Raw genomic sequence first — 94225 nt, 5'->3', positions numbered from 1 at the left:
GTCATGGACAAGCGGATAGCCGGGCAAGCCAACAAGCAGGTTGGGGGTCTGGAAATGCAGTCCATCCCATCGTTCCGACAACCAACGCTCGGCGATCCTCCCCCGTTCCAGGATGCAGTGTTCCCGCCCGCGCTTCGACAGCGCGTGGCTCATCGCGAGCCCAGCCTGGCCCCCGCCGATGATCAGCGTATCGATACGATCCACGACGGCGAGACTGCATCGTTTCCAAGCGCGGCGGCAAACACCTTCTCCGTATCCACCGGTCCACGGGGCGGTCGCTACCCTGGTGGGAGAGCCCGGGAAGGCAAAGCCCCCCTCGGAACGCAAAACCCCCGGGGCATCGCTGCCCCGGGGGTCCGCATCGTCACGCCGTAAGGCGCGCGGGTCTTATTCCTCGCCGGCCATCTCGCGCCGGCGGCGGATCGCCGCGCCCAGGATGTCGCCGAGAGACGCGCCGGAGTCGGCCGAGCCGAATTCCTTCATCGCCTCCTTCTCCTCCTCGATCTCCTTGCCCTTGATGGTCAGGGCCAAGCGGCGCGCGGCGCGGTCCACCGCGGTGACGCGCGCATCGACCTTCTCACCGATGGCGAACTTGTCGGGGCGCTGGTCGGTGCGGTCGCGGGCCAGTTCGGCGCGGCGGATGAAGCCCGTCAGCACCTCGTCGACCTTCACTTCGATGCCGTTCGTCTCGACCTTGGTGACCACGCAGGTGACGATGTCGCCCTTGCGCACGCGGTCGAGCACCTCGGCGGCCGGGTCGGCCTCGAGCTGCTTGATGCCGAGGGAGATGCGTTCCTTCTCGACATCGACGTCGAGCACCTTGGCCTTGACCACCTGGCCCTTGGTGTAGTGCTGCATCGCGGCCTCGCCGGCCTCGTCCCAGGACAGGTCGGACATGTGGACCATGCCGTCGATGTCCGGGCCGACGCCCACGAACAGGCCGAACTCGGTGATGTTGCGGATCTCGCCCTCGATGATCGAGCCCGGCGCGTGGGCCTCGAGGAACAGCTCCCAGGGGTTGCCCTGCGCCTGCTTCAGGCCGAGCGAAATGCGGCGCTTCGGTTCGTCCACGTCCAGGATCATCACGTCCACCTGCTCGGAGGTCGCGACGATCTTGCCCGGATGGACGTTCTTCTTGGTCCAGGACATCTCGCTGACGTGCACGAGGCCCTCGACGCCCGGCTCCAGCTCCACGAAGGCGCCGTAGTCGGTGATGTTCGTGACGCGGCCGGCGAACTTCGCGTTGACCGGGTACTTCAGCGCCACGCCGTCCCACGGGTCGGACATCAGCTGCTTCATGCCGAGGCTGATGCGCTGCGTCTCGCTGTTGAAGCGGATGACCTGCACCTTTACGGGCTGGCCGATGGTCAGCGCCTCGCTCGGGTGGTTGATGCGCCGCCACGCGATGTCGGTCACGTGCAGCAGGCCATCGACGCCGCCGAGGTCCACGAAGGCGCCGTAGTCGGTGATGTTCTTCACCACGCCGTCCAGGATCATGCCTTCCTTGAGGCCCTGGATCAGCTCGCTGCGCTGCTCGGCGCGCGTCTCCTCGAGTACCGCGCGGCGGGAGACGACGATGTTCCCGCGCGAGCGGTCCATCTTCAGGATCTGGAAGGGCTGCGGGCTGCCCATCAGGGGCCCGACGTCGCGCACCGGGCGGATGTCCACCTGCGAGCCCGGCAGGAACGCGACCGCGCCGCCGAGGTCGACGGTGAAACCGCCCTTCACGCGGCCGAAGATCACGCCGTTCACACGCTGCTGCGCGGTGAAGGACTTTTCCAGGTTCGTCCAGGCTTCCTCACGGCGCGCCTTCTCGCGGCTCAGCACAATGGAGCCGTCGCGGTCCTCGTAGCGCTCGACGAAGAGCTCGATGAGGTCGCCGGGCTTCACCTCGGCCTTCTGGCCGGGGGCGGCGAATTCCTTGAGGGGGACGCGCCCCTCGCTTTTCAGGCCGACATCGACGACCGCGACATCGTCATCCACCCGGATGACCTTGCCGGTGACGACCGAGCCGGCAAAGCCGGTGTCGGCGCCCAGGGTTTCGTCGAGAAGGGCTGCGAAATCCTCGCTGCCCGCGCGGTCGGCGGTGATGCTTGCCATGTAGTGCTGTGCTTCCCGGTATCGGCCCGCCGCGATGCGGCGGGAGATGCGGTCTGCGCGCCTGCCCAGCGGCAGGAACGACTTGGCCGGACGCGCCGTCAGCGGCAGCAGTCCCGGACCCGATGGGTGAGCGCGTTTCGGTCCGCCCGTCTCCGGCCCCCGGAAGGGGCACGCCTTTCCGAATCAGAAAGACACGGCGCCTTAGGCGCGCACAGGAAAAGAGTCAAGAAGAACGAGGTGACAAGGCGTCCCGGGCGTGGCTTCGGCGCCGCGCGCGCGCCTGCAGCCAGGCCACCACCAGCAGCAGCAGCACCGACAGCCCGACCAGCATCGCCGCCGCCGCCGCCGTCGTCAGGCTGATCTGGTCGTTGAGCCCGGCGAACATCTGCCGCGGCAGGGTGCGCTGCGCGGGGCCGGCGATGAACAGCGCCACCACCACCTCGTCCAGCGAGGTCGCGAAGGCGAAGACCGCCCCGGCCGCGACGCCGGGCGCGATCTGCGGCAGGCAGACACGGAGGAACGCCCGCACCGGCCCCGCCCCACAGGCCGCCGCCGCGCGCAGCTGCACCGGGTCGAAGCCTTCCAGCGACGCCAGCACCGTCACCACAACGAAGGGCGCGCCGAGCGCGGCATGCGCGACGATCAGCCCGGCATGCGTCGCGACCAGCCCGACCGGCCCGAAGGCCAGCAGCAGGGCGACCGCCACCACGATGACCGGCACCACCATCGGCGCCAGCACCACACCGAGCGCCACGGCCCGCGCCGCGCCGCGCATCCGCCACAACCCGAAGGCGGCCGGCGTGCCGAGCGCCGTCGCGAGCGCCGACGCCGCGCCGCCGACCAGCAGCGAGTTCCACAGCGCCGGCAGCCAGAAGTCGGACGCGAAGAAGTCCCGATACCAGCGCAGCGATACCCCCGGCAGCGGATAGAGCAGGAAGGAACCCGCCGAGAAGGACAACGGCAGGATCGCCACGATCGGCGCCAGGAGGAACAGCGCCGCCAGCACCCCCGCGCCCCACAGCAGCCCGCGCCCCATCACGCCGCCCCCGACCGGCGGAACCCGGCCAGCCGCCCGTACAGTGCGACGCAAAGCCCGACCGCGGCCAGCAGCAGGATCGAGAGCGCCGCCGCCAGGCCCCAGTTCACGCTCCGCGTCGCGTAGAAGCCGACGAACCAGGCGAGCATCTGGTCGTTCGGCCCGCCAAGCAGCGCCGGCGTGACGTAGAAGCCGAGCGCCTGGATGAACACCAGCAGGCACCCCGCCCCGATCCCTGGCAGGCAGAGCGGCAGCGTCACCCGCAGGAACGCCCACCAGGGCGCGGCGCCCAGCGACGCGGCCGCGCGCGGCAGGAATGGGTCGAGCGCGCGGAAGGCCGCCACCAGCGGCAGCACCATGAAGGGCAGCAGGATATGGACCATCGCCAGCACCACGGCGAAGCGGTTCAGCATCAGCGGCAGCGGCGCCTCGATCAGCCCCATCGCGGCCAGCGCGGCATTGACCAGGCCCTCGCGCTGCAGAAGCACCATCCAGGCCGCGGTGCGCACGACCAGCGAGATCCAGAAGGGCAGCATCACCGCGGCCAGCAGCAGCGTCGCCGGCCAGCCGCGCGCGGTCGCGATCAGCCAGGCGAGCGGCCAGCCGAGCAGCAGGCAGCAGCCCGTCACCAACAACGAGATCCAGAGGCTGCGCGCCAGCACCGCGCGGAAGATGCGCTGGTCCTCGGGCACGGGCGCGACGCTGCCCGTGGCGTCCCGCCGGAGGTCGAGCGCCGCCAGGAGATGGAACGCCGAGAGCGGCCCGGCGGCGTGGCGGATGGCGCCCCAGGCCTCGGGGTCGGCCCACTCCCCGCTGGCGGCGAGAACGGCGTCGCGGGCCGGCCCCTCGAACGGGGCGGCGACGCGGCGGGCCGTCGTGGGCAGCAGGCCGCGGAAGCCCGGGCGGTCGGCGTTGAGCCGCGCCGCCGCCCGGGCGAGGCCCGTCGGGTTGCCCGCCCGTGCCGCCCGCAGGTCCGCGACCAGCGCGGCGAAGGCCTCCTCCCCCGGCGTGGCGGTGCCGTCCCAGGCGGCGAGCGCGGCCACGGTGCGCGGCAGCACGGGCGCGACCTCTGTGTCCGTGACGCCGCGCCAGAGGAAGGCGCCGATCGGCGCGACGAAGGTCGCCAGCAGGAACAGCAGCAGCGGCGCGGTCAGGAGCGCCGCGCCGGGGCGGCTCATGCGCGGCGGAAAGGGGCTTCGCCGCCCTCCGCGTCCCCCGCCATCACGTGTCCATATCGTGGGCGCGGCGCGCCGCCGGCCGGCCCGCACGGCGTCCGGGGGAGCCGTGCGGACCCGGCCGGGCGCGCCGCGTGCCGGCGCCCCTGGGGCTCGCGACCTCCGGCGCGGCGGGCCGGACGGGCGGCGCCGCTCAGCGCGACACCCATGCGTTGAACCGCTGCGTCAGCCGGTCGAGGTTGTCCAGCCAGAACCGGTCGCTGACGTGCAGCGCCCCGGCCAGGTTCTGCGGCGCCGTCGGCAGTTGCGCCAGCAGCGCCGCCGGCAGGCGTTCGTTCGCGCTGCGGGCCGTGACGCCGTAGGGGATGCGCGGCGGCAGCGCGGCCTGCACCTCCGGCTTGCCCGCGAAGGCGAGGAATTCCAGCGCCCGCGCCCGGTTCGGGCTGCCCTTCATGATCACCCAGGAATCGAGCGTGTAGAGGTTGTTGGTCCAGACGATCGCGAAGTCACGCCCCTCGGCCTCGTTCGCCGCCGCGATCCGGCCGTTGTAGGCGCTGGTCATAGCGACCTCCCCGGTCGCCAGCCATTGCGGCGGCTGGGCGCCGCGCTCCCACCAGGCGAGGTCGGGCTTGACGGCGTCGAGCCGCCGGAACGCGCGGTCGACGCCCGCCGGCGTGCCGAGCACGGCATAGACCTGGTCGGGCGGCACACCGTCCGCCATCAGCGCGATCTCGAGCGTCGTCTTCGGGCCGCGGCGCAGGCCGCGCTTGCCGGGGAAGCGCGCGGTGTCGAGGAACTCGGCCCAGTTCACCGGGCCGTTCGGGGTGCGCGCGCGGTCATGGGCTAGCACGAAGGAATAGAGGATGGCGCCGACGCCGTGATCGTGAACCGCCTGCGGGATATAGGCGTCCCGGCCGCCGATCGCGGACCAGTCGAGCGGCTCGAACAGGCCTTCCTCGGCGCCGATCAGCAGTTCCTCGGATTCCACCTGCACCACGTCCCAGGTATTGGCGCCGGAGGCGATGCGGGAGCGCAGCACGCCGACGCCGCCGTCCCAGGTTTCCTCCAGCATCCGGGTGCGGGTCTGCTGCTGGAAGGGCCGGAAGAAGACCTCGCGCTGCGCGTCCTGGTAGGCGCCGCCCCAGGAGACCACCGTCAGGTCCCGCCCCTGCGCGCGCGCGGCTTGCGGCAGCGCGGCGGCGGCAAGCGCGCCCTGGAGGATGGTGCGGCGGTCCATGATGCGTCTCCTGTGCCCGGGCAGGACAGACTAGACCCGCGGCGCCGCCTCGCGAAAGGCGAAGGCGGCACCCTCCGGCCAGGCGATGGCGGCGGGGCCGCCGGGATCGGGCAGGGCGCCGGCGCCCGCCGGGCGCTTGGCCAGCACCTCCCCGCCGTCGCCGAAAGCAAGCCGCAGCCGGACATGGTCGCCGAGGAAGATCGCCTCCTGCAGCGTTGCCGGCCAGGCGCCGCCGCCGAGGTCCGACGCCGCGACCCCCGCCACGGCAACCCGTTCCGGCCGGACGGCGACGACGCAGCCTTCACCGGGGCCGCCGCAATCCGCAGCCTGCGCCGGCACCAGCGGGCCGCAATCCAGGCGCACCAGGCATTCGTCGCCGTCGCGCTCCTGGATCGTGCCGCGCAGCAGGTTGTTCTCGCCCACGAAGCCGGCGACGAAGGCGTCGGCCGGGCGCTCGTACAGCATGCGGGGGGCGGCCAGTTGGCGGACGCGCCCGCCTTCGAAGACGGCGATGCGGTCGGACAGCGTCAGCGCCTCGGCCTGGTCGTGCGTGACATACATCATCGTCACGCCGAGGCGCCGGTGCAGATGGCGGATCTCGAGCTGCATCTCCTCCCGCAGCGCCTTGTCGAGCGCGCCGAGGGGTTCGTCGAGGAGCACGATCGGCGGCTCGAACACCAGGGCGCGGGCCAGCGCGACGCGCTGCTGCTGCCCGCCCGAGAGTTCCGAGGGGCGGCGCTCCGCCAGCCCTTCGAGCCGGACCATGGCGAGCGCGCGCGCCACCCGCGCGTCCCGATCCGCCCGGCCGACCCCGCGCACCGAAAGCGGGAAGCCGACATTCCCCGCGACATCCATGTGCGGGAACAGCGCGTAGGACTGGAACACGACGCCGATGCCGCGCCGGTGCGGCGCCAGCCGCGCGATGTCCCGGCCTTCCAGCAGGATGCGCCCGGCCGACGGCGCCTCGAACCCCGCCAGCATCATCAGCGTGGTGGTCTTGCCCGAGCCCGAGGGGCCGAGCAGCGTCAGCAATTCCCCGCGCGCGATGTCGAGGTCGAGCGCCTCCACCGCGGCGGGCCCGCCGGCGCGCCAGGTCTTGCGCACGCCTTGGAAGCGCACCAGGGGATCGGCCATGGCGATACCTCCGGCGCGGCGCGGTCGCTTGTCAACGCCCGGCCGCGCCGGTAACGCCGCCCGGGACCGACAGGAGACGCCGCCATGACAGAGACCGCCGACCCCAGCCTGATCGCGCGGCGCGAGGGCATCGCGGGGACGCTGCTGATGAACCGGCCGAAGGCGCTGAACGCCCTGACGCTTGAGATGATCCGCGACTTCGCCGCCGCCATCGCCGCCTGGAAGGACGACCCGGAGGTGCGGCTGGTCGTGCTGGAAGGCGCGGGCGGGCGCGCCTTCTGCGCCGGCGGCGACGTGCGGGCCGTGCGGGCTTCCGCCATCGCCGGCGACCGCGCGGCGGTCGAGGCCTTCTTCGCGGAGGAATACGCGGTCAACACGGGCATCGCCGCCTTCCCCAAGCCCTGGGTCAGCCTGATCGACGGCGTCTGCATGGGCGGCGGCATCGGCGTCGCGGTGCACAACGGCCCGCGCGTCGTGACCGAGCACGCGCTGGTCGCGATGCCCGAGACGGCGATCGCGCTGTTCCCCGATGTCGGCACCTCCTACGTGCTGCCGCGGCTGCCGGGCGCCATCGGCACCTGGCTGGCGCTCACCGGCGCGCGGCTGACCGGCGCGGATGCCGTCCATGCGGGGCTGGCCACGCATTTCGTGCCGCGCGCGCGGCTGGCCGACCTGCGCGCCGCGCTGGTGACCGAGGGCGCCGAGGCCGTCGCGCGCTTCGCCGAGGCGGCTCCGGAGGCCTCCTTCGCCGCGCAGCGCGATGCGATCGACCGCTGCTTCGGGCAGGCGAGCGTGGCCGCGATCCTGGCGGCGCTCGACGCCGAGGGCACGGAATGGGCGGCGGCACAGGCCAGGATCCTGCGGCGGATGTCGCCGACCTCGCTCTGCGTGTCGCTGGAACTGCTGCGGCGCGGCGCGGAGCAGGACCTGACGGCGTGCCTTGCCACCGAACTGGCGCTGACCCGCGTCGTGGTGAACGACCACCCGGATTTCGCCGAGGGCGTGCGGTCCGTGCTGGTGGACAAGGACGGCGCGCCTAGCTGGCAGCCGGCGCGGATCGAGGATGTCGATCCGGCCGCCATCGCGGGGATGTTCGGGGGTAGGTGAACCTCCCCTGGGGTTCTTCTTTCGCCGAAACGTCGAGCATGGCGGCGAGGCGTGAGGCAAGGGTGTCTTCCCCGGGGGCCAGATCGGCCCCGCCGGCCTTGAGCATCGCCATCAGGGTGCCGGTCAGTTCGATGCCGGGCGGCGCGCCAGCTCCCGTCGGGCGGCGAGACGACGATGCTGTCGATCAGCGCGCGGGCGGCCTCGAGCGTTTCGGCGCCGCCCTCGGCGGCGCTGGGCGCGTCGCTCGACGCGACAGCGCCGGGGACGAAGCGCATCGAGACCAGGCGTGCCGAGGCGCCTCGCGCCGTGCTGCTCGGTCTTGCTCGCGGTCGCTTCCGTTCGGCGGCGGACGAGGTTGCGACGACCGATCACCGTGCGCTCTATCGCAGCTGGACGATCGCGCGGTCGACGCCGCTTTCCAGCGCGGCCTTCGATCGCCTGGCCGCGCGCCTCTCCCGCGGGGCGATCCGCGCCAAGGGCTTCGTGCAGATGGCCGAGGCGCCCGACATCCGGCGGCTGTACCAGCAGGTCGGTACGCGCTGGGCGCTGTCCAGGGAAGGCGCCTGGCCGGAGCGCAGTGGGCGCACGCGCATCGTCGCCATCGGGCTTGCGGCGGAACACGCGGCGGCAGGAACCGGGCGCGCCGCGCCGGCTGCGGAGACATTCGGGACCGTCGCGGGGGAGACCGCGTGATCGTCGCTCGAGGCGATGGGTGGAGGCAGCGACGGCCTTCCTGGCCCATTGCGCGGGCACGATCTCGATCGAGGGTCCTCAGGGCGTGCGCGGCGATCGGCGATCGGCGCGGTGGGCGCCCCACTGCTTCCCGCATTCGGCGCGACCCGCAACCGCCCCGGACGCGGCTGCGGCACCCCAATGCGGCGAGGCGTCCCGGCGCGCTGGTCCTGGCGCGGGCCGCAGCGGGTAACGCCTCTGGCCTGCTGGCCCTGTGGTGGCACTCACGCCGGGTGCTGCGTGATGTGCTGGATCATCGAGGACGACACCCGCTCCGGCATCTGGTCCGGCGCGTAATGCCCGACACCGGGAAGAACCTCGAACCGGTATGGCGCGTTCACGAATGCAGCGGTGCCTTCGGCGGCCATGCGCCCGACGGTATCGTCGGCATCGCCCCAGATGAACAGGGTCGGCACCTCCACGGCACCGATCTGGCGATACACCTTCCCGCGCGCCCGATACCACGCGAGCGCCGCCTCCATGGCTGGCCGCGTGCCCAGGACCGCAAGATGCTTCTCGGTCGCCAATGGCGGAACGCCATTCGCCGCATGTCGGACCCGGATCCACGCGGCGTCGTTCGCGAGCAGCATGTCGGCGGCGCCCAGGTCCTGGAACGCCTTGTGATGCCGCGATCGCTGCGGCTGCTCGGGATCCTCCGCGAGGGCCTGCGCAAACGCCGCCGGATGCGGCCGCGACAGCATCGTCAGCGATGCCAGGCGTTCGGGAAAGCGGAACGCGATGTCCCAGGCCAGGCTGCCGCCCCAATCATGCCCGACGAGATGAATGCGGCGATTGCCGTGACCCATGGCCGAGACCAGGGCCAGGGCGTCGCCGATCAGCAACTCGATGTCGTAGTTCGCGAAGTGCGCAGGATCCGGACGTGCGCCGGCGGAGTATCCTCGCTGATTGGGCGCCGCGGCCAGGAACCCCGCAGCGGCAAGCGCAGGCAGCTGTGCGTCATAGAGATGGCGCGAGACGGCAAAGCCGTGCAGCAGCAGGACCAGAGGCGCCTCGGGCGCGCCCGCGACGGACACGTCGAAGACGAGCCCGGGCTGCAGCTCGATCCGGCGATCTTCGATCACAGCGTTTCCTCCCTTGCGGCAGCCCTGGGCCTGCACGGGCCACATTGCAGCAGATCGCGCCCTGACACGCGACCCGCCCGCTGTTCACCACCGACCGATCCTTCCGGATGGAAGCGGTTCGGATCCGGACGCGCGTTCTCCGGAGGTTGCTCCGGCGCCCCAGGCGCGAAGCCCGTGCAGGCACCGCTGCCCGCGCGTTCGTGACGCGAACGGGTGGTGATGCCAGCCTCCGTGGCCTGGCGCCTCACGCGCTGTGGCCGCCTGGACTTGCCTGGCGTGTCACCCCGCCTCGAGCACATCGGCCGGCCAGACCCGTTCGAAGCGGGCGCCGGCCTCGTGCTGCACGGACCGCACGCTCGCCGCGTCGGCCGCCTCGTATTCGCAGACCATGCGCCGGCGGTCCTCCGACCAGAAGCTCCGCAGCCAGCGGACGCCGTAGAGCTCCAGGCAGGGCGCCATCCGGCGCTCGACCTCGCTGAGCTCGTCGCGGGTCAGCGGCGGCTCGAAGCTGCGCTCGACGATGAAGCGGGTCATGGCTCATCTCCTCCGGGTTCGTGGACGCGCGGCAGCCTGCCCGGCGGGCGTGGGAGCCACCGTGGGAATGGCGGAGCCAGCCGCCGCGGCCCGCGCCAGCGTGGCGCGCGCGGCCGCCGCCTCCCCCCCGCGCCCGACGGCCGCGGCGGCGGACAGCGCTTCCGCGGCCGCTGCCTGCGCCGCCTCGACCCGCCCGGCGCTGAGATGGTGCCCCGCCGCCGCGTTCAGCGCGTAGGCAAGGTAGCCCTTGTCGTCCACGGCGCGCAGCCGCGCGATGGCCGCGTCGAGCCGACCCTCGGCGCCGGGCGCATCGGCGCGCAGCGCCGCCAGCGCCCCGAGCGCCTCGGCGAACGGCGCATCCTCCCCCATGCGCGCGGCGACCTCGGAAATTTCAGTGCACAGGCTTTCCACTTCCGCCAGCCGCCCCTCTTCGAGGCTCACCACGGCGAGCCAGGTCAGGCATTTGTATTCGCGCCATCGATCGGCCGAGCGCCGGGCGAGCGCCAGCGCGCGCCGCATGAACGGTGCCGCGTCCACCAGCCTCCCGTTCCGGCGCGCGAGCAGGCCGAGGCCCCAGTCGAGCTCGCACATCTCCAGTCCCAGCGAGCTGGCCAGCACCTGCGCCTCGTCGAGCAGCGCGCCGGCCTGCTCGACCTCGGTCTCCAGTTCCAGCAGGCAGCGCGCCGTGTTCGCGAGCTGTCGCGCATGGACCCGGAGGTCAGCGGCGCCTCGCCCCGCCGCGGCCGCGCGCACCGTGCTCTCCCGCGCGCCATCGGCGTCGCCGGCCTGCTGATGCAGCACGGACAGCAGGTAATGGCCGGTCGCCGCGGCAGTCGCGGCGCCGTCGGCCTCGGCCGCCGCGGTCGCCCGCGCCACGGCATCGGCGAGGTCCGGCACCCGCCGCAGGCCGGGACCCGTGCCCGCGAGCACCCTGATCCTCAGCAGGCCGATGCGCGCCTCGGCTGCATCCGGCCCGGGCGACGACAGGCGGTCGAGATGCCAGAGGCCGCGATCGGCGAAGCCGCCGGCCTCCGCCTGGGCGAACAGCCGCAGGCAGCGTTCGCCGGCAAGGATGCAGGCCCGCAGGGCCATCGCGTCGTCACCGCAGAGCGCCGCGTGCCGCGCCAGCTCGCCGGCCGCGCTGTCGTCCGAGCCGGAAGCGGCCTCAAGCAGGCGCGCGATCCGGCGGTGGAGCAGTCGCCGGCGGGGCTGCGAGATGGTGCGGTAGACGGCCTGGCGCAGCAGGTCGTGGACGAAGTCGCAGTCCTCGGTGCCCGCCCGGAGGATCCCGCGACGCTCGAGCTCCTCGATCAATGTGGCGAGCTCCGGCGCCGCGATGCCTGAGGCCTGCCCCAGCAGCTCCGGATCGCAGGCTCGGCCGAGCGCGGCCGCCCAGGCCAGCAGGTCGCGCGCGCCGGGCGTCAGCCGCGCAAGCTGACCGGCGATGACCGCATCGAGCGCCCGCGTCGTCTGCCCAGGCTGCGCCGTGCCATCGCGCCCCGCACGCGCGAGTTCCAGCGCGAGAAACGGATTGCCCGCGCTGTCCGCGAAGACCGGAGCGGCATCGAGCACCGGGGCCACGGCGCGCACCAGCTCCTGGGTTTCCGCCATGTCGAGCGGCCCGAGCGGCATCTCGGTCAGACGCTCCGCGCGCTGCTGCGCGAGGACCACGCGAGAGGCGGCGGCGTTGTCCTCCAGCTCCCCCGGACGCGCGGCGCAGGCGATGAGGAGCCGTGACGCCATGGCCCCTTCGCGCAGCACGAAATGCAGCAGCGACGCCGATGCCTCGTCCAGCCATTGGACGTCGTCGAGCAGGAGCACGGCAGGGCGCCGCGCGACGAGGTGCCGAAGCAGCGCCACGACCGCGTCGAACAGGCGCGACCGGTCCGGGGTCCGCTCGCCGGCCGGGGCCCCGGGGCAAGCCCCGGGGCGCAGCGGCGCGAGGTCGAGGCGCAGCGCCTCGGGAACCTCTGCCGCCGGAACGGCGCGCAGGGCATCGATCCAGATGCCGAAGGGGCGACCCACCTCGGCCTCGAAGGCGCGGCCGCCCAGGACGCGGCCGCCGACCAGCGCCATGCGTTCGGCCAGGTGCGCGAGCAGGCGGCTCTTGCCAATGCCCGGCTCGCCGGTGAGGAGCAGGACGCGACGGGCATGCCCGTCGACGGCGGCCGCGACCTCCGCATCCAGCAGGGATCGCTCGGCCGCGCGCCCGACCAGGGGCGGCATCGTGACCTCCACGGAGGGTTCGTCCCCGGCACCGTGAGGCATGTCCTGCACGACCGGCGGTGCGGCGACCGGTCGCGACGCCAGCGCGCGCCGCGCGCGCTCAAGCTCGCCGGAGGCAGCGCCGAACTCCGCCAGTAGCACGCCACGGGCGTGGTCGTGGTGCGCGAGCGCGTCGCGCCGGCGCCCGAGCCGCCCCAGCAGCCGGACCACCGCCGCGTGCCCGGCCTCGGAGAGCGGGTCCGCCGCCACCAGGGCGCGGGCATGGCCCAGCGCTTCCTCCGGATCGTCGTCGAGGCGCTCCACCAGTGCACCGAGCAGGGCGAGCCGCGTCGCGCTGGCCGCCTCCCGCTCGGCAAGGCACCAGGCGTGGAAGCGGTAGCAGCCAGGCAGGTCGAGACCGTCGAGGAACTCGCCGCGGAACAGCCCGACGGCCGCGCGCAACGCGTCGGTCGGCGTGGCGGCGATGCCGCCCTTCAGCAGCCCCTGCACCGCACGGAGGTCGATGGCGGCGCCGCCGGCTTCGAAGGCGATGCGCTCCCGGTCCGCACGCAGGCGGATCGCGCCGGCATCGTCGAGCAGCGGTCGGATGCGGCTCAGGCTCCAGCGGAGTTCGGCACGCGGGTCGTCGGGGCCGTCCCACAGGAGGTCGCAGAGCCGCTCGCGCCGGTGCGTATCGGCGGTGGCGATGAGATAGCCGAGCAGCGCGCGTGTCTTCCTGGACGCCGGGAGTTTCGCCGCCTTTCCGTCGCGCAGGAGCTCCAGCTCGCCCAGCAGGCGAATGCGGAGGCCATCACTTGCCATGGTTGCCGGCCTTGTTCGGCCCCACGGATTCCAACGCCCATTCCCACGGGCGCGTCCACGGCGCGACCGCAGCCTAGTACACGAGGTCGCGCACCGCGAATCCGGATGGTCCGGCGCAGGGCGACGACCCCGGGAGGCAGATCATGAGCACCTTCGATCCGGTGAAGTACAAGCAGACCACGCGCGAACAGTGGCAGACCGCCGCGCCGGCCTGGGACGCATGGGGGCCGTTCCTCCGCGAATGGCTCGGTCCGGCAACCGAGCTGATGCTCGACCTGGCAGAGATCGGATCCGGCCAGCGCGTGCTGGACGTGGCCGCCGGCGCCGGCGACCAGACGCTGCAGATCGCCGCGCGCGTCGGCCCCGAAGGGCACGTGCTCGCCACTGATATCGCGCCGGCCATCCTCGAATTCGCCGCGGAGAACGCACGGCGCGCCGGCTTCGCCAATGTCGGGACCCGCGCGATGGACGGCGAGGCCCTCGACGTGCCGGAGGGGACCTTCGATGCCGTGGTTTCGCGCGTCGGCCTGATCTACTTCCCCGACCGCGCGGCCGCACTCGCCAGCATGAAGCGGGCCCTGCGGCCGGGCGGGCGCGTCGCCGTGATCGTCTACGGGCCGGCCGGGCGCAACGGCTTCTTCTCGGTGCCGGTCTCGATCATCCGTCGCCGCGCCGGGCTTCCGCCGCCGCTGCCCGGGCAGCCCGGCCCGTTCAGCCTGGGCGGCGAGGGCGTGCTCGAAGGCGAACTCCGCGCCGCGGGCTTCGAGGACGTGGTCTGCCGGCGCATGGAGGCGCCGCTGCGGATGGCTTCGGCCGCCGACTGCGTGCGCTTCGAGCGGGAGTCGTTCGGCGCCCTGCACCAGATGCTCGGCGGCCTCGACGAGGCAGGCCGGACCGCGGCCTGGGTGGAGATCGAGGAGGCGCTGCGCGGGTTCGAAGGGGCCGGCGGCTTCGTGGGCCCGTGCGAACTGGTCGTGGGCGTCGGGCGGGCCTGACGGGGCAAGAACCGATGCCCGGTCGATACGGCTGGCCCACCCACAATGGGCCAGCCTCGGAGAGTTATCGCCCACGGCTCTTTTCCCGGATTGGTGGGACGAACCGGGCGTGCGGTGCGGGCGCCGGCGATCCGAGGCGCGTTCGGCATCGGCCGTTACGCGCCGCCTGCGCCTCACGCGTGAACTCGTCCACCACGCACAGCATCCGGAACGTCCGCCCGTCCCAGGTCCGGTCTTCGACGACGTCGTACGCCCAGACATGGTTCACCCGCTCCGGCCGCAGCCGGATGCAGGACCCGCCCACCAGCCACAGCCTGCCGCGTTTCGGCTGCCGCTGCGGCACTATCAGCCCCTCCCGACGCCAGATCCGCCCCATCCCTTTTTCGGTTCACTGCCCAGCCCGCGTTTCTGAGCAAGGCCCTGATCCAGCGATAGCCGTACCGGCCGTATTGAAGTTGAAGTTGCCCTGCTTCCTTGGACGGTTTGCGGGGAGTGGTCAGTCCTTCATGAGCGTCTTCCTCGCTTCGGATTCGATGGACGAGAGGTAGCCGATGACCCTGCCATCTGGGCCCGCGCTTGCCGCCAAGGCGGTGCGCGACTGGCCCAGCCAAGAGGGCGTGAGGACGCTGTTCATCGAGCCCGGTAGCCCTTGGGAGAACAGTTAGATCGGCATGACGCCAGGGGCACGAAGGTTCCGCCTTCGTGCGCCTTGGATGAAGGGCTGCCCACCGGGCCGCGGGTCGGGGCTTCGCGCGCAGGGCGTCAGATCCTGAGCCACCAGCGTCGCGTCGCCGCCAGCGCGACCAGGCCCGCCACGCCCATCGCCGCCGTCGCCGCCGGCGCGCCCACCGCCTCCGCCAGCGCGCCCAGCGCCAGGAAGCCGACCGGCCCGAGGCCGATGCAGACCGACAGCAGGCCGAGCACCCGGCTGCGCATCTCGGCCGGCGTCGCCAGCAGGACCAGCGTCGGCTGCATGATGGCGAAGCCTGCACCGCCGACGCCGGTCAGCACCAGCGCCAGGCCCGCCAGCACGGGGTCGGTCGCCAGGGCGAAGGCGGTCAGCATCGCAAAGTACAGCGCGATGCCGCCGATATAGATCGCGCGGTACTGCGCCGGCTTCGCCAGCACCGCGATGGCCGTCGCGCCGAGCAGCGCGCCCACGCCGTCCATGCCGGCCAGCACGCCGATGCCCGTCGCCTCCAGCCCGAGCCGGTCCTGGCCGATCACGGGGATCATGCTGGTGAAGGGCCAGCCGAACAGGTTGAACAGCAGCGTCACCAGCAGCGTGGCGAACAGGCGCGGTTCGCGGCGGAGGAACAGGAAGCCCTCGGCGATGCTGGCGAGCACCGAGGGCGACACGGCCCGGGCCGGCGGCGCGGCCGGCAGGCGCAGCACAGCGACCAGACCGGGCAGGTAGACCACGACGCTCAGCAGGAAGGCGCCCTCCAGCCCGGCGGTCGCCAGCAGCGCGCCGCCCAGCGCCGGGCCCGCCATGCGGCTGGCATTGTTGGTGCCGACATCGATCGACATCGCGGCACCCATGCGCGCCGGCCCCGCCACCTGGCCGAGCATGGCGCGCCGCACCGGGTTGTCGGAGGCCCAGGCGACGCCGTTCATGAAGGACGCCACCGCGAGGTGCCAGACCTGCACCGCGCCGGCCAGCGCCAGGGCACCGATCGCGGCCGATGTCGCGACCTGCGAGAGCATGATGAGCAGCAGCGCGCTGCGCCGGTCCATCCGGTCCGCCGCCACGCCGAGGAAGGCGCCGAACAGCCCCATCGGCAGCAGGCGGAGCATGGTGAGCATGGCCACGACGAACGCCGAGCCCGTCGCGGCATAGGCGAAGACGCCGACGACCAGCATCTCGAGCCAACGGACGACGAAGATGCTGAGGCCCGCGGTCCAGAGACGCAGGAAGTCGCGGTCGCGGAAGAGGGAACGCCAGGGGGCGTCAGGCATGGAAGGTCGGCGGAGGGAAACGTCCCCCGAACCCCCTCCCTTCCTTGGCTTCGGGCGCAGACCCTGGAGGGTGGGGTCCCGGATGCCGAAGGCGGTCGAATGGGGTTCGCAGGGCGGAGACCTCTCTCGCCTCGGCCCTAGTCGACATTCCCCGGATAGCCGGCCGATATGGTCATCGAGTGGTGAGCGTATCGGCGATCCGGCGGTTCTTGCAACGGTGACGGCGCCCGGATGGCGCACGCGTCGGGTCTGACTGGTCGATGGTCGCTGTTTGTTCTGCACAGGTGGATCCATCCGCGCGCCCCCACCCCTCTCGGGCTTCCTGACGCCGGCGCCGGCTGTCAGTCTCCAGGTTGCAAGGAAGGTCGAGGGCGCGCGGGCGCCCGCGGACGTCGCGCGGCGACGACGACGGGACCCGTGGAGGCGAGAAGTCTCCCTCTTCCTCCGCTTCCTGACGCAAGGGGGGACGCGATGCTGAAGGTCTGGGGCCGGGTGAACTCGGTCAATGTGAAGAAGGTGCTCTGGATCCTCGACGAGCTCGGCACGCCGCATGAACGCGCCGATGCCGGCATGGAGCACGGCGTGGTGGACACGCCGGAATACCGCGCCATGAATCCGAACGGCCGCGTGCCGACCATCGAGGATGACGGCTTCGTGCTGTGGGAATCGAACTCGATCCTGCGCTACCTCGCGATGAAGCACGGCAGCGCGCTCTATCCCGCCGACCCGGCGGCGCGGGCGAGTGCCGACCGCTGGATGGACTGGCAGCTCTCGACCCTCTCCGGCGCCGAGCGCAACCTGTTCTGGGGCATGGTGCGCACGCCGGCCGACAAGCGCGACATGGCTGCGGTGATGGCGGCGATGAAGGCGGGCGGCGCCTGCTGGTCCATGGTCGACGCCTGGATCGCGCGGCATGGCGGGCCGTATCTCGACGGGCCGACGATGACGATCGCCGACATCGTGCTCGGCTGCTACGCGCGGCGCTGGTTCGGGCCGGAGGTGCGCGTCGAGGGCATGCCGCGGTTCCCGACGCTCGAGGCCTGGTTCGCGACGATCGCGGAGCGGCCGGGCTTCCGGCGCTGGGTGGCGCCGCCGCTGAGCTGACGCCGCCGGGGCGCCCGCCCCTTTGCTGTGGATCAAGGTCCCGTGAAGTCCATTCGGACATCCTTTCCTAATTTCGGGGAAGGAGTCGTCTCATGGCGCGGGCAGGCTGCGTGCAGCGGCGGGTGTCGCGGGGGCGCCGTGCCGCCTTCGCCGCGACGGCGGTGCTGGCGGGGTGTTCCACGGTCGCGCGCGACGCGGCGGTGGTGCGCGGCTTCCAGTTGTCGGAGGTCGCCGGGCAGACCGGCATCGTGCTGCTGCGCGTCGTCGGCGCCGACGGCACGGGGGCCGGCGCGATCTCCCCGCGCGCGGAACTCTGGAACATGGACACGGGGCAGCGCCTGGCAGGGCCGGGGCGCTACCGGCCGCCAGGAGCGCCCGCCGAGGCAGGCTGGCGGCACGAGGGTCCGCTCCCCGCGGGGCGCTACTTCCTGCGGCTCGCGACGCCGGACCCGCGCGACGCGACGCCGGCGGACCTGACCTTCACGGTTCCGGCGCCTTCGCCGCCGGTCCTCTACGTGGGCACCTTCCGCTTTGCCTGCGAGGCCAATGCCGCCTGCCGCTTCGACCGCGCGCCGCTCGACCAGTCGGACGAGGCGCGGGCGCTGGTGGCGGCGGACGTGGCCGCCGCCGGGCCGCCCACGACCCGCCTGGCGCGGCCCTACCCCGCCGCGCTGGCGGCCAGCGGCCTGCCGCGCCCGGTGACGCCGGAGATCCGCGTGGACAGCCGCCTCTGGCTCGCGGCGATCGACTGGAATGCCGTCACGTCGCAAGGCGCCCTGCCCGCGCCGCCGGACCAGGTCCCCGCCGAGCCCCGCAGCGACCTGGAGCCCTGGTCCGGGGAGGAGTCGCTCGTCTCGACGTCGAATATGGGCGGACAGATCGGCGGCGCCATCGGCGGCGGGCTCGGCGCCGCGGCGGGCGCGGGCAGCATCTTCGCCCTCGGCGCCATGGTCGCCATCCTCGTCGTGGTTGTGCCAACGGTGCTGATCGCGCGCGCCATCGCCGAGGACCAGCGCAATCGCCGCACCGCCGAGGAGGCCCGCCGCACCGCCGAGGCGCTCCGCGCCGCCGCCCTCGCGCAGGAGCAATGGGGCCCCTGCGCCGCCGGCATCGCCGCGACGCTGGCACCCGACAACGTGGAGCGCCATCTGCGCGTGACCCTGTCGCCACAGCGCCAGGCCGGTCGCGGCGCGGCGCTGCCGGGGCCATGGGAGGCGACGGTGTCGCGCGTCATCTTCCGCCAGTGCGGCGCCGCGCCCGACCGCCACGGGGTCGAGGTCGCGACGCGCTGGACGGCGCGCCGCGCGGGAGAGGCCGACCCCGCCTTCGATATCGCCTTCGCGCGCAGCGTCGCGGAGGCGGACCCGGATCCGCGCCTCGTCCATTCCCGCCCGCCGCCCTGGGAACTGCCGGTGGCGAGCGCGGCGGCGTGCCGGCCGCTGGCCGCGTATTGCGGTGCGGGCGGATCGGCGCTGCTGCTGGAGGAGGTGCTGCGCGGCGTGACGGAGGCGCGCGATGCGATCGCGACGACACGGTAGCTTCTTCCACGCCGGTCTCGTCGCGACGGCAGCGCTCGCCGCCTGTGCGCCGCCGCGAGTACCGGTCGAACTGACGCCGCACGACCTGCAGCGCGCCTCCTCTCGCGGCGAGGTCCTCGTCCTCGCGCGGTTCCATCGCGCCGACACGGGGGAGGGGATCTTCGTCGGCGGGCAGACCGCCTCCGTACCCGCCATGGTCACGCGCATGGAGGACGGGCGCACGCAGCGCTTCGGTACCACCACGGCCTGGTCCCCCGCCGGCGCCCGCGGCTGGGTGCTGCAAGCCCTGCCGCCCGGAAGCTGGTACATGACGCTCGGCGGGGGCAACCAGCAGAACGACGGGCGCGCCTTCACCTTCATGGTGCCGGCGGGTGGCGGCCCCGCCTATGTCGGCTCCTTCCCCTTCGACTGCCCCTACACGGTCGCCCAGCCATGCCAGGCGATCGGCACGCCGCGCGCCGAGCCCGCGGCCGAGCGCCCCGCCCTGCCCGAAGGCACCAGCCCCGCGACCACGCGCCTCGCCGTGCGCTTTGACCGGCGCAGCGCCGCCGCGGGCTGGCCGGCACCCTCATCCATTACCGCGGGCATCAATTCCGTCGCGGTGCAGTCCGCGATCAACTGGGAGGATCTGGTGAGCCGCGCTGGCAGCCGGGGGATGATGTACATCGCAGGCGGTTTCGCGAGAATCGGCGCCTCGGCCGTGGAAGGGGGACGGGAAGTCGGCATCATCGTCGGAGCACCCTTTTTCGCGGCCGCGCTCGGGTCGGTTGCGATCGGCGCCCTGGCCGCGGGGGCGGAAGGGCTCCACACCGCAGTGGTCGTGCGTGAGTGGCAGCCCTGCCTGGAAGGTCTGAACGCACAGACGGCACCCGCGGCGATCGGAGCGCGCTTCGCCGAGGCGCTCGCCCTGCCCGCAGCTTCGCGCAGGGCTACGGCAGGCGGGGCGGCACCATGGACCGCCGAGGTCACGCGCGTCGTGCTGCGGCGCTGCAACGAGGCCGGGCAATACGGCGTCGAGGTCGCCACGCGCTGGACCGCCCCGGGCCGCGAGGCGCGCTTCCTGCGCGACATCCCGAACGCGCCGGATCTGCGCGGGCTGGTCTTTCCCGACCGCATGCCCTGGGAGGCGGAAGCCGGCGGTCCGGCGACCTGCCGGCCGCTCGCGGAGTATTGCCAGGCGCAAGCTGGCGCTCTCGTGACGGATGCCGTGGTCGAGGCGGTGACCGCGGCGCGGGACGCTCTGCTGGCAGGACGGTAAGACGGGGCGCCGTCCGCCCTCGACTCCCCACCGGCAAACTCAGTTTCCGGAATCCTCCGTCCAGCCCTTTACCGCCGTCACGCCGACAGGCGTGCCAGGCAAATGAACGATGTATGCCAAGGGCTTTCAGCCCTTCACGTCCATCGCCTGGCGCAGCCCATCCGACAGCAGGTTGAAGCAGATGCTGGTCACGAAGATGCAGACGCCCGGCAGAACGGCCACCCACGGCTGCACGTAGATCGCGGTGCGCAGCGTGTTCAGCATCAGCCCCCATTCGGGCTCAGGCGGCTTGGTGCCGAGGCCGAGGAAGGACAGCCCGCTCGCCAGGATCATGCAGACGGAAATGAGCGACGTCGCATAGACGAAGATCGGCCCCAGCACGTTGCCCAGCACATGCACCCGGACGATGGTGAAGGCGGAGGCGCCCGACGCCCGCGCCGCGTCCACGAAGTCGAGGTTGCGTACGCCCGTCGTCACGCTTTCCGCGACGCGGATGATCGGCGGGATGAAGACCAGCGTCAGCGCCAGGATGGCATTGGTGATGCCCGCGCCGAGCGCGCCCGAGATCGCGACCGCCAGCAGCACGGACGGGAAGGCGTAGAACACGTCCGTCACGCGCATGATCGCCATGTTCGTCTTGCCGCCGTTGAAGCCCGCCAGCACGCCGAGCGCGGTGCCGATCACGAAGGCGAGGAAGACCGGCACGATCCCCATGAACCAGGACAGCCGCCCCCCATGGATCAGGCGGGTCAGCATGTCGCGGCCGAGCTCGTCGGTGCCGAGCGGGTAGTTCGGCGTGCCGATCGGGCGCAGTCGGCGCAGCATCGAGCCCTGGTAGGGGTCGTGCGGCGCGACCAGCGGCGCGAACAGGATCACGAGGAACATCACCAGCAGCACCAGGGCGCAGGCGATGGTCAGCGGGTCACGGCGCAGGCGCTTCCAGACGCCGGCCCAGTAGCCCTGGGACTTCGCGACGGCCTGCTTCGCCTGGATGGCGAGCTCGGCCTCGGCGGCGCTGCGGGGGGTGGCGGTGCTCATCGGCTCATTCCCCTCTCACGCGCGCTTGATGCGGGGATCGAGCGCGGTCTGCACCAGGTCCACCAGCAGGTTGAGGCCCACGAAGAACATCGCCAGCACCAGGATGGTGCCCTGCAGCACCGGCAGGTCGCGCTGGAAGATCGCGTTGTTCAGCAGCAGCCCGGTGCCGGGCCAGGAGAACACCGTCTCGACCAGGATCGAGCCGCCCATCAGATAGCCGAGCTGCAGCCCGATCACGGCCAGCGCATTCGGCGCAGCGTTCTTGACCACGTGGATGAAGATGCCGGCGCGGGTCAGGCCCTTGCCGCGCAGCGCGGTGACGAATTCCTGGTTCATGATCTCGGCGATGATGCCGCGCACCGTGCGCGTCACGATGCCCATGGGAATGACGGCGAGCGTGACCGCGGGCAGCACCAGGTGCTGCATGTGTTCCCAGTTCCAGACCCAGTCGGCGGAGCCCCCGGGGCCAGCCCCCATCGCCGGCAGCCAGTTCAGCTGCACCGAGAACAGCACGACCATGACCATGCCGAGCCAGTAGTGCGGCACCGATACGCCCGCGACCGCGATGCCCACCGCGACGCGGTCGATCAGCGACCCGCGGAAGGTCCCCGCGAGCCCGCCCAGCACGCAGCCCAGCACGAAGCCGAGGATCGAGGCGACGCTCGCCAGCAGCAGCGTGTTCGAGATGGCGCCCGACAGGTCCGACCAGACCGTGCGCCCCGTGGCGAGCGAGCGGCCGAGGTCGCCCTGCACCACCTTGGCCAGCCAGATGCCGAACTGCACGGGCAGCGGCTTGTCGAGGCCATAGTCGCGCCGGACCTGTTCCACCACGTCGCCCGGCGCATCGGCCGGCACGATGGCGTTGATCGGGTCGCCCGGCGCGATCTGCACCAGCATGAAGCAGAACAGCCCGACCGCGAGCGCGATCGGGATGGCGTAGAGGATGCGCCTGATCAGGTAGAAGAACATCCGCTCATCCTCTCATTCTCTCGGCACGCCGCCGGAACCCGGCCGCGACGGCACGGGACCGGGGCCCATCGGGATCCCCGCGACGGCTTCGCGAAGCGCAGCACGGCGAAAGCGTCGCGGGGAACGGGTCACTGGATGTACGGCAGCCGCAGGTCGACGAACCACGATTGCGGCTGCACGTAGCCGCGCACGCGCGGCGACATCGCCCGCGGCGCCACGTCATGCGCGATCCAGATGAACAGCGCCTCGTCCACGCCCGCCGCGTGCAGCCGCGCCAGGGCCGCGTCGCGCGCCGCCGGCTCGAAGGCGTTGCGGGCCTCGGCGATCATGGCGTCGAAGCGCGGGTCGCTGAAATGGCCCCAGTTGTTCGAAACGGGCGGCGCCATCCGGCTGTCCCAGAAGCGCACCATCGCGAAGAAGGGGTCCATGGCGGCGAAGGAGACGTTGATCGCGTGCACCCCGCGCGCCGAGGCGTGCTGGCACCCGTTGCGCCAGTTGGTGAACAGCGCGTTCCACTCGATCACGTCGAACTCGACGTTCACGCCGACCTCGCGCAGCTGCTGCTGCACGTATTCATTCATCGGCAGCGGCTGCATCTGCCCCGAGCCCGAGGCCGAAATCTGCACCTTGAGCGTCAGCGGCCGCTGCGCGGTGTAGCCGGCCTCGGCCAGCAGGCGCCGCGCCTCGGCCTTGTCGGTGCGGATGGCGAAGGACGGGTTGCCCCACCACGGGTGCCCCTGCGGCACCGTGCCGACGGGCACCGCCATCATGCCGCCGAGCAGGGTGCGCAGCCCCTCGCGGTCGATCGCGAGGTTGATGGCGCGGCGCACCCGCACGTCGCGCAGCGGCGAGCCTTCCGCGAAGCAGGGCTGCCACGGCCAGACATGCGGCTGCGCGTTGGACGTGATGGTCATCCCGCGCGAGCGAAGCTGCGGGATGGCGTCGGGCGCCGGCGCCTCGATCCAGTCGACCTGGTTCGACAGCAGCGCAGCCGTGCGGGCATTCGCCTCGGGGATCGGCAGCAGCACGATGCGCTCGGCGCGCGCCTTCTCCCCCCAATAGGCGTCGTTGCGCACGAGCTCGGCGCGTTCGCGCGGCACCAGCCGCGCCAGGCGGAAGGGGCCGGTGCCGGAAGGCTCGCGCGCGAAGGCGTTCCACGCGCCCTGCGCGTCGGGTGCCGCGGCGCGCAGCCGGTCCCACTGCGCGGGGGACGCCATGAACAGGTTGGTCAGGTTGATCGGCAGCAGGCTGTCGGGCTGCGCGGTGATGAGCGCGACGGTGTAGTCGTCGATCTTCTCGGCGCGGCGCAGCGTCGGCATGCGCGTCGCCGTCACGCCGACCTGGCGCGGGTCGAAATGCGGCGCCTCGCGGTCCAGGACCTTGCGGACGTTCCAGACCACGGCGTCGGCGTTGAACTCCGACCCGTCGTGGAAGCGCACGCCGCGGCGCAGGGTGAAGATCCAGCGCGTGCGGTCGTTGGCGTCGACCCGCCACTCGGTCGCAAGCCCGGGCAGGATCGTCGAGGGCCGCTCGGCGGAGGAGAGATCCCACATCGTCAGGCTGTCGAAGATCGGGATGCCGGTGAAGCGGTTCCCCTCGAAGCCCTGGTCCGGCTGGCCGTTGGTCAGCGGGATGTCGGCCGCGGTCATGCCGATGCGGATGGTGCCCTGCGCGGCGGCAGGCTGGGCCGCCATCAGCGGCAGGGCCGCCAGGCAGGCCGTGAGCAGGTAACGTCGCAGGCCCATGGCCCAGATCCTCCGGTGGCGGTGTCCCCGGGGCCGGCGGGATGTCTCCTCGCCCATGGCTGTCCCGCCGCGATGCGGCCGACCCCGCTCCATGGCAGCAAGGGTCATGCCATCCCCGACCCCGCCTTCATCCTGCACGGAATGCCCGCGCGCTGCCTAGGATGTCGGCATATGCCCATGCATGGGGCGGTATTGCCGCCGGCGCGGCGCCGTGCTGATCGGGGCGCATGCGCATTCTCCTGCTGAACGGCAATACCGATTCCGCCATCACGGACCTGCTCGCCGCCCGGGCGGCAGAGGCGATCCCGCGCCTCGGCCTGCCGCGGGCCGAGGTGGTGCCGGCCACCGCGCCCTTCGGCGCCCGCTACATCGCGACGCGTGCCGCCGTCGCGGTCGCGGGCCATGCCGTGCTGGCGGCGCTGGCCGAGCAGGTCGGGCCGGACAACCCGCGGGGCTTCGACGCCGCGCTGATCGCCTGCTTCGGCGAACCGGGCATCGAGGCGGCGCGCGAGGTGCTGCCCATCCCGGTGGTCGGCATGGCGGAGGCCTCGATCGCGGCGGCGCTGGCGCTGGCGCCCCGCATCGCGCTGCTGACCGGCGGCGCCGCCTGGGTGCCGATGCTGCAGGACTTCGCCCTGGTTCGCGGCCACGGGCCGGACCGCGTGCTCGTGCGCGGCGTGGCGCCCACCGGGGACATGATCGCGCGCGACCCTGACGGCGCGCTCGCGCTGCTGGCCGAGGCGGCCAACGAGGCCACGGCGGCGGGCGCCGGCGTGGTGGTGCTGGGCGGCGCGGGGCTGGCCGGGATCGCGCCGCGCCTGGCGCCGCGCGTGGCGGTGCCGGTGCTGGACAGTCTCGACTGCGCGCTGGCCGCGGCACTCGCGCCGCAGGGAGCGGCCGGGCCGCACATCGTGCAGGCGCCGCAGGCCGGGCTTTCCCCCGCGCTCGCACGGCTGCTGGCGGCCGGTGGCGGCTGAGTCCCGCTCGGGTCTTGGGTAAACCGTTCTAGAATCAACACTTTGCCAAAGGGTGCCCGGCCGCCTGTGCTTCCCACCGGGCACGGATTGCTCTAGGTGAAACCCACCGCGCGGCCCCCCGGCCGCCCCACGCGACATGAGACGCGATCCCGAGAGATGAGCGAGAAGCAGGACACCCCACCCGAGGGCGCCGCCCCCGAGACGCCCGCCGACACCGAGGCCGCCGCCGCGCCGGCGCCCGAGCCGACGCCCGAGGAACGCATCGCTGCCCTCGAGGCCGAGGCCGCGTCCTTCAAGGACAAGTGGCTGCGCGCCGAGGCGGAGATGCAGAACCTGCGCACCCGCACGACGCGGGAGGTGCAGGAGGCACGCGCCTACGCCACCCAGAAATTCGCGCAGGACGTGGTCGAGGCGGCCGAGAACCTCCGCCGCGGCATCGAGGCCCTGCCGTCGAAGCAGGAGGGCGAGCCCGACGTGCTGCAGAAGATCCGCGACGGGATCGAAGGCGTCGAACGCTCCTTCCTCGGCATCCTGGAGCGCAACGGCGTGCGCGCGGACACCCCGACGGGCAAGCCCTTCGACCCCGACCTGCACCAGGCCATGGCCGAGCAACCGGCACCCGAGGGCGTCGCGCCGGGCACGGTCGTCGCCTGCTGGACGCGCGCCTGGACGCTGAACGGGCGGCTGCTGAAGCCGGCGATGGTCGTGGTAGCGGGGCGGCCCGCCGCGGGCTGATCAGGTCGGGGGAGGAGAACCTCCCCCGAGCCCCCCTCCCTTCTCTGGGACTTGGCGCCGGTCCTGAAAGGTGCGGCGCCAAGTCCCAGAGAAGGTTGAGGGGGGGGGTTGGGGGGAGAAAGTCCCTTCTCCCCCCGCCCGTCACGCAACGCTACGCGCCGACCTTCCCCTCGATCGCATCCCAGATCGCGCGTTCGAGGTAGACGCCGTCGAAGCGCGCGATCTCCTGCAGGCCAGTCGGGCTGGTGACGTTGATCTCCGTCAGGTAGCCGCCGATCACGTCGATGCCGACGAAGATCATGCCGCGTGCCTTCAGTTCCGGCCCGATGGCCGCGCAGATCTCGCGCTCGCGCTCGGTCATGGTCGTCTGCACCGCCTTGCCGCCGACATGCATGTTGGACCGCGCCTCGCCGGCCGCCGGCACGCGGTTGATGGCGCCCATCGCGACGCCGTCCACCAGGATGATGCGCTTGTCGCCTTCCCGCACGGCGGGGACGTATTTCTGGATGACCAGCGGCTCGCGCGACCGTTCGGTGAACATCTCGACGAGCGCGTTCATGTTCGGATCGTCCGGGCGCAGGTGGAAGACGCCGGCGCCGCCGTTGCCGAACAGCGGTTTGATGATGATGTCGCCGTGCTCGCGCCTGAAATCGGCGATGCGCCTGCGGTCGGCGGTGACCATCGTGACCGGCATGAGGTCGGGGAAATGCGTGACGAACAGCTTCTCCGGCGCGTTGCGCACGCTGGCCGGGTCGTTCACCACCAGCGTCTTCGGGTGGATGTGCTCGAGGATGTGGGTCGCCGTGATGTAGCCCATGTCGAAGGGCGGGTCCTGGCGCATCAGCACGACATCGGCGCCTGAGCCGAGGTCGAGTTCCTCCTCAGCCCCGAAGGTGAAGTGGTTGCCGTGCGCGCGGCGCACCTCGACCGGCCGCGCCCAGGCGGTGACGCGCCCGCCGCGCAGCGCCAGGTCCCGCACGTGGTAGTGCCAGAGCGCATGGCCGCGCGCCTGCGCTTCCAGCATCAGCGCGAAGGTGCTGTCGGCATCGATGTTGATCGTCTCGATCGGGTCCATCTGGACCGCGACGCGGAGGCTGCGGGGCATGGGCTGGAATCCCTGAACCTGGTCCGGGGCGGACCGCTTGGCTCTCTCGTGCCATCTGGCGCCTGGTTCTGCCAGGGGGGGAGCCTTTACCACCCAGGGTTGTTTTGAATTAATGCGTTGCGATTTCTGGTTAAGTGCTGACCCGGATGTGGCATAGGTTTCGACATCCTTAAGGCCCCCCGGGGCCGAGGCGGCAGGATGCCGCGCCCTCCCGATCCGTCGAGACGCGCCATGCTCCTGTCCCTGCCCGCCCTGTTCCTGCTGGACGACGTTGTGCTGCCCGAGGAGGTGCTGTTCGACGGCGCGCCGACGGCCGAGTCGCCGGCCCCGCCCGCCGACGCCGCGCCGCCCGTCGCCCTGGTGCCGAAGGACGCCTTCCCCACCGCCGTCGCGCTCGACGCCATCTTCGCTGCCTTGGCCGGCCCGCCGCCCGGCCCCGACGCGGCGCTGCGCCAGGAAGTGGCGGCACAGCTCGGCCTCGATGCCGCCACAGCCGCCGATGCCGCGCTGTTCGAGGCGGCGCTCGCCGCCCTGCCGCCGCCGGGGCCGGAGCCCGACCCGGCGGCGCCCGCCGGCCTGCCCGCACCCGAGCCCGCCGGCCTGCCGGAGGAGATCGCGATCGCGTCGCCCATCTCCTTCGACTGGGACGCGCTGAGCCGGGACTGGTTGGAGTTCGGCCGCGGCTGGATGCTGGGCTGACGGCCCTCCCGCCAGCCGGATCGGGCAGCGGCCGGCAGTGGCGCGCAGGGGCGCGGGCGAGGCGGGACCCGCGCCCCGACCTTCGGGTCAGATCCGCAGCGTGCCGGTCCGCGCCGCCTCGTAGCGCGCGGCGATCTTCTCCCAGTTCAGGACGTTCCACCACGCCGCCAGGTAGTCGGCGCGGCGGTTCTGGTAGCGCAGGTAGTAGGCGTGTTCCCAGACGTCGTTGCCCATCAGCACGCGCCCGCCATCCATCAGCGGCGTGTCCTGGCCGGGCTTGGTGGTGATGGCGAGGTTGCCGGCCGGCGTGACGCTTACGAAGACCCAGCCCGAGCCGAAGACCCGCGCCCCGGCCGTGTTGAAGTCGGTGCGGAACTTCTCCATGCCGCCGAGGTCGCGGTCGATCGCGGCCTTGAGGTCACCGGTCGGCTCGCCGCCCGGCCCGCCCATGATCTCCCAGAACATGGAATGGTTCGCGTGGCCGCCGCCATTGTTGCGGATGGCGGTGCGCACGGCGTCGGGCACCTGCGAGAGGCGCAGCAGCAGGTCGTCGAGCTGCATCTGCGCGAGCGCCGTATGCTCGCGCACGGCGGCGTTGAGCCCCGCCACCTGGCCGCCATGGTGGCGGGCGTGGTGGATCTCCATGGTCATGGCGTCGATGGCGCGTTCGTTCGCGCCTGGCGCATACGGCAGCGGCGGCAGGCTGAACGGCCCGGCCGGCGCCTGGGCGTAGGCAGGCCGGCGCGGCAGGGCGGCGGCGGCGGCAAGGCCGGCGGCGCCGAGCAGCAGGAAGCGGCGGTGGGTCGTCATGACGTTACTCCCCTTTCAAGTGCGGGAGAGCATGGGCACGCGGCGACCGGCCCGCAACGGCGTTGCTGCCCGGGGGGGGCGGCCAAGGGGGGAAGCCAGGCGCGCGGCCGGGGCCGCGCGGCGCCTCAGTTCTCCTCGTCGCGGTCGGTCGAGACCTCGATGTCCTCGCCGATCGCCTCGGCGTCGTCCTCGAGCTCGTCGGCGTCCTCGATCGCCTCGTCGCCCTCGACGTCCTCGACCTCCAGCTCCTCGGCTTCCAGCTCCGGAGCGGCGGCGCGCTTCTTGACCTTCTCCTCCGGCACGGGCGTGGGCACGGCGCGGCGCAGGCGCGGCTGCTCGGCCGGCTGCTCGGTGCCGCATTTGGGGCAGATCGCGGGGGCGCGCGTCAGGTCGTAGAAGCGCGTGCCGCAGGCGACGCAGCTGCGCTTCAGGCCGAGTTCGGGCTTTGCCATCGGGTCACTTCCGTCTCGCGCACCGGCCCGCCCGCCGGGAAGGCCGCGCGCCGTCTGCAAAAGGTCGGGCGCATTGCCACGCGATGGCGGGACATGTCAAACGCGGCCCTGCCATGACCCATGCCGCACCGCGCCCGCTCCGCGCCGAAGCCCCCCGATCCCCGCTCTCCGGCCGGCTCGGCGTGCCGGGGGACAAGTCGATCAGCCACCGCGCCCTGATGTTTGGCGCGGTCGCAGTCGGCACGACCGAGATCACGGGCCTGCTGGAAGGCGAGGACGTGCTCCGCACCGCCGCCGCCATGCGCGCGCTGGGCGCGGAGGTGACGCAGACCGGACCGGGCGCCTGGCGCGTCGCCGGGCGCGGCGTGGGCGGGCTGGTCGAGCCGGCCGACGTGCTGGACATGGGCAATTCCGGCACCGCGGCGCGGCTGCTGCTGGGGCTCATCTCCGGCCACCCGATCTTCGCGGTGATGACCGGCGATGCCTCGCTGCGCCGTCGCCCGATGAAGCGGGTGACGGACCCCCTCTCGGCCAGCGGGGCGCAGTTCTGGACGCGGGAGGGCGGGCGCCTGCCGCTCGCCGTGCGCGGCGCGGCCGATCCGCTGCCGATCGACTACGTGCTGCCCGTGGCCTCGGCGCAGGTGAAGTCCGCCTGCCTGCTGGCCGGCCTCTGCGCGCCCGGTACGACCCAGGTGATCGAGCGCGAGGCGACGCGCGACCACACCGAGAACATGCTCCGCCATTTCGGCGCGACCGTGACGGTGCAGGACACGCCGCAGGGCCGCGTGATCACGCTGGAGGGCCAGCCGGAACTGACGGCGGCGCCGGTGCTGGTGCCGGGCGATCCGTCCTCGGCGGCCTTCCCGGTGGTGGCAGCGCTGCTGGTGCCGGGGTCGCGCGTGGTGGTCGAGAATGTCGGGCTCAATCCGCTGCGCACCGGCCTGCTCGCGACGCTGCGCGAGATGGGCGCGGTGCTCCGCGTCGAGAACGAGCGCCTGGCGGGCGGCGAGCCGGTCGGCGACATCGTGGCCGAATATGCCGGGCTGCAGGGCGTCGAGGTGCCGCCCGGCCGGGCGCCGTCGATGATCGACGAATACCCGGTGCTGGCCGTGGCCGCGGCCGCCGCGCGCGGCACGACGCGCATGCGCGGGCTGGCGGAACTGCGGGTGAAGGAAAGCGACCGCCTGGCCGCCACCGCCGCGCTGCTGGCCGCGAACGGCGTGCGCGCGGAGATCGAGGGCGACGACCTCGTCGTGTACGGCACCGGCGGCGCCATTCCCGGCGGCGGCACGGTCGAGACGCACATGGACCATCGCATCGCGATGGCCGCGCTGGTCATGGGCCTTGCGGCGCAGCGCCCCGTGGCGGTGGACGACGCCGCCTTCATCGAGACCTCCTTCCCCGGCTTCGCCGCGCTGATGAACGGCGTGGCCGGCGGCGCGGCGATCGGGCCGGCCTGAGCCATGGCGCCGAACGGCGTCGTCATCGCCGTGGACGGGCCCGCGGCCGCGGGCAAGGGCACGCTGGCGCGGCGGCTCGCGCAGGCGCTGGGGCTGCCCTATCTCGACACCGGGCTGCTGTATCGCGCCGTCGGACGGCGCGTGCTCGATGCCGGGGCCGACCCGCGCGACGCCACGGCGGCCGAGGCGGCGGCGCGCGCGCTGGCGCCCGCCGACCTCGACCGGGCGGATTTGCGCGGGCCGATGGCCGACATGGCGGCGAGCGCGGTCGCCGCGATCCCGGCCGTGCGCGCCGCGCTGCTGGACTTCCAGCGGCGCTTCGGAGCCGAGCACGGCGCGGTGCTGGACGGGCGCGACATCGGCACGGTGGTCTTTCCCGCAGCGCGGGTGAAACTGTTCGTGACCGCGAGCGTCGAGGAACGTGCCCGCCGCCGCTTCCTGGAGCTGCGCGGCCGCGGCGTCGCCGCCGACCCGGCGCAGGTGGCGGCCGAGATCCGCGACCGCGACGCGCAGGACGCGAACCGGCCGATCGCGCCGCTCAGGCCGGCGGCGGACGCCGTGACGCTCGACACCACCGCGCTCGACGCCGAGGCCGCCTTCGCGGCGGCGATGGCGGTGGTGCGGGACAGGCTGGCGGCGAAGGGCTGAAGGCGGCGCCTATTCCGCCCAGGAGGACCGGCCCTGGATGCCCCAGCGCCCGTCCTTGAAGGTCACGATGTAGAATGATCGGTACGATCCGATCACGCTGCCATCGGCGCGGAAGCGGCTGAACTGCACGCGGAAATGCACCTTGCCGGGGCCGGCGTCGACCAGTTCAACGTAGTCCCACGCGCTGCGCGCCCAGTCCCGCGACTGCCCGAGCCGCTCGAAGACGCGGCTGCGGAAATCCTCGGGCTTCTCGAAGATCGTGACCTGGCCGCTGTGGAAGCGGACATGCGGGAAGTGGTACCAGCGGGTGCGGATCGCTTCCGCATCCTCGGCGCTGAAGGCTCCCATGAAGCCGTCCATGACCGCGCGGGCGGCGGCGACGTCCTCGGTTTCGGTCATGTCGACGACGCTCCGTGCACTGTGACCCAGGTGTCGAGCAGCATGTCGCGCCGGCGGGCGAACAGCGCGCCCCATGTCGCCCGCTGCGCCTGCTGGTCCGAGCCCGGCGCCGCCTGCCAGAAGCGGCTGCCCTCCCAGGACGCGAGCGAGGGGTACCAGGTCATCAGCAGCACATGCGCCGGACCGGCCTCGGCGCGGTCCTGCCAGAGGCCGAGCGGCTCGGAACCGGTGTCGCCCTCGAAGCCGGTCCAGGCCTCGGTCGTGATGGCGACCATCTCGGCCACGCGATCGGCGGGCAGAACGAACCAGCGGTGCGTCACGATCCCGCCGCGCGCGGGGTCGGGCGGCGTTTCACCACGTGTCAGGATGGTCAGCACGCGCGTGCTCAGCGCGGCGACGTCCGGGTCCGCGGCCTCCGGCGCTGGCGGCGGTTCGCCCGGCCAGAGCGAGGCACGCGTGACGAGGTTCATCGACGGACCGATCTGCGCCCGCCACAGGCCGAACATCCGCCCGCCCGGGACCTCACCGAGCCGTCCCTGCAGGGCGGCGGCGCGGCGGGGGTGGGCGGTGAATTCCTCGAAGCGCAGCAGCGTCATGGCGCTCAACCCTCCAGCCTCAGCCCGGTGCGGGCGATGATGTCGCGCCAGCGCACGCGCTCCGCCGCCAGGAAGGCGCGGAATTCTACCGGGCCCAGGAAGGCCGGGTCGAAGCCGAGGGCGCGCAGGCGCGCCGTCGTGTCGGCTTCGGCCATGATTCGGCCGAGCAGCGCGCCGGTCTGGTCCACGAAGCCTGGCGCGACGCGCGCGGAGGCCGCCAGCGAATAGAAGGCGTTGTGGTCGAGCTGCGGGAAGCCTGCCTCGGCCACGGTCGCGACCGCGGGCAGCTCCGGCCGCCGCGCGGCGCCGGTCACGGCGATGACGCGCACGGCGGGTTCCCGCAGCAGCCCCAGCAGTCCGCCGGCAGAGACCGCGTAGAACTGCAGCCGCCCCGCCACCAGGTCCTGCAGCGCCGGGTTCGCACCGCGATAGGGGATGTGCTGGATGTCGAGCCCGAGCCCCTGGGCCATCATGGCGCCGATGACATGCGCCAGCGTGCCCGGGCCGGCCGATCCGTAGTTCACCTGGCCGGGATGGGCGCGCGCCCAGGCGACGAACTCCGCGAGGCTCTGCGCCGGCACGCTGGAATGCACGGCGAAGGCGTACCAGGAGATCACGAGGCGGGCGATCGGCGCGAAGTCGCGCTCGGGGTCGTAGGGGATGGCGGGGCGCAGCATCGGGTTGCGCACCAGCGAAGAATCGCTGCCGAGGATCAGCGTATGGCCATCGGGCTCGGCGGCGACGCCGGCCTGCATGGCGATGTCGCCACCGGCGCCGGGCTTGGGTTCCACCACCACCGCCTGGCCGGTCAGCGCGGTGACGCGCGCGCCGACCAGCCGCGCCAGCGCATCCGTGGCGCCGCCCGCGGCGAAGGGGGTGATGATGCGGAGCGGACGCTGCTGGGCGCGAAGCGCGGGCGCGGGGAGCAGCGCCGCGGCCAGGACGGCGCGGCGGAGCATGGCGGTTTCCTCCGCGGCGATGCTGCACCCGGCGAAGGGGGGGGGGAAGGGCACTTCCCCCCGCGCCCCCCAACCTTCCTTGGCACCTGGCGCCGGAGGCGGGAGGGGCTCCCCCCCCGGCTTCAGTTCACCGTGATGCGCGCATCCCGCACCACCCGTGCCCATTTCGCGGATTCGGCGCGCAGGAAGGCGCCGAGCTCCTCGGCGCTCGAGGACGCGCCCTCGGCCCCCGCCGCGGCCAGCCGCGCCTTCACCGCCTGCTGGTCCAGCGCGTCGCGGATCGCCGCATTGAAGCGCGCGACCGCCGGCGCCGGCAGGCCGGCCGGCGCCATCACGGCGCCCCAGGAGGTCGCCTGCGCGTCGGGCAGGCCGATCTCGGCCATGGTCGGCACGTCGGGCAGCAGGGCGGAACGCCGCGGGCCCGTCACTGCCAGCGCGCGCACGCGCCCACCGCGGATCTGCCCGATCGCGGAGGGCAGCTGGTCGAGCATCGCCTGCACGGTGCCCGCGACCAGGTCGTTCATCGCCGGCGCGCTGCCGCGATAGGGGACGTGGGTGATGTCCACCTGTGCAGCCAGCTTGAACAGCTCCGCGACCGTGTGCGTGGAGGACCCCGCGCCGGCCGAGCCGTAGGACAGCCGCCCCGGCTGCGCGCGGGCCAGCGCCAGGAAGTCCTGCGCCGTATTGGCGGCGACGGCGGGGTTCACCACCAGCACGTGGTCGGTCGTGAAGGCCATCGAGACGGGCGAGAGGTCACGCAGCGGATCGAAGCCAAGCGTCGCATAGAGGTGCGGGTTCACCGTGAGCGTGCCGGTGGTGCCCATCAGGATGGTGGAGCCGTCGGCCGGGCTGCGCACCACGGCCTCGACGCCGATGTTGCCGCCGGCGCCGGCGCGGTTCTCGACCACCACAGGCTGGCCGAGGGCTTCCTGCATGCGTTCGCCCAGCACGCGGGCCACGACGTCGGTCGCGCCGCCGGCCGGGAAGGGCACGACGAAGCGCACCGGGCGCGTCGGCGCCCAGGGCTGCGCGCGCGCGAGGCCGGGGGCAAGGAGGGTGGCGGCAAGCACGGCGCGGCGTGTCGGTATCATGGCGGTTCTCCCGGTTCGTTCTTCAGCAGAAGGCGTGGCGTGCCTTGACCTCGCGGATGACCGCCTCGGGGTCCTGCGACCACCAGTGGTGGGACAGGATCTCCACCTCGACGCCGCCGGCCCAGCCGGCCGCCTCGGCCATGGCGCGGATGGCGGGAATGTCGATGACGCCCTCGCCCGGCAGCCCGCGGTCAAAGACCAGGTCGGTGGTCGGCACCTTCCAGTCGCACACGTGGAAGCCGGCGATGCGCCCCTTCGCGCGCGCCATCTGTCGCGCGAGGTCGGGGTCCCACCAGACATGGTAGACATCGACGGCCACGCCGGTGCCGGCGCCGAGCTCGTCGCACAGGTCGAGCGCCTGGCCGAGCGTGGACAGCACCGATCGGTCCGCGCAGGTCATCGGGTGCAGGGGTTCGAGCGCGATGGTCACGCCGGCGGCGCGGGCTTCGGGCAGGATGGCCTGCAGGCCGTCCCGCACGATCCCGCGCGCCGCGGGCAGGTCCTTCGACCCCTGCGGCAGGCCGCCGCAGACCATCACCAGGCAATCGGCCCCGATCGCGTGGGCTTCCGCGATGGCGCGGCGGTTGTCGTCCAGCGCATCGGCGCGGTTGCCGACCGTGAACATGCCGCCGCGGCACAGGCCCGTGACCTTGAGGCCGGCGTCGCGGATGTGCTTCGCGGCGGCCTCCACGCCCATGGCCTGCAGAACGTCGCGCCAAGGGGAGATGCCGGGGATGCCGTGGCGGGCGCAGGCCTCGATGGCCTGGGCGAGCGTCAGCGGCTTCACCGTGACGGTGTTCAGCGACAGCGGGCCGGCGGGCTTCATGCGACCCCGTGCAGCGCGAGCAGCGCGCGCATCCGCGCCACGGCCATCTCCGGGTCCCGCAGCAGCCCCGCCTTGTCGGCGAGGCGGAAGAGGTCGCTGAAGTGCCGGATGGAGCGCGTCGATTGCTGCCCGCCGACCATGACGAAGTGATCCTGGTGCCCGTTCAGCCAGGCCATGAAAACGACGCCCGTCTTGTAGAAGCGCGTGGGCGCCCTGAAGATGTGACGGCTCAGCGGCACCGTCGGCGCCAGGATGTCGTGGAAGGTCGAGAGGTCGTTGCGCGACAGCGCCGCCAGCGCGCCGCCCACCGCCGGGGCGATGGGATCGAAGATGCCGAGCAGCGCGTCGGAATATCCCTGGTCGTCGCCGGCGATGAGTTCCGCGTAGTTGAAGTCGTCGCCGGTGTACATGCGCACGCCCTTCGGCAGGCGTCGGCGCATCGCGATCTCCTTCCTGTCGTCCAGCAGGGAGATCTTCACGCCATCGACCTTGTCGGCATGCGCGTGGATGACGGCGAGCGCGGTCTCCATTGCCGCCATGTGGTCGTGATTGCCCCAGTAGCCTTCGAGCGCGGGGTCGAACATCTCGCCCAGCCAGTGGATGATGACCGGCTGCTTCACCTGGGACAGGATGCGGGCGTAGACGCGTTCGTAGTCGGCCGGGCTGCGCGCGGCCTTGGCCAGCGCGCGGGACGCCATGAGGATGATGCGCCCGCCCATGGCTTCCACGGCAGCGCATTGTTCCTCATAGGCGCGGATCACGTCGTCCACGGTCACGTCCGGGCCGGGCGTCAGGTGGTCCGTGCCGGCGCCGGAGGCCATGACCGCGCCCGGCACGTCCTTCATGGCGTCGAGCGACCGGCGGATGAGTTCCTGCGCGCCCGTCCAGTCGAGGCCCATGCCGCGCTGCGCCGTGTCCATCGCCTCCGCCACGCCGAGGCCGAGCGACCAGAGGTGCCGGCGGAAGGCGATGGTGCGGTCCCAGTCGATCTTCACGTCGAGCCAGGGGTCCTGTTCCGCCAGCGGGTCCGCCACGACATGCGCCGCGGCGAGTGCGACGCGCGGGAAGGGCGGCGTGGCGCGCGCGAAGTCGCGGGGCGGGCTGGTCGTGAAGGGTTCGATGGCGCTGCCATGAGGCAGGTTGATCACCGGCATCTGCGTCACGCCTCCAGCTTCGGCAGGTCGATCCAGCGACGCTCGGCCCAGGATTTCAGCCCCGCTTCCGCGAGCTGCACGCCGCGCGCGCCGGCCAGCAGGTCCCAGGGATAGTCGGGGCGCTCGCCGGCAACGTGCTTGAGGAATTCCTCCCACTGTACGCGGAAGCCGTTCGGGAAGTCCTGCGTCGTCGGCACCTCCTGCCAGCCGGCGAAGAAGTCGATGGTCTGCGGCTGGTCGGGATTCCAGACGGGCTTGGGCGTCGCGACGCGCGACTGCGTCCAGCATTTGTGCAGGCCGCAGATGGCGGACCCGTGCGTGCCGTCCACCTGGAAGGTCACCAGGTCGTCGCGCCGTACCCGCGTGACCCAGGAGGAGTTGATGTGCGCGATGACGCCGCCTTCCAGCTGGAAGGTCGCGTAGGCCGCGTCGTCGGCATCGGCCTTGTAGGGCTTGCCGTCCTCCCCGATCCGTTCGGGGATGTGCACGGCGCCGAGGCAGGAGACCGCCTCCACGTTGCCGAACAGGTTGTCCAGCACGTAGCGCCAGTGGCAGAGCATATCGAGGATGATGCCGCCGCCTTCCGCCTTCTTGTAGTTCCAGGACGGCCGCTGCGCGGGCTGCAGGTCGCCCTCGAACACCCAGTAGCCGAACTCGCCCTTCACGCTGCAGATGCGCCCGAGGAAGCCGCTGTCGATCACCATCTTGAGCTTGCGCAGCCCGGGCAGGAACAGCTTGTCCTGCACCACGCCGTTCTTGATGCCCGCGGCCTTGGCCAGCCGCGCGACGTCCAGCGCATCGGCCAGGTTGTCCGCCGTCGGCTTCTCGCAATAGATGTGCTTGCCGGCGGCGATCGCGCGGCGCAGCAGGCCGGCGCGCATCTGCGTGGTGGCGGCGTCGAAGAATACCCCGTCCTTCGGGTCGGCCAGGCAGGCGTCGAGGTCGGTGGAGACGCGGGCGATGCCGTGCGCCTTCGCGAGCTGTTCCAGCTTCGCGCGGTTGCGCCCGACGATCACCGGGTCCGGCATGATGGTGTCGCCGTTGGGCAGCTTCACGCCGCCATCCGCGCGGATCGCGGCGACGGATCGGATCAGGTGCTGGTTCATCCCCATCCGGCCGGTGACGCCATTCATGATGAGGCCGATGCGGCGTTCCGCCATGTGTCGTGTTCCCTAGGAAAGCCAGCGATGCAGGTTGTCGCGGACGAAGGCGTCGTCCGTCAGCTGCGGGTAGCGTTCGACCACCGCGGTGAGCAGGTCGGCCTGGCCGGGCGAGAGCGCCTCGTGCTCGTCCAGGCACCATATGCCTTCGAGCAGGCCCTGGCGGTGCAGCACCTCGTGGCAGCCGGCGATGACGCCGTGGAAATCGTGCGCGACGTCGAAGACGGCGGCGTTCATCTCGGTCACCGCGGCGTCGAGCGCGAGCAGGTCGGCGGGAATGTCGCCGGCCACGGCGCGGCAGCGTGCCTGCAACTCCACCGCCGCGCGCGTCCAGACCGACCAGTGCCCGAGCAGCCCGCCGACGATGCGCAGCGTCGTGGCGTGCCCGCCATGCGCCAGCGTGAAAGGTGTCAGCAGGTCGGCCACGATATGGTCGTCATTGCCGGTGTAGAGCGCGATGCGGTCGGCCGCGCCCGCCTCCAGCACGCCGCGCAGCACGTCGAGCGTTGCATACCGGTTGAAGGGCGCGATCTTGATGGCGACGACGTTGTCGATCGCCGCGAAGCGCCGCCAGAACGACGCCGGCAGCGCCACGCCGCCCACCGCGGGCTGGAGGTAGAAGCCGAAGAGCGGCATCTCGACCGCGACGGCCGCGCAATGCGCGACGATCTCGTCCTCGGACGCGCCCTTCCAGGCGGCCAGCGACAACAGGACCGCATGATAGCCGAGCCCGCGCGCGACCCGCGCCTCGGCTACCGCCTGCGCCGTGCGCCCGATCGCGCCGGCCACGAGGATCGGCGTGCGCGGCTGCGCCGCCGCCGCTTCCGCCGACGCATGTGCGGACGCGGCTTCCGCCGCGATGCGCAGCACCGGCTCGTAGAGGCCGCGGTACCGGATCGCGAATTGCGTGGTGTGCACGCCGACCGCGAGCCCGCCCGCGCCGGCATCGAGGTAGTAGCGCGACAGGGCCCGCTGCCGCCGCGCGTCCAGCGTGCGGTCGGCATGCAGCGCCAGAGGATGCGCGGGGATGGCGCAGCCGCCCCTGAGGCGTGCGGCAAGGCCGTCCGGCCAATCCTGCCAGCGCAGACCCAACGCTTCTCTCCCGCGAAGTAACTACCTGGTTACTTACGCGGCGGCAGGCCGGAGGTCAAGCGCCCCGGCGCCGCGCGGTGGCGGCGGCGTCCACCTCGCCTGCCGCGGTCAGCACGACGCCGTAATCGGCCGCCGCCTGTTCGGGGGCGATCAGGCCGTAGCGCACGTCGCGCGCGACCTCGGCCGGGTCGCGCGCCAGCGGGTCGCCATAGCCCCCGCCGCCCGGCATCTCGACCACCAGGCGGTCGCCAGGGGGCACGATCTGCAGCCCTTTGATCGGCAACGCGGCGCCCGAGGCCAGCGACAGCCGACCTTTCGCCCCCGGCGCGCCGCCACTCCGCCCACGGGCCGGATAGACGCCGCGCTCGAACCGCGCCTGGATGCCGAAGGCGGCGGCGTCGCGGTTCGCGATCTCCATCCGCTGGCCGAGCCCGCCGCGCTGCCGCCCCGCGCCGCCCGACCCCGCGCGCAATTCCTTCCGCCAGACCACGAGCGGCGTGATCGCTTCCGTGATCTCGACCGGCACGTTGCGCACGCCCGACGGGAAGGGCGTGGCCGAGAGCCCGTCCTGCCGCGGCCGCGCGCCCGCGCCGCCGGAATGGAAGGTGGTGACGTTGAAGGCGCGCACCGCGCTGCCCTCGGTGCCCGTCAGCCCGTGCCCGGCCAGCAGGCTGAGGTTCCAGAGGCTCGAGGTGCCCTCCGCCGGCACGGTGTCGGGCAGCGCCTGGTCGAGGCAGCCATAGACGACGTCGGGCAGCATGTGGCCGATGACCGACCGCGCATAGACCGCGGCCGGATGCGGCGCGTTGACGATGGTGTTCTCCGGCGCCGTCACGACCACGGCATCGAGCGTGCCGGTGTTGTTCGGGATCCAGGGCGCCAGCGCCGCCTTCACGCCGAAGCTGGTATAGGCTTCCGTGTAGCAGATCGGGCAGTTGATGGCGTAGCGCGACAGGCCCGAGGTGCCCGCGTAGTCCACCAGCACGCGGTCGGCCGCGATGGTGAGCGTCGCGGCCAGCGTGACCGGCGCCTCGAAGCCGTCGATCGTCATGGATGCCGACCACGTCCCCTGCGGCAGTTTCGCGATCACCTCCGCCATGCCGCGGCGGCTGCGGGAGATGATCTCCTCCCCCAGCAGGCCGAGATCCGCGAGGCGGAAGTCGCGCATCATCTCGAGCAGCCGCCGGCCGCCGGTCGCGTTGCAGGCGACCAGCGCGTAGATGTCGCCCACCACCTGCACGGGCTCCCGCACATTGGCGCGCACCATGCCGAGCAGGTCATCGTTCATCTGCCCTTCCCGCGCCAGGTACATCAGCGGGATGTAAAGGCCCTCATGGTACACTTGCCGCCCTTCGGCGCTGACGCCGAGCCCGCCGATGTCGACCACATGGGTCGTCGAGGCGAACAGCGCGACGGGGACGCCGTCCAGGAAGATCGGCGTCACCACCGTCAGGTCGAACAGGTGCCCCGTGCCCTTCCAGGGGTCGTTGGTGATGAGGACATCCCCGTCCTTCAGCGTCTCCGCCGGGAAGGCATCGAGGAAATGCACGACCGAGCGCGCCATGGAATTGATGTGTCCTGGCGTGCCCGTGACCGCCTGCGCGAGCATCCGCCCCCGCATGTCAAAGACGCCGGCCGAGATGTCGCCCGCCTCGCGCGCCGCGGTGCTGAAGGCCGTGCGCACCAGCGTCTGCGCCTGTTCCTCGACGACCGAGAGCAGGCGGTTCCAGAGGATCTGGACCTCGATCTCGTTGAGCGGGCGGCTCATGTCGCGATCCTCTCGATCAGGATGTGGCCGGCTGCGTTGGGCCCGGCGCGGAAGCCCGCCGGCACCAGCGTGGAGGTCTCGGCTTCCAGGATCACCGCCGGGCCGTCGATCCGCGCCCCGGGGGGCAGGGCGGCGCGGTCATACAGCGCGGCCTCGGCCGCCTCCCCCGTGCCGGGGTCGATGATGCGGCGCCTGCCGGACGGTGCCGGCGCGGCGGCGGGCGGCGCATCGGCCAGGCGCGCGGGCAGCGGCCTGGCCTCGGAGAGCGCCAGCGTCCAGGTCAGCGCCTCGATCTCCAGCTTCGGGATCGTGCGGCCATAGAGCGCGTGGTAGGTCGCCTCGAACGCCGCCTTCAGCATGGCTGCGCCGTTCCCTCCATAAGGGCCGTCGGGCAACGCGACCGCGACCTCGTGGCCCTGGCCGCGATAGCGCATGAAGGCGGTGCGTTCCTCGCGCAGCACGGCCCCGGGCGCGCCGAGCCGCACCACCGCCTCCGCCTCCCCCCGCATGGCGTCGAACAGCCCGTTCACGAGCGCGGCGTCGAAGGACGCCAGCGGCACGAGGCGCGTGCGCACCACCTCGTAGCCGATCGGCGCGGCGAGGAAGCCGTGCGCCGAGCCGACGCCGGCGCCGACCGGCACCAGCACCCGATCCATGCCGAGCTTCTGCGCCATGCGCGCCGCGTGCAGCGGCGCCGCGCCGCCGAAGGCGATCATGGTGCGCCCGGCGGTCTCCTTGCCGTTCTCGACGGCGTGGACGCGGGCAGCACTTGCCATCGTCTCGGTCACGATCTCGGTGATGCCGAGCGCGGCGGCATCGGGCGCCATGCCGAGCGGCGCCGCGACCGCGGCCACCACCGCCGCGCCCGCCGCCGGCGCGTCGAGCGTGATCTGCCCGCCCGCGAAGCGCGCGGGGTCGATCCAGGCGAGCACAAGGTCGGCATCCGTCACGGTCGGCAGCGTGCCGCCGCGCCCGTAGCAGGCCGGCCCCGGCATGGAGCCCGCGCTGTCCGGCCCGACCGTGATGCGCTTCAGGCCATCGACGCGCGCGATCGAGCCGCCGCCGGCGCCGATCTCCACCATGTCGATGACCGGGATGCGCACCGGGATGCCGCTGCCCTTCACGAAGCGCGCCGCGCGCGCGATCTCGAAGTGCCGCGCCTGCTGCGGCTTCATGTCGTCGATCAGCGTGATCTTGGCCGTGGTGCCGCCCATGTCGAAGGCCAGCGCGCGCCCGATGCCGTTCTCGGCGGCCAGGATCTGCGCCAGGATGGCGCCGCCCGCCGGCCCGCTCTCGACCAGCCGAATCGGGAAGCGGCGCGCCGTGCCGACCGTGGTGATGCCGCCCGAGGACATCATCAGCAGCAGCGGCCCCGCGCAGCCCATCGCCCGCAACCCGTCCTCGAGCCCGCCGAGGTAGCGTTCCATCAGCGGCAATACGTAGGCGTTGGCGACAGTGGTCGAGGCGCGCTCGTATTCGCGGATCTCCGGGCAGACTTCGGACGACAGGGCGATCACTTCCTCGGGCAGGAAACGCGCCAGGATCTCGCGCGCACGGCGTTCGTGCGCGTCGTTCTGGTAGGCATGCAGGAAGCAGACGGCGACGGCGCGGATGCCTTCCGTGCGGATGGCGGCGCCGATGCGCGCGAGCGCGGCTTCCTCCATCGGCAACAGCACCTCGCCGTCGGCTGCGATGCGCTCCGGCACCTCGAAGCGCCAGGGGCGCGGCACCAGCGGCGCGGGGCGCTCCATGTACAGGTCGTACTGCTCGAAGCGGTGCTCGTAGGCCATCTCGAGCGAATCGCGGAAGCCTTCGGTCGTGACCAGCGCGGTGGCCGCGCCCTTGCGTTCGATCAGCGCATTGGTGGCCAGCGTCGTGCCGTGGATGACGTGCGCGAGGTCGGTGGCCGCGATGCCGACCTCGGCCAGGATCGCCGCCGTGCCCTCCAGCACCGCGCGTTCCGGCGCGTCGTGCGTCGTGAGCAGCTTGGCGGAAAGGGACCGGCCCGGGACCGCGAGCACGAGATCGGTGAATGTGCCGCCGATGTCGACGGCCAGGCGTGCGGTGCTGCTCATGCTCTCCTTCCGGCGTGTGGTCGCCGCCGCATCACTCGACGCGGATGTTGGCCGCCTGCACCACGCCGCGCCAGGTGGCGGTCTCGGCACGCACATGGGCTGCGAAGGCGGCGGGCGTCATGGCCACAGGCTCGAAGCCGAGACGGCGGAGCGGCGTCGCGGCCGCCTCGCCCGCGAGGATGCGCGCCACCTCGGCCGCGATGCGGTCGCGGATGGGCCCGGGCGTGCCGGGCGGCGCCACCATGCCGTACCAGTTCGACACGTCGAAATCGGGCACGACGCTGCCGACCGGGGGCGTGTCGGGCGAGGTCGGCCAGCGCGCGGCGGATGAGACGGCAAGCAGGCGCAGCTGCCCCTGCTGTGCCATCGGCCAGGCGGAGGCGTCGCTGAAGAAGATGTCGACGTTGTTGGCGATGAGGTCGGTCAACGCCGGCGCCGTGCCGCGATAGGGCACGTGCACCATGCGCACGCCGAGGCGCAGGTTCATCAACTCGCCCGCGAGATGCGTGCCGGTGCCAACGCCACCGGAGGCGAAGCGGATCGCATCCGGCTGGCGCTTGACCAGCGCTACGAAGGCGGCGAGGTCCGGCGCCGGCAGCGAATTGCGGCAGACCAGCAGCAGCGGGCTGCGCGCCACCATGGTGACGAAGCCGAGTGCCTCGGGGTCGTAGGGTGTCGCGCGTACCACCGGCCCCGCGGTCATGTTCCCGGGGCTGACCATCGCGAGCGTGTGGCCGTCGGGCACGGCCTTGGCGACGGAATCGACGCCGATCGCGCCGCCCGCGCCGGCGCGGTTCTCGACCACCACGGGCTGTCCGAGCGCGGCGCCGAGCGGCTCGGCCAGGATGCGCCCGACCGCGTCCACGCCGCCGCCGGGCGGGAAGGGCACGACGAGGCGGATCGGTCGCGACGGCCAGGATTGCGCGCGCAGCCCCGGTGCCGCGAGGGTTCCGGCGCCGAGCACCGCCTGCCCGAGATGCCGCCGCGTGAGGGAAAGGCGCATGGTCCGTAGTCTCCCGTGCAATGAGCCGATGACTGAACCGGTCGCGTTCCGCACAGCAAAGAACCTTCGACGCCATCATGCAATACACGGCCGTTCAGGGAACCCGGGCTTGGCACGACGCGGCTGCGTGACTAGCGTGCCGGGACAAACCGGGAGGTCCAGAAGGATGACACGCATCGCCCGCATCGGCGGCGGCATCGCCGCGCTCGCCGCGATCTGCATGGCCGGCGCGCCCGCCCTCGCCCAGCCGGCGTCCAACACGCTGCGCTGGGTCTCGGACAGCGAGCCCGCGAACCCGAACCCGTACTACAACGCGCTGCGCGAAGGCGTGATCCTCGGCTTCCATGTCTGGGACGCGCCGACCTACCGCGACCCCGCGACCGGCGAATACCGCCCGCACCTCGCGGAATCCGTGCGACTGGTCGACAACCAGACCATCGAGATCCGCATGCGCGAAGGCATCGTCGCGCATAACGGCGAGACGGTCGATGCGCGCGACGTGCACGCCACCGTCCAGTACATGACGAATTCCGCGAACCGCGTCGTCTCCCTCAACCGCGTGAGCTGGGTGCAGGGCTCGGAGCTGGTGGACAACCGTACCGTGCGGCTGCGCATGACGCCGAATTTCGGGCCGTGGCAGGAATACCTGACCTCGCTGCTGATCATGCCGCGCGGCACGCTCACCGGCACGGGGGGCGACGAGCTCGGCCGCCATCCGGTCGGCACCGGCCCGTATCGCGTGACCGAGGTCGCGCCCGGCCGGCAGATCGTGATGGAACGCTTCGACCGCTACTTCGGCGGCGCCAAGGGCCAGGCGCAGATCGCGCGCCTCGTGTTCCGCCGCGTGCCGGAACAGAACACCCGCGTGGCTGAGCTGCTGACCGGCGGCGTCGACTGGATCTGGCGCATCCCGCCCGACCAGGCGCGCAACCTGCAGCGCCGACGCGGCGTCACCATCGTCAGCGGCGGCACCATCCGCTTCCACTACCTGCAGATGGACAGCGCCGGGCGAACCGGCACGGAAGCCAACCCCTTCCGCGACATCCGCGTGCGCCGCGCGATGAACCACGCGATCGACCGTGCCGGCATCGTGCGCAACCTGGTGGGCGAGGGCGCCGACCCGCTGCACACGCCCTGCCACCCCGAGCAGTTCGGCTGCGTGCAGGACGGTGTCACGCAATACGCCTACGACCCCGACCGCGCCCGCGCCCTGCTGGCCGAGGCCGGCTTCCCGAATGGCTTCGAGGTCGACATGGCTGCCTATCGCGAACGCCCCTGGGGCGAGGCGATCATCGGCAACCTCCGCGCCGTCGGCATCCGCGTGAACCTGAACTGGACGCAGTACGACGCCTTCCAGAGCCGCGTGCGGCAGGGCCAGGTGCGCCTTGCCTATGGATCCTGGGGCTCGACGTCGCTCTATGACGCGGCGGCCTCGACCTCCTACTTCTTCGGCGGATCGCCGGACGACCTCAACCGCGACCCTGAGGTGATCGCAGCGCTCGAGCGCGCCGACGGCTCGACCGACCCGGCGGTGCGGCGCGAGGCCTACGGCCAGGCGATGCGCCGGATCTCGGAGCAGGCCTTCTGGGTGCCGCTCTGGACCTTCCCGCTGACCTACGGGTTCAATTCGCAGCTGGAGTTCACGCCGGCGGCGGACGAGGTGCCGCGCTTCTACCGCGCGCGCTGGAAGCCCTAAGGCGTGCTGCGCTTCGGCCTGAAGCGGCTCGCGCTCGCGATCGTGGTGGGGGTGGCCGTCTCGGCCATCGCCTTCATGCTGCTGCGCGTCTCGGGCGACCTGGCCGCGGCGCTGGCCGGCGAGGATGCCTCGGCGGCGGATGTCGAGCGCATCCGCCGCGAATTCGGCCTCGACCGGCCGCTGGTGGTGCAATACCTGGAATGGCTGTTCAAGGCCCTGCAGGCCGACCTCGGCCGCTCCCTGTTCTACCCCGAGAGCGTGTCGGTGCTGATCCTGACGCGGCTGCCGAACACGCTGACGCTGGCGGGGCTCGGGCTCGTCATCGCACTCGGCATCTCGATCCCGCTTGGCGTGCTGGCGGCGCTCAAGCGCAACACCTGGGTGGACCGCTCCGCGCTCGGCCTCGCGGTGCTCGGCCAGGCGATGCCGAATTTCTGGTTCGGGCTGCTGATGATCTTCCTGTTCGGGCTGACGCTCGGCTGGCTGCCGGTGTCGGGCTCGGACACGCTGCGCCACTTCGTCCTTCCCGCGGTGACGCTCGGCTGGTTCGCCGCGCCGGTGCTGATGCGCCTCACGCGCGGCGGCATGGTCGAGGTGCTGCAGTCCGACTACATCCGCACCGCGCATGCCAAGGGGCTGCCGGTGCGCGTCGTGCTGTTCAAGCACGCGCTGCGCAACGCGATCGTGCCGGTGGTGGCGCTGTCCTCCGTGCAGTTCGGCAACATGCTGTCGGGCTCGGTCGTGATCGAGACGGTCTTCGCGCTGCAGGGCATCGGGTATCTCGCATGGGAGGCGATCTCGCGCCGTGACTTCCCCGTCGTGCAGGGCATCCTGCTGATGGTTGCGCTGTTCTACGTTGTGCTGACGCTGCTCGCGGACCTCGCGAATGCGTGGCTCGACCCGCGGATCCGGAGGGGCTGAGGCGATGGCCGCCACCGCCGCCGGCCCCAAGGTCGGCAAGCGCCGCGGGCGCGTCCTCGGCAATCCGGGGCTGATCGTCTCGGCCGTCGTACTCGGCGCGATCGTCATCATGGCGGTCTTCGCGCCCTTGTTCGCGCCCTACGACCCCTACGCGCAGATCCTGGACGACCGGCTGATCCCGCCCGCCTTCATCGACGCGGAACTGGCCGACCCGCGCTACCTGCTCGGCACCGACAATCTCGGGCGCGACTATCTCTCGCGGCTGATCTACGGGGCGCGCATCTCGCTGCTGATCGGCTTCCTGACCATGCTTGTCTCGGGCGTGATCGGCACGGCGATGGGTGTTGCGGCCGGATATTTCGGTGGGCGCGTCGATACGGTCGTGTCCTTCCTCGTGACCACGCGGCTGTCGCTGCCGGTGGTGATGGTGGCGCTCGCCGTCGTCGCCATCGCGGGCGGGTCGCTGCAGGTGGTGGTGCTTGTGCTGGGGCTGCTGCTCTGGGACCGTTTCGCGGTCGTGATGCGCAGCGCGACGATGCAGCTGCGCAGCCTCGACTACGTGGCGGCCGCGCGCGCCATCGGCGCCTCGACGCCGCGCGTCCTGCTCTCCGAGATCCTGCCCAACCTCGTCTCGCCGCTCGTCGTCGTCGCCTCCTACGAAATGGCGCAGGCGATCCTGCTGGAAGCGGCGCTGTCCTTCCTCGGCCTCGGCGTGCAGCCGCCGCTGCCCTCCTGGGGGCTGATGGTGGCCGAAGCCAAGGAATTCATGCTGTTCGAACCCTGGATGATCCTGCTGCCCGGCCTCGCCATCTGTATCCTGGTGCTCGCGATCAACCTGCTGGGTGACGGCATCCGCGACGCGACGGCGCCGGAGGGGAGGTGATGGCAGGCGACGCGCTGCTCGACATCCGCCACCTCGCGGTGCGGATCCCGGTCGCGGACGGGCCGCTGCATGCGGTGCGCGACGTGTCGCTGAACATCCATCGGGGGGAGACGCTCTGCGTCGTCGGCGAGAGCGGCTGCGGCAAGTCGCTCACCTCGCTCGCGACCATGGGGCTGCTGCCGCCCACCGCCGTCCGCACCGCCGAGCGTCTCGCCTTCGAAGGCGAAGACCTGCTGCGCGCGAAGCCCGCGCGGATGCGCGCGCTGCGCGGCGACCGCATGGCGATGATCTTCCAGGAGCCCATGACCAGCCTGAACCCGGCCTGGACGATCGGGGAACAGCTGATGGAGCCCTTCCTGTATCACGGCAAGGGCAACCGCCGCGCTGCCGAGGCGCGCGCGGTGGAGCTGCTGGAGCGCGTCGGCATCGCCGCCGCCGGCAGCCGCCTCGCGCAGTATCCGCATGAGCTCTCGGGCGGGCTCCGCCAGCGCGTGATGATCGCCATGGCGCTGATGTGCGGCCCCGACCTGCTGCTGGCGGACGAGCCCACCACCGCGCTCGATGTCACGATCCAGGCCGAGATCCTGCGCCTGCTGGCCGACCTGCAGCGCGAATTCGGCATGGCGCTGCTGCTGGTGACGCACGACCTCGGCATCGTCGCCTCGGTCGCCGACCGCGTCGCGGTCATGTACGCCGGGGAGGTGGTGGAGGAAGGCACGACTGAAGCCGTGTTCGCCGCCCCCCGCCACCCCTACACGCGCGGCCTGCTGTCCTGCATCCCGATCCCGGGCGAGACGCCGCGCGGCCAGCCGCTCGGCACCATCCCAGGCACGGTGCCGAGCCTGGTCGGCGGCATCGAGGGCTGCGCCTTCCGCGACCGCTGCGCCTTCGCGCGCGAGGATTGCGCGCGCACCGTGCCGGTGAAGGACGACGGGCCGCATCGCTGGCGCTGCGTGCTGGAGGACGTGCCGGCATGACGCCGATCCTCGAGATCCGGGGCGTGACCAAGCGCTATTCGGTGCGCCGCGGCATGTTCGAGCCGAAGCGCAGCCTGATGGCGGTGGCCGGCGTCTCGGCCACGCTGCCGCGCGGCGAGGTGCTAGGCCTGGTGGGCGAGTCCGGCTGCGGCAAGAGCACGCTGGCCAAGATGGTGCTCGGCCTCGAGACGCCGACCGAGGGCGAGATCCTGGTCGATGGCCGCCCCGTCGCCTCGCTCGGCCGACTGGAACGCGCCCGCCTGGTGCAGCCGGTCTTCCAGGATCCCTATTCCTCGCTCAATCCGCGCCGCACCGTCGCCGCCATCGTGGGCCAGCCGCTCGACGTGCATGGCGAGGGCACGGCGCCGGAACGCCGCACGCGCGTGGCCGAGATGCTGGCGCTCGTCGGCCTCGCGGAACGGCATGCGGCGGCCTATCCGAACCAGCTCTCGGGCGGGCAGCGGCAGCGGGTCGCGATCGCGCGCGCGCTGATCCTGCGCCCGTCGCTGGTGGTGTGCGACGAACCGACCAGCGCGCTCGACGTCTCGGTGCAGGCGCAGATCCTGAACCTGCTCGCGGAGCTGCAAGCGAAGCTCGGCCTGTCCTACCTGTTCATCAGCCACAACCTGGCGGTGGTCTACCTGATCGCGACGCGCGTCGCGGTGATGTATCTCGGCCGGCTGGTGGAAGTTGGCCAGGCGGAGACCGTGCTGACGGCGCCGGACCATCCCTACACGCAGGCGCTGCTCTCGGCAGTGCCGACGCCCAAGCCCGGGCGCGGCCTGCCGGGCGCGCCACTCAAGGGCAGCTTCCCGAACCCGCTCGACCCGCCCCCCGGCTGCCCGTTCCATCCGCGCTGCCCGGTCGCGCAGGACGTCTGCGCCACGACGCCGCCGGCGCTGGAATCGAAGCAGGCGGGGTCCACGGTGGCGTGCCACTTCGCGGGGTAGCGCGCGAGGCAGCGCGGCTCGGCTTCGATCAGCAGGACCGACAGCGATCAGAAGGCGCGGCCCTCGTGCGCGGCAAGCAGCGCGCGCAGCCGGTCCGGCACGGGCACGGGCCGGCGGCTGGCCTGGTCGGTCAGGACCCAGACGATCTCCCCGGTCGCGAGCAGCGTGTCCTCCGCCGCCGGGAAGACGGCCGGCACGAAGGTGATCGAGGACCGCCCGATGCGCGTGGCGCGCGCCGCGACCTCGATCCGCTGCGCGCGGCCGATCGCGACCCGATATTCGACCAGGCCGCGCACGACGTGGAAATCCGCGCCGCTCGCCTTCACTTCGCCCTGGTAGTCCCAGCCGGCGGCGCGGAGGTAGTCAGACACCGCCTCGTCGTACCAGGTGAGGTAATGCGCGTTGAAGACGATGCCCTGGGTGTCGAGTTCGACGTAGCGCACCGTGTGCGGGCGGAAGAAGCGGAAATCGGCGCGGGAGGGCAGCGCCTTCGCCGCGCCGTCCATGCTCAGCCCCGCGCCGTCTTCACCGCCGCCGTTGCGGCCTGGCACATCAGCCCGACCTCGTTGGCGATGGTCACGAGCTTGAAGCCCTTCTTGATCATCTTGTTCGCGTAGGTGGCGGTGCCGTTGTGCAGGCCGGCGGCGATGCCGCGCTTGGCGGTCTCGGCCAGCAGCTTGTCGTAGATGGCGAGGATCTCGGGGTCCTCCACGTCCAGCTTCGGCTCCTTGCCGTAGGAAAAGGACAGGTCCGACGGGCCCACGTAGATGCCGTCGATGCCAGGAACGTCGAGGATCTTCTCGATGTTCTCGATCGCGGTCTTCGTCTCGATCATCGGGATGACCAGGATCTCGTCGTTCGCGGTCTTCTGGTAGTTTCCCGAAGATCCGTAGGCGCCGGCGCGGATCGGGCCGTTGGAGCGCGTGCCGGCGGGCGGGTACTTGCAGTACTGCACCAGCGCGCGGGCTTCGTCGGGCGTGTTCACCATCGGGCAGATCACGCCCATCGCACCCGCGTCGAGCACCTTTCCGACGATGCCCGGCTCGTTCCACGGCACGCGCACCATCGGCACCACGCCCGAGGGCTGCATGCCCTGGAAGCAGGCGACGCAGGACAGGTAGTCCTGCACGCCGTGCTGCATGTCGACGGTCACGCTGTCCCAGCCGCACTTGGAATACATCTCGGCGCTGAAGGCATTCGGGATGGCGAGCCACCCGTTGACCACGGCCTTGCCGGCCTTCCACGCTTCCTTGACCGCATTCGCCATGGCGCCGTTTCCTCTCGTGCTGGCTGCTATGGCAGGGACGCTAGGACGGGGTCCCGGACCCGTCAAACGCGCCGCTGGACGGGCAGGCATGCGCGCGGCAGGGTGCCGCGCATGGCCCCCTGGACCGTTGCCTCCGAGACCGGCGCGCTGACCGACGTGCTGGTCTGCCCGCCCGACCATTACCGCTGGATCCCGACCAACAGCATCGTGCGCCGCACGCTGGCCGGTGCGCAGCAGCCCTCGGCCCTGGCGCTGGCGGCGCAGCATGGCGAACTCGTGCACGCGCTCCGGCAGGGCGGCGCGCGGGTGCATGTGCTGCCGCCCGAGCCGCACCTGCCCTACATGGTCTACACGCGTGATTCCGCGGTGGTGACGCCCTGGGGCGCGGTCCTGTGCCAGTTGGAACGCCCGCAGCGGCGCGGCGAATATGCCGGCGTGACGGATTTCCACGGCGGCGCCTTCTGGCGCAAGTCGAGCGCCGGCACGCTGGAGGGCGGCGACATCCACATCCTGAAGCCTGGTGTCGCGGTGGTCGGCGCCTCGGGCGGGCGCACGGACCTCGTGGGCGCCGAGCAATTCGCGGGATGGCTTCGCGCCGAGGGCTGGGAGGTGCGGATCGAGCCCTTCGACGAGCATTTCCTCCATCTCGACGTGCTGTTCTGCATGGCGGCGCCGGGGCTCGCTGTCGGATGCCTCGACGTGCTGGATGCGGACTTCGTCGCCTGGCTCGCGGGGCACGGCATCCGGTGCCTCGACGTGCCCTACCGCGATGCCATGGCGCTCGGGTGCAACATCCTGGCGCTCGGCGGCGGGACGGTGGTCTCGGCGCGCGGGTCGGCACGGCTCAATGCCCTTCTGCGCGCCGAGGGGCTCGCGGTGCTCGACCCCGACCTGTCGCTCTTCACCGCCGGCGGCGGCGGACCCCATTGCCTGACCTGTCCGCTGGGGCGGGAGGAGTGATCGCCATGACCACCACACCCGGCACCGAGGCCGTGATCGCCGCCGCAAGAGGCTTCCTCGGCGAACGCCTCAGCGTCAACCGCGCGGTGCGCGAGCAGCACAGCCGCGGCGAGGACACCACGATTCCGACGCTGCCCGACGCCGTCGCCTTCGTGGAGACGACCGAGGAAGTGAGCCGCCTGCTCGCGCTCTGCCACCAGCACGGCGTGGCGGTGACGCCCTTCGGCGCCGGCACCTCGCTTGAAGGCCATGTGAACCCGGTGCGCGCCGGGATCTCGCTCGACCTCTCCCGCATGAAGGCGGTGCTGGAGGTGAACGAGGACGACATGGACTGCCTGATCGAGCCCGGCGTGACGCGGCAGGAACTCAATGCCTTCCTGCGCGACCGCGGACTGTTCTTCCCGGTCGATCCCGGCAGCCACGCGACGATCGGCGGGATGTGCGCGACGCGCGCCTCCGGCACCAACGCCGTGCGCTACGGCACCATCCGCGAGAACGTGCTGGGGCTCGAGGTGGTGCTCGCCGATGGCCGCGTGATCGAGACCGGCGGGCGCACGCGCAAGGCATCGAACGGCTACGACCTGACCCGGCTGTTCATCGGTAGCGAGGGGACGCTCGGCGTCGTCACGAAGGTGCGGCTCCGCCTGCACGGCATCCCTGAGGCGATGAGCGCCGCCGTCTGCCAGTTCCCGACGCTGACCGCCGCAATCGAGACCGTCATCGCCGTGATGCAGTCCGGCATTCCCGTCGCGCGCATTGAACTGCTGGACGAGGACCAGATGGAGGCCTGCATCCGGTACTCGAAGCTGGAAGGCTTCGATGCGCTGCCGACCTTGTTCCTTGAATTCCACGGCACGGATGCGTCGGTGAAGGAACAGGCCGAGACGGTGGAGGCCATCGCGGGCGAATACGGCGCGCGCGGCTTCGCCTGGGCGACCGATGCACAAGCGCGCAACCGGCTGTGGCAGGCGCGACACGATGCGTACTGGGCGGCGGTAGCGCTGAAGCCCGGGCATCGTGGCATCACGACCGATGTCTGCGTGCCGATCTCGCGCCTGGCGGAAGCCGTGGTGAGCGCCAAGGAGACGGCGCGGGCCTCGGGCCTCACATCCTGCATCGTCGGCCATGTGGGCGACGGCAACTACCACTGCCTGATCCTGTTCCCGGACGGCGACCAGGCGGCGCTGGAACGGGCCTGGGCGCTCGACCGCGCCATCGTCGCGCAGGGGCTGGCGCTGGGCGGCACCTGTTCGGGCGAACACGGTATCGGCCTCGGCAAGCGGGAATTCCTGGAACAGGAACACGGGGCCGAGGCGCTGGCGGTGATGCGCAGCGTCAAGTCGGCGCTCGATCCGCGCGGCATCCTGAACCCGGGAAAGATGTTCCGGAACTGACGGCTTGAACCTGCTCGGCCTCTCCGTCCTGGCGCTGGCGCTCGGCCATGTGTTCTCCAACGCCGTGCGCACCATCCCGGCGATGGCGGCGGATGTGCTGCAGCGCGACCTCGGCCTCACGGCGGATGGGCTGGCGGGGCTGACCGGGGCCTTCCCGGCCGCCTTCGCGCTGGCGATGCTGCCGGTCGGCGTGGCGCTCGACCGCTGGGGCGTGAAGCCCACGGCGCTTGCGCTGATGGCGGTCGGCGCGGCGGGGTCGCTGCTCGCGGCGGCGGCGACGGGGCCCTGGACCATGCTCGCGGGGCAGGTGGTGCTCGGGCTCGGGTGCTCGGGCATGCTGATGTGCCCCGTGACCTATGCGGCCAAGACCCTGCCGCCGCAGAAATTCGGGCTTTGGGGCGGCGTGATCCAGGCCTTCGGCAATACCGGCATGCTGCTGTCCGCGAGCCCGCTCGCGCTGCTGGTCGAGACCGCCGGCTGGCGCGCGGGCTACGTGGCCTCGGCGCTGCTGGCCATCGGGGCCGCCGCCGCCGTCGCGCTGGTGGTGCGGGAGGCGCGCCCGTCCGCCGGCCCGACGCGCAGCCTGGCCGAGGATGCGCGGGAGGTCGTGAGCCTAGGCCTGTCGCGGGCGATCCGCGGCCCGGTCGTCATCGCCTTCGCCTCCTTCGCCGCGGTCCTCGGCGTGCGCGGCCTCTGGGGCGGGCCATGGCTGATGGAGGTCAAGGACCTCTCGCGCGTCGCGGCCGGCCACGTGCTGCTGGCCTGCACCTTCGCGCTGATCGCCGGGCCCGCCATCGCCGGGCTGCTGGAGCGGCGCCTCCAGGCGCATCGACGGGCGCTGCTGGTTGCGGGGCACCTTGGCGCGGCGGCTGCGATCCTGCTGCTGGTGGCCGGCGGCGCACTGGGCTGGGGCGTCGTGGCCGATGCGGCGCTGCTGGCCGCCTTCGGGCTGCTAATCTCGCTGCAGGTGATCTGCTTCGCGCTGGTGCGCGCGGCGGTGCCGCCGGCCCAGGTGGGGCGTGCGCTCTCGGCCATGAACATATCCTTCTTCGGCGGCGCGGCGGTGCTGCAGGCGGTCTCCGGCGCCGCGGCCTCGGTGGGGGGCGTCGGCGCGGCGCTGGCGGTCTTCGCCGTCGCGCTCGTCGCCTGCACCCTGGCTTTCCTGCGGCTGCCGGGGCCACGCTGAAAGGATGCCTGCGCGGCTTGTCCGCAAGCGGGGCGGGCGTCACGGCTTCTTCATCGGGCTGTCATCGTGGCATCGCGGTGGGCATGGCATCGCCCGGCCTTCAGCGAACAGGAGCCGCCGATGATCCTCCGCCGCACTGCCCTTGCCCTGCCCGCCCTTGCGCTGCTGCCGCGCGGCGCCGGCGCTGAGACCGACTGGCGCACGTCGCTGCGCGAGGTCCGCTACGGCATGATCTCGGTCGAGAACGAGCGCGACGCGATCACCCGCCTGCAGGGCCTGCAGGGCTACATGACGCGCGAATTGCGGGTCCCGTTCCGCGTCTTCCGCGGCTCCGACTATGCCGCGGTGGTCGAGGCGATGCGGTCCGGCCATTCGGAACTCGCCTATCTCGGCCCGGCCTCCTACGGCCTGGCGCGCCGGGTGATGGGGGAGCGCGTCGCGCCGATCTTCCGCTACCGCGACAATGCGGGGCTCGAGGGCTACCACAGCGTCATGATCGTGAAGGCCGACAGCCCGGTGCAGCGGCTGGAGGAGATGCGCGGCCGCACGCTGGCCTTCAGCGACCCGAACTCCACCTCCGGCTTTCAGGTTCCCGGCTGGTTCCTGCGCCGCCAGGGCATGGACCCCGCGAACTTCTTCACACGCACGGGCTTCAGCGGCAGCCATGAGCAGAGCGTCGTCGCCGTCATCAACGGCACCTACGACGCCGCCGTCGTGGCCTATTCCAACGACGCGCGGAACACCTTCCAGCGCATGGTCGAGAAGGGCATGATTCCGGCGAATTCGGTGCGCGTGATCTGGCGTTCGCCGCTGATCCCGAACAGCCCGATCGTGATCCGCACGGACCTGCCCGCGGCGTTCCGCCGCGACGTCACCGCCGCCTTTGCCGCAATGCCCGAGCGCGACCCCGAGGGCTTCCGCCAGATGTCATCCAACGCGCAGGGCCTCGCGCCCGCGACGCACGAGGACTACCTCGACATCATGGCGATCCTCGAGGAGAACGCGCAGCGCCGCCGCGAACGGCGCTCCTGACCTTGGGCGCCGCCGCGGTCCTGGCCGCCGAGGGACGCTGGCGCGACGCACGCGCCCGGCGGCGCCGGGGGCTGGCGGTCGGCGGCGGCGCCTTCCTCCTTGCGGTGCTGGCCGCGGCCTGGGTGGGGGAGGTAAGCCCCGGGCGCCTGGCGCGCGGGCTGCCGCTGGCCTGGGACTATATCCACCGCACCCTGCCGGACCTGAGCGCCGCCACGCTCGGGGCGGATATCGCGTATTGGATGTGGGGCTTCGGCCACTGGGTCACCTTGCTCGGCGATACGCTGCTGATGGCCTATGCCGGCACCGTGCTCGGCGCCGCGGCGGCGCTGCTGCTGTCCTTTCCCGCCGCGGCGACGCTCGCGCCCGGCTGGGCCGTCGCCGCGGCACGCCGCACGCTCGAGGTCATGCGCACCGTGCCGACGCTCGTCCTCGCGCTGGTCTTCGTCTATGCCTTCGGTCTTGGCGCGCTTGCCGGCGTGTTCGCCATCGCGCTGCATTCCGCTGGCGCCCTCGGCAAGCTGTTCGCCGAGGAGCACGAGAACACCGCCCCCGGCCCGGTCGAGGCCGTGCGCGCCACCGGCGCCTCCTGGCCCGCGCAGATGCGCTTCGGCGTGCTGCCGCAGTCCCTGCCGGGCGTGTTGAGCTATGGCCTGCTGCGCTTCGAGATCAACGTGCGCGAGGCCTCGGTCCTCGGCATCGTCGGCGCCGGTGGGATCGGGGAGGAGTTGTATCTCGCCGTGCGCCAGTTCGAATACCAGGACATCTCCGCGATCCTGGTGCTGATCCTGCTGACCGTCGCGGCCATCGACCTGCTCTGCGGCCGGCTGCGGGCGCGTGTGCTCGGGACGCGCGCGGCATGAGGCGGATGGCGGGGACGCCGCTGCTGTTCGCCGTCGGCGCAGTACTGCTGGTCGCGGCGCTGTGGCGCGTGGATGCCTCGCCGGAGCGCATCTGGAACGGGCTTTCGCGCCTCGGCTGGCTGTTCGCGCTGATGTGGCCGCCTTCCCCCGGCGGGGCGCTGGGCGAACTGCTGCAAGGCCTGGCCGAAAGCCTGGCGATGGCCTTCCTCGGCACCGTGCTGGCGGCGGCGGCCGCCCTGCCGCTCGCACTGCTCGGCGCCGGCAACGTCGTCGGCAGCGCTATCCTGCGCTTCTCCGCCCGGCGCGTCTTCGACGGGCTGCGCGGCATCGACACGCTGATCTGGGCGCTGGTCTTCGTCTCGGCGGTCGGGATGGGGCCATTCGCCGGCATCCTCGCGCTCGCCGTGCCGGATACCGGAACGCTGGCGAAGCTGTTCAGCGAGGCGCTGGAAGGGGCGGACCGCCGCCAGGTCGAGGCGGTGCGCGCAGCGGGCGCCGGGCGGATGCTCGCCGTCCGCCTCGGCCTGTTGCCGCAGGTCGCTCCGGTGATGCTTTCCCAGGTCCTGTACACGCTCGAATCCAATGCCCGGTCCTCCACGGTTCTCGGCATCGTAGGTGCGGGCGGCATCGGGCTTGCGCTGTCCGACCGGATCCGCATCAACAACTGGGACGAAGCGGCCTTCATCGTGCTCATGATCCTGGCCATGGTCGCGGCGATCGACCTGTTCAGCCGGACCATCCGCCTGCGCCTCATCCGCGCCTGACTTCCGCCTTCCGCGGATTCCGGTCTAGACAGGGCCCCGGAGGGACAGGCGCATGATCCGCAGCATCCTGGTCGCGCTCGACGATACCGAGGGGGCGCAGCGCGCCCGCGACCTCGCCATCGCCTTCGCGCGGCACACCGGCGCGGCGCTCACCATGGCGACATTCCTGGACTGGCCGCATGCCCGGGACGCGCACGAAGCCGTGCCGCCCGGCGCCGCCGCCTTCAAGGAACGCCGCGACGCCGCCCGGTCCAAGCGCCTGGAGGAGGAGGCCGAGGCCGCCTTCGCCGCCTGCGCCGCCGCCGCCGGCAACACGCCCTTCACCCGCCTGCGCCTGGTGGATGCGCCGGAACCCGCGCTGCTCGCGGCCGGCGCCGCGCACGACATCGTGGTCATCGGCCGCGACTCGACCCTGGGGCTCGAGGACTGCCCGGACGGCCTGGCGCCGGTGATCGAGGCGCTGCTGCACGACGGCGCCCGGCCCCTGCTGGTGGTGCCGCCCGGCCCGGCGCCGGTGACCGGCAAGGTCCTGGTCGCCTATGACGGCTCGATCCCGGCGATGCGGGCCGTCCAGTTGTTTGCGCTGCTCGGCCTCGGGCTCGATCTTCAACTGCGCGTGATATCGGTGGCCGCGACGCGCGCCGATGCGACGCAGATGGCGGAGATTGCCGCCGGCTACCTCCGCAACCACGACTTCGACGTCGAGGCGGTCGGCGTCGAGGGCAGCCACCCGGTCGACGCGCTGGTCGCGGAGGCTGCAGCCATGCCGGCGCGCCTGCTGGTCATGGGCGCCTACGAGCATTCCGGGCTGCGCACGCTGTTCACCGGATCGGCGACGCGCCGGCTGCTGCTGTCGGCCCCCTGCCCGGTCTTCGTCGCGCACTGACCGACGCGCATCGCTCCATGCGCGCCGCGCAGGGCCGCGCGAGCCTTTCCTTGACGTGACGCCGCTTGGCGCGACATGACCTGACGACACAGTCGGATGCCTGCCGATGCCGCGCAGTCTTGCCGGCGCGCTGCTGTTGCTGCTCGCCGCCACCCTTCCCGCCGCCGCCCAGTTCGGACCGCAGGGACCGCCCGCCGTCGGCGTGCTGACCGCCGAACGGCGCCCGGTCACGGAGACGATCGAGTTCGTCGGGCGCGCCGAGGCGACCGACCGCGTCAACATCCGCGCGCGCGTCACCGGCTTCCTGCAGGAACGCCTGTTCCGCGAAGGCGCCGACGTCGCCCAGGGTGAGGTGCTGTTCCGTCTCGAGCGCGCGCCCTTCGAGGCGCAGATGGCGCAGGCGCGCGCGAACCTGGCCGGCGCCACGGCAACGCTGGAGAACGCGCGGGTGGCGCTGGCGCGCGCGCGCGAACTTCGCCAGACCGGCGCCGGCACGCAGGTCGCGCTGGACAACGCGCAGGCGCTGGAGCGCACCGCCGCCGCCAACGTGCTCGGCGCCGAGGCCGCGGTGCGCGTCGCCGAGATCAACCTCGGCTATACCGAGGTCACGGCGCCGATCGCAGGCCAGATCGGGCGGGCGAACCTTGCGGTCGGCAATGTCGTCGGGCCGGATGCGGGCATCCTTGCAACCATCGTCAGCCAGGACCCGATGCGCGTCGCCTTCGCCGTCAGCCAGCGCACCGCGCTCGAGCTGCGCAACCGATTCGAGGGGCGGGGCGGTCCCGATGCCGTGCGCGTGCGCATCCGCACAGCCGACGGGCGGCTCTACCCGGAAGTCGGCCGCGTCGACTTCGTGGACAACCAGATCGACCGCAACACCGACACCATCCTGGTGCGCGCGCTGATCGCGAACCCAATCCGCCAGGTGGACGGCCAGGCAGCGACCGTCGCGCCGCGCGAGCTCGTGGACGGGCAGTTCGTCAGCGTGACCGTCGAAGGCGCCGAGCCGGTCATGACCATCACGCTGCCGCGATCGGCCATCCTGCAGGACCAGCAGGGATCCTTCGTCTTTGTCGTAGGCCAGGAGAACAGGGCCGAACGCCGCGACGTGAAGATGGGCCGGTCGAACAACGCGGCCACGGCGGTCATCGAGGACGGGCTCTCGGGCGGCGAGACCGTGGTGGTCGAGGGCGTGCAGCGCGTCCGCCCCGGCCAGCCAGTGAACCCCGCGCCGGCGGGCGCGTCGCCCGCCCGCCCGCCAGGCCGGGGCTGAGCGCGGATGCTGTCCGCCGTCTTCGTCGACAGGCCGCGGCTCGCGATCGTCATCGCCATCCTGACGACGCTCGCCGGGCTGCTGGCCGTGACGCGGCTGCCGGTCTCGCAGCTGCCCAACATCGTGCCGCCGCAGGTCTCGGTCACCACGCGCTTCCCGGGCGCCTCGGCCGCCGTCGTGGAGCAGACCGTCGCGCAGGTGATCGAGGCGAGCGTCAACGGCGTCGACCGCATGATCTACATGCGTTCGAACAGCGCCAATGACGGGTCCTACAACCTCAACATCTCATTCGAGCTCGGCACCAACCCGGACATCGCGACGGTCAACGTCAACAACCGCGTGCAGGCGGCGCTGGCACGGCTGCCGCAGGAGGTACAGCGCCAGGGCGTGACCGTCCGCAAGCAATCCTCGGCCATCCTGCAGTTCGTCTTCCTGTTCTCCGAGACCGGCGAGCACACGCCGCTGTTCCTCTCGAACTACACGACCATCAACATCCTCGACCGCGTGGCGCGCGTCCCCGGGGTCGGCCAGGTCACGCTGTTCGGCGCCATGGACTACTCCATGCGCATCTGGTTCGAGGTGGACCGGCTGATCAGCCTGAACCTCACGCCGGCCGACGTGGTGCAGGCGATCCAGGCGCAGAACGTGCAGGCGCCGGTCGGGCGGATCGGCGCGCGCCCGATACCGGACGAGCAGCAGTTCCAGATCAACCTCGAGACGCGCGGCCGCCTGACCACGCCCGAGGAATTCGGCGACATCCTGATCCGCGCCAACCCTGACGGCTCCTCGCTCCGCGTGCGCGACGTCGCGCGGGTCGAGCTCGGCGCCGCCAGCATGGATACGGAAAGCCGTTTCAACGGCCGCCCTGCCGTGACCTTCGGCATCTACCTCGCCCCCGGCGCCAATGCCGTGACCGCAGCAGCGGCGGTGCGCGCCACGCTCGACGAGATGCGCACGCGCTACCCGGCGGGCGTCAACCACCAGGTCTTCTTCGATACCTCCGACTTCGTGACCGACACGATCCGGGAAGTGATCAAGACCCTGATCGAGGCCTTCCTCCTGGTCGTGATCGTCGTGTTCCTGTTCCTGGGCAACATGCGGGCGACGATCATCCCGACAATCGCGGTGCCGGTCAGCCTGATCGGCACCTTCGTCATCCTGCTGGCGCTCGGCTACTCGGCCAACACCATCTCGTTGCTGGCGATGGTGCTGGCCATCGGCATCGTGGTCGACGACGCCATCGTGGTGGTTGAGAACGTCGAGCGGGTGATGGCGGAGGAGCCGCACCTCACGCCCGCCGAGGCGACCAAGAAGGCGATGGCGCAGATCACCGCGCCGATCATCGCCATTACGCTCGTGCTGCTGTCGGTCTTCGTGCCGATCGGCTTCATCCCGGGCCTGTCCGGCGAGTTGTTCCGGCAGTTCGCGGTCACGATCAGCGCGGCCATGGTGATCAGCGCGATCAACGCGCTGTCGCTCTCGCCCGCGCTCTGCGCCATGTTCCTCCGGCCGCATCATGGACCGCGCAAGGGGATCATGGGGCGCTGGCTGCGGGGTATCGACTGGACGCGCGACCGCTATGCCGGGACGGTCTCGCGCCTCGTGCGCGTCTCCTCCCTCTCGATCCTGCTGACGGCGGGGTTCGCGGCGGGCATTTGGCAATTGTCGCTGCGCACGCCCTCGGGCTTCCTGCCGCAGGAGGACCAGGGTGCCTTCTTCGTGCAGGTGCAGCTTCCGCAAGGCGCCTCGGTCGCCCGCACGCGGGAGGCGGTGATCCAGGTCGAGGAGATCCTGCGTTCCATCCCCTCGGTGCAGGGCACGCTCGCCATCGTCGGCTTCTCGCTGATCGACGGCGGCGCGCAGTCGAATTCCGCCTTCCTGGTCGGCCGCCTCAAGCCCTTCGCCGAGCGCACGACGGCCGAGATGTCCGTGCAGGCCGCCATCGGCCGCGTCTTCGGCGCCGGTCAGGCGGTGCGCACGGCGAATGTCTTCGCCTTCAACCTGCCGCCGATCATCGGCCTCGGCACCGGCGGCGGCTTCGAATACATCCTGCAGGACTACCAGGGACGACCGCCGGCGGAACTCGGCGCGACCATGCTCGGCCTGATCGTGCAGGCGAACCAGGATCCGCGCCTGGCGGCGGTCTTCTCGACCTTCAACGCCACCAACCCGACGCTGTTCCTGGACGTGGACCGCGACAAGGCGCAGGCGCTGGGCCTGCGCATCTCCGACGTGTTCCAGGCGCTGCAGGCGACGCTCGGCGGCTTCTACGTGAATGACTTCAACCTGTTCGGCCGCACCTGGCAGGTGAACCTGCAGGCCGAGGCGACCGACCGCGACGAGATCGACGACATCTGGCGCATCCATGTGCGCAACGCGCGGGGCGAGATGGTGCCGCTCCGCGCCGTGGCCGAGACGCAGCCGCGCGTCGGGCCGCAGACGATCTTCCGCTACAACAACTATCGCGCCATCTCGATCCAGGGCGCGCCGCGGCCGGGCATGTCGTCCGGGGACGGGCTCGCGGCGATGGAGAGCCTGTCGCGCCGTGTCCTGCCGGCCGGCTACGGCTTCGAATGGACCGGCACGGCGTTCCAGGAACAGCGCGCGGCGGGGCAGACCGGCTTCATCCTCGCGCTCGCCGTCGCCTTCGCCTACCTGTTCCTGGTCGCGCTGTACGAGTCCTGGGTGATCCCGATCCCGGTGCTGCTCTCGGTCGCGGTGGGCGTCGTCGGCGCCTTCCTGGCGCTGATGGTCACGCGCCTGCCGCTCGACATCTACGCGCAGATCGGCCTGGTCGTGCTGATCGCGCTGGCCGCCAAGAACGGCATCCTGATCGTGGAATTCGCGAAGGAGAAGCGGGAGGAAGGGTTGGCGATCCGCGATGCCGCCGTCATGGGCGCGCGGCTGCGGTTCCGCGCCGTGATGATGACCTCGATCGCCTTCATCCTGGGTCTGGTGCCGCTCATCACCGCGCAGGGGGCCGCCATGATGTCCCGCCGGGCGGTCGGCACGGCGGTCTTCGGCGGCATGCTGGCGGCCGCCATCGTCGGCATCTTCGTCATTCCCATGCTTTACGTGGTGTTCCAGTCGCTGCGGGAAAGGGCGAAGCGGATGTTCGGCCGGGACACCTGACCCCCCTTCCCATCCCGGGGCGGCATCGCAGATGATGGGGGCGACGAACCAAGGGAGACCCCGCGCATGGCGAAGTTCGGCCTCAGCCAGTCCATCCGCCGCGTCGAGGATCCGCGCCTGCTCAAGGGCGCCGGGCGCTACACCGACGATTTTGCCGTCCCTGGCCAGGCGCAGGGCTACGTACTGCGCAGCCCGCATGCGCATGCCCGCATCACGGGCATCTCGGCCACCGCGGCCAAGTCAATGCCGGGCGTACTCGGCATCTGGACCGGGGCCGACCTGGCCGCGGCCGGCATCGGCCCGCTGCCCTGCCTGACGCCGCTGAAGAACCGCGACGGCAGCCGCAGCGCCGAGACCCCGCGCCCTGCCTTGGCCGAGGGCACCGTGCGCCACGTCGGCGACCCCGTCGCCTTCGTCGTCGCCGAGACCATCGAGCAGGCCCGCGACGCCGCCGAGGCCATCGAGGTCGACTACGAGGTCCTGCCCGCCGCGACCGACCTCGCCACCGCGACCGACCCCGGACAGCCGCAGGTGTGGCCCGCCGCCCCCGCCAACACCTGCTTCGACTGGCATGTCGGCGACGCCGCCAAGGCCGATGACCTGATCGCCTCCGCCGCCCATGTCGCGCGGCTGCGCGTCGTGAACAACCGCGTCGTCGTCGCCTCGATGGAGGCGCGCGCCGCGCTGGCCGAGTACGACGCGGGGCGGAACCACTGGACGCTGACCACAAACACCCAGGGCTCCTGGCTGCTGCGCAACCTGCTGGCGAGCAACATCTTCGAGCAGCCGTCCGAGAGCTTCCGCGTGGTCACGCCCGATGTCGGCGGCGGCTTCGGGATGAAGATCTTCCTCTACCCCGAGCACGTGCTGACCTGCTTCGCGGCGCGGGAGTTGAAGCGCGCGGTGAAGTGGACCTCCGAACGCACCGAGGCCTTCCAGTCCGACACGCACGGGCGCGACAACATCACGATCGGCGAGTTGGCGCTCGACAAGGACGGGAAGTTCCTGGCGCTGCGCACCAAGAACTGGGCGGGGATGGGTGCCTACCTCAACACCTTCGCGCCCTTCATCCCGACCGGCGCGGGCACCAAGGTCCTAGCGAGCGTGTACGACTTCCAGGCGATCCACGCGCAGGTCATCGGCGTCGTCACCAACACGGTGCCGGTCGACGCCTATCGCGGCGCCGGGCGGCCCGAGAGCAACTACCTGGTCGAGCGCCTGATCGACACCGCGGCGCGCGAGATGGGCATCGACCGGATCGAGATCCGGCGCCGCAACATGGTCCCGTCGTCGCGCATGCCCTACGTCTCGGCGATGGGGCAGCGCTACGATTCCGGCGAATTCGCCAGGCTCATGGACAGCGCGCTGCAGAAGATCGACTGGGCCGGCTTCCCCGCCCGGAAGGCGGAGGCGGCGAAGCGCGGCAGGAAGCGCGGCATCGGCCTCGCCTACTACCTGGAGGCGACCGGCGGCTCGCCGACCGAGAACGCGGCCGTGCGCTTCGCCGATGACGGCTTCGTTGACGTCTATGTCGGCACGCAGTCCACCGGCCAGGGCCATGAGACCGCCTATGCGATGATGACGAGCCACGAGCTCGGCATCCCGATCGAGAAGATCCGCATCCAGCAGGGCGATTCCGACAGCCTGCCGGATGGCGGCGGCACGGGCGGCGCGCGCAGCCTCTATTCGGAAGGCCAGGCGATCCTCGTGACCACCGCGAGCGTGGTCGAGAAGGGCAAGATCGCAGCCTCGGAACACCTCGAGGCCTCGGTCGCCGACATCGAGTTCACGCCGAAGGGCGGCAGCTTCGGCGTGGTCGGCACGGACCGCGCCGTCGGCATCCTCGAACTCGCCGCCGCGCAGCGGAAGAAGGCCGCCGCCGGCATCGAGGCGACGCTGCTCGACGCGCAGGAGACCGCCGAGATCAAGTCCCACACCTTCCCGAACGGCTGCCACGTGGCCGAGGTCGAGGTCGACCCCGAGACCGGCATCGTCGCGATCCCGCGCTACATCGTGGTGGACGATGTCGGCCATGCGCTGAATCCGCTGATCGTGCGCGGCCAGGTGCATGGCGGCGTGACGCAGGGCATCGGCCAGGCGCTGCTGGAACGCACCGCCTACGATGCGGAGAGCGGCCAGCTGGTCAGCGCCTCCTTCATGGACTACGCGCTGCCGCGGGCGGACGACCTGCCGCCGATCGACGTGGACCTGATCGAGGTGCCCTGCGAGACCAATCCGCTCGGCGTGAAGGGCGCGGGGGAGGCCGGCGCGGTCGGCAGCCCACCCGCTGTCATCAACGCCCTGGTGGATGCTCTGGCCGATGCCGGCGTGACGCAGATCGACATGCCGGCGACGCCCGAGGCGGTGTGGAAGGCCCTGGCCGGCGCGAAGGCGGCCTGACGGATCAACCGGCGGGCTGCCGCTCGTAGCGCAGCCCGCGCGCCAGCCAGCAGCCGAGGCGGATCGCGCGCGGGCGCCCGGCTTCGCGCTCGACCGCGAGCGTCCAGTCGCCGGGCGGCGTGTGGTCCAGCGCGCGGGGGCAGGGCAGCGCCCAGAGGTCTTCCGCGATCGGCTCCAGCCGCTCCATCCGGCCCTGGCCGAGCATGCCGGAAAACCCGCCATAGACCGCCCCGCCGGCATCCTCGACAGTCAGCTCCGCGCCCAGCTCGGCGCAGGCGTAGCGCCCCGCGATGTCACGGGCAGGCACGCCACGCCGCGGCAGCAGGATGACCGACTGGTTCTCGTGCGGCCGGTCCATCCGCAGGCCCTCCGGCGACATCCGGATGGTGGTCGCCCCGTTCGTCGCGCTGCCGTCCGCCTGCAGGTCGAGCCGTTCGGCGGAGTGCCCGAAGCGCAGGCGGATACGACCCGGCTCCGCGGCGTCGATGCGCGCGGCCAGCGCGGTCTCCGGCTCGAACCAGGCGCCGAGCCAGGCTGGCGGGGGGTGGTCCGCTGCGGCCCTTTGCCGCGGCTCGCCGAACAGCGCGCCGAGGATGTCGAGCGACGCCGCATACGCATCCGACAGGTGGTTGAACAGCACGACGACCGAGACCCGCTCGGCCGGCAGCACCATGCGGTGGCTGCGCCAGCCGCGCAGCGCCCCGCCATGGCCGATGGCGCGGCGCCCGAACTCCTCTCCGGCGCGCAGCCCGAAGGCGTAGGGCGCCGGCGCGCCGTCGGCGAAATTCGCCGGGCGCAGCAGCCGCCCGTGCAGCGAATCCGCATCGTCGCGCGTCGCGTCGATGTGCCGTTCCCAGGCGATCATGTCGTCGAGCGAGGCGCCGAGGCCGGCATCGCCCGTCCAGAGGATGCGGTTCTCCGCCGCGCGGAAGCCCGTGGCGAGGCTGCCCTCGTAGCCCTCGGTCCCATCGGGCATGGCGCGCGTGTCGACGGCAAGGAAGGCGCTTGCCATCCCCGCACGGTCGAGGACGCGCGCGCGCAGCACCTCCGCGAAGCCGCGCCCGGCCCGCGCCTCGAGCATGTCGGACAGCAGGCGGAAATTCTGGTTCACGTAGGAATACCGCGTGCCCGGCGCGAAGTGCAGGCTGCGCGTGCCGCCGATGAGGCGCGCCGCCTCGGCATCGCCGAAGGGCGCCTCGACCGGCGAGCCGTGCAGCATCGCGACGGCCCAGTAGTCGCGCAGCCCCGACTGGTTGTGGCAGAGGTGGAGCGTGCCCGGTGCGGGTCCCTCCAGCAGTGGCAGCCGCGCGCGCAGATCGTCGTCCAGCACCGAAGGGTCGGGGAAGGCATCCAGCAGCGCCGCGCAGGTGAACTGCTTCGTGATGGAGCACATGCGGAACAGCGTGCGCGGCGTGAAGGGGATGCGCCGCTCGGCGTTCGCGTAGCCCCAGGCGTGCCGGGCCAGCACCTCCCCTTCGCGCAGGACCGCCACGGCGCCGCCCGGGCCGGGATAGGCGTCGGCGAGCGCTGTGACGGCGCGCTCCAGCGCATCGGTCATGTCACGCCTCCAGGAAGGCGCGGACATGGCGGCGCAGGAAGGCCGCGTCCACGGCATTGGCCACGGGATTGCCCGCGCGATGGCCCCAGATCGAGGGGATCGGCAGCAGCGTCCCGTGGCGGAGGTGCGGCAATTCCGCCTCGTTGTCGGCGACGCGGAAATAGAGATCGGTCGCCGAGGGCATCAGCAGCACCCGTGCGTCGATCGACGCCAACGCGCGCGCCAGGTCGCCGCCGTGGTGCGGGTGGTCGGCGATGTCGCCGGCGTCCCAGCAGCGCAGCTGCGCCAGCAGGTCGGCCGCCGCGCGGCGCGCGAAGCGTTCCTCCCAGTCCGTGCGCAGGAAGGTGTCGAGATCCGGCGCGCCAAGCGCCGAGAGGTGAAGCCCCGTGCGATAGAAATCCTGGCTCAGCGCCCAGCCGGCATAGAGGCGGCCGAAAGCGCGCAGCGCGGCGGCGGGCTCGGTCGCGAACAGCGCGATGCCGTCATACTCCGGCGCCGCCTCCAGCACCGCCATCATGCCCTTCAGGAAAACACGGTTGTGCACGCTGGTCCGCGCGCTGCCGCAGTTCACGACGATGCGCTGCACGGCCTCCGGGAAGGCGGCCGCCCAGTGGTAGGCCTGCTGCGCGCCCATCGACCAGCCATAGACGGCGTGCAGGCGCGTGACGCCGAACACCTCCCGCAGAAGCCGGCGTTGCGCCGCGACATTGTCCCAGGCTGTCACCAGGCGGGGCCAGGGCGCGGCGTTGCTCGGCGAGGAGGACAGCCCGTTGCCGAACATGTTGGGCACCACGACGAACCAGCGCGTCGGGTCGAGCACGCCCCCGGGCCCGATCAGCCATTCGATGTCCTGATGCTGCGCGCCGTAGCTGGTCGGATAGAGCACGACATTGTCGCGTGCGGCGGCAAGCGTGCCATGCGCGCGCCAGGCGATGCGCGCATCGGGCAGCACGCCGCCGCGATGAAGCGCGAGGTCGCCGGCTTCGAACACGCCTTCCTGAACCGGCCAGTCCATCGATGCCCCCGCTCCGCCCGATCGCCCGAGACTAGCCGTTCGCGGTCCGGTCGCCGAGGCCCCGCGCCCGGCGCTTCGCGATCAGTGGCGCAGGCTGGGGCGGCGAGAGGTCGCGCTGCCTTCGTCCCCGCACGGACCCGTCATGTTCGGCGGGCCCGCAGGAAATTCCACGCCAGCACAGGCGCCGCGATCGCCGCGCCCACGGCTGTCATCGGCCCCGAGGGCGAGATCATCAGCAGCGACCCCACCACCAGCACGGCCTGCGACATCAGGCCCATATGCGTGAAGGCGTAGCCCGTCATGCCGATACCGAGGATCAGCACGCCCACCGCGCAGGTGCCGACGGTGAACAGGAACGCCCCCCAGGTGAAGTCCGGCACCACGATCAGCATCACAGGCGCATAGGCGAAGACGAAGGGCACGGTTGCCTTCGCCATGCCGAGGCGGAAGGCGGTGATCCCGGTGCGGAACGGGTTCGACCCCGCGATCCCGGCAGCGGCATAGGCGGAGACGCAGACCGGCGGCGTCAGGTCCGCCAGGATCCCGTAGTAGAGGATGAACAGATGCGCCGCGATCGGCGGCACGCCGAGCTGCTGAACGGCGGGCGCCGCGATGGCCGCGAGCACGATGTAGAGCGCCGTCGTCGGGATGCCGGCGCCCATCGCGATGCAGACGAGCGCCACGAAGAGCAGCGTCATGAACAGCGTCAGCCCCTCCATGGAGCCGAAGCCGGCCGGCAGGGCCTCGACGATGGGGCGGAAGACTTCCGCCGTCTGCACCGCCGCCTGCGTCACGATGAAGCCGATGCGGAAGCCCGCGCCGGTCAGCGTGACGACGCCCACCACGATGCCGACCGCCGCGGCCGCCGCGCCGACCGCGAGCGCGTAGCGCGAGCCGAGGTCGAAGGCGTCCCAGAGATCCTTGATCGTGAGCCTGTTCCGCGGGTTCAGGAAGCCGACCACGATGCAGGCCGAGATGCCCGTGAAGGCCGCGAGATAGGGCGTGTAGCCCTGCACGATGACATAGACCAGCAGCACCAGCGGGATCACGGTCGGCCAGCCGTCCCGGATGGTCGGCCAGAGCTTCGGGATCTCATCCTCGTCGAGCCCGCGCAGGCCGAGGCGCTTGGCCTCGAAATGCACCTGCACGAAGACGCCCCAGAAATGCATCGCGGCGGGGACGGCGGCGGCGATCAGCAGGGTCGTGAGCGATATCTCGAGGAACTCGATCATCACGAAGGCGGCGGCCCCCATGATCGGCGGCGTGATCTGGCCGCCCGCGCTGGCCGCGGCCTCGACCGCGCCCGCGAAATGCGGCTTGTAGCCGATCCGCTTCATCGCCGGGATGGTGAGCGAGCCCGTCGTCACGGTGTTCGCGATGGAGGACCCGCTGATCGACCCGAACAGGGCGGACGACACCACCGCGACCTTCGCAGGCCCGCCGGCATAGCGCCCCGCGATGATCGAGGCGATGTCGATGAAGAACTGCCCGAGCCCCATCCGCGTCGCGAGCACGCCGAACAGCACGAAGTGGAAGACGAAGGTCGCGACCACCTTCACCGGGATGCCGAAGATGCCTTCCTGCGTCAGGTAGACATGGCTCAGGAAGCCTTCCCAGTTCGAGCCGGGATGCGCCAGCACGCCCGAGAGATGGTTCCCGAACAGGCCATAGAGGATGAAGATGACCACGATCGCGGGCAGCACCCAGCCCATGGCCCGGCGCGTTGCCTCCAGCACCAGCACGATCATGACGGTGCCCATCACCATGTCCCAGCTGTTGGGCATGCCGATGCGGAAGGTGAGCTCGTCGAAGACGATCGGCAGGTAGAAGCAGGCGGCGGCGACCAGCAGCGCGAGCAGCCAGTCGTGCACCGGCACGCCGCCGATCCTGGGCAGGCCGTCGAGCCTGGTCGGGAACATGATGAAGATCAGGCCGAGCACCGCGGCCAGGTGGATCGACTTGTGCCAGTGCTCGGTCAGGATGCCGAAGCCGGCCGTGTAGTAGTGGAAGGCCGACAGCGCGACCAGCAGCGTCGAGACGATCGCCGCCGTGACGCCGCGCAGTTCGCGGAAGCTGACCTCGCTGTCGTACTTCTTCTCGAGCTCGGCGGCGGCGTCGAGGTCGAGCCTGTTCGGCGCCGATGCGGCCGTGCCGCGCGAATGGTTTGCGGACACGGCCGTACCTTTCAGGTCAGCGCAGCAGGCCGGCTTCGCGATAGAAGCGCTCGGCGCCCGGATGGAACGGCACGACGCCGCGGCCGCTCAGCGCGTTCTCCCGCACGATCTCGCGCCCCTTGGCATGGCCGCGGTCGAGCAGGCCGCGCGTCGTCTGCGACCACAGCGCGCGCGTGATGTTGTAGACGAGGTCGTCCGGCAGGCTGTCGCGCACGATCAGCACCGCGCCCACGGTCAGCGTCGGCACGTCCGCCTCGAGCCCCTCATAGGCGGTGCGGGGAATGACGCCGCGGCCGTAGAAGGGCGCGCGCTCGATCACGCGGTTCGCCTCGGCCTCCGGCACCGGCAGGAAGCGGCAGCCGGTGCGGCTGCAGAATTCCACGAAGGCGGCGGCAGGGTAGCCGACCACGGTGATGGTCGCATCCAGCCCGCGGTCCTGCATGCGCTCGGTGCCCTGGGCCTGGTTCAGGTATTCGGCCGTGAATTCGCGGCCGGCCTGGAGGCCATAGGCGCCGAGGATGAGCTCCGAGCCGATGCGCGCACCCGAGGCCTGCAGCCCGATCGCGATGCGCTTGCCGCGCAGATCGTTGAAGGACTGGATCGGGCTGTCGCGGCGAACCGCGGCGTGGATGTGCTCGGGGAACAGGTGCGCGACGAAGCGGATGCGGTCCGCCGCCGGGCGGCCCTGGAACAGGCCGGTGGCCGTGTAGGCCCAGTGCGTCACGTCGGACTGCGCGAAGCCGGCCTCGGCGTTGCCGCCCTGCACCATGGCCACGTTCTGCACGCTGCCCTGGGTCGCCTGCGCCACCGCGACCATGCCGGGGATGCCGTCGGTCGCGCCGGCCGTGTTGCATGCCGCGCCAGGCGGGCAGGACAGGGCGTTCGCGACGATGCCGCCGATCGGGTAGTAGGTGCCGCCGGCGCTGCCGGTGCCGATGCGGAAGAAGGACGGCGCCTGCGCGAGCGCCAGGCCCGGCGCGGCGAAGGCGGCCGCCGTCGCGGCGACCAGGATGGAACGACGGAATGTCATGGTGCGTCTCCCCGGTGGAACAGGGTTCCGAACCTAGAGCAGAATGACGCCCCTGCGAACCCGCGGCCGGGTCAGACCGATCCGCCGGTGCGGAAGCCGCCGCCACGGTCGCTTCGCCCGCCCGTGGAGAAGCCGCCCCCGCCGTCTCCGCCACCCTGCCAGTCGCCGCCCTTGGCCCCGGGGGCATCCGGCAGCGGCTTCGCAGGCTTGCTCCAGGGCGTGCCGGCCGGCTCGCCGCCCCACCAGCCATTGTCCTTGCCGCCGTCCGACCAGGGCCCCGGCTTGGCGGCCGGCTTGTCCCAGGGGCCTGGCAGCGGACGGTTCCAGGGTCCGGGCCTGCTCGAACCCTGCATCGTACCCGGCATGCGCTGGCGTTCCATGCGGTCCCAGAAGCCGTCGCGCGACAGCGTTCCGCGCAGCACCTCCCCGAGCAGCAGGCCCACTGCGGCGCCGGAAGCGAAGCCCCATTGCCCGTGCTCGACGCCGCGGCTGCGCAGGTCCTGCCGCAGCGACTGCAGTTCGGACATGCGCCGTCGCGCGGCTTCCGCCTGGACGGCCGCCTCCGCATGCGCGGTCTCGACGCGGCCGCGCTCGGCCGCCGCGATCTCGAGCCGCGCGACGATGGCATCGTCCTCCCGTGTCGGCGTTCGCGCGGCTTCCTCCCGCAGCGTGCGCAGCGACCGCGCGCCGATCGCCGCTTCCAGCGCCTGGATCGCCGCCTGCGAATCCGGGTCGTCGCCGGCGGCGAGCGCGCTGCGCCGCGCCTCGGCCTGCGCGAGCGCCGCCTCGGCGGCGTCCACCGCATCCTCGGCCGCCTCCAGCGCGCCGGTGGAGGGCTTCCGTTCCGCCGGAAGCCCCGCGATGGCGCGGCGGCGTTCGACCATGGCGCGCACGGCGGCATCGGCGTTCGCCCGCATGCGCTGCGCGTGGGCCGTCATGTGGCCCGGGAGGTCGGCGAGCAGCGCATAGGATCGGCGTGCCGGCTCGAACTCGATCAGCCGCGCCACCCAGCCATCCAGCATGCGGACGATCGGCATGGCGCGATAGCGCCCGGTGCCCCAGCCGCGATCCCAAAGGTAGGCAAAGAGCGGATCGGCGCGGTAGGGCGCGCCTTTCTCCTCGAAGTCGCGCTGCGCGAAGCCGGCCTTCTGCTCGGCGTGCTGCGCGGTTCGCTCGGCCTCCTCCGCCGCGGTCGCGATCCGCCGGTAGTCGGCATCCTCGGCGGCGCGGGCCTCGGCGTCGCGCAGCAATGCGGCCTCCGCATCCTCCTCCGCCCTGAGCTTCGCGGCCTCGGCGTCGCGGCGCGCCTCGGCGGCCGAGAGCGCGTCGCGCGCATCGAGGAGCGCGCGCTGCGCCGCCTCCAGCCCCTCGGCGCGGCGCCGCAGACTCTCCCGCACGCGGGCGCCCGCGGTGTCGAGCGCGTCGAGCGCGGCCTTGCCCTCCGTGATCTCCTGCACGCGCAGCCGCGCGAGGTCGCGCAGCGCGTCCGCCTCCTCGGCGCGCAGGCCGTCGCGGCGGGCGGCCAGGCGGTCGGCCTCGGTCTGCGCGGCGGACAGCTCGCGCTGCGCCTCGGCCATGCGGCCATCCATCTCCTGCAGGACGGTCGCGCCGCTTACCATGCCAGGATCGCCCCTCCGCTCGTCTCGACCGTCCAGCGCGTATCCATCGACCCCGCCGCCTTCTGGCCGATCACCGGCTGGTCGATGATGCCGTCGGCCAGCTTGTCCTGGCGGACGCGTTCGAACACCGCCTCCGGGACGCGCTGGCCCCAGCGGGAGACGCGCGCGACGCGGCCATCCTCCTCGCTCGTGATGGGCACCTCGACCGGCCGCCCGTCGCGGTCCACCGCCTCGACGACCAGGTAGTAGTTGCGTGCGCGCGGATTGGCGGCGGGCACGCGCCACACCGCCGAGGCCTCGCCCGGACGGTTGACGATGCGCACGCTGTAGGCGGCGGCAAGGCGCGCGGCGAGATCCGCCAGCGCATCGCGTCGCGCGCGCGCGTCGGCAAGGCGCCCGGCCCGGGCCGCGGCCTCGCCCTCGGCCAGCAGCCGCGCGGCCTCGGCGCGCGGCGGCGCTTCCTGCGTGCCGACGAGCACCCGGTCGTACTCGGCGCGCAGCGCGCGCGGCAGGTCCTGCTGCAATTCGCGCGCGATGGCGGCCGCCTCGCGGTTCTGCGGCGCGACCACGGTGAACCAGTAGGCGCCGTAGAGCAGCACCAGCGCGCCGAGGCCGGCGGCAGCGAACCTGCCCCACCGCCCCCGCGTCGCCCAGGCGACCGCGAGGGAGCGGCGCCAGCCCTCCCCCTTCGGCGCATAGGCGAAGCGCTTCTCCTCGAGCGCCAGGATGCCCTGGTCGAGGACATGGTCCGCGACCTCGATCCCCTGGGAGGTGTAGATCTCGCGCAGCCGCTCGCGCAGCCGGACCTGGCGGTCGGCGCCCAGCAGCTCGCGCTCGACCAGGCGGTCGGCGTGGCGGATCGTGTCCACCACGTCCATCGCCATCATGGTCTCGTCGAGCGCGGGCGCCCGCGCCGAGGTGTCAGGCATTCGTCGCGACGACGGTCGCGGCGCGCTGCTGCAGCCGCGCCATGCGCTGTTTCGCTTCCTCGACCGAGCGCCGGATCTCGTCGCTGTTGCGCGTCGCGGCGTCGCGCATCTCCTCGATGATCTCGCGCGAGTGCTCCTGGTAGGACACCACGCTCTCGACCAGCTTCTTCACCGCGTCGGCCTGGATGGTCGGGCCGTAGCCGGCGCGCAGCGCGGCTTCCTGGACCTTGCCGCCGATCTCGGCCAGCACTTCCAGGGACTGGTTCACGCCGGCCTTCATGTTCTCGAGCGTACGGGTGCTCTCGTGCAGCCCGTGCATGCCGGTGAAGGAGGCGGTGAGCGCCGTCAGCACCGCCTCGTTGGTCGAGAAGAAGGACACCGACTGCTGGTAGACGCGCTCCTTGGCCGTGGTGATCTGCACCAGGCGGGCCATGATGACCTCGGACGTGTTGTAGGAGACCGTGAGGTTGTCCGACAGGTCCTTGGCGATCTGGTACTTGCCTTCCTCGAGCTGCAGGTGGCGCAGCGCCTCGTCGCGGGCGAGTTCCAGCTTGGCGCGTTCGGCGGGCTCCAGCGCGCCGGCGCCCTCCGCGGCCTTCACCGCGGCGTCGGTCGCGTCCTTCGCGGCGTTGAGGCGGCCCTCGGCGGTCTTGAGCACCTCGAGCGCCAGTACCTCGGCCTGCTTCATCGCGCCGCGGAAGTCGCGGTAGGCCTCCAGGATCGCGTGCTCGCGGTCGATGTTCTCCTTCGTGTCCTTCGACACCTCCAGGTAGGTGTCGCGGATCTTGTTGAAGCGGGAGGCGATGTCGCCGCGCGTCGCCTTCTGCCAGACGTTCGTCAGCCGCTCCATGGTGGAGATCCGGCCGTCCTCCATCTGGGCGACCATGCCGCGGGCGTCGTCGCGGATGGAATTGAAGGCCTCGGTGATCGTCTCGTAGCGCTGGCCGACCTCCATCGCCTTGATCTGCTCGCGCACCACCTCGTTGAAGGTGCTGGCCTGGTTCAGGACGCGGGCGATCAGCGTCACGCGGTCCTGGTCCACGACCATGATCTTGGACAGCAGGCCGGTGATCGGGCTTTCCTCGGCCGAGGCCTCCGGCAGGGAAAGGCCGAGGTCGCGAAGCGCGCCCATCGCCTTGTCGAGGTAGCGCATGGGCTGCACGGTGACTGCAGTCTCGCTCATCCGGTCGGTCTCCTGGCGTCGTCTGACGGGGCACTCATAGCGCGGAGGGGCGGCGCGAGTCAGCCTTTCATGTCGGTGCCGGGACGGCCCCGTGCCGTCCCGGCACCGGGCTCAGTTTCCGGCGGGCCGGACGTCCTGCGCCCGGGTGCGCTCGTCCACCCGCGGGGTATGGGCGAAGCCCTGGCGCATCGCCCAGACATTGCGCTGCAGGTGGGTCGGGATGATCCCGACGTCGTTGATCGCGACGCGCGTCGCTTCCTGCATCAGCGCCTCGCGCCGCCCGTCATCGAGCTCACGCATGGCGCGCGCGAGCGTTTCGTCGAATTGGGGGTTCGAGTAGCGGCCGCGGTTCACCGAACCGGTGCCCCGCGCGCGGTCATAGCTCGCGATGACCGAACGCAGGCCGGAGGAGGGCTCGCCGGTGGAACTGCCCCAGGACACCAGGAAGGCCGAATACTCCTGCCGCGACGCCCGCGCGACGAAGGAGGCGAAGGGCGCCACGTCGACCTGCGTCCGCACGCCGACCCGCGTCCACATCTGCCCGACCGCCTGGGCGATGCGCGCATCGTTCGGGTAGCGGTCGTTCGGACCGTGCAGGGTGATGCGGAAGCCGTTCGGATAGCCGGCCTCGGCGAGCAGCGCACGCGCACGCTCGGGGTCGGCGCGCGGGGCTACCAGGTCAGGCACGTAGCCGAAGGCGCCCTCGGGCATCAGCTGCGTGGTCGGCGAGGCCACGCCCTCCATCACGCGCGCGACGATGGCGTGCCGGTCGATCGCCAGGGTCAGCGCCTGGCGCACCCGGATGTCCTTCAGCGGATTGCGCGGCAGCGGCCGGCCGTCATTGTCCGTGATGAAGGGCGATGGCCCGTCGCGCATGTGGTCCATGGCGAAGTAGATGAAGCGCAGGCTGTCGATCTCGGTCAGCCGCACGCGCTGGTCGTGGCGCAGGCGCTCGATGTCCGTGGTCGGCACCTGGTCGATGAAGTCGACATCGCCCGCGAGCAGCGCCGCCGTGCGCGAGGTATCGTTGGTGATCATCCGGTAGTCCACGCGCTGCCAATGGGGCCGGTCTCCCCAATGGCCGTCGAAGCGTTCGAGGTCGATGCGTTCGCCCGGCCGGTGCGCGGCCATGCGGAAGGGGCCGGTGCCGATCGCGACGCGGCCCGAGTTGAAGTCCTCCGTCGCCGCGCCCTCGTGCGTCTGCCGGTCGAGCATCGGCACCTGCGCGAGGTTGACCGGCAGCAGCGGGAAGGGGCCGCCGGTGCGGAATCGGATCGTGTGGGAATCCACCACCTCGATCGACTGCACGCCCTGCGTGTAGGTGCGGAAGGAGCCCGGGCTGTTCACCACGCGGGGGATGCGCTCGAAGGTAAAGACCACGTCCTCGGCGGTGAAGTCCTGGCCGTTGTGGAAGCGCACGCCCCGGCGCAGCTTGAACTCCCAGGCATCCTGGCCCACCGGGCGCCAGGATTCCGCCAGCCGCGCGACCAGGCGCGCATTCGCGTCCGTCTCGATCAGGTTGTCGAACACCATCGAGGCGAAGGCGTTGTTGGGTGAGATATTGTGGAAGTGCGGATCGGTCGAGGTGATCTGCGCGCCGACGCCCATGCGCAGCGTCTGCGCCTCGGCACCCGCAGCGAGCAACGCGGCCGCCGCCGCAGCCGCGCCCATCAGGGTCTTCTTCATGTCCCGGTCCTCCCTTGTCGTGTTGTTTCAGCCGAGCAGGTAGGCGGCCCCCGACCTTTGGCAGATGCCCCGGATCAGCGCGTCGAGCGAGGCGGGGACGGGGATGCCCTCCCTCAGCCGCCGGCGCCGCTCGGCCTCCTCGGGTTCGCCCGCGACCAGCACCGGCTTCGCGGAGTCCGCGGCCGGCGTCGCGTGCAGCACGTCGATCGCATCGTCGAGGTCGTCCTCGAAGGCGCCGGGCGTGCGGAAGGCATTGGGGTCGATCGCCAAAAAGAAATGGCCGATGTCGTCCGGGTCCCCGGGCTTCTGGGTCCGGTTGCGGATGGGCGAGAAGGAGGAGCCGACCAGCGTGCCGCCCAGGATGTGCACCATCATCGCCAGGCCGTAGCCCTTGTGGCTCGCCATCTCGGGCGAGCCGCCGAGCGGCGAGAGCCCGCCCTCCGGTTCCTCGAAGGTAACCTGGAAGGCCCGCTTCGGGTCGGTGACCGGCTGGCCCTTGCCATCCAGCACCCAGCCCGCGGGCAGCGTGCGGTCGTTGAGGTCGTAGACCTTGACCTTGCCCGCGGCTGTCGTCGTCGTCGCCATGTCGAGCACGAAGGGCAGGTTGCGCTTCGCCGGCGCGGCAAAGGCGATCGGGTTGGTGCCGAGAACCGGCATCGCGCCGCGCGTGGGCACCATCGCGACACCGCGGGTCGCGCTGGTGACCATGCCGATTGCGCCGCGCCGCGCGGCCATGCGCGCATAGACGCCGGCGGCGCCGAAATGGTGGGAATTGCGCACCCCCACCACCGCGACGCCCGCCTCCTTCGCCTTGTCCACCGCGAGGTTCATCGCGAAGGCCGAGACCGGATGGCCGAGCCCGGCGCCGGCATCGACAAGGGCGGTGCAGGCGTTCTGCTTCTCGATGCGCGGGCGGGCGTTGAGCTTCAGCTTCCCTTCCTGCACGCGCTTCTCGTAGGTCATCAGCATCGAGATGCCGTGGCTGTCGACGCCGAACAGGTCGGTCTCGGCCATCGCCTCGGTGGTGGTGTCGGCAAGGTCCGTCTCCATCCCCCAGGCGGTCAGGATGGCGTGGATCTGTGCGCGCACCTTCTCGTGCGGAACGTTCATCGGTCTACGCCCCTTCGCGGATGAAGGGGTTGGTCAGGTGGCCGATGCCCGTGATCTCGATGTCCACCACATCCCCGTGCTTGAGGTCGGGGGAGACGCCATCGGTGCCCATCCAGATGATGTCGCCCGGATGCAGCGTCAGGTAGCGCGTCATGGTCGCGATGAACTTCGCCACGCCGAACAGCATGTGGTTGGTGTGGAACTGCGTCCGCACCTCCCCGTTCAGCCGGACTGTCGTGACCGCCGCGTCGAGGTCGAGGTCGGTCTCGATCCACGGCCCCATCGGCTTGAAGGTGTCGGTGTTCTTGGAGCGCCAGAAGGTGCGGTCGGATTTCTGCCAGGTGCGTTCGCTGACGTCGTTGCCGATGGTCCAGCCGAGCAGGCAGGACAGCGCCTCCTCCTCGCTCAGGTGCTTGGCCGTCCTGCCCACCACGGCCACCAGTTCGCCCTCGTAGTGCACCTTCTCGGTGGCGTCGGCCGGGATGACCACGGTCCCGCCATGCGCGATCAGCGCGTTGGCAGCGCGGTAGCCCATGTCGGGCTTGGCCGGGATGTTGGGCACCTCGCCGCGCTTGGCCGCGCCTTCCTTCACGTGCTCCACGTAGTTCAGGCCGGCGCAGTAGAAGGTCGGCGGAATCACCGGCACCTCGATCTTCACGGCTGCGAGGTCGTGGCGGCGGGATGTCGGCTCATGGCCGCGGAACGGGTCGCCCGCGACTTCCGCGATGCGGTCGCCTTCCAGGATGCCGTAGGCCGTGCGGCCCTCGGCCGTGAAGCGTATCCAGCGCATCAGGCGGCGAGCGCGCGCTGGATGAAGTCCGTCTGGAACACCTTGTCCGCCATCACCTGGCAGCGCTTCATCAACCGATGCTCGTTCGGGCCGTAGTCGGGGATGGCGTTGTGCAGCGTGCCGATGTTGTCCCAGATCAGCAGGTCGCCTTCGGACCAGACATGGGTGTGCAGGAAGCGCTCCTGCAACTGGTGCTCGAACAGCGCGTCCAGCACGCGGTCGCTCTCGGCCTCGTCCAGCTCGTTGATGCGCACGGCATAGCCTGGATTGCAGTAGAGCACCTTCTTCCCGGTGATCGGGTGCGTGAGGAACACCGGGTGGACCGAAGGCGGGCGCTTGGCGCGCTGCTCGGGCGTCAGCGGCGCACGGCCGCTGGTGCCGCGCTTGACCATCATGTCCCAGAACTTGTTGAAGTCGTGCGTCGCGGTTGCGTTCTCCAGGCGCTTCTTCAGCGCCGGGTCCAGCTCCTCATATGCCGCGTGCATGTTGGCGAAGACGGTCGAGCCCAGCACGCGCCCATCGCGCCGCGGCACCTTGTGCGCGTTCAGCACGTTCACGAAGCCCATCGTGTCGCGGTACGACATGTCGGTGTGCCAGTCCTGCCCGGCATCCGCCAGGCCGATGGGCTGCCCGTTCTCGACGATGTTGGACAGGATGCCGACCTCGGGCACCTCGGGGTCCTGGAACTTGCCCGTCAGCGAGGTCTGGATGCTGCCGAAGCGGAGCGAGAAGTCGCGCAGCGCCGCGGGTTCCAGCAGCTGGCCGGGAAAGCACAGCACCCCGTGGCGCCCGAGTGCGCGCAGGATCGTCGCGAAATCCGCCGCGCCCATGGGCCGGGACAGGTCGATGCCTGTGACGCGGGCGCCGAGAACCCCGCCGGTCGGCGTGATGATGGGCATGCAGATCGTTCCCTTCCTGCCGTTGCGGGAAGGCGAAGACGGATGCTGGCGCCCGCCACGCTCAGGCGGTCGGCATCTCGACGACATTTCCTTCCCGCCGGGACATGACGCGTCCCGTTTTGCCGAGGCTATGCCCGCATCGGCGGAGCGACAACCCCGGCTGCGCGCCGACGCGGTGCGCGATCGTGCCGCTCGCCCGCAGGCACCACGTTGCGCTAGACGGGACGGCATGACCGAACCCGTGGTGGCGATCCTGGCGCAAGGGGCAATGGGGGCAGGCATCGCCGCCCGATTGTCGTCCCATGGCGTGCGCGTCCTGACCTGCCTCGACGGCCGCAGCGCCGCAAGCGCGACGCGGGCCGCCGCGGCCGGCATGGAGCCCGTGGCCGAGGCTGCGCTGGCCGGGGCGGACGCCTTCCTCTCCATCCTGCCGCCGGCCGAGGCGCTGGCCACGGCCGAACGGCTCGCGCCAGCCTTCGCGGCGGCACCGCAGCAGCCGCTCTACGCCGACTGCAACGCCGTGAGCCCCGAGACGATGCGCCGGATGGCGGCGCTGTGCGGCGTCTATGGGCTGCGCCTGGTCGATGCCGGGATCATCGGCGGCCCGCCGCGGGACGGCTATGCCGGTCCGGTCCTCTATGTTTCGGGCGCCGATGCGCCGCTGCTCGCGGCGCTGCTCGATGGGCGCGGCCTCGATGTCCGGATCGTCGAGGGCGCGGTCGGCGCAGCCTCCGCGCTCAAGATGTCCTATGCCGGCATCACGAAGGGGCTGGTCGCGATCGCCTCCGCCATGATGCTCGCCTCCACGCGGGCAGGCGCGGCCGAGGCGCTGCGCGCCGAGCTCGCATCGAGCCAGCCGGCGCTCGCGGCGTGGTTCGGGCGCATGGTGCCCTCGATGTACGGCAAGGCCTATCGCTGGTCCGGCGAGATGGAGGAGATCGCCGCCTTCGTCGCCGAGGACCCGGCGGCGGCGGCCATCTACCGCGGCGCCGCGGCATTCTACGAGCGCCTGGCCGGGCCGAGCGGCGCGGTCGAGATCGCGGACCTGGCCGCCTTCCTCGAGCGGCCATGACCGCAGGGGCCGAACATTCCGGCCAGGCGCGTTTCTTCCGCGACTTCCTGCGCCTTGCGGGCGGCTATTGGCGCGGCGGCCCGGAGCGGTGGCGGGCGCGCGCGCTGCTCGCGGGGCTCACGCTGCTCTCGGCGGCGCATGTGGCGCTCGCGATCCGCCTCAACCTCTGGAGCGCGGACCTGTTCGATGCGCTGGAGCGGCGCTCGATGGACCGCTTCCTCGTGCAGATCGGCATCTTCGCGCTGATCGTCGGCGCCACCGTCCTGGCGGGCGCGGCCGACATCGTGGTCAAGCGACGCCTGGCGCTGTCCTGGCGGCGCTGGGTCACGGCGCGCGTGATCGGCGACTGGTTGGCCGAGGCGCGCCACTTCCAGGTGATGCAGATCGGCGGCCCCACCGACAACCCGGACGGGCGCATCGCCGAGGATGTGCGGATCGCGACGGAATACGCGCTCGACCTCCTGCAGAGCCTCATCTACGCGGTGCTGCTGCTGGTCTCCTTCGTCGGCATCCTGTGGGCGCTGTCCGGGCGCGTCGAGGTGTTCGGACTCGACCTGCCGGGACACATGGTGGCGCTGGCCGTGCTCTATGCGGCGGCGGGGTCGGCGGTGGCCTTCCTGCTCGGCCGCCCGCTGGTGCGCGCGACCGACCTGCGCCAGACGCGGGAGGCCGATTTCCGCTTCGGCCTCGTGCATGCGCGGGAGACCGCCGAGCTGCTCGCCCTTGCGCGCGGAGAGGCGCGCGAGCGCGGCCGCCTCGCCACCGCCTTCGCGACGATCGGCGCGGCCTGGGGCGCGCAGACGCAGGGGCTGTCGCGGCTGATGGCCTTCTCCTCCGGCTACCTCGCGCTCGCGCCCGTCTTTCCGATCCTGGTGGCGACGCCGCGTTACATCGTCGGCACGCTGTCGCTCGGCGGGCTGATGCAGACGGCGCAGGCCTTCCAGCAGGTGACCGCGGCGCTGTCCTGGCCGGTCGACAACCTCGCGAAGATCGCCGAATGGCGTGCCTCGGTCGAGCGCGTGCTGGCGCTCGAGGACGGCATCCGCATCGTGGCGGCGGAGGCCGCGCGCACGGGCCCCGACGCCATCGTCTTCGATCGCGCGGCGGGGGTCGGGCTCGGCGCGCGGGGCCTCTGCATCGCGGCCCCGGACGGGACGGCGCTGCTGTCCGACATCGACCTCGCCGTCGTGCGCGGCGAGCGCGTGCTGGTCGAGGGCGAGGCCGAAGCCGCGCAGGCGCTGTTCCGCGTTCTGGCAGGGATCTGGCCCTGGGGGCGCGGCATCGTGCTGCTGCCCGAGGATGACGGGCTGCTCTCGATCGGCGAGCGACCCTACCTGCCCGAGGGGACCCTGGCCGCCGCCCTGGCCTTCCCGGAGGAGGAGGCTGCCCATCCGCCGGAGACCATGGCGAAGGCGCTGGCGCAGGCGGGCCTCAGCTACCTGGCGCCGCGCCTCGCGGAGGCGACGAACTGGGACCATGACCTCGGCGTCTCGGAGATGCAGCGCCTGGCCTTCGCGCGCATCGCGCTGCAGCGGCCCGGCTGGGTGCTGCTTGGCGCGACGACCGGCGCGCTCGAGCCCGAGGAGGCCGGCGCCATGATCGCGCTGCTCGACGAGGTCGTGCCGGACGCAGGCGTGCTGCTCATCGGGCACCATCCGGGGGATGTCGATGCCTTCGACCGGCGCCTGACGCTGCAGCGCGCGCCGGGTGGCCTGGTGCTCCTCCAGCAGGTCGCTGCCCGGCGTCGCGCGGCCTCGGCGCCGCGCCGGCGCCCGCTGCCGCTCGTGGACTGGCTGCGCCGCGGCTACGGCCATGGGCAGGATGCGCGCTGAGGTGGCCCATGCGAACCGCACGGGCCTGTCGAGGAACAACCGCTGAGCGCTTGATGCCTCGCAGGGCCGTCGGTTTTGTCCGCGCGGTGCCGGGAGGCGGTGACGGGTGTTCCTCTGCGCGCAGGTGGCGGGACTCGCAGTCGGTGATGCCGTCGCGACAGGCCTGGAAACGCCCCACTGTCGGGGTTGCCGTGCCGGCGCGGGACCGTCCCCCGCGGGCGGCGGACAGCGCGGTGCTTCGCGTCCTGCTTGAAGCGGCGCGCCGGACGGGTTCCGCACCCGGGAGGGCTGCTCGGCCTCGGCGGGTATGGTCGCGTCGATCCCGCGCGGCAAAGACGCACGTGAAGGATGTGGTCGTCCGGGATCAGGTCGCGCAGCGAGCCGGAAGACGCCGACTCACCCTGGCCCCGCACACGACGTCCCAGCATCCCGCCGCCGCGATCCGACGCCTCGACCGCGAAGCAAGACGGGAAGGATGTTTCAGCAGGCGCAGGCCGTTCGCATTGGCGGGCGGCGCGCTACTGCGCGACCGCCATCTGCGTGGCGACGCCAGCCTGGTCCTGCAGGGCCGCGAGGCGCCGCAGGTCTTCCTCCTGCTCCGCCCGCATCACCAGAAGTGCCGGATCGCAGCCGGAATCCGGGTTCGCGGTGCAGCGTTCCTCGGCCTGCGCGAGGTCGGTCGCGCGGCGGGCGAGAATGGCGTCGCGGCGCGCGGCGAACCAGCCGTCCCGCGCGGCCTCGCTGGGGAAGGCGACGGGCGGCAGGGCGACCGTCACCTCGCCCGGGTAGCGCATGGTCCGGGCGGCGGCGAGGCTGATCACGGTTGCCGTCGCGCCGATGATCCCGTTCGGCGCCATGCGGAACACGGCCGGGTCGTCGCGCGGGCGGATCGGCTCGGCGGCGGCGAGGTGGCCATCCGCGGTGCAGCGCACCTCGAGTTCCGCATGCGAGCGGTCGAGGCGGACCGTGCCGGGCGTCGCCGCGACCTCGGCCATCACGCGGTCGCCGCGGTTGACGGTGCAGCGCGCACCGGCGGGCTCGGAGGCGATCGCCACCTCCCCGTTCCAGGGCGGGCTCGGATGCGCGGCGCGGAGCGCGGCATTCAGCGCCACGGTCGCGCACCCAGGCAGGCTGGCCACCGCACAGCCAAGGACCAGCACGCGCAAGACAATCTTCACGGATAGCGCTCCTGCCTGACGAACGCGTCCAGATTGTTCACATAATCCTTATGCAACTGTAAATGGCAAAACGCCGCCAGGCTGCGTCTTGCCGCAGGAGCAAGGCCATGCTGCAAACGCTGCAATGCCGGCGCCGCATGCCGCGAGGGAGGCGGCGCATCGGATTCGAGGAGGCCGCGGGACCAACCCGCCCGCCGGAGGAGACACCATGACCATCACCCGCCGCGGCCTGGCCGCGCTGCCCGCCCTGTCGCTGCTGCCCGCCGCCGTGCGCGCGCAGTCGCCCTGGCCCGACCGGCCGGTGCGCATCATCGTGGCCTTCCCGGGCGGATCGACGCCGGACCTCGCGGCGCGCGTCGTCTCGGCTCACCTTCAGCAGGTGCTGGGACAGCCCGTGGTGGTCGAGAACCGCGCCGGCGGCGGCGGCCACATCGGCACCGAGCAGATCGCCCGCGCGACCGACGGCCACACCTTCGGCGTCTCCATCGGCGGGCCGGGCAGCACGGGCAAGATCCTCAACCCGGCGCTGGGCTACGACCCCGAGACCGACCTGATGCCCGTCTCGCTGCTCGCGCGGCTGCCCTTCGTGCTGGCGGTGCATCCCTCGGTGCCTGCGAACACGGCGGCCGAGTTCGTGGCCTATGCGAAGGCCAATCCGGGAAAGATCTCCTACGCATCGACCGGGCCGGGCACGTTGTCGCACCTCGTGATGGAGGACCTGGCGGCGACGCAGGGCTTCCAGGCGGTGCACGTGCCGTATCGCGCGGTGGGCCAGGCGGTGCTCGACCTTGTCGCCGGGCGCATCCAGGCCTTCTTCGCGGCCTCCGGCGGTGTGCTCGGCCAGGTCCAGGGCGGCCAGGTGCGCGCGCTTGCGGTGACCAGCCCGGAACGCTTTTCCGCCCTGCCGAACGTGCCGACCATGCGCGAGAGCGGCGTCGACAGCGACCCGGCCGTCGCCTGGATCGGGCTGTTCGCCCCGGCCGGCACACCGGCGGACCGCATTGCCCGCGTCTCGGCCGAGGCCACGCGCGCGCTGGCGGTGCCGGAGCAGCGCCAGGCGCTGGAGCGCGCGGGCTTCGTGGTGGTGGGCAGCGACCCCGCGACATTCCAGGCCCTGCTGCGCAGCGACGTGCAGCGCTGGGGCGGGATCATCCGTCGGCTGGGGCTGCGGCCGGAAGGCTGAGGAAAGGCCGGGGGACGGGAACTTCCCCCGGACTCCCAACCTTCCCTGTCATTCGGGGGCGGCGCGGGCTGCGGGCCCGCAGCCGTCCTCAGGTCAGAACGGCCGCCCAGCCACCGGCTGCCCGATCCAGGGCGCCACCGCATTCGCCAGGTGGCCGAACAGCGCGGCATCGTCCGTGCCGTGCCGCTCGCAGGACAGCACCGCCGTCCAGACCACCCGGCCGGAGGCGCGTTCCCGCAGTTCCACAACGCCCGAGACGCGCAGCGTCGGCATCTGCCGCCCGCCCATGCGCGGCAGGTCGTGCGCCCAGCTCAGGTCGTCGCTCTCGCGGAAGGTGCGGTCCTGCAGCGTGTCCGAGAAGCCGCCGCGGCTGCCGCCCTCGGCCGAGATGCCGCCGCGCCAGGACAGGATGTAGGGCGCCTCCGCATTGACCTGCCGGCCGTTGGTGCGCAGCGCCGCGAGCACGGCCTCGCGCAGCCGGCGCTCGTTCTCGGTGCCCGCACGGTCCGGCACCGCCACGGCAGCATTGCGCGGCACGGGGGCGAAGGCGTTGGCGGACAGCCGGCCGAGGCAGGGAGATTGGGCCGAGGCCGGCGCAGCCAGTCCACCGGCGATAAGGACCGCCGCCGCGGCTAGGATCCTGTAGGCGATGGCCGGCATGACGATTCCTTTCGACAGCACCGGCCGAACCTAGACCACCTCGCCGACGCCTCAAACCTGGGACGGCCCCGTGGGGCGACGGAATGGTGTTGACCGACGGCGGGTCGCCCGGGAATCCTGCCGCCCGCCGGGACCTCTCTCACGGAGACCCCAATGCAGACCCGACGCCTTGTTCTCGGGGCCGCGGCGATGCTCGCCGCGCCGCGCGTTGCCGCGGCGCAGGCCCGGCCGGTCCGTGTCGTCGTGCCCTTCGCGCCCGGCGGGCAGTCCGACACGGTGATGCGCCTGCTTCAGCCGAAGATGTCCGAGCATCTCGGCGTGCCGATCGTGGTCGAGAACCGCCCCGGCGCCGGCGGCGCGATCGGCGCGGGCGTCGTCGCCGCCGCCCCGCCCGACGGCTCGACGCTGTTCTTCGACAGCTTCGGCTTCGTGGTGCAGCCCCTGGTCCAGCGCGGCCTGCCCTTCGACTACGCGACCGCCTTCGCGCCCGTCGCGCAGGTCGTCGCCGCGCCCTACGTGCTGGTGGTCACGCGGGGCTTCCCGGCGAACGACCTCGCGGACTTCCTGGCCGAGGCGCGGCGCCGACAAGGCGTTCCCTACGGCACGCCGGGCATCGGCACGCCGGGGCACCTGGCGGGCGCGCTGCTCGCGCATCGGGCCGGCGTCGCGCTGGAACACCTGCCCTATCGCGGCGGGGCGGAAGCCGCGCGGGACGTGGCGGCGGGGAACCTCCCCTGCGCCATCGGGACGGCGAATTCCCTGAAGCCCGTGGTCGATGCCGGTCGCGCCCGCGGCATCGCGCTGACCAGCGCCGATCAGCGCGGCAGTCTCGCGCATCTGCCGACCATCGCGGCGAGCGGCTTCCCCGGCTTCGACCTCACGTCGTGGAACGGGATCTTCGCGCCGGCGGGCACGCCGCGGGACGTGGTCGCGCGGCTGGAAGCCGCGGCGGCCGCCGCGACATCCGACGCCGCCGTGCGGGACCGGCTGGCCGCGACGGGGAACGACGCCGTCACCGCCGGGGCGGAGCAATTCGGGGCGGTGATCCGGCGGGACGCAGAGATGGTGCGCCGCCTCGTGTCGGAAACCGGGATGAGCCTGGCGGGGTAGGGGAAGGTCGGGGGGAGTTGCCTCCCCCCGCCGTCGTCGGGCACGCCGCGCCGCCCGCTTCTGTCAGGTCCAAATGGCCAAGGAAGGGAGGGAGCGCGGGGGAGGTTCTGCTCCCCCGCCCCTGGCTTACAGCGCGCCGCCCTTGCGCCCCGCCATCGCGCCCAGCCGCAGCCGCAGCGCGTTCAGCTTGATGAAGCCCTGCGCATCGAATTGGTCATACGCGCCCTGGTCGTCCTCGAAGGTCACGTGCTTCATGGAATACAGGCTGTTGGGCGACTTCCGGCCCGTGACGATGGTATTGCCCTTGTAGAGCTTGAGCCGGACCGTGCCGGTCACGCTGGCCTGGCTTTCGTCGATCAGCGCCTGGAGCATCCGGCGCTCCGGGCTGAACCAGAAGCCGTTGTAGATGATCTCGGCATAGCGCGGCATGAGGGAATCCTTCAGGTGCGCGGCCTCGCGGTCGAGCGTGATGGATTCCATCGCGCGGTGCGCGACGTAGAGGATGGTGCCGCCCGGCGTCTCGTAGCAGCCGCGGGACTTCATGCCGACGAAGCGGTTCTCGACCAGGTCGAGCCGCCCGATGCCGTTCTCCTTGCCGAGCGCGTTCAGGCGCGTGAGCAGCGTGGCGGGTGACAGTCGCTCACCGTTGATGCCGACCGGGTCGCCGCGCTCGAACTCGATGGTGATCTCGGTCGCGCGGTCGGGCGCGGCCTCGGGGCTGATGGTGCGCTGCCAGACCATCTCGTCCGGCGAATCCCAGGGCTCCTCGAGGATCTTGCCTTCGCTGCTGCTGTGCAGGAGGTTCGCATCCACGCTGAAGGGCGCCTCGCCGCGCTTGTCCTTGGCGATCGGGATCTGGTGCTGCTCGGCGAACTCGATCAGCCGGGTGCGGCTGGCCAGGTCCCATTCGCGCCAGGGCGCGATGATCTTGATGTCGGGCTTGAGCGCGTAGTAGCCGATCTCGAAGCGGACCTGGTCGTTGCCCTTGCCGGTCGCGCCATGCGCCACGGCGTCGGCGCCGACGGCTTCGGCGATCTCGATCTGGCGCTGCGCGATCAGCGGCCGGGCGATCGAGGTTCCCAGCAGGTACATCCCCTCGTACAGCGCATTCGCACGGAACATCGGGAAGACGAAGTCCTTCACGAAGGTCTCGCGCAGGTCGTCGATGAAGATGTTCTCGGGCTTGATGCCCAGCAGCAGGGCCTTGTCCCGCGCCGGGCCCAGCTCCTCCCCCTGGCCGAGGTCGGCGGTGAAGGTCACCACCTCGCAGCCATAGGTGGTCTGCAGCCACTTCAGGATCACGCTGGTGTCGAGCCCGCCGGAATAGGCGAGCACGACCTTCTTCACGTCCTTCACGCGCATCGGGCGCCCCCAAGGGTCTGGAAAACGGGGGGCGGTATGGGGCCGGGCGCGACCTTAGGCAAGGCCGGGCACGAAAGGGTGGACGGGGGGAGGCGCGCCTCCCCCCGACCGGTCACTCTGCCGCGACGGGCGTATCCTTGCGCGTCTTCCAGAGGGAGAAGAGCACGCCGCCGAGGATCATCGCGAGCGTCACGCCGAGCGAGATGGACGGATCGACCTTCCCCACGATCTGGTTCCAGAAGATCTTGCCGCCGATGAACACCAACACGAGCGCCAGCGCGTACTTCAGGTACTCGAACCGGTGCACCATCGCCGCGAGCGCGAAGTAGAGGGCGCGCAGGCCGAGGATGGCCATGATGTTCGCGGTATAGACGATGAAGGTGTCGGTCGTGATGGCAAAGATCGCCGGCACGCTGTCCACCGCGAAGATCAGGTCCGCGATGTTGATCACCACCAGCGCCAGGAACAGCGGCGTCGCCACGCGCACCATCGCTCCCGTCTTCGGGTCCGGCTCCCGCACGAAGAATTTCTGGCCGTGCAGGTTGTCCGACACGCGCATGTGCTTGCGCATGAACTTCACGACCGGGTTCTTCGAGATGTCCTGTTCCCCCTCTGGAACCACCAGCATCTTGATGCCGGTGAGGATGAGGAAGGCGCCGAAGATGTAGAGCACCCAGGAATACTGCTGCACCAGCGCCGCGCCGAGGCCAATCATCAGGCCGCGCAGCACGATCACGCCAATGATGCCCCAGACCAGCGCCCGGTACTGGTATTTCCTCGGGATCGCGAAGTAGGTGAAGATCAGGCTGATGACGAAGACGTTGTCGATCGACAGCGCCTTCTCGATGAAGAAGCCCGTGAAGAAGGCGACGCCCGCGTGGACGCCGTCGCTGGTGGTGAGCTCGCCCGCCTCGTAGGCCCACCAGATGCCGGCGCCGTAGATGATGGCGAAGCTGATGTAGAAGACCGAGAGCCAGAGGCTCTGGGCGATCCCCATCTCCTTGTCCTTGCGGTTCAGCACGCCGAGGTCGAAGGCGAGCAGCACGACGACAACGAGCAGGAAGCCCTTCCACATCCACATGGGCTTGCCGAGCCATTCGGCCGAAAAGAATTCCATCCCCCAAACACTCCTCTCTGGCGCGAACACGGGCAGAGAGGGGCCGTGATCGCGCGATTTCCCACGCGATCCGACATCGCGGACGCGGCCACGAAGGCACGCGGCCGCCAGAGGGGCCCGGATCAGATGCGCCAGATGGTTCGTGGGCGGGTTGGTGTCAAGACCCGTTGCGATGCGGCCGCGGATGGACCATGTGGGTTTGCATGGGCGCCGCCATGACACTAGGTTGCGCCCCGTTCATACGGTCTATGGCCATCGCCCGAAGGGCTCGGCCGCAACGGAATCGAGGCTCCGCCATGGGTTCGTTCAGCATTTGGCACTGGCTGGTCGTGCTGCTCGTCGTTCTGCTGCTGTTCGGCAGCGGCAAGATCAGCGGCCTGATGGGCGACCTGGCCAAGGGCATCAAGTCCTTCAAGCAGAACATCAAGGAAGACGAGAAGGACGCCTCCATGGAGGCGCAGGCCACGCCGCAGCCGCCCGCCGGGAACATCCCCGGGCCGCAGCAGGGCCAGGCGAGCGCCACCCAGGCACAGCCCGAGGGCGCTTCCGGCCAGAGCCGCCCGGCCGCCTGACGCCATCGCGCGCCGGGTGCCCCAACCGCCCGCTTGAGCGCCCGACCATCCCGCCCTAAGGGTGGGCGGTGACAGGGAAGCATTCGCGCGCCGACCCGGACCTCCGGGCCGGCGCGTGGTCGTGGTGGGGAACGACAGGCATGGCCAACGAGGCCCGGGACACGGCGACAATGCCGGTCGACGACATGGAATTCGCGTCCGCGCGGCGCGACCTCGCCGGCTGGCAGGGGCACGCGTGGCGCGCGGCGGCAGCTGCCTTCGTCGTCTGGCACATGCTGATCCTGCTGGTGATCCCGGCCGACCCGACCGTCGCGCGCGCCGTGCACGTCTTCCTCGGCGCCGGGCTCGGCTTCACGCTCTTCGCGCCGACGATGCGGGCTGCCGGCACCTCGGTACCCTGGTACGACTGGGTGCTTCTGGTGCCCTGCGTGCTGATCCCGCTGCACTACATCCTCGACCCCGACGGGATCGAGATGCGGTCCTTCATGGGGCCGAACACGCGCGACCTGCTGGCCGCCGGCGTCGGCATCCTGATCGTGCTGGAATTCGCTCGGCGGACCGCGGGCTTCGTGATGCCGCTGATCGCCTGCGGCTTCATCGCCTACTGCTTCGTCGGCCCCTGGATGCCCGGCATCCTGAACCACAGCGGCGTCGCGTTCGACCAGGCGCTGGTCGAGCTGTTCGGCAATCTCGGCGTGCTCGGCACCATCGTGCAGGTATCGTCGACCTTCATCATCATGTTCGTCACCTTCGCCGCCTTCCTGCAGGCGTCGAAGGCGGGCGACTACTTCAACGACTTCGCGCTGGCCTGCGTGGGGCGGGCGCGCGGCGGGCCGGCTAAGGTGACCGTCATCTCGGGCATCCTGTTCGGCACCATCTCGGGCTCGGCGGTCGCGAACGTCGTCGCTTCGGGCACATTCACCATTCCGATGATGCGCCGCGTCGGCTACGACAAGGAGACCGCCGCGGCGGTCGAAGCGACCTCCTCGACCGGCGGGCAGATCACGCCGCCGGTCATGGGCGCGGGCGCCTTCATCATGGCCGAGGTGCTGGGCCGCCCCTACACCGAGATCGCGGTGGCCGGCCTCATTCCCGCGCTGCTGTTCTACATCGCGAACTACATCCACTGCGACCTCAACGCCCGCAAGGCCGGCATCCGCGGCATGACCGCGGACGAGCTGCCGCGCTGGATCACGATCGCGCGGCGCTCCTACATGGCGTCGCCGCTCATCCTGCTGATCTGGATGCTGCTCGAGGGCTATTCGCCCTTCCGCGCCGCGGCCTGGGGCATCGGCGCGACGCTCGCGATCATGCTCGGCACCGCGCTCGTGCATCAGGTGGTGATGCAGGGGCGGAATCCGGTGTCGGGGCTCGTCGCTGCGGTGGCGGAGACGCTGGTGGCCATCTACCAGGCGCTGCAGGGCAGCGCTAAGGAGGTGATGCAACTCATCGCCGTCTGCGCCGCCGCCGGCATCGTCGCTGGCGCCATCGGCGTGACGGGCGTGGGCGGCCGCTTCGCCACCATGCTCCTCGACATCGCGGGCACCTCGTCCCTCCTGGCCATGGGCTTCGCGATGGTGGTCGCCATCATCCTCGGCATGGGCGTGCCGACCACCGCCGCCTACGCCATCGCTGCGGCGGTGGTCGCGCCGGGCCTCACGCGCATGGGCGTCGACCCGCTGGCGGCGCACATGTTCATCTTCTACTTCGCCATCCTGTCGGCCATCACGCCGCCGGTGGCGCTCGCCTCCTTCGCCGCGGCGGGCATGTGCGGGGCGGATCTCTGGCGCACCTCCATGATCGCCGTGAAGCTCGGGCTGGCCACCTTCATCGTGCCCTACATGTTCTGGCTTTCGCCCGCGCTGCTGGCGCAAGGTCCGCTGCCCGAGATCCTGCAGGCCTTCGCCACCGCGTCGCTGGGTGTCTGGCTGCTCGCCTGCGCAACCGAGGGGTGGATGCTGAACGGGCCGCTGGCGAAGCCGCTGCGGCTGCTCTCAGGAGCCGCCGGGCTGACGCTGATGGTGCCGGAAGTCTGGACCGACCTGTTGGGCCTCGCGGCCGGAATCGCCCTGGTGCTCTGGCAGCGGCGGTCCTTCCCGGCCGAAGCGCGGGCATGACCCTGCCGGAGGATGCGGCGGGAGCCATCCTGGCCGCCGGGCGGCGCATGGACGCGATGGGATGGGTGCCGGCGACTGCGGGCAACATCTCGCTGCGCCTGGCACCCGGCCGCATCGCGATCACCCGGTCGGGCCGCCACAAGGGGCTGCTCACGGCGGCGGACGTGATGGAGGTGGACGAGGACGGCGCGGCGCTCGATCCGGCGGCACGCCCATCCTACGAGATGCTGCTCCATTGCGGCATCTACCGCCGCTTCGCCGGTGCGGGCGCGGTCCTGCACGGCCATTCGGTCGCCGCCACCGTGCTGTCCCGCCGGCCGGGCGCGGCGATCCGGCTGGCCGGCTACGAACTGCTCAAGGCTTTTCCCGGCGGGCCGACGCACAACACGGCGGCCGACCTGCCGGTGCTCGACAACGACCAGGACATCCCGCGCCTGCAGGCCGCGCTCGACGCGCTATGGGACCGCGCACCGGCGGCGCCCCCGGGGTATTTGATCCGGGGCCACGGGGTCTATGTATGGGGCGCCGGCATGGACCAGGCGATGGCCCGGCTGGAGGCCCTGGAATTCATGCTGCTCTGTCACCTGGAGGAAGGGAGGTTGAGGCCATGAGCCTGCTCACGATCCGCGACGCCGCGACCGGCGCCGAGACGCTCAGGACCGACGACCCCGCGCGGATCGCCGCCGCGCTGGCGCCGATCGGCGTGCGCTTCGAGCGCTGGCCCGTCGCCGACCTGCCGGCGGGCGCCGAGCCCGATGCCGTGCTGGCCGCCTATCGCCCGCATCTCGATGCGTTCCTGAAGGAGACCGCCGCCGGCACGGCAGACGTCATCCGCCTGACCGCCGACCACCCGCAGAAGGACGCGATCCGCGCGAAGTTCCTGAGCGAGCACATCCACACCGAGGACGAGGTCCGCTTCTTCCACGAGGGCGCGGGCAACTTCGTCATGCACGTGGACGGGAAGATCTACGACGCGCTTTGCACGCAGGGCGACCTGATCTCCGTACCCGCCAACACGAAGCACTGGTTCGACGCCGGGGAGGTGCCGCACGTCACGGCGCTGCGCGTCTTCACCGACACGACCGGCTGGACGCCGCACTACACCGGCAGCGACATCGCCGCGCGTATCCCGGTGACCGTGGATTGACCCCGTCGCCCGCCTGCGTCCTGACCGACATCGAGGGCACGACGACGGCCATCGCCTTCGTGAAGGACACGCTGTTTCCCTTCGCACAGGCGGCACTCGACGGCTTCCTCGACGCGCATGGCGACGACCCGACGGTCGCCGCCATCCTGGCCGATGTCCGTGATGCGGCGCCGGGGGAGGAGCCGCGCGCAGCGCTTCGCCGCTGGATGGCCGAGGACGCCAAGGTCACGCCGCTCAAGGCGCTGCAGGGCCTGGTGTGGCAGGCCGGCTACGCGGATGGGCGGCTGCTCGGGCATCTCTGGCCGGATGTCGCGCCCTCCCTCCGGGCCTGGGCGGCAGCAGGAACTCGGCTCGCGGTCTATTCCTCGGGCTCGGTCGAGGCGCAGCGCCTGCTGTTCGGGCACAGCGAGGCGGGCGACCTCGTGCCGCTGTTCGCCGGCTTCTTCGACACGCGCGTCGGCGGCAAGCGCGACGCTGCGTCCTACGCCGCCATCGCGGGAGCGCTGGGCCTGCCCGCGGGCGAGGTCCTGTTCCTGTCCGACGTTCCGGAGGAACTCGATGCCGCGGCAGCGGCAATGATGCGGACCTGCCAACTGGTGCGCGCGGCCGACGGCACGGCGCCCAGCGGCCGGCATCCGGAAGCGCCCGACTTCCCCGCCGTCGCTCGCCGCTTCGGCCTGCCCTTCCCGGCCTGAGCAGGGCTGTGGCGCCGCGCCGCCGGCATCGCTAGAACCGGTAGGCCCATGACCCCTGTGCAGGAGGCCGGCCCATGCTGACGACCTGGTCGGTCGAGGACGGCGCCTGCCGCGTGCGGGAAGGCGCCATCTCCGACCTCACCGACGCGCTGCCGGCACCCGAGGCCCGCGCCGCGGCGCGGGCGGTGGCCGATCCCGCGACGCTCAGCCGCGCCGTCTGGATCGACCTCCTGAACCCGACGCCCGAGGAAGTGCGCGCCGTCGAGGCCGCGCTCGCCATCGACATCCCGACGCGCGAGGAGATGCAGGAGATCGAAAGCTCGTCCCGCCTGTACCGGGAGGGCGAGACGCTGTTCCTGACGGCCAATTTCCTCTACGGCGTCGATACCGGCGAATTCGGTTCGACGCCGATCTCCTTCGTGCTGACGAATTCGGTGCTCATCACCATCCGCCACGCCACGCCCAAGGCCTTCACGTCCTTCGGGCTGCGCGTGCACCGCCAGCCCACGACTCTGCTCGCCTCGGCCGACGGCGTCATGCTGCACCTGTTCGAACAGGTGGTCGACCGGCTCGCCGATGTGCTGGAGCGCGTCGGCGCCGACATGGACCGCGCCAGCCAGCGCACCTTCCGCGCCGCCCGCGGCAACGACAAGGCGAAGGGCCGCGGCGACCAACTCAAGGACACGCTCATCACCCTCGGCCAGGTCGGCGAGGTGACGACGCGCTGCACCGAGACGCTGATCGGCCTGACGCGCATCCTGACCTTCGTGGGCGCCGAAAAGGCGTCCGCCGTGCGGAAGGAGAACCAGCCGCTGATCAAGACGCTGGTGCGCGACGTGCGCTCGATCGTCGATCACGCGACCTTCCTGAACGGCAAGGCGCAGTTCCTGCTCGACGCCGTGCTCGGCGTGATCAACGTGGAGCAGAACAACATCATCAAGACCTTCACCGTGGCGTCGGTCGCGCTGATGCCGCCCACCCTGATCGCCTCGATCTACGGCATGAACTACGAGGCGATGCCCGAGCTCAAATGGGCCTTCGGCTATCCTCTAGCCTTGCTGATGATGGTGGTCAGCGCCATCCTTCCCGTCCTCTATTTCCGCCGCAAAGGCTGGCTCTAGGAAGACACCGCATGCACGAGACCGTCCGCGTCGATGCTTCGCTCAAGAATTGCCGCTGGGGGGCCTTCGACGCGTCCTTCCCGCCGGTCGCTTCGGTGAACCCGGGCGACCTCGTGGTGCTGCAGTGCCTCTCCGGCGGGCCGGAGGTGATGCCGCCGCAGGAGAAGATGATGGAAGTGCCCGCCATGCTGCGGGAGGTCCATGCGAAGCTGCCGCGCCTCGGCGCCCACATCATCACCGGCCCCGTCGAGGTGCGCGGCGCCGAGCCCGGCGACGCGCTGCGCATCGACATCGAGAAGATCGAGCTCGGCGCCGACTGGGGCTTCTGCGGCTTCCGCCCGCTGTTCGGCACGTTGCCGGAGGACTTCCCCTATCGCCGCACGCTGCACATCCCGGTGGACAAGGCGGCCATGACCTGCCGCCTGCCCTTCGGACCGAAGGAGGGGGGCATGGACCTGCCGTTGGCGCCCTTCTTCGGCGTGATGGGCGTGGCGCCCCCGGCCGACTGGGGAATGATCAACACGAAGGAACCGCGCGCGATCGGCGGCAACCTCGACAACAAGGAACTGACCGAGGGCACCACGCTCTTCCTGCCGGTGTTCAACGAGGGCGCGCTGTTCTCAGCCGGCGACGGCCACGGCGTGCAGGGCGACGGCGAGGTCTGCATCAACGCGCTCGAGATCTGCCTGAACGGGCATTTCCGCCTGTCGCTCGTCAAGGGCGGCGGGCCGCGCGACCCGGTGCTGAAGTTCCCGCGCGCCGAGACGCGCACGCACTACATCACCATGGGGATGAACGAGGACCTCGACCTCGCGATGAAGCAGGCGCTGCGAGAGATGATCGCCTTCATCTGTTCCCGCACCAACCTGAGCGACGCCGACGCCTACCAGTTCTGCTCGCTCGCGGTGGATTTCCGCGTCACGCAGACGGTGAACGGGGAGAAGGGCGTGCACGGGATGCTGCGGAAGGGGCTGCTGTTCTGAGGCGGCGCAGGCGGGGAGCGGGGGAACTGGCTGAGGAAACCGCGTAAGCAGGAAAGGCCTTGCAATGATCCTCGTCAGTCGCCGAGCCACTCGATAACGAAGCGGCTCGCCGCGTGTACGCAAACCGCCTCAAGCCGCTCGGAGCCAATGGCGGTGAACGAATGCGGTGACTTCGGTCCGATGATGACGATATTCCCGGCGCAGGCGACAACCTCCTGTCCATCGACGGTGATTGCCGCCTGACCGGCGCGAACAAGGCAGATCTCCGGATAGGGGTGCTGATGCAAGGCGGGCCCCATTCCGTGCAGAAGATCACCCTCGAAGAAGGAGATGCCGGCATCGTAAGGTTCTCCCTCGAATGCAACATCGGCGATGGCGCCTCGCGGTGCATCGCTCTTCTTCACGACGTGGAACATCCGGTTCTTCCAGATGCTGGAAGGTCGCTCTCGCCAGATCTGGCACCGAGCTACCTCGCTGTGAATTCAGGTTGGCTGTCGCGCGCCAGGCACTGCCACTTGAAGGCCTACGGCCGTGCCGGCGTGATGCCGTGGCGCCGCATGACTGCGATCATCCTGTCAATCGGCACGCAAACGGGACCCCCGATTGGAGTGGGCCCCTGGAGGCGGACAGGCGGACTGCCGCGAATTGACCAGGGAGCTGGGCTTCCGAAGGATGGAAGCCGATGACGAGACACCGATCGCACAGCGTCGAGTTCAAGCGCCA

82 protein-coding genes and 1 pseudogene are annotated in these 94225 nt (G+C 71.6%); 37 read left to right on the top strand and 46 right to left on the bottom strand.

The window, feature by feature from the left end:
- The 6 genes from E8M80_RS22280 to E8M80_RS22255 form a co-directional block, all read right to left on the bottom strand.
- A partial coding sequence (locus E8M80_RS22280) for an FAD-dependent monooxygenase (RefSeq protein ID WP_170979574.1) occupies positions 1 to 204 on the bottom strand: 204 nt, incomplete at its 3' end.
- Positions 205 to 387: 183 nt separating this feature from the next.
- Entirely contained in the window at positions 388 to 2100 is a 1713-nt protein-coding gene (rpsA, locus tag E8M80_RS22275; RefSeq protein ID WP_137127940.1) for a 30S ribosomal protein S1, read from the bottom strand.
- Between the two features lie 223 nt (positions 2101 to 2323).
- Positions 2324 to 3136, bottom strand: coding sequence for an ABC transporter permease (locus tag E8M80_RS22270; protein ID WP_137127939.1), 813 nt, complete (start codon positions 3134 to 3136; stop codon positions 2324 to 2326).
- Positions 3136 to 4314, bottom strand: coding sequence for an ABC transporter permease (locus E8M80_RS22265; RefSeq protein ID WP_137127938.1), 1179 nt, complete (start codon positions 4312 to 4314; stop codon positions 3136 to 3138). The genes E8M80_RS22270 and E8M80_RS22265 overlap by 1 nt, the downstream gene beginning before the upstream one ends.
- A 190-nt stretch (positions 4315 to 4504) precedes the next feature.
- Positions 4505 to 5548, bottom strand: coding sequence for an ABC transporter substrate-binding protein (locus E8M80_RS22260; protein WP_137127937.1), 1044 nt, complete (start codon positions 5546 to 5548; stop codon positions 4505 to 4507).
- A gap of 30 nt (positions 5549 to 5578) precedes the next feature.
- Positions 5579 to 6682, bottom strand: coding sequence for an ABC transporter ATP-binding protein (locus tag E8M80_RS22255; protein ID WP_137127936.1), 1104 nt, complete (start codon positions 6680 to 6682; stop codon positions 5579 to 5581).
- An 84-nt stretch (positions 6683 to 6766) separates the two neighbouring features.
- Between E8M80_RS22255 and E8M80_RS22250 the strand changes: the two genes are divergently transcribed.
- Together E8M80_RS22250 and E8M80_RS22245 are read left to right on the top strand one after the other, a co-directional pair.
- The gene (locus E8M80_RS22250) at positions 6767 to 7789 is read left to right on the top strand and encodes an enoyl-CoA hydratase/isomerase family protein (protein ID WP_137127935.1); all 1023 of its coding nucleotides are present in this window, start codon (positions 6767 to 6769) and stop codon (positions 7787 to 7789) included.
- A 174-nt stretch (positions 7790 to 7963) separates the two neighbouring features.
- A complete protein-coding gene (locus tag E8M80_RS22245; RefSeq protein WP_137127934.1) occupies positions 7964 to 8482 on the top strand; it encodes a GTP-binding protein in 519 nt (172 codons plus the stop codon).
- Between the two features lie 263 nt (positions 8483 to 8745).
- Here the strand turns inward: E8M80_RS22245 and E8M80_RS22240 are convergent, their stop codons facing one another.
- The 3 genes from E8M80_RS22240 to E8M80_RS22230 all read right to left on the bottom strand — a co-directional run bounded on the left by E8M80_RS22240 (position 8746) and on the right by E8M80_RS22230 (position 13164).
- Positions 8746 to 9603, bottom strand: a complete 858-nt coding sequence (locus E8M80_RS22240; RefSeq protein ID WP_170979573.1) for an alpha/beta fold hydrolase — start codon at positions 9601 to 9603, stop codon at positions 8746 to 8748.
- Positions 9604 to 9882: 279 nt separating this feature from the next.
- Positions 9883 to 10137, bottom strand: coding sequence for a DUF4242 domain-containing protein (locus tag E8M80_RS22235; protein WP_137127932.1), 255 nt, complete (start codon positions 10135 to 10137; stop codon positions 9883 to 9885).
- 3 nt (positions 10138 to 10140) lie between these two features.
- A complete protein-coding gene (locus E8M80_RS22230; protein ID WP_137127931.1) occupies positions 10141 to 13164 on the bottom strand; it encodes an AAA family ATPase in 3024 nt (1007 codons plus the stop codon).
- Positions 13165 to 13307: 143 nt separating this feature from the next.
- On the opposite strand from E8M80_RS22230, the gene E8M80_RS22225 reads away from it, so the two are divergent.
- Complete coding sequence (locus E8M80_RS22225) at positions 13308 to 14159, top strand: class I SAM-dependent methyltransferase (RefSeq protein WP_137127930.1); 852 nt, start codon at positions 13308 to 13310, stop codon at positions 14157 to 14159.
- A gap of 163 nt (positions 14160 to 14322) precedes the next feature.
- Here the strand turns inward: E8M80_RS22225 and E8M80_RS22220 are convergent.
- Both E8M80_RS22220 and E8M80_RS22215 read right to left on the bottom strand, forming a co-directional pair.
- A pseudogene (locus E8M80_RS22220) lies at positions 14323 to 14620 on the bottom strand (IS3 family transposase); the annotation flags it as partial.
- 301 nt (positions 14621 to 14921) lie between these two features.
- Positions 14922 to 16118 carry an MFS transporter gene (locus E8M80_RS22215; protein WP_170979572.1) on the bottom strand — a complete coding sequence of 399 codons (1197 nt, stop codon included), beginning with the start codon at positions 16116 to 16118 and terminating at the stop codon, positions 14922 to 14924.
- A gap of 471 nt (positions 16119 to 16589) precedes the next feature.
- Between E8M80_RS22215 and E8M80_RS22210 the strand changes: the two genes are divergently transcribed.
- The 3 genes from E8M80_RS22210 to E8M80_RS22200 all read left to right on the top strand — a co-directional run bounded on the left by E8M80_RS22210 (position 16590) and on the right by E8M80_RS22200 (position 20018).
- Entirely contained in the window at positions 16590 to 17222 is a 633-nt protein-coding gene (locus tag E8M80_RS22210) for a glutathione S-transferase family protein (protein WP_137127928.1), read from the top strand.
- A 92-nt stretch (positions 17223 to 17314) separates the two neighbouring features.
- Positions 17315 to 18760: a hypothetical protein gene (locus E8M80_RS22205; RefSeq protein WP_137127927.1), complete on the top strand. Its 1446-nt coding sequence runs from the start codon at positions 17315 to 17317 to the stop codon at positions 18758 to 18760.
- The gene (locus E8M80_RS22200; RefSeq protein ID WP_137127926.1) at positions 18738 to 20018 is read left to right on the top strand and encodes a hypothetical protein; all 1281 of its coding nucleotides are present in this window, start codon (positions 18738 to 18740) and stop codon (positions 20016 to 20018) included. Before E8M80_RS22205 ends, E8M80_RS22200 begins: the two co-directional genes overlap by 23 nt.
- Before the next feature lie 126 nt (positions 20019 to 20144).
- On the opposite strand, the gene E8M80_RS22195 is transcribed toward E8M80_RS22200, so the two are convergent.
- From E8M80_RS22195 to E8M80_RS22185, 3 genes are all read right to left on the bottom strand, one after another.
- Entirely contained in the window at positions 20145 to 21056 is a 912-nt protein-coding gene (locus E8M80_RS22195; protein ID WP_137127925.1) for an ABC transporter permease, read from the bottom strand.
- Between the two features lie 15 nt (positions 21057 to 21071).
- Positions 21072 to 22025 carry an ABC transporter permease gene (locus tag E8M80_RS22190; RefSeq protein ID WP_137127924.1) on the bottom strand — a complete coding sequence of 318 codons (954 nt, stop codon included), beginning with the start codon at positions 22023 to 22025 and terminating at the stop codon, positions 21072 to 21074.
- 128 nt (positions 22026 to 22153) lie between these two features.
- A complete protein-coding gene (locus E8M80_RS22185; protein WP_137127923.1) occupies positions 22154 to 23770 on the bottom strand; it encodes an ABC transporter substrate-binding protein in 1617 nt (538 codons plus the stop codon).
- A gap of 227 nt (positions 23771 to 23997) precedes the next feature.
- Between E8M80_RS22185 and E8M80_RS22180 the strand changes: the two genes are divergently transcribed.
- A complete protein-coding gene (locus E8M80_RS22180) occupies positions 23998 to 24747 on the top strand; it encodes an aspartate/glutamate racemase family protein (RefSeq protein WP_137127922.1) in 750 nt (249 codons plus the stop codon).
- 156 nt (positions 24748 to 24903) lie between these two features.
- Positions 24904 to 25482: a nucleotide exchange factor GrpE gene (locus E8M80_RS22175; RefSeq protein WP_137127921.1), complete on the top strand. Its 579-nt coding sequence runs from the start codon at positions 24904 to 24906 to the stop codon at positions 25480 to 25482.
- A gap of 151 nt (positions 25483 to 25633) precedes the next feature.
- Here the strand turns inward: E8M80_RS22175 and gshB are convergent, their stop codons facing one another.
- A complete protein-coding gene (gene gshB, locus E8M80_RS22170; RefSeq protein WP_137127920.1) occupies positions 25634 to 26587 on the bottom strand; it encodes a glutathione synthase in 954 nt (317 codons plus the stop codon).
- A gap of 231 nt (positions 26588 to 26818) precedes the next feature.
- On the opposite strand from gshB, the gene E8M80_RS22165 reads away from it, so the two are divergent.
- Positions 26819 to 27286 carry a hypothetical protein gene (locus E8M80_RS22165; protein WP_137127919.1) on the top strand — a complete coding sequence of 156 codons (468 nt, stop codon included), beginning with the start codon at positions 26819 to 26821 and terminating at the stop codon, positions 27284 to 27286.
- Positions 27287 to 27373: 87 nt separating this feature from the next.
- Here E8M80_RS22165 and E8M80_RS22160 read toward each other — a convergent pair whose 3' ends face one another.
- Positions 27374 to 28096 (bottom strand): superoxide dismutase, encoded by a 723-nt coding sequence (locus E8M80_RS22160; RefSeq protein WP_137127918.1) that lies wholly within the window; start codon positions 28094 to 28096, stop codon positions 27374 to 27376.
- A 125-nt stretch (positions 28097 to 28221) separates the two neighbouring features.
- A complete protein-coding gene (locus E8M80_RS22155; RefSeq protein ID WP_137127917.1) occupies positions 28222 to 28548 on the bottom strand; it encodes a TIGR02300 family protein in 327 nt (108 codons plus the stop codon).
- Between the two features lie 113 nt (positions 28549 to 28661).
- On the opposite strand from E8M80_RS22155, the gene aroA reads away from it, so the two are divergent.
- Positions 28662 to 30008: a 3-phosphoshikimate 1-carboxyvinyltransferase gene (gene aroA, locus E8M80_RS22150; protein ID WP_137127916.1), complete on the top strand. Its 1347-nt coding sequence runs from the start codon at positions 28662 to 28664 to the stop codon at positions 30006 to 30008.
- 3 nt (positions 30009 to 30011) lie between these two features.
- Positions 30012 to 30656, top strand: a complete 645-nt coding sequence (gene cmk, locus E8M80_RS22145; RefSeq protein ID WP_137127915.1) for a (d)CMP kinase — start codon at positions 30012 to 30014, stop codon at positions 30654 to 30656.
- A 9-nt stretch (positions 30657 to 30665) separates the two neighbouring features.
- Here the strand turns inward: cmk and E8M80_RS22140 are convergent, their stop codons facing one another.
- The 11 genes from E8M80_RS22140 to E8M80_RS22090 all read right to left on the bottom strand — a co-directional run bounded on the left by E8M80_RS22140 (position 30666) and on the right by E8M80_RS22090 (position 42779).
- A complete protein-coding gene (locus tag E8M80_RS22140) occupies positions 30666 to 31055 on the bottom strand; it encodes a hypothetical protein (protein WP_137127914.1) in 390 nt (129 codons plus the stop codon).
- Positions 31052 to 31651: a hypothetical protein gene (locus E8M80_RS22135; RefSeq protein ID WP_137127913.1), complete on the bottom strand. Its 600-nt coding sequence runs from the start codon at positions 31649 to 31651 to the stop codon at positions 31052 to 31054. The genes E8M80_RS22140 and E8M80_RS22135 overlap by 4 nt, the downstream gene beginning before the upstream one ends.
- Positions 31652 to 31656: 5 nt before the next feature.
- Entirely contained in the window at positions 31657 to 32610 is a 954-nt protein-coding gene (locus E8M80_RS22130) for a tripartite tricarboxylate transporter substrate binding protein (protein WP_170979571.1), read from the bottom strand.
- Positions 32611 to 32732: 122 nt separating this feature from the next.
- Complete coding sequence (locus E8M80_RS22125) at positions 32733 to 33701, bottom strand: tripartite tricarboxylate transporter substrate binding protein (protein ID WP_137127911.1); 969 nt, start codon at positions 33699 to 33701, stop codon at positions 32733 to 32735.
- Between the two features lie 22 nt (positions 33702 to 33723).
- The gene (locus E8M80_RS22120; RefSeq protein WP_137127910.1) at positions 33724 to 34527 is read right to left on the bottom strand and encodes a sugar phosphate isomerase/epimerase; all 804 of its coding nucleotides are present in this window, start codon (positions 34525 to 34527) and stop codon (positions 33724 to 33726) included.
- On the bottom strand, positions 34524 to 35681 hold the full coding sequence (locus E8M80_RS22115) for a dihydrodipicolinate synthase family protein (RefSeq protein ID WP_137127942.1): 1158 nt from the start codon (positions 35679 to 35681) through the stop codon (positions 34524 to 34526). Before E8M80_RS22115 ends, E8M80_RS22120 begins: the two co-directional genes overlap by 4 nt.
- Positions 35682 to 35686: 5 nt before the next feature.
- On the bottom strand, positions 35687 to 36841 hold the full coding sequence (locus tag E8M80_RS22110) for a Gfo/Idh/MocA family protein (RefSeq protein WP_137127909.1): 1155 nt from the start codon (positions 36839 to 36841) through the stop codon (positions 35687 to 35689).
- Between the two features lie 12 nt (positions 36842 to 36853).
- The gene (locus tag E8M80_RS22105; RefSeq protein WP_137127908.1) at positions 36854 to 37933 is read right to left on the bottom strand and encodes a dihydrodipicolinate synthase family protein; all 1080 of its coding nucleotides are present in this window, start codon (positions 37931 to 37933) and stop codon (positions 36854 to 36856) included.
- 55 nt (positions 37934 to 37988) lie between these two features.
- Complete coding sequence (locus tag E8M80_RS22100) at positions 37989 to 39701, bottom strand: hydantoinase B/oxoprolinase family protein (RefSeq protein ID WP_137127907.1); 1713 nt, start codon at positions 39699 to 39701, stop codon at positions 37989 to 37991.
- Positions 39698 to 41776 carry a hydantoinase/oxoprolinase family protein gene (locus E8M80_RS22095; protein WP_137127906.1) on the bottom strand — a complete coding sequence of 693 codons (2079 nt, stop codon included), beginning with the start codon at positions 41774 to 41776 and terminating at the stop codon, positions 39698 to 39700. The genes E8M80_RS22100 and E8M80_RS22095 overlap by 4 nt, the downstream gene beginning before the upstream one ends.
- 31 nt (positions 41777 to 41807) lie before the next feature.
- Positions 41808 to 42779: a tripartite tricarboxylate transporter substrate binding protein gene (locus tag E8M80_RS22090; RefSeq protein ID WP_137127905.1), complete on the bottom strand. Its 972-nt coding sequence runs from the start codon at positions 42777 to 42779 to the stop codon at positions 41808 to 41810.
- Between the two features lie 166 nt (positions 42780 to 42945).
- Here E8M80_RS22090 and E8M80_RS22085 point away from each other — a divergent pair, with 166 nt between their 5' ends.
- From E8M80_RS22085 to E8M80_RS22065, 5 genes are read left to right on the top strand one after another with little or no spacing between them, the layout of a single operon-like run.
- The gene (locus E8M80_RS22085) at positions 42946 to 44475 is read left to right on the top strand and encodes an ABC transporter substrate-binding protein (protein WP_170979570.1); all 1530 of its coding nucleotides are present in this window, start codon (positions 42946 to 42948) and stop codon (positions 44473 to 44475) included.
- A 3-nt stretch (positions 44476 to 44478) separates the two neighbouring features.
- On the top strand, positions 44479 to 45396 hold the full coding sequence (locus tag E8M80_RS22080; protein WP_137127903.1) for an ABC transporter permease: 918 nt from the start codon (positions 44479 to 44481) through the stop codon (positions 45394 to 45396).
- 4 nt (positions 45397 to 45400) lie between these two features.
- Positions 45401 to 46279, top strand: coding sequence for an ABC transporter permease (locus tag E8M80_RS22075; protein WP_240790171.1), 879 nt, complete (start codon positions 45401 to 45403; stop codon positions 46277 to 46279).
- Positions 46279 to 47256, top strand: a complete 978-nt coding sequence (locus tag E8M80_RS22070) for an ABC transporter ATP-binding protein (RefSeq protein ID WP_137127901.1) — start codon at positions 46279 to 46281, stop codon at positions 47254 to 47256. Before E8M80_RS22075 ends, E8M80_RS22070 begins: the two co-directional genes overlap by 1 nt.
- Positions 47253 to 48206, top strand: a complete 954-nt coding sequence (locus E8M80_RS22065) for an ABC transporter ATP-binding protein (RefSeq protein ID WP_137127900.1) — start codon at positions 47253 to 47255, stop codon at positions 48204 to 48206. Before E8M80_RS22070 ends, E8M80_RS22065 begins: the two co-directional genes overlap by 4 nt.
- A 47-nt stretch (positions 48207 to 48253) precedes the next feature.
- Here E8M80_RS22065 and E8M80_RS22060 read toward each other — a convergent pair whose 3' ends face one another.
- On the bottom strand, positions 48254 to 48712 hold the full coding sequence (locus E8M80_RS22060) for a thioesterase family protein (RefSeq protein WP_137127899.1): 459 nt from the start codon (positions 48710 to 48712) through the stop codon (positions 48254 to 48256).
- Between the two features lie 2 nt (positions 48713 to 48714).
- Positions 48715 to 49473 carry an HpcH/HpaI aldolase/citrate lyase family protein gene (locus tag E8M80_RS22055; protein ID WP_137127898.1) on the bottom strand — a complete coding sequence of 253 codons (759 nt, stop codon included), beginning with the start codon at positions 49471 to 49473 and terminating at the stop codon, positions 48715 to 48717.
- A gap of 111 nt (positions 49474 to 49584) precedes the next feature.
- On the opposite strand from E8M80_RS22055, the gene E8M80_RS22050 reads away from it, so the two are divergent.
- The 10 genes from E8M80_RS22050 (at position 49585) to E8M80_RS22005 (ending at position 63360) form a co-directional block, all read left to right on the top strand.
- Positions 49585 to 50433 carry a dimethylarginine dimethylaminohydrolase family protein gene (locus E8M80_RS22050; protein ID WP_137127897.1) on the top strand — a complete coding sequence of 283 codons (849 nt, stop codon included), beginning with the start codon at positions 49585 to 49587 and terminating at the stop codon, positions 50431 to 50433.
- Between the two features lie 5 nt (positions 50434 to 50438).
- On the top strand, positions 50439 to 51827 hold the full coding sequence (locus tag E8M80_RS22045; RefSeq protein WP_137127896.1) for an FAD-binding oxidoreductase: 1389 nt from the start codon (positions 50439 to 50441) through the stop codon (positions 51825 to 51827).
- Positions 51828 to 51831: 4 nt separating this feature from the next.
- On the top strand, positions 51832 to 53013 hold the full coding sequence (locus E8M80_RS22040; protein ID WP_240790170.1) for an MFS transporter: 1182 nt from the start codon (positions 51832 to 51834) through the stop codon (positions 53011 to 53013).
- Positions 53014 to 53133: 120 nt separating this feature from the next.
- Positions 53134 to 54045 carry a phosphate/phosphite/phosphonate ABC transporter substrate-binding protein gene (gene phnD / locus E8M80_RS22035; protein WP_137127895.1) on the top strand — a complete coding sequence of 304 codons (912 nt, stop codon included), beginning with the start codon at positions 53134 to 53136 and terminating at the stop codon, positions 54043 to 54045.
- 2 nt (positions 54046 to 54047) lie between these two features.
- Positions 54048 to 54905 (top strand): phosphonate ABC transporter, permease protein PhnE, encoded by an 858-nt coding sequence (gene phnE, locus E8M80_RS22030; RefSeq protein WP_240790169.1) that lies wholly within the window; start codon positions 54048 to 54050, stop codon positions 54903 to 54905.
- Positions 54902 to 55669 carry a phosphonate ABC transporter, permease protein PhnE gene (gene phnE, locus E8M80_RS22025; RefSeq protein ID WP_137127893.1) on the top strand — a complete coding sequence of 256 codons (768 nt, stop codon included), beginning with the start codon at positions 54902 to 54904 and terminating at the stop codon, positions 55667 to 55669. The genes phnE (E8M80_RS22030) and phnE (E8M80_RS22025) overlap by 4 nt, the downstream gene beginning before the upstream one ends.
- Before the next feature lie 52 nt (positions 55670 to 55721).
- A complete protein-coding gene (locus E8M80_RS22020; RefSeq protein ID WP_137127892.1) occupies positions 55722 to 56555 on the top strand; it encodes a universal stress protein in 834 nt (277 codons plus the stop codon).
- A 106-nt stretch (positions 56556 to 56661) separates the two neighbouring features.
- Positions 56662 to 57828, top strand: a complete 1167-nt coding sequence (locus tag E8M80_RS22015) for an efflux RND transporter periplasmic adaptor subunit (RefSeq protein ID WP_137127891.1) — start codon at positions 56662 to 56664, stop codon at positions 57826 to 57828.
- A gap of 6 nt (positions 57829 to 57834) precedes the next feature.
- Positions 57835 to 60960, top strand: a complete 3126-nt coding sequence (locus tag E8M80_RS22010) for an efflux RND transporter permease subunit (RefSeq protein ID WP_137127890.1) — start codon at positions 57835 to 57837, stop codon at positions 60958 to 60960.
- 66 nt (positions 60961 to 61026) lie between these two features.
- Positions 61027 to 63360, top strand: coding sequence for a xanthine dehydrogenase family protein molybdopterin-binding subunit (locus E8M80_RS22005; RefSeq protein WP_137127889.1), 2334 nt, complete (start codon positions 61027 to 61029; stop codon positions 63358 to 63360).
- A 4-nt stretch (positions 63361 to 63364) separates the two neighbouring features.
- On the opposite strand, the gene E8M80_RS22000 is transcribed toward E8M80_RS22005, so the two are convergent.
- The 11 genes from E8M80_RS22000 to E8M80_RS21950 all read right to left on the bottom strand — a co-directional run bounded on the left by E8M80_RS22000 (position 63365) and on the right by E8M80_RS21950 (position 77353).
- Positions 63365 to 64918: a D-aminopeptidase gene (locus E8M80_RS22000; RefSeq protein ID WP_137127888.1), complete on the bottom strand. Its 1554-nt coding sequence runs from the start codon at positions 64916 to 64918 to the stop codon at positions 63365 to 63367.
- 1 nt (position 64919) lies between these two features.
- Positions 64920 to 65933 carry an alpha/beta fold hydrolase gene (locus tag E8M80_RS21995; RefSeq protein ID WP_137127887.1) on the bottom strand — a complete coding sequence of 338 codons (1014 nt, stop codon included), beginning with the start codon at positions 65931 to 65933 and terminating at the stop codon, positions 64920 to 64922.
- A gap of 140 nt (positions 65934 to 66073) precedes the next feature.
- Complete coding sequence (locus tag E8M80_RS21990) at positions 66074 to 68107, bottom strand: TRAP transporter permease (protein ID WP_137127886.1); 2034 nt, start codon at positions 68105 to 68107, stop codon at positions 66074 to 66076.
- A gap of 16 nt (positions 68108 to 68123) precedes the next feature.
- On the bottom strand, positions 68124 to 69137 hold the full coding sequence (locus tag E8M80_RS21985; RefSeq protein ID WP_137127885.1) for a TAXI family TRAP transporter solute-binding subunit: 1014 nt from the start codon (positions 69135 to 69137) through the stop codon (positions 68124 to 68126).
- 71 nt (positions 69138 to 69208) lie between these two features.
- A complete protein-coding gene (locus E8M80_RS21980; RefSeq protein ID WP_137127884.1) occupies positions 69209 to 70756 on the bottom strand; it encodes a hypothetical protein in 1548 nt (515 codons plus the stop codon).
- On the bottom strand, positions 70750 to 71685 hold the full coding sequence (locus E8M80_RS21975) for a DUF6384 family protein (protein WP_137127883.1): 936 nt from the start codon (positions 71683 to 71685) through the stop codon (positions 70750 to 70752). The genes E8M80_RS21980 and E8M80_RS21975 overlap by 7 nt, the downstream gene beginning before the upstream one ends.
- Positions 71678 to 72868 (bottom strand): cell surface protein, encoded by a 1191-nt coding sequence (locus E8M80_RS21970; protein WP_137127882.1) that lies wholly within the window; start codon positions 72866 to 72868, stop codon positions 71678 to 71680. Before E8M80_RS21970 ends, E8M80_RS21975 begins: the two co-directional genes overlap by 8 nt.
- Before the next feature lie 111 nt (positions 72869 to 72979).
- A complete protein-coding gene (locus E8M80_RS21965; RefSeq protein WP_137127881.1) occupies positions 72980 to 74554 on the bottom strand; it encodes an ABC transporter substrate-binding protein in 1575 nt (524 codons plus the stop codon).
- 27 nt (positions 74555 to 74581) lie between these two features.
- Positions 74582 to 75664 carry an Ldh family oxidoreductase gene (locus E8M80_RS21960; RefSeq protein WP_137127880.1) on the bottom strand — a complete coding sequence of 361 codons (1083 nt, stop codon included), beginning with the start codon at positions 75662 to 75664 and terminating at the stop codon, positions 74582 to 74584.
- 4 nt (positions 75665 to 75668) lie between these two features.
- Positions 75669 to 76454, bottom strand: coding sequence for a fumarylacetoacetate hydrolase family protein (locus E8M80_RS21955; protein WP_137127879.1), 786 nt, complete (start codon positions 76452 to 76454; stop codon positions 75669 to 75671).
- Complete coding sequence (locus tag E8M80_RS21950) at positions 76454 to 77353, bottom strand: TauD/TfdA family dioxygenase (RefSeq protein ID WP_137127878.1); 900 nt, start codon at positions 77351 to 77353, stop codon at positions 76454 to 76456. The genes E8M80_RS21955 and E8M80_RS21950 overlap by 1 nt, the downstream gene beginning before the upstream one ends.
- Positions 77354 to 77582: 229 nt before the next feature.
- Between E8M80_RS21950 and E8M80_RS21945 the strand changes: the two genes are divergently transcribed.
- Positions 77583 to 78425, top strand: coding sequence for an NAD(P)-dependent oxidoreductase (locus E8M80_RS21945; RefSeq protein ID WP_137127877.1), 843 nt, complete (start codon positions 77583 to 77585; stop codon positions 78423 to 78425).
- The gene (locus E8M80_RS21940; RefSeq protein WP_137127876.1) at positions 78422 to 80257 is read left to right on the top strand and encodes an ABC transporter ATP-binding protein/permease; all 1836 of its coding nucleotides are present in this window, start codon (positions 78422 to 78424) and stop codon (positions 80255 to 80257) included. The genes E8M80_RS21945 and E8M80_RS21940 overlap by 4 nt, the downstream gene beginning before the upstream one ends.
- A gap of 518 nt (positions 80258 to 80775) precedes the next feature.
- Here the strand turns inward: E8M80_RS21940 and E8M80_RS21935 are convergent.
- The gene (locus tag E8M80_RS21935; protein ID WP_137127875.1) at positions 80776 to 81435 is read right to left on the bottom strand and encodes a hypothetical protein; all 660 of its coding nucleotides are present in this window, start codon (positions 81433 to 81435) and stop codon (positions 80776 to 80778) included.
- A gap of 208 nt (positions 81436 to 81643) precedes the next feature.
- On the opposite strand from E8M80_RS21935, the gene E8M80_RS21930 reads away from it, so the two are divergent.
- On the top strand, positions 81644 to 82618 hold the full coding sequence (locus E8M80_RS21930; RefSeq protein ID WP_170979569.1) for a tripartite tricarboxylate transporter substrate binding protein: 975 nt from the start codon (positions 81644 to 81646) through the stop codon (positions 82616 to 82618).
- 93 nt (positions 82619 to 82711) lie between these two features.
- Here E8M80_RS21930 and E8M80_RS21925 read toward each other — a convergent pair whose 3' ends face one another.
- Positions 82712 to 83278, bottom strand: a complete 567-nt coding sequence (locus E8M80_RS21925) for a hypothetical protein (protein WP_170979568.1) — start codon at positions 83276 to 83278, stop codon at positions 82712 to 82714.
- Positions 83279 to 83431: 153 nt separating this feature from the next.
- Between E8M80_RS21925 and E8M80_RS21920 the strand changes: the two genes are divergently transcribed.
- Entirely contained in the window at positions 83432 to 84388 is a 957-nt protein-coding gene (locus tag E8M80_RS21920) for a tripartite tricarboxylate transporter substrate binding protein (RefSeq protein ID WP_137127872.1), read from the top strand.
- Between the two features lie 126 nt (positions 84389 to 84514).
- On the opposite strand, the gene E8M80_RS21915 is transcribed toward E8M80_RS21920, so the two are convergent.
- Both E8M80_RS21915 and E8M80_RS21910 read right to left on the bottom strand, forming a co-directional pair.
- Positions 84515 to 85750, bottom strand: a complete 1236-nt coding sequence (locus E8M80_RS21915) for an argininosuccinate synthase (RefSeq protein ID WP_137127871.1) — start codon at positions 85748 to 85750, stop codon at positions 84515 to 84517.
- A 112-nt stretch (positions 85751 to 85862) separates the two neighbouring features.
- Positions 85863 to 86867: a TerC family protein gene (locus E8M80_RS21910; protein ID WP_137127870.1), complete on the bottom strand. Its 1005-nt coding sequence runs from the start codon at positions 86865 to 86867 to the stop codon at positions 85863 to 85865.
- A 296-nt stretch (positions 86868 to 87163) separates the two neighbouring features.
- On the opposite strand from E8M80_RS21910, the gene E8M80_RS21905 reads away from it, so the two are divergent.
- From E8M80_RS21905 to E8M80_RS21875, 7 genes are all read left to right on the top strand, one after another.
- The gene (locus E8M80_RS21905) at positions 87164 to 87439 is read left to right on the top strand and encodes a twin-arginine translocase TatA/TatE family subunit (protein ID WP_137127869.1); all 276 of its coding nucleotides are present in this window, start codon (positions 87164 to 87166) and stop codon (positions 87437 to 87439) included.
- A 140-nt stretch (positions 87440 to 87579) separates the two neighbouring features.
- A complete protein-coding gene (locus E8M80_RS21900) occupies positions 87580 to 89556 on the top strand; it encodes a TRAP transporter permease (protein ID WP_137127868.1) in 1977 nt (658 codons plus the stop codon).
- Complete coding sequence (locus tag E8M80_RS21895) at positions 89553 to 90167, top strand: methylthioribulose 1-phosphate dehydratase (RefSeq protein WP_137127867.1); 615 nt, start codon at positions 89553 to 89555, stop codon at positions 90165 to 90167. The genes E8M80_RS21900 and E8M80_RS21895 overlap by 4 nt, the downstream gene beginning before the upstream one ends.
- On the top strand, positions 90164 to 90703 hold the full coding sequence (locus E8M80_RS21890) for an acireductone dioxygenase (RefSeq protein WP_137127866.1): 540 nt from the start codon (positions 90164 to 90166) through the stop codon (positions 90701 to 90703). Before E8M80_RS21895 ends, E8M80_RS21890 begins: the two co-directional genes overlap by 4 nt.
- Positions 90700 to 91398 carry an acireductone synthase gene (mtnC, locus tag E8M80_RS21885; protein WP_137127865.1) on the top strand — a complete coding sequence of 233 codons (699 nt, stop codon included), beginning with the start codon at positions 90700 to 90702 and terminating at the stop codon, positions 91396 to 91398. Before E8M80_RS21890 ends, mtnC begins: the two co-directional genes overlap by 4 nt.
- Positions 91399 to 91472: 74 nt before the next feature.
- On the top strand, positions 91473 to 92519 hold the full coding sequence (gene corA, locus E8M80_RS21880; protein ID WP_137127864.1) for a magnesium/cobalt transporter CorA: 1047 nt from the start codon (positions 91473 to 91475) through the stop codon (positions 92517 to 92519).
- An 11-nt stretch (positions 92520 to 92530) separates the two neighbouring features.
- Entirely contained in the window at positions 92531 to 93502 is a 972-nt protein-coding gene (locus E8M80_RS21875) for an acetamidase/formamidase family protein (RefSeq protein ID WP_137127863.1), read from the top strand.
- A 74-nt stretch (positions 93503 to 93576) separates the two neighbouring features.
- Here the strand turns inward: E8M80_RS21875 and E8M80_RS21870 are convergent, their stop codons facing one another.
- Positions 93577 to 93918, bottom strand: a complete 342-nt coding sequence (locus E8M80_RS21870) for a cupin domain-containing protein (protein ID WP_137127862.1) — start codon at positions 93916 to 93918, stop codon at positions 93577 to 93579.
- Positions 93919 to 94225 lie beyond the last annotated feature (307 nt).

Source organism: Roseomonas sp. HF4 (assembly GCF_005222755.1).
Classification (GTDB): Bacteria; Pseudomonadota; Alphaproteobacteria; order Acetobacterales; family Acetobacteraceae; genus Neoroseomonas.
The sequence above is the reverse complement of the archived record's forward strand: the minus strand, read 5'-3'. Positions and strand labels throughout refer to the sequence as shown.

Bases quoted from the DNA above. Each gene is read 5' to 3' on its own strand.
- rpsA (WP_137127940.1), bottom strand. From the start codon at position 2,100: ATGGCAAGCATCACCGCCGACCGCGCGGGCAGCGAGGATTTCGCAGCC.
- E8M80_RS22270 (WP_137127939.1), bottom strand. From the start codon at position 3,136: ATGGGGCGCGGGCTGCTGTGGGGCGCGGGGGTGCTGGCGGCGCTGTTC.
- E8M80_RS22265 (WP_137127938.1), bottom strand. From the start codon at position 4,314: ATGAGCCGCCCCGGCGCGGCGCTCCTGACCGCGCCGCTGCTGCTGTTC.
- E8M80_RS22260 (WP_137127937.1), bottom strand. From the start codon at position 5,548: ATGGACCGCCGCACCATCCTCCAGGGCGCGCTTGCCGCCGCCGCGCTG.
- E8M80_RS22255 (WP_137127936.1), bottom strand. From the start codon at position 6,682: ATGGCCGATCCCCTGGTGCGCTTCCAAGGCGTGCGCAAGACCTGGCGC.
- E8M80_RS22250 (WP_137127935.1), top strand. From the start codon at position 6,767: ATGACAGAGACCGCCGACCCCAGCCTGATCGCGCGGCGCGAGGGCATC.
- E8M80_RS22245 (WP_137127934.1), top strand. From the start codon at position 7,964: ATGCTGTCGATCAGCGCGCGGGCGGCCTCGAGCGTTTCGGCGCCGCCC.
- E8M80_RS22235 (WP_137127932.1), bottom strand. From the start codon at position 10,137: ATGACCCGCTTCATCGTCGAGCGCAGCTTCGAGCCGCCGCTGACCCGC.
- E8M80_RS22230 (WP_137127931.1), bottom strand. From the start codon at position 13,164: ATGGCAAGTGATGGCCTCCGCATTCGCCTGCTGGGCGAGCTGGAGCTC.
- E8M80_RS22225 (WP_137127930.1), top strand. From the start codon at position 13,308: ATGAGCACCTTCGATCCGGTGAAGTACAAGCAGACCACGCGCGAACAG.
- E8M80_RS22215 (WP_170979572.1), bottom strand. From the start codon at position 16,118: ATGCCTGACGCCCCCTGGCGTTCCCTCTTCCGCGACCGCGACTTCCTG.
- E8M80_RS22210 (WP_137127928.1), top strand. From the start codon at position 16,590: ATGCTGAAGGTCTGGGGCCGGGTGAACTCGGTCAATGTGAAGAAGGTG.
- E8M80_RS22205 (WP_137127927.1), top strand. From the start codon at position 17,315: ATGGCGCGGGCAGGCTGCGTGCAGCGGCGGGTGTCGCGGGGGCGCCGT.
- E8M80_RS22200 (WP_137127926.1), top strand. From the start codon at position 18,738: ATGCGATCGCGACGACACGGTAGCTTCTTCCACGCCGGTCTCGTCGCG.
- E8M80_RS22195 (WP_137127925.1), bottom strand. From the start codon at position 21,056: ATGAGCACCGCCACCCCCCGCAGCGCCGCCGAGGCCGAGCTCGCCATC.
- E8M80_RS22190 (WP_137127924.1), bottom strand. From the start codon at position 22,025: ATGTTCTTCTACCTGATCAGGCGCATCCTCTACGCCATCCCGATCGCG.
- E8M80_RS22185 (WP_137127923.1), bottom strand. From the start codon at position 23,770: ATGGGCCTGCGACGTTACCTGCTCACGGCCTGCCTGGCGGCCCTGCCG.
- E8M80_RS22180 (WP_137127922.1), top strand. From the start codon at position 23,998: ATGCGCATTCTCCTGCTGAACGGCAATACCGATTCCGCCATCACGGAC.
- E8M80_RS22175 (WP_137127921.1), top strand. From the start codon at position 24,904: ATGAGCGAGAAGCAGGACACCCCACCCGAGGGCGCCGCCCCCGAGACG.
- gshB (WP_137127920.1), bottom strand. From the start codon at position 26,587: ATGCCCCGCAGCCTCCGCGTCGCGGTCCAGATGGACCCGATCGAGACG.
- E8M80_RS22165 (WP_137127919.1), top strand. From the start codon at position 26,819: ATGCTCCTGTCCCTGCCCGCCCTGTTCCTGCTGGACGACGTTGTGCTG.
- E8M80_RS22160 (WP_137127918.1), bottom strand. From the start codon at position 28,096: ATGACGACCCACCGCCGCTTCCTGCTGCTCGGCGCCGCCGGCCTTGCC.
- E8M80_RS22155 (WP_137127917.1), bottom strand. From the start codon at position 28,548: ATGGCAAAGCCCGAACTCGGCCTGAAGCGCAGCTGCGTCGCCTGCGGC.
- aroA (WP_137127916.1), top strand. From the start codon at position 28,662: ATGACCCATGCCGCACCGCGCCCGCTCCGCGCCGAAGCCCCCCGATCC.
- cmk (WP_137127915.1), top strand. From the start codon at position 30,012: ATGGCGCCGAACGGCGTCGTCATCGCCGTGGACGGGCCCGCGGCCGCG.
- E8M80_RS22140 (WP_137127914.1), bottom strand. From the start codon at position 31,055: ATGACCGAAACCGAGGACGTCGCCGCCGCCCGCGCGGTCATGGACGGC.
- E8M80_RS22135 (WP_137127913.1), bottom strand. From the start codon at position 31,651: ATGACGCTGCTGCGCTTCGAGGAATTCACCGCCCACCCCCGCCGCGCC.
- E8M80_RS22130 (WP_170979571.1), bottom strand. From the start codon at position 32,610: ATGCTCCGCCGCGCCGTCCTGGCCGCGGCGCTGCTCCCCGCGCCCGCG.
- E8M80_RS22125 (WP_137127911.1), bottom strand. From the start codon at position 33,701: ATGATACCGACACGCCGCGCCGTGCTTGCCGCCACCCTCCTTGCCCCC.
- E8M80_RS22120 (WP_137127910.1), bottom strand. From the start codon at position 34,527: ATGAAGCCCGCCGGCCCGCTGTCGCTGAACACCGTCACGGTGAAGCCG.
- E8M80_RS22115 (WP_137127942.1), bottom strand. From the start codon at position 35,681: ATGCCGGTGATCAACCTGCCTCATGGCAGCGCCATCGAACCCTTCACG.
- E8M80_RS22110 (WP_137127909.1), bottom strand. From the start codon at position 36,841: ATGGCGGAACGCCGCATCGGCCTCATCATGAATGGCGTCACCGGCCGG.
- E8M80_RS22100 (WP_137127907.1), bottom strand. From the start codon at position 39,701: ATGAGCCGCCCGCTCAACGAGATCGAGGTCCAGATCCTCTGGAACCGC.
- E8M80_RS22095 (WP_137127906.1), bottom strand. From the start codon at position 41,776: ATGAGCAGCACCGCACGCCTGGCCGTCGACATCGGCGGCACATTCACC.
- E8M80_RS22090 (WP_137127905.1), bottom strand. From the start codon at position 42,779: ATGCGCCTTTCCCTCACGCGGCGGCATCTCGGGCAGGCGGTGCTCGGC.
- E8M80_RS22085 (WP_170979570.1), top strand. From the start codon at position 42,946: ATGACACGCATCGCCCGCATCGGCGGCGGCATCGCCGCGCTCGCCGCG.
- E8M80_RS22075 (WP_240790171.1), top strand. From the start codon at position 45,401: ATGGCCGCCACCGCCGCCGGCCCCAAGGTCGGCAAGCGCCGCGGGCGC.
- E8M80_RS22070 (WP_137127901.1), top strand. From the start codon at position 46,279: ATGGCAGGCGACGCGCTGCTCGACATCCGCCACCTCGCGGTGCGGATC.
- E8M80_RS22065 (WP_137127900.1), top strand. From the start codon at position 47,253: ATGACGCCGATCCTCGAGATCCGGGGCGTGACCAAGCGCTATTCGGTG.
- E8M80_RS22060 (WP_137127899.1), bottom strand. From the start codon at position 48,712: ATGGACGGCGCGGCGAAGGCGCTGCCCTCCCGCGCCGATTTCCGCTTC.
- E8M80_RS22055 (WP_137127898.1), bottom strand. From the start codon at position 49,473: ATGGCGAATGCGGTCAAGGAAGCGTGGAAGGCCGGCAAGGCCGTGGTC.
- E8M80_RS22050 (WP_137127897.1), top strand. From the start codon at position 49,585: ATGGCCCCCTGGACCGTTGCCTCCGAGACCGGCGCGCTGACCGACGTG.
- E8M80_RS22045 (WP_137127896.1), top strand. From the start codon at position 50,439: ATGACCACCACACCCGGCACCGAGGCCGTGATCGCCGCCGCAAGAGGC.
- phnD (WP_137127895.1), top strand. From the start codon at position 53,134: ATGATCCTCCGCCGCACTGCCCTTGCCCTGCCCGCCCTTGCGCTGCTG.
- phnE (WP_137127893.1), top strand. From the start codon at position 54,902: ATGAGGCGGATGGCGGGGACGCCGCTGCTGTTCGCCGTCGGCGCAGTA.
- E8M80_RS22020 (WP_137127892.1), top strand. From the start codon at position 55,722: ATGATCCGCAGCATCCTGGTCGCGCTCGACGATACCGAGGGGGCGCAG.
- E8M80_RS22015 (WP_137127891.1), top strand. From the start codon at position 56,662: ATGCCGCGCAGTCTTGCCGGCGCGCTGCTGTTGCTGCTCGCCGCCACC.
- E8M80_RS22010 (WP_137127890.1), top strand. From the start codon at position 57,835: ATGCTGTCCGCCGTCTTCGTCGACAGGCCGCGGCTCGCGATCGTCATC.
- E8M80_RS22005 (WP_137127889.1), top strand. From the start codon at position 61,027: ATGGCGAAGTTCGGCCTCAGCCAGTCCATCCGCCGCGTCGAGGATCCG.
- E8M80_RS22000 (WP_137127888.1), bottom strand. From the start codon at position 64,918: ATGACCGATGCGCTGGAGCGCGCCGTCACAGCGCTCGCCGACGCCTAT.
- E8M80_RS21995 (WP_137127887.1), bottom strand. From the start codon at position 65,933: ATGGACTGGCCGGTTCAGGAAGGCGTGTTCGAAGCCGGCGACCTCGCG.
- E8M80_RS21985 (WP_137127885.1), bottom strand. From the start codon at position 69,137: ATGACATTCCGTCGTTCCATCCTGGTCGCCGCGACGGCGGCCGCCTTC.
- E8M80_RS21980 (WP_137127884.1), bottom strand. From the start codon at position 70,756: ATGGTAAGCGGCGCGACCGTCCTGCAGGAGATGGATGGCCGCATGGCC.
- E8M80_RS21975 (WP_137127883.1), bottom strand. From the start codon at position 71,685: ATGCCTGACACCTCGGCGCGGGCGCCCGCGCTCGACGAGACCATGATG.
- E8M80_RS21970 (WP_137127882.1), bottom strand. From the start codon at position 72,868: ATGAGCGAGACTGCAGTCACCGTGCAGCCCATGCGCTACCTCGACAAG.
- E8M80_RS21965 (WP_137127881.1), bottom strand. From the start codon at position 74,554: ATGAAGAAGACCCTGATGGGCGCGGCTGCGGCGGCGGCCGCGTTGCTC.
- E8M80_RS21960 (WP_137127880.1), bottom strand. From the start codon at position 75,664: ATGAACGTTCCGCACGAGAAGGTGCGCGCACAGATCCACGCCATCCTG.
- E8M80_RS21955 (WP_137127879.1), bottom strand. From the start codon at position 76,454: ATGCGCTGGATACGCTTCACGGCCGAGGGCCGCACGGCCTACGGCATC.
- E8M80_RS21950 (WP_137127878.1), bottom strand. From the start codon at position 77,353: ATGCCCATCATCACGCCGACCGGCGGGGTTCTCGGCGCCCGCGTCACA.
- E8M80_RS21945 (WP_137127877.1), top strand. From the start codon at position 77,583: ATGACCGAACCCGTGGTGGCGATCCTGGCGCAAGGGGCAATGGGGGCA.
- E8M80_RS21940 (WP_137127876.1), top strand. From the start codon at position 78,422: ATGACCGCAGGGGCCGAACATTCCGGCCAGGCGCGTTTCTTCCGCGAC.
- E8M80_RS21930 (WP_170979569.1), top strand. From the start codon at position 81,644: ATGACCATCACCCGCCGCGGCCTGGCCGCGCTGCCCGCCCTGTCGCTG.
- E8M80_RS21925 (WP_170979568.1), bottom strand. From the start codon at position 83,278: ATGCCGGCCATCGCCTACAGGATCCTAGCCGCGGCGGCGGTCCTTATC.
- E8M80_RS21920 (WP_137127872.1), top strand. From the start codon at position 83,432: ATGCAGACCCGACGCCTTGTTCTCGGGGCCGCGGCGATGCTCGCCGCG.
- E8M80_RS21915 (WP_137127871.1), bottom strand. From the start codon at position 85,750: ATGCGCGTGAAGGACGTGAAGAAGGTCGTGCTCGCCTATTCCGGCGGG.
- E8M80_RS21910 (WP_137127870.1), bottom strand. From the start codon at position 86,867: ATGGAATTCTTTTCGGCCGAATGGCTCGGCAAGCCCATGTGGATGTGG.
- E8M80_RS21905 (WP_137127869.1), top strand. From the start codon at position 87,164: ATGGGTTCGTTCAGCATTTGGCACTGGCTGGTCGTGCTGCTCGTCGTT.
- E8M80_RS21900 (WP_137127868.1), top strand. From the start codon at position 87,580: ATGGCCAACGAGGCCCGGGACACGGCGACAATGCCGGTCGACGACATG.
- E8M80_RS21895 (WP_137127867.1), top strand. From the start codon at position 89,553: ATGACCCTGCCGGAGGATGCGGCGGGAGCCATCCTGGCCGCCGGGCGG.
- E8M80_RS21890 (WP_137127866.1), top strand. From the start codon at position 90,164: ATGAGCCTGCTCACGATCCGCGACGCCGCGACCGGCGCCGAGACGCTC.
- corA (WP_137127864.1), top strand. From the start codon at position 91,473: ATGCTGACGACCTGGTCGGTCGAGGACGGCGCCTGCCGCGTGCGGGAA.
- E8M80_RS21875 (WP_137127863.1), top strand. From the start codon at position 92,531: ATGCACGAGACCGTCCGCGTCGATGCTTCGCTCAAGAATTGCCGCTGG.
- E8M80_RS21870 (WP_137127862.1), bottom strand. From the start codon at position 93,918: ATGTTCCACGTCGTGAAGAAGAGCGATGCACCGCGAGGCGCCATCGCC.